Raw genomic sequence first — 114254 nt, 5'->3', positions numbered from 1 at the left:
ACCAGGCGCGCCGAGTCCTGAGAGTCCCGGGCCCCGCGGTTCCCGGGCTCCCATCCGCGCCGACGGGCCGCGCGTTCCCCCGTTCCGGGGAAGCGCGCGGCCCGTCGGCGCGTGGGCCGGGCCCGGCCTGGGACGCTGCCCCCATGGGGCAATCGGGACAAGTCACCCGTCACCTGGACACGATGGACGCGGCCCGCGCGGCGGACGCCGTGGAGGCTGTCGTCCTGCGGATGCGCGCGCTGGACGCCGCGCTGCCGCGGCGGGACGGCGTGGCGGTCTTCAACCGGGTCTACCTCGCCGTCACCGAGGCCGTCGACGGGCGGCTGCGGGCGGGCCGGTTCGCGGACCCGTGGGCCGCGGCCGTGCTCGACGTGCGGTTCGCCGAGCGGTATCTCGCGGCCGTGGAACCGGCGGCCGGTGACCGTCGCCCGCCCGCCTGCTGGCGGCCGCTGCTCCAGTCGCGCCGGCATCCGGGGGTACGGCCGCTGCAGTTCGCGCTGGCCGGCATCAACGCGCACATCGGGCACGACCTCGCCCTCGCCGTCGTGGACGCCTGCGACACGCTGCGCTGCGAACCGGCCGAACTGGAGGACGAGTTCGACCGCGTCGGCGACCTGCTGGTCTCGCTGGAGGAGCGCATCCGCGAGGACCTGATGCCGGGCCCCGACCTGCTGCAGATCGCCGACCCGCTCACCCATCTGCTCGGCTCGTGGAGCCTGGAGCGGGCCAGGGAGGCCACCTGGTCGGCCGCGCGGGCCCTGTGGGCGCTGCGCCGACTGCCGGACCTGGCCGAGGAGTTCACCCAGCGCCTGGACTCGGCCGTAGGCTTCGCGGGACGCATGATGCTCACCCCGCTGCCGCACTGACCCCGCACCGCTGCCGCACCGACAAGGAGCACACCGCATGGCGACCCGTCTCGGACTCGGGCTACCGCAGAACCGGCAGTACCACCTCGGCAGGGACGTGCCCGACGTGGCGCGCGCCGCCGAACGCGCTGGCTACGACAGCGTGTGGGTGTACGAGCGGGCCCTGTTCCCCGAGCCCGCCACGCAGGGGCTGTACGGAGTGGAGGGCCTGCCCTGGCCCGACTCCTACCGGCACGTGGCCGACCCGCTGGTCGCGCTGACGCTGGCCGCGGCGGCCACCGAACGGGTCGAGCTGGGCAGCAGCGTGCTGGTCGCGCCCCTGCACGTGCCGTTCCAGCTCGCCAGGACGCTCGCCACCCTGGACGCGGTCAGCGGCGGCCGGGTGGTCGCCGGGTTCGGCACCGGCTGGTCGCTGGACGAGTACGCGGCCTCGGGGGTCCGGCCGATCAAGGAGCGCGGCCGGGTGCTGGACGAGGTGATCGACGTCTGCCGGGCGGTGTGGGGACCGGACCCGGTGCGCCATCACGGGCGGATCGCCCAGATCGACTCGGCCGTGGTCGGGCCCAAGCCCGCCCGGCCGATCCCGATCCTGCTGGCCGCGAGCACCCGGCGGGCGCGTGAGCGGCTCGTCGAGCACGCCGACGGCTGGCTGCCGATCGCGGCGGGCGTGGAGCAGGTGGCCGACCAGTGGCACGCGCTCCAGGACCTCGCCGCCGAGCGCGGGCGGCAGCAGCCGATCCGCACCGTGCTCAGGGTCAACGCGCGCTTCTCGGCCAAGCCGGCCGGCGAGGCGGGCCGGCGCCCCTTCCACGGCAGCGCGGACCAGATCGCCGAGGACCTGCTGCCGTACACGGAACTGGGACTTCAGGAGATCCTCGTCGACGTGCAGAGCGGCGCGCGCGACGCGCAGGAGCTCAAGGACGTGGCCACCGAGGTGTACGAGAGGGCGCGGGCGGCCGGTGTCTGACCGGCGGCCGCCCGCGCCCCGCGCGGCTCAGTCCTCGGGGAGTTCCACGGGCGCGATCTCGTCGTAGACGTCGCCGGGGCCGGGGTTGGACCGGTCGGTCTGGCCGCCCAGGTGGTGCATCACGCCCCAGACCGCGTTCAGCGCGGTCTGGACGGCGCCCTCGGCCCAGCCGGCCGTCCAGGAGATGTCGTCGCCGGCGAGGAAGATGCCCCGCTTGTCCTCGGGCAGCCGCTCCTGCATGAAGTGCGTGAACAGGCGCCGCTGGTAGCGGTAGTGGCCGGGCAGGTTGGCCTTGAACGCGCCCATGAAGTAGGGCTCGTTCTCCCAGGAGACGGTGACCGGGTTGCCGATGACGTGGCTGCGGATGTCGACCTTCGGGTAGATCTCCGACAGCGACTTCAGCATGACCTCCATCCGCTCGCTCGCGGACAGCGGCAGCCACTTCAGGCTGTCGTCGCACCAGGTGTACGACAGGCAGATCACGGCGGGCTTGTCCGGGCCGTCGTCGAGGAGGTAGGTGCCGCGGGTCATGCGGTCGGTGAGCGTCATCGACATGACGTCCCGGCCGGTCTCCTCGTCCTTGTCCAGCCAGAACGGCCGGTCGACGGGCACGAAGAGCTTGCTGGACTCCATGTAGTGGGTGCGCTCGATCGCCGTCCAGTGGTCGATCGGGAACAGCTCGTCGTCGCACTGGATCTTGGACAGCAGCATCCAGGACTGCGCCGTGAAGATCGCCGCCCGGTAGGTGCGGATGTCGCCGGCGGCGTCGGTGACGGTGATCCGGTTGCCCGCGGTGCGGTTGAGCCGGGTCACGGCCGGGCGGGGCTCACCGTCCACGTGGAGGGACTTCAGCGAGGTGCCGTAGGGCCAGTGGACGATCTTCTCCGGCTCGCGCTCCCAGAGCCTGAGCGGCAGTTGCTGCGAGCCGCCGACGATGCCGCGGTGGTGGTCGTCGGCCTCGGTGTAGACGACGCGCAGGATCTCCAGGATCGAGTTCGGGAAGTCGGTGTCCCAGCCGCCCGTGCCGAAGCCGACCTGGCCGAAGATCTCGCGGTGCCGGAAGGACTTGAAGGCCTCGGAGTCGCAGAGGAAGCCGTAGAAGGTCTGGTTGTCGAGCTTCTCGACGAGCCTCGCCCAGATCTCCCGGATGCGGGGCACGTCCCGCTCGCGCATGGCGCGGTTCATGTCGGAGAAGTCCGCGCCCTCCTCCAGGCACTTGTTCCAGGCGTCGGCGACGTCCCGGTAGACCTGGGGCAGGTCGTCGATCGTCTCGGCGTAGTGCGACTCGCCCTTGAGGTCGACGACGGTGGAGGGGGTGGCCTCGGCCAGCGGGTTGGGGAACGGCCTGGTCTCCAGGCCCACCAGGTCGATGTAGTGCTGGAGGGCCGTGGAGGACGGCGGGAAGCGCATGGCGCCCATCTCGGCGGTCAGCGACTCGTCGCAGCCCTCGAAGCCGACGGTGCGCAGCCGGCCGCCGATCCGGTCGGCCTCGTAGACGACGGGCTTGAGGCCCATCTTCATCAGCTCGTAGGCGGCGACGATGCCGGACAGGCCGCCGCCGATGACCGCGACCTCGGTGCCGTGCTCCGTGGCCGGGACCTGGCCGAGGCCCGCGGGGTGGGCGAGGAAGTCGTCGTAGGCGTAGGGGAAGTCCGGGCCGAACATGGTGATCGGCGGCTGCTGCTCGTCTGCGTGCTCGACGGCGTTGGGCACCGTGGACGTCATGGGGTACGGACTCCTTGCGCGGAAGAACGGGGGTGGAGGCTGGGCGGGGCCGGGGCAGGTCAGAGGAGGGACCCGTAGAGGCCGGGGCGGCGGTCCTTCAGGTACGGGTTGGCCTCGCGGGAGGCGGCGAGGAAGGCCCGGTCGGCGTCGGCGAACACCAGCTCCTCGGCGCGGCCGGCGCGGGCGCGGGCGATGCCGTCGGGGCCGGCGAGGGTGGAAAGCCCGACGAACTCGAACTCGCCCTCGCGGCCGACCCGGTTGACGTACGCCACGTACATCTGGCTCTCCCAGGCGCGCACCGGCACGAGGGACTCGGCCACGAACTGGAAGGGGTGCATCTGCGCGGTGGGGACGAGCAGCAGGTCGGTGCCGGCCAGGGCGTGGGCGCGCACGTTCTCCGGGAACTCGACGTCGTAGCAGATCATGAGCCCGACGGTCAGGCCGTCCAGCTCGGCCTGGACGACCGGGGTCTCGCCCGGGGTGAAGTGGTCGCGCTCGAAGCGGCCGAAGAGGTGGGTCTTGCGGTAGTTGGCCAGGCGGGTGCCGTCGGCGGCGAGCAGCTGGACCGAGTTGAAGACGGCCTCGCCGTCCCGCTCGGGGTAGCCGTAGGCGAGGGCCAGGCCGTGCCGGCCGGCGATCTCGGCGATCGCGTCGGCCGAGTCGCCGTCGGCGGGCTCGGCGAGGCGGCCGATCCCGTCGCCGATCGCGTAGCCGGTGAGGAACATCTCGGGCGTCACGAGCAGCCCGGCCCCGGCGGCAGCGGCCCGGCCGGCGGCCGCGTCGAGCACCTTGAGGTTCTCGGCGACACTGCCGGGGCGGCCGGAGCTCTGGAGCAGGGCGGTGCGCATGCGTGATCCTCACCGGTACGGGGGTTTCGGGGTCGCTTAGACGGTACGGTCGGCGGGCTCGGGCGGACAAGCGGGAGCCGTTGCGCGGCGGTGAGCGGATCGTTGCGTGCGGGCCGCCCGACACGGCGATTCATTGCACGCGCCCGCGGAACCTTCCGACGGCGCCTTCCCAGGCAACCGAGGCTACGTTCCGACCGCGGCCCCGCACGGTCGCAGACCGCTCCGACCCCGGCCCTGCGCCGTCACGGGCCACTTCCCGACCGCGCCCTCCCACGCCACCCAGGCCCCTGCCTACCGCGGGCTCCGCGCCATCGCAGGCCACCTCGACCCCGGCCCCCGCGCCGCCACGGGCCGCTTCGGCCGCACCTCCCGCGCCGCCCAGGCCCCTCCCGACCACGCCCTCCCGCGACCAGGCCCCTTCCGACCACAGCCGCCGCACCATCGCAGGCCACTTCGGCCCCGGCCCCTGCGCCGCCACGAGCCCCTTCCGACCGCGCCCTCCCGCGCCGCCCAGGCCCCTCCCGACCGCGGGCCCGTGCCATCGCAGGCCCCTTCGACCCCGGACCCTGCGCCGCCACGAGCCCCTTCCGACCGCGCCCTCCCACGCCACCCAGGCCCCTCCCGACCGCCCTCCCGCGCCGCCCAGGCACCTTCGGCCTCGCCCCCGCCGGCATGGGCCCCTTCCGACCGCAGCCGCCGGCATGGGCCCCTTCCGAACACAGCCGCCCGCGCCGCCACGGGCCCCTTCCGCGCCGGCCCCCGCGCCCCCGCAGGCCCCTTCCGGTCCCGGCTTCCGGCGTGGTCGTGGCGGTTCGGGGCGCAGCTCGCGCGGGCACTTCGCGATCTCGCGCAGCAGCCCGGGATCGGCGGCCCGTCCGTGCGGTTGCACGGTGCTCGGCGGGTCGATGCGTACGAGGCCGGCCCCGGCGAGGTCGCCGAGCAGTGCGCGGACCGCAGTCAGCGGGAGGGGGTGGTGCCGGCGGCGAGTTCGACGACCGGGCGGGGGGCGCGGCGCGCGGGGGCGAGCTGCGAGGCGGCGGCGTCCACGCCCAAGGGTCTGTCAGCGTCCTGGTCGAGGGCCAGGCCTTGGGACATCAGGGCGACGGTGTGCCGGTCGGAGGGGCGGGTGCGGGCGCGGGTGACGGTGTCAGGGGGCACTGTGGCTCCGCGCCAGGTCTCGTCCGGGTACCAGTCGTCGCCGGTCACGGCGACATCCGCGTCCGCGCCCGCGACGGCGCTCATGGCCGGCCGGTTGCCACGGACAGGCGGCCCGGCACTTGCTACCCGCCGGCAATGCCGGTCTGCCGCGGGAACCGCGGCCAGGACCGCCGCCCGGCAGCCGGCCGCCCGGCCCGCCCCCGGGGAGACCGGTGCTTAGTGACGTACGTCCGGACCGATGCCGGGCGGCTCGCCCACGAGATGTGGCCCTCCTCGTGCGCGAGCGCGGCCGGCCCCCCGGCCGCCCACGTCAGCTCGGCGCGCCCGAGGAGAACCGCCGCAGCAGCGGCGAGAGCACCAGCACCGACTTGGTGCGCTCCACGAACGGCTCCCCCGCGATGCGCTCCAGGACCCGCTCGAAGTGCCGCATGTCGGCGGCGAAGACCTGGGCGATCGCGTCCGCGTCCCCGGTGACGGTGGACGCGGACACGACCTCCTGGTAGCGCTCCAGGCCGCGCTGGATGGTCTCCGGCGAGGTGTTGCGCCGGCAGTAGATCTCGACGTACCCCTCGGTCTCCCAGCCGAGCGCCGCCGGGTCGACGCGCACGGTGAAACCGGTGATGGCACCGGTGGCGCGCAGCCGGTCGACGCGCCGCTTGACGGCGGGCGCGGACAGGCCGACGAGCTGCCCGATGTCCGCGTAGGAGCGGCGGGCGTCCTCGGCGAGGGCGTGCACGATGCGTTCGTCGAGATCGTTCAGCACGGTGGGCGGATCACTTCTCGGATGGTGCGGAGGGTGCGGAGGGCTCGGACGGTACCGACGGCGCCGCGAGACGGGAGCGCCGGTAGCCGTACACGAAGTAGAACACGAGCCCGACCGCCATCCAGCCACCGAAGACCACCCAGGTGACGGTGGACAGGCTGCCCATCATCCAGAGGCAGAGCAGGAAGCCCACCGCGGGCAGCACCGGCGACAGCGGCACCCGGAAACTGCGGTGCATGTGCGGGCGGGTCCGGCGCAGCACCACCACGGCCACGTTGACCAGAGCGAAGGCGAACAGGGTGCCGATGCTGGTGGCGTCGGCGAGCTGGCCCAGCGGGATGGCGGCGGCGAGCACACCGCAGAACAGCGAGACGATCACCGTGTTGGCACGCGGGGCGCCGCTCTTGGGGTGGACCCGCGAGAACACCTTGGGCACCAGGCCGTCGCGGGACATCGCGAACAGGATGCGGGTCTGGCCGTAGAGCACGGTCAGGACCACGCTGGCGATGGCGATGACCGCGCAGAAGGCCAGCAGGGTGCCCCAGAAGCTCTGGCCGGTGACGTCGCGCATGATCTGGGCGAGGGCGGCCTCGGAGTCGTTGAACTTCTGCCAGGGCTTGGCGCCGACCGCTACCGCCGCGACCAGGACGTACAGCGCGGTGACGATGACGAGCGACAGCATGATCGCGCGGGGCAGGTCGCGCTGCGCGTTCTTCGCCTCCTCGCCCGCCGTCGAGGCGGCGTCGAAGCCGATGTACGAGAAGAAGAGCGTGGCGCCCGCCGCGCTGACCCCGCTCATGCCCAGCGGCATGAAGTGGGAGTAGTTGCCCGAGCGGAAGCCCTGGACGCCGATGGCGCAGAACAGCACCAGCGCGGCGATCTTCACGCACACCATGATCGTGTTGGCGCGGGCCGACTCCTTGGCGCCGCCCATCAGGAAGACCATCGCCAGCAGGACGACGATCAGCGCCGGCAGGTTGAAGACGCCGCCGTCGCCGGGCGGCGCCGAGAGCGCGGCCGGGATGGTGACGCCGATGGTGCCCTTGAGCAGTTCGTTGAGGTACTCGCCCCAGCCCACGGCCACGGCGGCCACCGACACGCCGTACTCCAGCACCAGGCACCAGCCGCACACCCAGGCGATCAGTTCGCCCATCGTTGCGTATGCGTACGAGTAGGAGGAGCCGGCGACCGGGATGGTGCCGGCCAGTTCGGCGTAGGACAGGGCCGAGAACAGCGCGGTCAGACCGGCGATCACGAAGGAGAGCGTGACGGCCGGGCCCGCCTTGGGCACCGCCTCGCCGAGGACCACGAAGATGCCGGTGCCGAGCGTGGCGCCGATGCTGATCATGGTCAGCTGCCACAGGCCCAGGGACCGCCGCAGCGCCCCTCCCTCGCCCTGGCCACCCTCCGCCACCAGGCGCTCCACGGGCTTGCGGCGCATCAGGCGGGCGCCCGTGGACAGGGGGACGGTGACTGTTCGGTTCTGCGGGGGTGCGCCTTGGTCGAGCACGCGCGGCTCCTTCGTCGCTGCGGGGCTGGGCGGCGGTGACCGGTGCGCCCCGTCCCGCGGGAACCCACCGAGCGGGGTCCCCGCACGCCTCGTACAGCGAAGCACCCTATGAGGCGACGGTTCACGGGCGTAATGCAGCAACCTTGCGCACACACGCAAGATCCTTGCGTGTGTGCGCGAAGGGTGCGCGTTTCGTTGCCCGGTGCCGCAAGGCCCCGGTGGAACGGTCAGTTCCAGCTGGCGTGCAGGGGCTTGCCCTCGGCGTAGCCCGCCGCGCTCTGGATGCCGACGATGGCCTTCTCGGCGAACTCCTCCAGGGAGGCCGCGCCGGCGTAGGTGCACGAGGAGCGCACGCCCGCGATGATCGAGTCGATGAGGTCCTCCACGCCCGGACGTGCCGGGTCGAGGAACATGCGGGAGGTGGAGATGCCCTCCTCGAACAGCGCCTTGCGGGCGCGGTCGTAGGAGGACTCCTCCGAGGTGCGGTTGCGCACGGCGCGCGCGGAGGCCATGCCGAAGGACTCCTTGTAGAGGCGCCCGCCGGCGTCCTGCTGGAGGTCGCCGGGGGACTCGTAGGTCCCGGCGAACCAGGAACCGACCATCACGTTGGACGCGCCGGCCGCGAGCGCCATCGCCACGTCGCGCGGGTGGCGGACCCCGCCGTCGGCCCACACGTGCTTGCCGTACTTCCTGGCCTCGGCCGCGCACTCGAGGACGGCGGAGAACTGCGGACGGCCCACGCCGGTCATCATGCGCGTGGTGCACATGGCGCCGGGGCCCACCCCGACCTTGATGATGTCCGCGCCCGCGTCGATCAGGTCCTTGACGCCCTCGGCGGAGACGATGTTGCCGGCCACGATCGGCACCCGCGGGTCGAGGTCGCGCACCAGCTTGACCGCGCTGATCATCGACTCCTGGTGGCCGTGCGCGGTGTCGATGACGAGGGTGTCCACGCCCGCGGCGAGCAGTTGCTCGGCCTTGCCCGCCACGTCGCCGTTGATGCCCACGGCGGCGGCCGTGCGCAGCCTGCCGTCGGCGTCGGTGGCCGGGGTGTAGAGGGTCGCCCGCAGGGCGCCCTTGCGGGTGAGGATGCCCGCGAGCCTGCCGTCCTTGTCGACGGCGGGCGCGTACCGCCGGTTGGCGCCGTCGAGGGTGTTGAACGCCTCGCGCGGGTCGATGTCGGCGTCCAGCAGGAGCAGGTCCTTGCTCATGACCACTTCGAGCTGGGTGAAGCGGTCGACGCCGGTGAGGTCCTGGTCGGTGACGACGCCGACGGGGCGATGGTTCTCGTCGACGACCACGCCCGCGTTGTGCGCGCGCTTGGGCAGCAGGGAGAGGGCGTCGGCGACCGTCTGGTGCGGGGCCAGCACGATCGGGGTGTCGAGCACGAGGTGGCGGCTCTTGACCCAGGACACGACCTCGGTGACGACCTCGATCGGGATGTCCTGCGGGATGACCACCAGGCCGCCGCGCCGGGCCACCGTCTCCGCCATGCGGCGGCCGGCGATGGCGGTCATGTTGGCGACGACCAGCGGGATCGTGGTGCCCGTGCCGTCCGGGGAGCTGAGGTCCACGCCCTGACGCGAGCCGACCGCGCTGCGGCTCGGCACCATGAAGACGTCGTCGTACGTCAGGTCGTACGCGGGCTGGATGTCATTGAGGAAACGCACGTGCCGCACATCCCAGTCGATCAGAGGTGACCCCCCGACGGGTGCGCCAGGGGGAAAAGAGCACGTACTTCATTGTCCCATGCCCGGCCCGCCGGCATCCCCCGTCACAACGTCCAGGCCGGTCAGGGACCCCTTAGGAGGATCCTCCAAGGGTCAGCGCGACGGTCAGGGACGGCATCGAGCGCATCGCGTGCGCGAACACCTCCTGGGCGGTCTCCCACTCCTGCGGCCGCGCCTCGGCGTACGCCCGCCAGTTCCGTACGACGAGCAGGAGCCCCCCGGCCGCCTCCTCGGGCCACGCGGAGACGTCGGACAGGGAGTCGGCCAGGGCGTCCCAGTTGCGGCCGAACCAGGGGGGCAGCGCCAGGGCCCGGGCGACGCGGTCCATGAGGCCCGCCTTGTCCGTGACGCCTTCGAGGTCCAGCGTGACCACGAGTTCCGTCATCTCAGCACCGCCTTGAACGACTTGTAGTGATCGTCGGTGTAGTAGATCTCGCCGCCCTGCCCGGTGATGAGGCGCCGCGCGCCGCGGTCGCGCGAGCCCGGCGTCCGTACCGTGTACTCGTGGTAGTAGCCCCGCTGGTGCCGAGGCAGCCGGCCCTCGAGGTTCCCGAAGACGACGCCGTCGCGGGCGTACGGATAGGGGCCGCCCCTGTCGATGAGGGCGAGGGTCTCGCGCGCCTCCGCGGGCAGCCGGGCCGCCGGGACGGTGGCCATGTGCGCGGCCCACGAGGGGACGCCTGACGGAGCCGGCGTGGACGGCGGGGAGGAGCACCCGGCCAGCAGGACGAGCAGGCAGACCCCGAGCGCCCCGAGCACGCGGGGGACGAACCGCAGCAGCAGCATGGCGCCGATGCTGCCACGGCCGTCCCTCCGTCACGTGCGGGGCCCCGCCGCCGGGGACCGTCGGATTCCGGCCGTCTTGCGGCTGCCTTCCAACCGTCTTCCAGCCGCCTTCCGACCGTCTTCCGACCGTCAGATTCCGTCCGGGTCCGCGCGGTTGAGGGCGGGCTTCGGGGTGGTTCCCGCCGTCATCAGGTAGTCCGCGGCCGAGGTGTCGGTCACCAGGCTGGTGACCAGACCCGAGCGCAGCACCGCGTCGATCGCCGACGCCTTGCGCTGCCCGCCCGCGATCGCCACGACTTCCGGGATCCGGCGCAGCTGGTCGGCCTTGACCGTGATGCACCGCTCCCCCAGGTCCCGCCCGACCCGGCGCCCCTCGGCGTCGAAGAGGTGCGCGGCCATCTCCGCGGCGACGCCGAGGGAGGCGTAGTGGGCGCGCTCCTCCTCGCTGAGCATGTCGTGCACCGTGGAGATGCCCGGTTCCCAGGAGCCGATGGAGACGCAGGCGACGGTGACCTTGTCGAAGTACTCGAAGGCGCGGGCGATCCCCGTCTGGTTGCGCAGCGCCGCCGCGGTGGCCGCGTCCGGCAGCAGCATCGGCGCGTAGATGGGGTGGGCGTCGCCGCCGGAGACCTGTGCGGCGCGGCGTACGGCCTCGACCGAGCCGCGCTCGGAGGTCCCGGCGTCGTACACGCCGGTCAGCTGCACCACCGTGCACGGGGGCAGCCGGTCGAGGGCCGCCGCCATGTGGATGGTGGAACGGCCCCAGGCCAGGCCGAGCACGTCGCCCTCGTTGACGAGCTCGCCGAGCAGGTCGGCGGCCACCTCCCCGAGGTTCTCCGGGTCGGGCGTCTCCTCGGCCTCGGCCGGGGACTCCACCACGACGGCGTGCCTGAGGCCGTAGCGGGCGCGCAGCGCGTCGGAGCGCTCGGCGTCCAGCTCGGCCGGCACACGGATCTCGATGCGTACGAGATCCCGTTCGAGGGCGGTCTCCAGGACCCGGGCCACCTTGAAGCGGCTGACGCCGAACTCCTCGGCGATCTGGATCTTCGACTTGCCCTCGAGGTAGAAGCGGCGGGCCATGGCCGCCGCCTGCACCAGCTCAGCGGGTCCCATCCGCACTGCTGACCGGCCCGCCGACATACCCGACACGGCGATCTCCTCACTGCTGTTCACACTCTGGATTCGCCGTTCATCCTTGCAGATCCGGCGCACTTGATCAGCCCTGATGGGAGCCGTTCACGTAGCTGTGGCTCAGTGGTCGCACGCCCAGGACGCCTTGGCGGTGGCCGATTCCGCCTGCGTGCGCAGTGCACGTACCGCCTCTTCCGGGTCGTTCGCCCCGTAGACCGCCGAGCCGGCGACGAAGACGTCGGCGCCCGCGTCCGCGCAGCGCTCGATCGTCGACGCCGACACGCCGCCGTCGACCTGGAGCCACAGCTGGAGGCCGTGCTTGCTGATCAGCTCCCTGGTGCGGCGGATCTTGGGCAGCATGATGTCGAGGAACGCCTGGCCGCCGAAGCCCGGCTCCACGGTCATGATCAGGAGCATGTCGAGCTCGGGGAGCAGGTCCTCGTAGGGCTCGATGGGGGTGGCGGGCTTGAGCGCCATGGAGGCGCGGGCGCCCTTGGCGCGGATCTCGCGGGCGAGCCGCACGGGCGCGGCGGCCGCCTCGACGTGGAAGGTGACCGAGGAGGCACCCGCTTCCACGTACTGGGGGGCCCACCGATCGGCGTCCTCGATCATCAGATGGCAGTCCAGCGGCGTGTCCGTCGCGCGGGCCAGCGACTCTACGACCGGGACGCCGAGCGTGAGGTTGGGGACGAAGTGGTTGTCCATCACGTCGACGTGGAGCCAGTCGGCCCCTTCGACCGCCTTCGCCTCCTCGGCGAGGCGCGCGAAGTCGGCGGACAGGATGCTGGGATTGATCTGCACGGCCATGTTCCAAGCCTGCCATGCCGGGGCACGGTTGTTCGCCCCGGTACCGGCTCCGGATGCGCGGATCGGGGCGCGCGCGGGCGCGCGGGCGACCCGGACGTCGGTCGGCTTGCGCGCGTCGGCCCGGAAAAGCGCGGTGGCCGGGGGAGGCCGTCCTATGGTCGACGGGCAGACGGCCTGCCGGACCATCGGAGGTGTTGCGGTGCCGACGGCCCCCACGAGGTCCAGCGCGAGGGACCTCCCGGTCATCCTCGGACCGGCCCTGGCCTTCACGGTCACGGTCGTCGACCCGCTGGTGCTCAGCCTGAACCTGTCGGAGGTGAGCCACGCCCTCCACGTGCCGCCCAACCTCGTGGGGCTGCTCACCGGGGCGGCGACGCTGGTGGTGGCCGCCGCCGTCCTCGCCGCGGGCAACCTCGCGGACGCGTTCGGGCTGAAGCGGCTGCTGATGTCGGGCCTCGCCGTCGTATGTGTCGCCAACCTGCTGTCCATGCTCGCGCCCGGCTACGGCTTTCTGCTGGCGATGCGCTTCCTCGACGGGCTGGGGCTGACCTGCCTGCTGGGCGTGTCCCTGGCCCTGCTCAAGGTCTCGGTGACGCCGGAGAAACGCCCTGCCGCCCTTGGTGTGTTCATGGCCATCGAGATGCTCCTGTGCGGGGTGACCCCCGCGTTCGCGGGCTGGCTGGTGCAGGCCGCCGGCTGGCGGTCCATGTTCCTCATCGCCCCGCTGCTGTGCGTGCTCTCGCTCTGGCTCACCGCCCGGTACGTCCCCCGGCCACCCGCCCAGGAACGCCGCCGGCTCGACGTGGCCGCCGTCGTCCTGGTGGGCCTCGCCCTGCTGTCCCTGGTCGTCGGCATGGCCGCGGCGCAGAACGGCGTCACCCGGCCCCAGACCTGGGTGCCGCTGCTGATCAGCCTGACCGCCGCGGTGGCCTTCGTGCTCCACGAAAGGCGTGCTCCCGAACCCGCGGTGGATCTGGCGCTGTTCCGCGTTCCCGCGTTCAGCGTGGCCCTGGCCGCGGCCCTCGCGCTCAACTTCCTCGGCACCGGGTTCAGCTTCTCGCTGGGGCAGTTCGGCGCGGCGGTGCTGTCCCTGCCGCCGCAGGCCATCGGCCTGCTCTTCCTCCCCGGCACCGGGCTGGTCGCCGGCTCCGTGATCCTCGCCGGGCACCTCATGGGCCGGTACACCCCACGGCCGGTCATGGTCACCGGCCTGCTGGTGCTGACGGCCAGCGCACTGGTCATGGCGGGCACCGCGGGTCCCACGATGGCGCTGTGGCTGCTCCTGCTGGCGACCTGGCTGTGCAACCTCGGGGTGACGATCACCTCCACCTCGGTCTCCGAGACGGTCCTGGCCCATGCACCGCAGGGGCGCTCCGGCACGGTGGCATCCATGCAGTCGGCCTCCTGCATGACCGGCGCCGCGCTCGGCCCGACCGTCTACGTGCTGCTGCTGAACTTCTTCTTCCACCGGGAGTGGCTGGCCGACGCCGCCACGCGCGGTCTGTCGGTGCCGCGGGCCACGCAGGCGGTGGACGCCGTGCGCAGCCAGCTGGCGGTGAGTCCCCCGGGCACGGCCGTGTACGACCCGAACCTGCTCCGGCAGGCGGCGGGCCTCGACCTCGGTCTGGATTTCAGCAACGGGCTGCGGCTGACCATGCTGATCGTCAGCCTGCTGCCCTTGCTGCTGGCGGTGGCGGCCCACTTCCTGATGCCCGGGCCGTCCTCGGTCAGGCGGTCCGCCGGATGAGGGCCAGGTACATCGCGTCGGTGCCGTGCAGGTGCGGCCAGAGCTGTACGTCCGGACCCTCGCCCAGGGCGGGGACGCCGGGCAGGAGGGGGCGGGCGTCGATCAGTTCGGCCGCGGGGAACTGCTTGAGCACGTCGGAGACGACGGCGCGGGTCTCGGCGAGGTGGGGCGAGCAGGTGGCGTAGCCGACCACACCGCCGGCCCGCACCGACTCCAGGGCCGTGCGCAGCAGCCCCCGCTGGAGCGGGGCGAAGCCGTCCAGGTCCTCCGGGCGGCGGCGCCAGCGTGCCTCGGGGCGGCGGCGCAGGGCGCCCAGGCCGGTGCAGGGCACGTCGACGAGGACGCGGTCGAAGCTCGCGGGCCGCCACGGCGGACGGGTGCCGTCGGCGGCGATCACCTGGTAGGGCCCCGGGTTTCCGGCGAGCGCCTTCGCCACGAGCCCGGCGCGGTGCGGTTGCTTCTCGGAGGCGAGCAGCGCGGCTCCGCGTTCCGCGGCGAGCGCGGCGAGCAGGGCCGCCTTGCCGCCGGGGCCGGCGCAGGCGTCGAGCCACTTGGCGTCGGGGCCGTCCAGGGGCGCGTTGGCCAGGGCCAGGGCGACGAGCTGGCTGCCCTCGTCCTGCACGCCCGCGCGGCCCTCCCGTACGGCGTCCACGGCGCCCGGTTCGCCGCCCTCGGTGAGCCGCACCGCGTACGGCGACCAGCGGCCCGGCACGGCGGCCTCCTCGCGCAGCAGCTCCTCGGCGGTGGCCCGCCCGGGCCGGGCGACCAGGGTGACCTCGGGCCGCTCGTTGTCCGCCTCCAGCAGGTCCTCGATGCCGGCCCGGCCGCCGCCGAGGGAGTCCCACAGCGCGGAGACGACCCAGCGCGGGTGGGAGTGGACGACGGCAAGGTGGTCCTCGGGGTCCTCGTCGTAGGGCGGGGCGACCTTCTCCAGCCACCCGTCGAGGTCGTCCCGCGCGACCTTGCGCAGCACGGCGTTGACGAACTTGGCCCGCCCGTCGCCGAGGACGACCCGGGCGAGCTCGACGGTGGAGGACACGGCGGCGTGGCTCGGGATGCGCGTCCCGAGCAGCTGGTGCGCGCCGAGGGTCAGCACGTCGAGGACCGGCGGGTCGACCTCCCTGAGCGGCCGGTCGACGCAGGCGGCGATGATCGCGTCGTACGTCCCCTGCCGGCGCAGCGTGCCGTACACCAGCTCGGTCGCGAGCGCGGCGTCCCGCCCGTCGAAGCCGCCCTTCTCCCGCGCCTTGCGCAGCAGCGGGGGCAGCACGAGGTTGGCGTAGGCGTCCCGCTCGTCCACAGCGCGCAGCGCGTCGAAGGCGAGGATGCGGACGGGGTCCTTCTGCGGACGGCGGTAGGGCTTGCCGGCCCCGCGGGGCCGGCGTTCGGTGTCGCTCACGAAAAAGGTGCTCCGGATGTGGAAGTGCGCGGTACCTCCACCCTACGTCCCGCCCGGCGCCGCCCCGAACGCCCCACCCGCGCCCGGCTCCCGCCCGCGCCCCTCGCCGTGCTGCCCGCCCTCGGCGGGGCGGGCGGCGCTTCACGCGGCGGGGCGGGCGGCGCTTCAGGTGCCGAGGGACTCGCCCTCGGTGATGCGGGCGCCGCGGGCCCAGTCGGCGGCGCTCATCGGCCTCTTGCCCTGCGCCTGGACCCACAGCAGCTCGACGGCGTAGGAGCCGGTGCCGACGTGGACGCTGTTCTTGCCGGCGGCGAGCGCGCCCGGCGCCAGGTCGGTCCGCCCGGGCACGGGCTTTGCCTGGATCAGCTTCAGGCGCTCACCGCGGAACGTGGTCCACGCACCCGGCGCGGGCGTGCACCCGCGCACCACCCGGTCCACCCGCAGCGCGGGCGCGCTCCAGTCGACCTTCGCGTCCTCGACCGTGATCTTCGGCGCGAGCGTGACGCCCTCCGCGGGCTGCGGCACGGCCTTGAGGGTGCCGTCCTCGATGCCGTCCATGGTCGCCGCGAGCAGTCCGGCCCCCGCGAAGGCGAGCCGGGTGAGCAGGTCGCCGCTGGTGTCGGTGGGCCGGATCTCCTCCGTGACCGTGCCGTAGACGGGCCCGGAGTCGAGCCCCTCCTCGATGAGGAAGGTGGAGGCGCCGGTGATCTCGTCGCCCGCCATCAGCGCGTGCTGCACGGGCGCCGCGCCGCGCCAGGCCGGCAGCAGCGAGAAGTGCAGGTTGACCCAGCCGTGGGCCGGCACGTCCAGGGCCACCCTGGGCAGCAGGGCGCCGTAGGCGACGACCGGGCAGCAGTCCGGGGCGATCTCCCTCAACCGCTCCAGGAACTCCGGCTCGCGCGGCTTGACCGGCTTCAGCACCTCGATGCCGGCCTCGAGGGCCCGCTCGGCGACGGGGCTCGCGACCAGCCTGCGCCCGCGTCCGGCCGGCGCGTCGGGCCGGGTGACGACGGCGGCCACCTCGTGCCGTCCGGAGGCGAGCAGGGCGTCCAGGGCGGGAACGGCGACCTCGGGGGTACCGGCGAAGACGAGCTTCATGGGCTGGCTTGGGCCTCTCGGGCGGCGGTGGACGGCGGGCAGCGCACCAGTCTATGACCACGACGGGCGGCGCAGCGCGCGTCCACCCGCGGGGGCGTACGCATATGTTCTTACGCCCCCTCACCGTGACCACCGGAGGGAAAACGCGTTGGTCAAGAAAGAGTTGACCACAATGGGACCGCATCGGCGGCCCGATTCCTTTCAACGCCGGTTCGAGAGGCTTGTTCATGGCCGACCACGCAACCCACGACGCCCAGGCCCGGGCCAGCCTGCACTTGCTGGTGCGGGACATCGAGCGGGTCCGCCGGCAGGTGGACGCACTGCGCACGCTCACCGCCCAGCTGGGCAACGTCTACCGCCCGCGCCGCACCGGCCCCTCCACGGGCTTCGTCGTCTACGGGCGTGCCCCCGCCCCGACGGTCCGCCTCGCGCAGGAACTGCGGGACAGCGTGGAGACCCTGGTCACCGCCGCCGTGGACTTCGACCGCTCCCTCGGCTTCTCGTGGGACGCCGTGGGATCGGCGCTCGGCGTCACCAAGCAGGCGGTCCACCGGCGTTACGGCGCGCGCCGTGCCGCAGCCCAGGCCGCCGCCGAGGCCGAGCGGACCACGGAGCCCTCCGGCACCCGCACGGTCAACGTGGGCGGCGGCATCGCCGCGGTGCCGACGGTCCCGGCGGCCCGCTCCATGCCGACCCAGCCCACGGCCGGCAGCCCGTCCCTGCGCGACGAGGCCCGCCCTACGGCCTTCCCCGGGCCCCGCAACGCCTGACTCGGCCGGGCCGCCCACCCGGACCCGGGCACGTCGGCTCCCCGCACAGCGCCCTCACCCGATGTCGGGGGGATCGATTCGTACCCACACCGCCTCACCGGTCCCCCGGGCCGTGCGGGCCGCCCGGGCGGCCTTGAGCGCGGTGGCGAGCGCGGTTCCGCTGCCGGGGGGCACGCGGATCAGGGCGCGGTCCCAGTGTTCGCCGGGCGGGGGCGTGCCCGAGCGGCGAGGGCGGCCCGGCGGGGTGACCGCCAGCGGTACGGGGCCCAACACCTCCGCGTCGGAGGGCAGTTCGACCGCGTGCAGGAAGTCCGCGACCGACTCCGGCGGACCCGACACCGCCGCCATGCGCGACACCGGCGGGAAGCCGAGTTCGGCCCGCTCGGCCAGTTCCCGCAGCGCGTGCCCCACCGGATCCCAGCGCACCAGCGCCTGCACGGGCCGCAGGGTGGGCTCGGCCACGACGACCACCGTGCCCCGCTCGCCCTGCGGCCGCACCAGCGCACCGGCCGCGATCCACCGCCGCAGCGCGTCCTCCCCGGCTCGCAGATCGGGCCGCCCGAGCATCGCCCAGCCGTCCAGCAGCAGGGCGGCCGCGTACCCGCCCTCGGCGACCGGCTCGGCGCCGGGCGTGCTGACGACCAGTGCGGGAGCGTCCGGCACCGTGTCCAGCACGTGCTCGCGCCCCGAGGTGCGCACCGGCACCGCCGGAAAGGCCCGCCCCAGCTCCTCGGCCGTCCGCCGGGCACCCACGACCTGCGCCCGCAGCCGGAAACCGCCGCACTCCGGGCAGTGCCAGGCGCCCTCCTCGCGGCCGCACCAGCCGCAGCGCAGCGTCCCGGCGTCCTGTCCCTGGAGCGGGCCCGCGCAGTGCCGGCAGCGGGCAGGGGCACGGCAGTTGGCGCACGCCATCCGGGGCACGTAGCCCCGCCTGGGCACCTGGACCAGCACCGGCCCGTGCCGCAGCCCGTCGCGGACCACCTGCCAGGCGAGCGTGGGCAACCGCGCGGCGCGGGCGGCCTCGTCCCGGGCGAGGTCCTCGTCCCCCACGGTCCGTACGAGGGGCGCGGCCCGCCGCACCTGCTCCCGGCCGGCGACCAGCGGCCGCGCCCAGCCGCTCTCGACGAGCTGCGCGGCCTCCACCGTGCAGCTCCAACCGCCCAGCAGGAAGCCGCACTTGTCGAGCGCGGCGCGCAGCAGCAGCACATCGCGGGCGTGCGGCTGCGGCGCGTGCTGCTCGCTGTGGCTGTCGTCCCCGTCGTCCCAGACGGCGACGAGGCCGAGGTCCGCGACCGGCGCGAACATGGCGGCCCGGGTCCCCACCACGGCCCGTACGGCGCCCCTGCGCACCGCGAGCCACTGCGCGTACCGCTTCTCGGGGCCGGTCTCCGCGGTGAGCAGCGCGTGCCGCCCCTCGCCCAGCAGGGCGGTGAGCGCGGCGTCCACCCGCGCGGCGGCCCGCCCGTCCGGTACGACGACCAGCGCGCCGCGCCCCGAGGCGAGCGTCGCGGCGACGGCGCGGGCCAGCTCCTCGCACCACAGCGGCCCGGGCAGCGCGTTCCACACGGCCCTGGGGGCGCCCCCGGCGGCCAGCGACTCGACGAAGGCGCTGCCCTGCTCGTACCGGGCCCACGATCCGGGGTCCGGGGCCGGCGGCGGGGGCAGGGGCTCGGGCGAGGGCCGCCGCTCGGCACGGGCGCTGCGCGGCGGCACGGCGAGCTGGAGCACGTCGGCGACGCTGCCCGCGTACCGGTCGGCGACGGCCCTGGCCAGGCCCAGCAGCTCGGCGCTGAGCACGGGCTCGGGCGAGACCACCTGGGCGAGGGCCGCGAGCGGACCGGAGTAGTCGGAGTCGGCGCGGCGCTCCACGAGGTAGCCGTCGATGAGTCCGCCGCCCTCGCGGCGCCCCTCGCGCACCCGGTGCCGTCCGGCCCCGAAGCGGACGCGGACCCGGACGCCGGGCTGGGCGTCGGCGTCCAGCTCGGCGGGCACGGCGTAGTCGAAGTACCGGTCGAGGTGCAGCACGCCCTTGTCGACCAGCACCCGCGCCACCGGCAGGTGCTCGGCGAGGGCGGCGCCCCGCCAGGTGCGCGGCTTGGCCCGGGGCTCCTTGGCCTTGCGCACGCTCTCCCGGATGAGCGCGAGCTGCTCCGGCGGCGCCTGCGCGCCCTCGCCGTCCCCCGGCCCGTTCTCGCTGCTCACGCTTGCATTCTTACCAAATGCCACTGACAGCCGAAGACCGCCGACGGCTGAAGCCGACCGTCAGCGGCGCACGGCCGAGGCCCGGTTCCCCCGCGGGAAACCGGGCCTCGGTGGAAGGGCTCCTGGCCGGGCTTACAGCCCGGCAGCCTCGCGCAGGGCGTCCACGCGGTCGGTGCGCTCCCAGGTGAAGTCGGGCAGCTCACGGCCGAAGTGGCCGTAGGCGGCGGTCTGGGCGTAGATCGGGCGGAGCAGGTCGAGGTCGCGGATGATCGCGGCCGGGCGGAGGTCGAAGACCTCGTCGATCGCCTTCTCGATCTTCTCGTGGTCGACCTTGGCGGTGCCGAAGGTCTCCACGAACAGGCCGACCGGCTCGGCCTTGCCGATGGCGTACGCGACCTGGACCTCGCAGCGGGAGGCCAGGCCCGCCGCGACGACGTTCTTGGCGACCCAGCGCATCGCGTACGCGGCGCTCCGGTCCACCTTGGAGGGGTCCTTGCCGGAGAAGGCGCCGCCGCCGTGGCGGGCCATGCCGCCGTACGTGTCGATGATGATCTTGCGGCCGGTCAGGCCGGCGTCGCCCATCGGGCCGCCGATCTCGAACCGCCCGGTGGGGTTGACCAGCAGCCGGTAGCCCTCGGTGTCCAGCTTGATGCCGTCCTCGAGGAGCGCCTTGAGCTCCGGCTCCACCACGAACTCGCGGATGTCGGGCGCGAGCAGCGACTCCAGGTCGATGTCGCTCGCGTGCTGCGAGGAGACGACCACGGTGTCCAGGCGGACCGCCTTGTCGCCGTCGTACTCGATGGTGACCTGGGTCTTTCCGTCCGGGCGCAGGTAGGGGATCGTGCCGTTCTTGCGCACGTCCGACAGGCGCTTGGACAGGCGGTGGGCCAGGAAGATGGGCAGCGGCATCAGCGTCGGCGTCTCGTCCGAGGCGTAGCCGAACATCAGGCCCTGGTCGCCGGCGCCCTGCCGGTCCAGCTCGTCCTCGTCGCCCTCCACCCGGGTCTCGTACGCGGTGTCGACGCCCTGCGCGATGTCCGGGGACTGCGCGCCGATGGAGACGGACACGCCGCAGGAGGCGCCGTCGAAGCCCTTCTTCGAGGAGTCGTAGCCGATCTCGAGGATCTTGTTGCGGACCAGGGTGGCGATGTCCGCGTACGTCTTGGTGGTGACCTCGCCGGCCACGTGGACCAGGCCGGTGGTGATCAGCGTCTCGACGGCGACCCGGGAGGCCGGGTCCTCACGCAGAAGCGCGTCGAGAATGGTGTCGCTGATCTGGTCAGCGATCTTGTCGGGGTGACCTTCGGTCACGGACTCCGAGGTGAACAGGCGACGGGACACAACGCTCCCTGGGGTTGCAGCGGCTGCTGGCTGATCATGGGCGGACGCCACGGGGGCTGCGCCCGGGTCGTCCGAGAACAGTTTATCGGTCGCGCTCGGCCACCGGCCCACCTGTCTCGCCTCTCGGGAGCCCTGTGACCTGCGGCACGGGCATTCTGCCCAATGTCCGGCGGCCTTGGCCAGAGGCGCCACACGCCGAGTGCGGGGCGCGTAGCGTCCACGGAACGGCCGGGACGGTCAGGCGAGCCGGGCCTTCACCAGGTCCCACACGGTCTCGGCCAGGGCTTCCTTCGGCCCGTGCGGTACGGGGGTTTCGCTGCCGTCGGCGCCGAGGACCACGGCCTCGTTCTCCTCCGCGCCGAAGGTCTTGCGCTCCCCGACCTCGTTGACCACGAGCAGGTCGCAGCCCTTGCGGGCGAGCTTGGCGCGGCCGTTGGCGAGGACGTCGTCGGTCTCGGCGGCGAATCCGACGATCACCTGTCCGGACCGCGCCCGGCCGGCCGATATCTCCGCCAGAACGTCCGGATTGCGCACCAGGACGATCGGCTCGGGCTCCTGGTCGTCCTTCTTCTTGATCTTCCCGGTGGCGTAGGCGGCGGGGCGGAAGTCGGCGACGGCGGCGGCCATGACCACCGCGTCGGCGTCGGCGGCCGCCTTGAGCACCGCCTCGCGCAGCTGCACGGCCGTCCCCACGCGGACGACGTCCACGCCCGCCGGATCCGGCAGCGCGGTGTTCGCGGCGACCAGCGTGACCCGGGCGCCGCGGGCGGCGGCGGTGCGCGCGAGGGCGTAGCCCTGCTTGCCGGAGGAGCGGTTGCCCAGGAAGCGGACGGGGTCGAGGGGCTCGCGGGTGCCGCCGGCGCTGACGACGACGTGCCGCCCGGCGAGGTCGGGCCCGGTGGCGCCCCGGGCGAGGACACGGCGGCAGACCTCGAAGATCTCCGCGGGGTCGGGCAGCCGGCCCTTGCCGGTGTCGACGCCGGTCAGACGGCCCACGGCCGGCTCGATCACCACGGCGCCGCGGCGGCGCAGCGTCGCCACGTTCTCCTGGGTGGCGGGGTGCTCCCACATCTCGGTGTGCATGGCGGGCGCGAAGACCACCGGGCAGCGGGCGGTGAGCAGGGTGTTGGTCAGCAGGTCGTCGGCGAGGCCGTGGGCGGCCCTGGCGAGCGTGTCGGCCGTGGCGGGCGCCACGACCACGAGGTCGGCGTGCTGGCCGATGCGGACGTGCGGGACCTCGTGGACGTCGTCCCAGACCTCGGTGGAGACGGGGTTGCCGGACAGGGCGGACCAGGTGGCGGCGCCGACGAAGTGCAGCGCGGACGCGGTGGGCACCACGCGCACGTCATGACCGGACTCCGAAAGCCGGCGCAGCAGCTCGCACGCCTTGTACGCGGCGATGCCGCCACTCACTCCCAGAACGACCTTGGGCTCGCTCACCGGGCCTCCCGCACTCGACACCGTCACCGGACACCGCGCACCCCGGCTCGTCGGCGCGGGCGTACGGCTCCACTACACACCACAGGCCCGACAGTCGCGCCGCCGGGCCTGTGGAAAAACCTGCTGCGATCTGCAGATATGACTTACTGACCCGGGCCCTCGACGGCCTCGGAGGTCAGCAGGCCCGCGTTGATCTCGCGCAGGGCGATGGAGAGCGGCTTCTCGTGGACGTGGGTGTCGACGAGAGGACCGACGTACTCGAGGAGGCCCTCGCCGAGCTGCGAGTAGTACGCGTTGATCTGGCGGGCGCGCTTGGCCGCGTAGATCACGAGGCTGTACTTCGAGTCGGTGGCCTCGAGGAGCTCGTCGATCGGCGGGTTGATGATGCCCTCGGGCGCGGAGATGGAAGAGGACACGCTCTACCTTCCGATGGATGGGAAAGAATCAGTCGCTGCGACGATCGTCACGGTGACCGTCACGATCACACGACGTCCATCAAGGCTAGCAGCTCGCGCGCCACGTCCTCGACGGAGGTGTTGACCAGGGTCTCGTCGAACTCGGGCTCGGCCGCCAGCTCGACCTTCGCGGCCTGGAGCCGGCGCTCGATCACCTCGGGCGGCTCGGTCCCGCGGCCGGTGAGCCTGCGCACCAGCTCCTCCCAGGAGGGCGGGGCCAGGAAGACCAGCCGGCCCTCGGGCATGGACTCACGGACCTGCCGGGCGCCCTGGAGGTCGATCTCCAGCAGGACGGGGACCCCCGCCTCCAGGTGTTCCAGGACGGCGGTGCGCGGGGTGCCGTAGCGGTTGCCCGCGAACTCGGCCCACTCCAGCAGCTCGCCGTTGGCGATCAGCTTGTCCATCTCGTCGTCGGTGACGAAGAAGTAGTGGACGCCGTGCTGCTCGCCGGGGCGGGGCTTGCGGGTCGTCGCCGACACCGAGAGCCAGACCTCGGGATGCTCCTTGCGCATATGAGCGACGACCGTGCTCTTGCCGACCCCGGAGGGGCCGGAGAGCACGGTCAGCCGCGGACGAGCGTCCGGGGGTACGGGGGTCGTCCCCCGGGGTGTTGCAGCCATGCGGCGATTATTCCAGCAATCCCGGACTGCCCGGGACTCCTGTCCCCGGGTACCCCGGGGCTCAGGAGCCGGTGCTGCCTCCGGTACCCGGAACTCAGGAGCCGGTGCTGCCGAACTCGCGCTCCAGGGACGCGATCTGGTTGGAACCGAGGCCGCGCACACGGCGGCTCTCGGAGATGCCGAGTCGCTCCATGATCTGCTTGGCGCGGACCTTGCCCACGCCCGGCAGGGACTCAAGAAGGGCGGACACCTTCATCTTGCCGATGACGTCGTTTTCCTGGCCCTGCTTGATGACCTCGTGCAGGGAGGCGCCGGAGTGCTTGAGTCGATTCTTGACCTCGGCCCGCTCCCGGCGAGCCGCGGCGGCCTTTTCGAGCGCGGCTGCGCGCTGTTCAGGGGTAAGGGGCGGAAGAGCCACGCCTACGTCACCTCGGATGTCGAACTGTCGGATACGGACCGGTGAGGAACCTAGTCGCCCCACACCTGGGGAGCCACGAGCAACACGCTTGCCCGCCTCTCCCCCACTGCCTGAAGGCGTGGGAGGTGGCCCCACTCGACGGAGACTAGCGGTCAGGGACGCCAGAGTCAGCGAGAACAGAGGAAAAGTCCTGGTCAGCCTCGCTCAGGACGGACATTTAGGACATAGTGCCCTGGATTTGAGGATGTATCCAGACTCAAGGACGCCCCGGACCGCTCACCGCGGGCTCACGCGGAGTCCACGGCGGCCCTGATTTCCTCGGCGAACCGCTCCGCGGCGTCACGCAGCGCGACCGGCTCGGGACCGTGACGCAGCACACCCCGGCTGACGTTCGGGACGACATTGCGCACCGCCGCACCGAAAACCCGGGGAAGATCGGCCGGAGTCGCCCCCTGGGCGCCGATGCCGGGCGCGAGCAGCGGCCCGTTGACCGCCAGGTCGTACGACGAGAGGTCGCCGAGCGTGGCGCCCACCACCGCGCCGAAGGAGCCCAGCGGACGCGCGCCCGCGTTCTCCTCGGCCAGGTGCGCGAGCATCGTCGCGCCGACGTCGCGCCCGTCGGAGCGCACCGCGTGCTGCACCTCGGCGCCCTCGGGGTTCGACGTCAGAGCCAGCACGAACAGGCCGGTGCCGCTCTCCCGGGCCAGTTCGACGGCGGGCTTCAGCGACCCGTAGCCGAGGTAGGGCGAGACGGTCAGGGCGTCCGAGAACAGCGGGGCGTCCTTGCGCAGGAAGGACTCGGCGTAGGCGGCCATGGTCGAGCCGATGTCGCCGCGCTTGGCGTCCATGACGACCAGTGCGCCGGCCGCGCGGGCCTCCTCCACCGACTTCTCCAGGACCGCCAGGCCCCGGGAGCCGAACCGCTCGTAGAAGGCGCTCTGCGGTTTGAGGACGGCGACCCGGCCGGCCACGGCCTCGACCACCGTGCGGCTGAACCGCTCGAGGCCGGCCACGTCGTCGTTCAGGCCCCACTCGGCGAGCAGGGACGCGTGCGGGTCGATGCCCACGCACAGCGGGCCGCGCTCGTCCATGGCACGGCGCAGGCGCGCGCCGAAGGGCTCCAGGGGGCTCATGCGGGCTTCCTCACGTCGGCGCCGACCGCGTCGGCGAGGGTGGCGTACGGGCTGGTGCGCAGGCGGGCCGCGAGCCCCTTGTGGAGCGTGCGTGCCCAGAAGGGACCTTCGTAGACGAAGGCGCTGTAACCCTGGATCAGGGTGGCGCCGGCCAGGATGCGCTGCCAGGCGTCCTCGGCGTCCTCGATGCCGCCGACGCCGACCAGGGTGATGCGGTCGCCCACGCGCGCGTAGAGGCGGCGCAGCACCTCCAGGGAGCGGGCCTTCAGCGGCGCACCGGAGAGCCCGCCGGTCTCCTCGACCAGCGAGGGCGGGGACTTCAGGCCCAGTCCCTCGCGCGCGATGGTGGTGTTCGTGGCGATGATGCCGTCCAGGCCGAGGTCGACGGCCAGGTCGGCGACGGCGTCGACGTCCTCGTCGGCGAGGTCGGGCGCGATCTTGACCAGCAGCGGCACCCGGCGGGCCGGCACGGCCCGGTCGGCCGCCTCGCGCACGGCGCTCAGCAGGGGGCGCAGCGCCTCGGTGGCCTGGAGGTTGCGCAGGCCCGGGGTGTTGGGCGAGGAGACGTTGACGACGAGGTAGTCGGCGTACGGCGCGAGGCGCTCGGCCGACTTCACGTAGTCGGCGACGGCCTCCTCCTCGGGGACGACCTTGGTCTTGCCGATGTTGACGCCCACGACCGCCTTGAAGACGGGCGTACGGGAGGCCAGGCGGGCGGCGACGGCCAGCGAGCCGTCGTTGTTGAAGCCCATGCGGTTGATCAGCGCGCGGTCCGCGACCAGCCGGAACAGGCGCTTCCTCGGGTTGCCGGGCTGCGGCTCGCCGGTGACGGTGCCGATCTCGACGTGGTCGAAGCCCAGCATGGACATGCCGTCGATGGCGACGGCGTTCTTGTCGAAGCCGGCCGCGAGTCCGAAGGGGCCGTGCATGCGCAGCCCGAGGGCCTCGGTGCGCAGCTCCTCGTACCGGGGGGCCAGCGCGGCCGCGAGGAAGGTGCGCAGCACGGGGACGCGCACGGCCAGCCGGATCCAGCCGAAGGCGAGGTGGTGGGCGCGTTCGGGGTCCATCCGCCGGAAGACCAGGCGGAAGAACAGCTTGTACATCTCTTGGGTCCTCTTGGTCCTCATGAAGAGGGGGACACCGTTTCCGGTGTCCCCCTCGGGGCTGCTAGTCGCGGGCCGCGGTCAGGAACCTGGCGTGTTCCTGGAGTGAGCGCACGCCCACGTCGCCGTGGTTGAGGGCGTCGATGCCCTGGACGGCCGCGGCGAGCGCCTGGACCGTCGTCAGGCAGGGCACGGAGCGCGCCACGGCCGCCGTACGGATGTCGTAGCCGTCGAGGCGGCCGCCGGTGCCGTACGGGGTGTTGACGATGAGGTCGATCTCGCCGTCGTGGATGAGCTGGACGATGGTCTTCTCGCCGTTCGGGCCGGTGCCCTCGGACTGCTTGCGCACGATGGTGGCGTTGATGCCGTTGCGCTTGAGCACCTCGGCGGTGCCGGAGGTGGCGAGCAGTTCGAAGCCGTGGGCGACCAGCTCGCGGGCCGGGAAGATCATCGAGCGCTTGTCCCGGTTGGCGACCGAGATGAAGGCGCGGCCCTTGGTGGGCAGCGGTCCGTAGGCGCCCGCCTGCGACTTGGCGTAGGCGGTGCCGAAGACGGAGTCGATGCCCATGACCTCGCCGGTGGAGCGCATCTCCGGGCCGAGGACGGTGTCGACGCCGCGGCCGTGGATGTCCCGGAAGCGGGACCACGGCATGACGGCCTCCTTGACGGAGATCGGCGCGTCCATCGGCATGGTGCCGCCGTCGCCGTTCTTCGGCAGCAGGCCCTCCTCGCGCAGCTCGGCGATGGTCGCGCCCAGCGAGATCCGGGCGGCGGCCTTCGCGAGCGGCACCGCGGTCGCCTTCGAGGTGAAGGGGACGGTGCGGGAGGCGCGCGGGTTGGCCTCCAGGACGTAGAGGATGTCTCCGGCCAGCGCGAACTGGATGTTGATCAGGCCGCGCACCCCGACACCGCGCGCGATGGCCTCGGTGGAGGCGCGCAGCCGCTTGATGTCGAAGCCGCCGAGCGTGATCGGCGGGAGGGCGCACGCCGAGTCGCCGGAGTGGATGCCGGCCTCCTCGATGTGCTCCATGACGCCGCCCAGGTACAGCTCCTCGCCGTCGTAGAGGGCGTCGACGTCGATCTCTATGGCGTCGTCGAGGAACCGGTCGACGAGGACCGGCCGGGAGGGGCTGATCTCGGTCGACTCGGCGATGTACGACTCCAGGCGCGCCTCGTCGTACACGATCTCCATGCCGCGCCCGCCCAGGACGTAGGAGGGCCGCACCAGGACCGGGTAGCCGATCTCGTCGGCGATGGTCTTGGCCTGGGCGAAGGTGGTGGCGGTGCCGTGCTTGGGGGCCGGCAGGCCGGCCTCGGCGAGGACCCGGCCGAAGGCGCCCCGGTCCTCGGCCGCGTGGATGGCCTCGGGCGAGGTGCCGACGATCGGCACGCCGTTGTCCTTGAGCGCCTGCGACAGGCCCAGCGGGGTCTGGCCGCCGAGCTGGACCACCACACCGGCGACGGGGCCCGCCTGCCGCTCCGCGTGGACGATCTCCAGGACGTCCTCCAGGGTGAGCGGCTCGAAGTAGAGCCGGTCGGAGGTGTCGTAGTCGGTGGAGACGGTCTCCGGGTTGCAGTTGACCATCACGGTCTCGTACCCGGCGTCGGACAGCGCGAAGGAGGCGTGGACGCAGGAGTAGTCGAACTCGATGCCCTGGCCGATGCGGTTGGGGCCGGAGCCCAGGATGATCACCGCGGGCTTCTCGCGCGGGGCGACCTCGGTCTCCTCGTCGTAGGAGGAGTAGAAGTACGGCGTCCGCGCGGCGAACTCGGCGGCGCAGGTGTCGACCGTCTTGTAGACCGGGCGGATGCCGAGGGCGTGGCGGACCTCGCGGACGACGTCCTCGCGCAGGCCGCGGATCTCGGCGATCTGCTGGTCGGAGAAGCCGTGCCGCTTGGCCTCGGCGAGCAGGTCGGCGGTCAGCTCGGGGGCACCGGACAGCTCGTCGGCGATCTCCTTGATCAGGAAGAGCTGGTCGACGAACCAGGGGTCGATCTTCGTGTACTCGAAGACCTCCTCGGGCGTCGCGCCCGCGCGGATGGCCCGCATGACGGTGTTGATCCGGCCGTCGGTGGGCCGTACGGCCTCGCGCAGCAGCTCGTCCTTGTCGCCCGCCTCGCCGACGAAGGTGAACTGGCTGCCCTTCTTCTCCAGCGAGCGCAGCGCCTTCTGGAAGGCCTCGGTGAAGTTGCGGCCGATGGCCATGGCCTCGCCGACCGACTTCATGGTGGTGGTCAGCGTGGAGTCGGCCTGCGGGAACTTCTCGAAGGCGAACCGGGGCGCCTTGACGACGACGTAGTCCAGGGTCGGCTCGAAGGAGGCCGGGGTCTCCCGGGTGATGTCGTTGGGGATCTCGTCGAGGGTGTAGCCGACGGCGAGCTTGGCGGCGATCTTGGCGATGGGGAAGCCGGTCGCCTTGGACGCGAGGGCCGAGGAGCGCGACACGCGCGGGTTCATCTCGATGACGATGACCCGGCCGTCCTCGGGGTTGACCGCGAACTGGATGTTGCAGCCGCCGGTGTCGACGCCGACCTCGCGGATGATGGCGATGCCCATGTCGCGCAGGACCTGGTACTCGCGGTCGGTGAGCGTCATGGCCGGGGCGACGGTGATCGAGTCGCCGGTGTGCACGCCCATCGGGTCGAAGTTCTCGATGGAGCAGACGACCACGACGTTGTCGTTCTTGTCGCGCATCAGCTCCAGCTCGTACTCCTTCCAGCCGAGGATGGACTCCTCCAGGAGCACCTCGGTGGTCGGGGAGAGCGCGAGGCCGGTGCCGGCGATGCGGCGCAGTTCGTCCTCGTCGTGGGCGAAGCCGGAGCCGGCGCCGCCCATGGTGAAGGACGGGCGGACCACGACCGGGTAGCCGCCGAGCTCCTCGACGCCGGCGAGGACGTCGTCCATGGTGTGGCAGATGACCGAGCGGGCGGACTCGCCGTGGCCGATCTTCCGGCGGACCTCCTCGACGACCTCCTTGAACTGGTCGCGGTCCTCGCCCTTGTGGATGGCCTCGACGTTGGCGCCGATCAGTTCGACGCCGTACTTGTCGAGGACGCCGTTCTCGTGCAGCGAGATGGCGGTGTTGAGGGCCGTCTGGCCGCCCAGGGTGGGCAGCAGGGCGTCGGGCCGCTCCTTGGCGATGATCTTCTCCACGAAGTCCGGGGTGATCGGCTCGACGTAGGTGGCGTCGGCGATCTCCGGATCGGTCATGATCGTCGCCGGGTTGGAGTTCACGAGGATCACACGCAGACCCTCGGACTTCAGCACGCGGCACGCCTGGGTGCCGGAGTAGTCGAACTCGGCGGCCTGGCCGATGACGATCGGGCCGGAGCCGATGACCAGGACGGACTGGATATCGGTGCGCTTAGGCACGCTGGCCCTCCATCAGGGAGACGAAGCGGTCGAACAGGTAGGCGGCGTCGTGCGGGCCCGCTGCCGCTTCGGGGTGGTACTGGACGCTGAAGGCCGGCCTGTCGAGCAGGGCGAGACCCTCCACCACGTTGTCATTGAGGCAGACGTGGGAGACCTCGACACGGCCGAAGGGGGTGTCGGAGACCCGGTCGGTCGGCGCGTCCACGGCGAACCCGTGGTTGTGCGCGGTGACCTCGACCTTGCCGGTCGTACGGTCCTGGACGGGCTGGTTGATGCCGCGGTGGCCGTACTTCAGCTTGTAGGTGCCGAAGCCGAGCGCGCGGCCGAGGATCTGGTTGCCGAAGCAGATGCCGAACAGCGGCGTGCCGCGCTCCAGGACGCCCCGCATCACCGAGACGGGGTGGTCGGCGGTGGCCGGGTCGCCCGGCCCGTTGGAGAAGAACACTCCGTCGGGCCCGACCGCGTACACGTCCTCGACCGTGGCGGTGGCGGGCAGGACGTGCACCTCGATGCCGCGCTCGGCCATGCGGTGCGGGGTCATGCCCTTGATGCCGAGGTCGACGGCGGCGACGGTGTACTTCTTCTCGCCGACCGCGGGGACGACATAGGCGTCCTTGGTGGCGACCTCGGCGGACAGGTCGGCGCCGAGCATCTGGGGGGCCTGCCGCACGCGCGCGAGGAGGGTGGCGTCGTCCTTGACGGCGTCGCCGCTGAAGATGCCGACGCGCATGGCGCCGCGCTCGCGCAGGTGGCGGGTGAGGGCGCGGGTGTCGACGCCGCTGACGCCGACGACGCCCTGGGCGGCGAGCTCCTCGTCCAGGGAGCGCCGTGAGCGCCAGTTGGACGGCACGCGCGCGGGGTCGCGCACGACGTAGCCGGCGACCCAGATGCGCCCTGACTCGGGGTCCTCGTCGTTGACGCCGGTGTTGCCGACGTGCGGGGCCGTCATGACGACGACCTGGCGGTGGTACGAGGGGTCGGTGAGGGTCTCCTGGTAGCCGGTCATGCCGGTGGAGAACACGGCCTCGCCGAACGTCTCCCCCACGGCCCCGTAGGCGCGGCCGCGGAAGATCCGGCCGTCCTCCAGGACGAGTACGGCGGGAACCTTTCCGGTGGTTCCCCTGGTGGAGGTGGTCATCGTTCGACGCCTTCCGTGGTGGTCGTTGCGTGCTTCGTCGCGGTCATGGAGTTGATGGCCTCGACCCACTCGGTGTGCTCGGCGGCCCGGTCGGAGCGGAACCCCGAGTCGAGCAGCCTGCCGCCGTGCTCCCAGGTCACCACCAGCAGACCGCCCTCGGTCAGGACCTTGCCGGCGATGCCCTTGTCGAGCCGCGCGCCGCGCAGCCGGTCCGCGGGCACGAAGAAGTCCGCGGCCCCGGGGCGTACGACGTCCAGACCGGCGTCCGTGAGGGTGAGCTCGGCACGGCTGCGGGTGCCCAGGCCGTGCGCCACGATGCGGTCCAGCCACTGGCCGGCGGTCGTGGAGCCGTGGTAGCGGCCGGTCATCGTCAGTCTCGCCGGGCCGGGCCGGTCCGGCGACTGGGGCAGCTCGGGCAGGTCGCCCTGGAGGGTGGCCCGCCACTTCCAGCCCTCGCGCATCAGCCAGTAGACGAGGGCGACGAAGAGGGCGAGGCCGACGAGCCAGCCGATGCGCCCGGACCAGTCGGTGACCGTGGCCGACTTCTCCTCGGTGGCGAGTTGCCTCGCCAGTCCGGTCGCGAGCCAAGTTGCAGATGTCACGTGAGCTTCCCGTCGACGAGCGTGGCCTTGCCCCGGAGCCACGTGTGGGTGACACGGCCCGGCAGCTCGCGTCCCTCGTACGGGGTGTTGCGGCTGCGCGAGGCGAAGCCCGCGGGGTCCACCTGCCCACGGTATTCCGTGTCGACCAGGGTCAGGTTGGCGGGCTCGCCTGCCGAGACGGGGCGTCCGTGGCCGGCGGCGCGGCCGATCCTGGCGGGTGCGAAGGACATGCGGTCGGCGACGGCCGCCCAGTCCAGCAGGCCGGTGTCGACCATGGTCTCCTGGACCACCGACAGCGCGGTCTCCAGGCCGACCATGCCCATGGCGGCCGCGGCCCACTCGCAGTCCTTGTCCTCGTGCGGGTGCGGGGCGTGGTCGGTGGCGACGATGTCGATCGTGCCGTCGGCGAGCGCCTCGCGCAGGGCGCGCACGTCCCGCTCGGTGCGCAGCGGCGGGTTGACCTTGTAGACCGGGTTGTACGTGCGCACCAGCTCGTCGGTGAGAAGCAGGTGGTGCGGGGTGACCTCGGCGGTGACGTCGATGCCGCGGGACTTGGCCCAGCGGACGATCTCGACGGACCCGGCGGTGGACAGGTGGCAGATGTGGACGCGGGAGCCGACGTGCTCGGCGAGCAGCACGTCGCGGGCGATGACCGACTCCTCGGCGACGGCCGGCCAGCCGCCCAGGCCCAGCTCGGCGGAGACGACGCCCTCGTTCATCTGGGCGCCCTCGGTCAGCCGCGGCTCCTGCGCGTGCTGCGCGACGACGCCGCCGAAGGCCTTCACGTACTCCAGCGCCCGGCGCATGATCACCGCGTCGTCGACGCACTTGCCGTCGTCGGAGAAGACGGTGACGCCGGCTGCGGACTCGTGCATGGCCCCGAGCTCGGCGAGCTTCCTGCCCTCGAGGCCCACGGTGACGGCGCCGATGGGCTGCACGTCGGAGTAGCCGTGCTCCTTGCCCAGCCGCCAGACCTGCTCGACCACGCCGGCGGTGTCGGCCACGGGGAAGGTGTTGGCCATGGCGAACACGGCGGTGTAGCCGCCGGAGGCGGCCGCGCGGGTGCCGGTGAGGACGGTCTCGGAGTCCTCGCGGCCGGGCTCGCGCAGGTGGGTGTGCAGGTCGACCAGGCCCGGCAGGAGCACCTTGCCGGCGGCCTCGACGACCTCGGCGCCCTCGGCGCTCAGCCCTTCGCCCACCTCCGCGACGACCTCGCCGTCGATCAGCACGTCCTGCGGCGCGCCGCCGAGCACCTTGGCGCCGCGGATCAGGATCTTGCTCATGTTTCTTACTTCTCCTCGGCGAAGGGGGTGTGCGCGGAGCGCTCGTCGGAAGGGTGGTGGTGGGAGACGGGTGGGCGGGCGTGGGTGACGGCGGGCTCGTTGCCGCCGAGCAGCAGGTACAGCACGGCCATCCGGATGGAGACGCCGTTGGCGACCTGCTCGACGACGGTGCAGCGGGGCGAGTCGGCGACCTCGGCGGTGATCTCCATGCCGCGGACCATGGGGCCGGGGTGCATCACGACGGCGTGCTCGGGCATCCGTGCCATGCGGTCGCCGTCGAGGCCGTAGCGGCGGGAGTACTCGCGCTCGGTGGGGAAGAAGGCGGCGTTCATCCGCTCGCGCTGGACCCGGAGCATCATCACCGCGTCCGACTTGGGCAGCACGGCGTCGAGGTCGTAGGAGACCTCGCAGGGCCAGGACCCGACGCCGACGGGCAGCAGGGTGGGCGGGGCGACCAGGGTGACCTCGGCGCCGAGGGTGTGCAGCAGGTCGACGTTGGAGCGGGCGACCCGGCTGTGCAGCACGTCGCCGACGATGGTGACGCGCTTGCCGGACAGGTCCTGGCCGAGGCCCGCGTCCCGGCCGGTCAGCCGGCGGCGCATGGTGAAGGCGTCGAGCAGGGCCTGGGTGGGGTGCTGGTGGGTGCCGTCGCCGGCGTTGATGACGGCGGCGTCGATCCAGCCGGAGTTGGCCAGCCGGTAGGGGGCGCCGGAGGCGCCGTGCCGGATGACGACGGCGTCGACGCCCATGGCCTCCAGGGTCTGGGCGGTGTCCTTCAGGGACTCGCCCTTGGACACGCTCGAACCCTTGGCGGTGAAGTTGATGACGTCCGCCGACAGCCGCTTCTCGGCGGCCTCGAAGGAGATCCGGGTGCGGGTGGAGTCCTCGAAGAAGAGGTTGACGACGGTGCGGCCGCGCAGGGTCGGCAGCTTCTTGATCGGCCGGTCGGCGACCCGGGCCATCTCCTCGGCGGTGTCGAGGATCAGGACGGCGTCGTCGCGGGAGAGGTCGGCGGCCGAGATGAGATGACGCTGCATCTGTCAGGCTCCGTAAGGCAGTTCATTCAGGAGAATTCGGGCACAGGGCGCGTGGGGGCACACGCGCGGGACGTACGGCGGGAGGTACGCGCGCGCGTGGGGCTACGGCTGCTGCTCGCCCGGGGCGGCCGGCTTGACGCCGAGCAGCACGGTGTCGCGGCCGTCCTCCTCGGCGAGCTGGACCTTGACCGTCTCCCGCAGCGACGTGGGGAGGTTCTTGCCGACGTAGTCGGCGCGGATGGGCAGTTCGCGGTGGCCGCGGTCGACGAGGACGGCGAGCTGGACCGCGCGGGGGCGCCCGAGGTCGTTCAGGGCGTCGAGGGCGGCGCGGATGGTGCGGCCGGAGAAGAGCACGTCGTCGACGAGGACGACCAGCTTGCCGTCGAGGCCGTCACCGGGGATCTCGGTGCGGGCCAGCGCACGCGGCGGGTGCATGCGCAGGTCGTCGCGGTACATGGTGATGTCGAGGGAGCCGCGGGGGATCTTGCGCTCGGTGATCTGCTCGAGCTTGGCGGCGAGCCGCTGGGCGAGGAAGACGCCACGGGTCGGAATGCCGAGGAGCACCACGTCGTCGGCGCCCTTGGCGCGCTCGACGATCTCGTGGGCGATGCGGGTCAGCGCCCGCGCGATGTCGGGGCCCTCGAGAACGGGCCGCGCATCGGACGCTTGCGGGTTGGCGTGCGTGTCCATACGAAACGGACCTCCTTCTCCGCCTCACGGGACGGACCTTAAAGGACGTCGGAATTGCGCCATCTACGGTAGCAGGTGCCGCGGACCGCCCCGATCACCCCCCTGGCGCAACCGTCGGCAACCGGCCGGGAAGAAGCGGTGCGGACCATTCGGCTTGACGCGGCAGAGTAACGCTGCGTAACCTCACAGTGAGTTACCAGCCGCGCGGCCCAGCCCGCGTCGACACAGTGCCGGGGAGCTATATGTCCAGCGAATACGCCAAACAGCTCGGGGCCAAGCTCCGGGCGATCCGCACCCAGCAGGGCCTTTCCCTCCACGGTGTCGAGGAGAAGAGCCAGGGCCGCTGGAAAGCGGTCGTGGTCGGTTCGTACGAGCGCGGCGACCGCGCCGTGACCGTGCAGCGCCTCGCCGAACTGGCGGATTTCTACGGGGTCCCCGTGCAGGAGCTGCTGCCCGGCACCACGCCGGGCGGTGCCGCCGAGCCGCCGCCGAAGCTGGTCCTGGACCTGGAGCGGCTGGCCACCGTGCCGGCCGAGAAGGCGGGCCCGCTCCAGCGCTACGCCGCGACGATCCAGTCCCAGCGCGGTGACTACAACGGCAAGGTGCTCTCGATCCGCCAGGACGACCTGCGCACCCTCGCCGTCATCTACGACCAGTCGCCCTCCGTCCTGACCGAGCAGCTGATCAGCTGGGGCGTGCTGGACGCGGACGCGCGCCGCGCGGTGGCGTCCCACGAGGAGGCCTGAGCCCCTCAGGCCTCGCCCACCCCAGCAGAAACGTGCCGTCGGGGTGGCCGGAACTTCACGGTTCCGGCCACCCCGACGGCCGTCTGCGGCCTTCCCCGAGGACCTGCGCGGCCCAGTGGGGCGAGGGGCCGCGGACATGCCGAGGGGCCCGCAGCGGCTGTGCTGCGGGCCTCTCGGCATGTCTGCGGCCGGCTGTTCTCAGCCCTCGTCGCTCGCGTCGCGGCGCAGCGAGGGCTTGAGGTCCTTGAGCCGGCCGAGCAGGCCGTTGACGAACGAGGGCGACTCGTCCGTGGAGAACTCCTTCGCCAGCTGGACCATCTCGTCCAGCACGACGGCGTCCGGGGTCTCGTCCACCCAGATCAGCTCGTAGGCGCCGAGCCGCAGGATGTTGCGGTCGACGACCGGCATGCGGTCCAGGGTCCAGCCGACGGCGTACTGGGCGATCAGCTCGTCGATGCGGGTCGCGTGGTCGGCGTAGCCCTCGACCAGTTGCATCGTGTACTCGCTGACCGGCGGCTGCCGGGTGTCGGACCGGGAGAGCCGGATCCAGTCCGCGAGGACGGTCAGGACGTCGGCGCCGCGCTGGTCGCCCTCGAAGAGGATCTGGAAGGCACGCTTGCGGGCCGTGTTGCGGGCGGCCACGGTTAGCTGTTCACCCGGCCGAGGTAGTCGCTCGTGCGGGTGTCGACCTTGATCTTCTCACCGGTGGTGATGAAGAGCGGGACCTGGATCTGGTGGCCGGTCTCCAGCGTGGCGGGCTTGGTGCCGCCGGTGGAGCGGTCGCCCTGGAGGCCCGGCTCGGTCTCGGCGATGGTCAGCTCGACGGCGGCCGGCAGCTCGACGAAGAGCACCTCGCCCTCGTGCTGCGCGACGGTGGCGGTGAAGCCCTCGACCAGGAAGTTGGCGGCGTCGCCGACGGCCTTGCGGTCGATGTGCAGCTGGTCGTAGGTCTCCATGTCCATGAAGACGAAGTACTCGCCGTCCATGTAGGAGAACTGCATGTCGCGCTTGTCGACGGTGGCCGTTTCGACCTTGACGCCGGCGTTGAAGGTCTTGTCGACGACCTTGCCGGAGAGCACGTTCTTGAGCTTGGTGCGCACGAAGGCCGGGCCCTTGCCGGGCTTGACGTGCTGGAACTCGACGACGGACCAGAGCTGGCCGCCTTCGAGCTTGAGCACCATGCCGTTCTTGAGGTCGTTCGTGGAAGCCACGGTTGCTTCAATCTCCTGGACTTACGTGGACGACCCCGGGGCACGCGCCTACAACGCGAGCAGCTCCTTGGTCGTGATGGTGAGTAGCTCGGGTCCGCCGTCCGCCTCGGGGCGTACGACGAGCGTGTCATCGATCCGGACACCGCCCCGGCCCGGGAGGTGGACCCCCGGTTCGACGGTGACCGGCACGCAAGCGTCCAGTTTACCCATGGCCGCGGGGGCCAACTGCGGGTCCTCGTCGATTTCGAGCCCCACGCCGTGCCCGGTGAGCGACTGCAGCCCCTCGGCGTACCCGGCGGAGTCCAGCACCTGCCGCGCCGCGCGGTCCACATCCCGGTAGGCGGCGCCCGGGGCCAGCGCCTCGCGGCCCGCCCGCTGGGCGGCGAAGACCAGGTCGTACAGCTGGATCTGCCAGTCCGCGGGAGAGGTGCCGATCACGAAGGTACGGCCGATCTCGCAGCGGTAGCCGCGGTAGGCGGCGCCCAGGCACACCGAGAGGAAGTCGCCCTCCTCCACCCGGCGGTCGGTGGGGCGGTGGCCGCGGCGGCCCGAGTTGGGGCCGGTGGCCACGGAGGTGGGGAACGCGGGGCCGTCGGCGCCGTGGTCGACCAGGCGCCGCTCCAGCTCCAGGGCGAGGTGGCGCTCGGTGCGGCCGACCAGGATGGACTCCAGGAGCTCACCCAGGGCCTGGTCGGCGATCTCCGCGCCGATCCTCAGACAGGAGATCTCCTCCTCGTCCTTGACCACCCTGAGCTGTTCGACCGCGCCGCCCAGGTCGGCGAGGCGGAGTCTGGACGCGACCGAGGCCAGGGCGCGGTGGCGGGCCACGGTGAGGTGGTGCTCCTCGATGGCGAGGGAGTCGGCGCCCTGGGTCTGGGCGAGCCCGGCGGCGGCGACGGCCGGGTCGCCGCCCGGCTGGGGCAGCACCTGGACCCTCACCGCCTCGTCGGGTCGCCCCTCGTAGGGCCGGTCGTCCGGTGGGCTCTGGCACACCAGCAGGTCCTCGTGCCTTCCGAGGAGCAGGACGGCACCGTGCGGGGCCGCGCCCGCCAGGTACCGCACATTGGCGGGGCGAGTCACCAGCGCCGCCGCGCTGCCGCCCGCGTTGCAGCGCTCCCTCAGCCGGGTCCGGCGGGCCGCGTACACCTCTGACATGAACCGAGCGTACGATTTCCGCCCGGTTTTGGCCGGTTGAGGGCGGCCGAGTGGGCGGTGGGTGATATGTACCGATTCAGTGGGTGACGTTCGCGGGCGGCCCGGCTACCACGCCGGGGGGCTCGTGAGAGCACGCGCCAGTACGTCGTCCAGGAGCTGGGCCGTCCGGGGGATGTCGAGCTGGGAGTTGTCGATGATCGGCAGGCCCGAGCCGTACCAGCCGGCCATGCGGCCGTGGATCCGGGCGACCTCCTCGTCGGTGAGGCGGCGGTTGCCGCTGCGCCGGGCGTTGCGCTCCAGGACGACGTCCAGTCCGGGCAGGAGGACGACCGGGAGGAGACCGGGCCCGACGTGGCGTTTCCAGCCGCCGAGGCCGACGACCGGGCGGTCCGGGAAGACGGCGTCGTCGAGGATGCAGGAGATGCCGTTGGCCAGGAAGTTCCGCGCGGCGAATCCACAGGTGCGGCGGGCGAGGCGGTACTGCGCCTCGGAATTGTCGTTCCAGCCCGATTGGGGGTCGGCGAAGCCGGAGCGGACCCATTCGCGCACGTCGTCGAGGCTGATGTGCGCGGTGGGGACCCGGCGGTGGCCGGCCCAGTACCTGGCGACGCTCGTCTTTCCGGCACCGGCCGGTCCGATCAGCAGCACGGCGAGGGTGGTGGTGGTCGGGTCGGGCACGGAGTGCGCGGGCGGCGGACTCGGCATGGCCACGGGGCCGCCCGGGGGCAGCCGGACGTGCCCGGTGACATCGGTCGCGGGCACCGGCCCCCGGGGCACAGGAGGCACACCGGGCTGCCCGTGAACGGGCCCGGCGGGCCCGTGAGCCGGCGGCACGGGCACAGACCGCCCAGGCCCTGCGGCCCCCGGCCCCTGCCCCGCGGCAGCACCGGGCAGGGAAGGCCCCGCTCCCGGCCCGGAGACAGCACCGGGCAGCGGCGCTACGGGGGCGGCACCGGGGTGGACGCCCGGGTACTGCGTCCCTTGGCCCTGCGGGCCGGGCTGCGGCGGGCCGATGTGGGCATCTTGCTGCCAGCCTGGGTCCAGGGGACCCGGCCGCTGCGGGCCGAGGTGGGGACCCGGCTGCGGCCCCAGCGGGCCCGGCTGCTGCGGGCCCAGGTCGGGTGCCGGGTGCTGCGGGCCCGGGCGCTGGGGATGCTGGGCGTCGGGGGACGACTGCTGTGGCCCGTGGCCCTGTGGGCCGGCGTGGGGGTCCGGCCGGTGTGGGTCCTGGGGCATCGGGCCCGGGTGGTCAGGCATCTGGGAGTTGTTGGGGGTTGGGGCCTGCCCCGGGGGGTGGGGCGGTGGCAGCGGAGGACCCACTGCGTGCTGCATCCGGTGCCACTCCGTCTCGTCTGTCCCGGCCGGTCGGCCGCGGCGTTGGGCGCTGGCGGCGGGGCCGGACCCCGCTCCCTACCGAACGGTACCGTCCCCGGCCGCCGCATGGTGAACGGCCCGGGGCACCCCGAAGTGCCCACGCGCGCGGGGCGATCCGGCGGACGGGCCACGGGCACCGGCCGATCCGGCGGCGGGCACCAAGCACCGGGACCGGGTGACCCGGCGGGCGGCCACAGGCGCGGGGCGACCGCGGCGGCCGGCCCCGGGCACCGGCGGATCCCGTGGGAGGGGCGGGGCGGGAGCTACTGCCCGACCTCGCCGTAGGCCGCCAGGAGCACGGCCGGGTCGGGGCCCTCCAGCACGGTGGGCTTGGCGAGGCCGTCCAGGACGATGAACCGCAGCAGGTCGCCGCGGGACTTCTTGTCGACCTTCATGGTCTCCAGGAGCTTCGGCCACTGGTCGTACCGGTAGTGCAGGGGCAGGCCCACGGCCTCGAGGACCGCACGGTGACGATCGGCCGTGGCGTCGTCCAACCGGCCCGCAAGGCGGCCCAGTTCGGCGGCGAAGTGCATGCCCACGGCCACCGCCGCGCCGTGCCGCCACTTGTAGCGCTCGTTCTTCTCGATGGCGTGGCCGAGCGTGTGGCCGTAGTTCAGGATCTCCCTGAGGCCCGACTCCTTGAGGTCGGCGGAGACGACCTCGGCCTTGACCCTGATGGAGCGCTCGATGAGTTCGGCGGTGTGCGGACCGGCCGGGGTGCGCGCGGCCTCGGGGTCGGACTCGATCAGGTCGAGGATGACCGGGTCGGCGATGAAGCCGGCCTTGATGACCTCGGCCAGCCCGGAGACGTAGTCGTTGACCGGGAGGGAGTCCAGCGCCGCCAGGTCGCACAGCACGCCCGCGGGCGGGTGGAACGCGCCCACGAGGTTCTTGCCCTCGGCGGTGTTGATGCCGGTCTTGCCGCCGACCGCCGCGTCGACCATGGCGAGCACCGTGGTCGGCACCGCGATCCACCGCACCCCGCGCAGCCAGGTCGCCGCCACGAACCCGGCGAGGTCGGTGGTGGCGCCGCCGCCCACGCCGACGATGACGTCGGTGCGGGTGAAGCCGGACTGGCCGAGCGCCTTCCAGCAGTACGCGGCGACCTCGGCGGTCTTGGCCTCCTCCGCGTTGGGCACCTGGATGGCGACGGCCTCGTAGCCCTGTCCGGCCAGGTCGGCGCGGAGCGCGTCCCCGGTCTCGGCGAGCGCCTCGGGGTGGACGACCGCGACCCGCTTGGCCTTCTGGCCGATCAACCCGGCGAGTTCACCGAGGAGCTGACGGCCGATCAGGACGTCGTAGGGCTCGCTGCCCGCGGTCCCGCCGACGTGGATCCGCGTCACTGCCTCGCTCATGCTTCCTTCAACTCCAGTGCGTCCAGGACGGCCCGGGCGACCTCTTCGGGGCTTCGGCCGTCGGTGGCCACCACCGCGGTGGCGACCTCCTCGTACAGGTGCCGGCGGGCCTCCATCAGCTCGCGCCACTGCTTGCGCGGGTTGATCGCGAGCAGGGGACGCGCCACGTTCAGGCCGGTGCGCCTGACGGCCTCCTCGACGTCCATGGAGAGGTAGACCACGGGCAGTCCGACGAGCAGCGCGCGGGTGTCCTCGTCGAGGATCGCGCCGCCGCCGAGGGCGAGTACGCCGTCGTGCTCGGCCAGCGCCCGGCGTACCGCGCGCTTCTCGATCGCGCGGAAGGCGGGCTCGCCCTCCTCGACGAAGATGTCGGCGATGGTCCGGCCTTCGGCGGCCACGATGTCCTCGTCGGTGTCCCGGTAGCCGGCGCCGAGCCGCTCGGCCAGCAGCAGCCCGACCGTGGACTTGCCCACGCCCATCGGGCCGACCAGGACGACCGCGGGCCCGCCGCTCACCGGATGGCCAGGTGGTCGAGGTAGGACCGGACGTTGCGGCGGGTCTCGGTCACGCTGTCGCCGCCGAACTTCTCCGCCACCGCGTCCGCGAGGACGAGCGCGACCATGGCCTCGGCGACGATGCCCGCGGCCGGCACGGCCGAGACGTCGGAACGCTGGTGGTGCGCCTGGGCCGCCTCACCCGTGGCCACGTCCACGGTCCTCAGGGCGCGCGGCACGGTCGCGATCGGCTTCATCGCGGCCCGCACCCGGAGCAGCTCGCCCGTGGACAGGCCGCCCTCGGTGCCGCCCGCACGCCCCGAGGTGCGCCGGATGCCCTCGGGCGTGCTCACGATCTCGTCGTGCGCCTTGGAGCCGGGCACCCGCGCCAGCCCGAAGCCGTCACCGATCTCCACGCCCTTGATCGCCTGGATGCCCATCAGGGCCCCGGCCAGCCGGGCGTCCAGCTTGCGGTCCCAGTGCACGTGCGAGCCCAGGCCCACCGGCACGCCGTACGCCAGCACCTCGACCACACCACCGAGGGTGTCGCCGTCCTTGTGGGCCTGGTCGACCTCCGCGACCATCGCCTTCGACGCGTCCGCGTCCAGGCAGCGCAGCGGGTCCGCGTCCAGCCTCTCCACATCCGCGGGCGTGGGGTACACACCCTGGGGGGCCTTCACCGAGCACAGCTCGACGACATGGCTGACGATCTCGATGCCGGCCGTCTCCTTCAGGTACGACCGCGCCACCGCGCCCAGCGCCACCCGTGCCGCCGTCTCCCGCGCGGAGGCCCGCTCCAGGATCGGCCGGGCCTCGTCGAAGCCGTACTTCTGCATCCCCGCCAGGTCCGCGTGACCGGGCCGGGGCCGGGTCAGCGGCGCGTTGCGGGCCAGTTCGGCGAGCTCCGCCGGGTCGACCGGGTCGGCCGCCATCACCTGCTCCCACTTGGGCCACTCGGTGTTGCCCACCATGATCGCGACCGGGGAACCGAGCGTGAGGCCGTGCCGGACGCCGCCGAGGAAGGTGACCTCGTCGCGCTCGAACTTCATACGGGCGCCGCGCCCATAGCCCAGGCGCCGCCGTGCGAGGTGGTCGGCCACCATCTCCGTGGTGATCGGCACGCCGGCGGGAAGGCCCTCCAGCGTCGCGACAAGCGCGGGTCCGTGGGACTCCCCCGCGGTCAGCCAACGCAACCTGCTCAACGATGCTCCTCAGTGCTCGCGCCCTGGTCCTGCCCTGCGTACGCGCACCCTCGCGCGTGGTGACGGCACCGCCGGGTGCGCGACCCCGGCCCGCCACCTCCGATCCTCCCACGTCCGGCCGGGTCGTCCGGCCGGAGGTCCATCAGGCGGACGCGGGGACGGACGGCCGGTCAGTCCCGGGCGCGGGCGGCGAGGGCGCGCTCCCCCGCCTTGCGCATGGCGTCGAGCGGGGCCGGGGCACGGCCGGTCATCTGCTCGACCTGGAGGACCGCCTGGTGCACCAGGAGGTCCAGGCCGCCGACGACGGCGCCGCCGGCCATGGACCAGCGTGCCGCGAGTGCGGTGGGCCAAGGGTCGTAAAGCACGTCGAAGAGGGTGGCGGGGCGCTCGGGCACGGCGGCGGCGAGGGCGTCCGTTGTACCGGCGGGCGTGGTGGCGACGACCAGCGGGGCGGTCAGGGCCTCGTCGGCCCGCGACCAGTCGGCGGTACGGACCTCGACGTCCAGCCGCTCGCCCCAGCGGCGCATCTCGGCGGCGCGGGCGTCGCTGCGGACGTAGGCGACGACCTCGCCGGAGCAGACGCGGGCGAGGGCGGCGAGCGCGGAGGACGCGGTGGCGCCGGCGCCGAGGATCGCCGCCCTCTCGACCTGCTCGATGCCGTGCTCCCGCAGTGCGGCGACCATGCCGGGCACGTCGGTGTTGTCGCCGAGCCGCCGCCCGTCCTCGGTGAACACGACGGTGTTGACCGCCTCGACGGAGGCGGCCGTGTCGCTGACCTCGTCGACCAGCGGCATGACGGCGCGCTTGAGCGGCATCGTCAGCGACAGCCCCGCCCACTCGGGGCCGAGCCCGTCGAGGAACCCGGGCAGGCCGGCCTCGCCGACCTCGAACCGGTCGTACGACCAGTCGGTGAGCCCCAGCTCCTCGTAGGCCGCGCGGTGCAGCACCGGGGAGAGGGAGTGGGCGATGGGCGATCCCAGTACGGCGGCGCGGCGGGCGTCAGTTGCCCGAGCTGGCATTGAACTTTTCCTTGAGCTTCTGGAATTCGGCGTAGGTCTTGGCGAACTCGGTCTTGTTCATACCGTCGGTCGCCACGAAGTAGATCCAGCCCTCGTCGGTCGGGTTCAGCGCGGCCTTCAGCGCGTCGTCCCCCGGGTTTCCGATCGGTCCGGGCGGCAGGCCCTTGTTGGTGTACGTGTTGTACGGGCTCTTGTTGCTGTTGATCTCTTTTTCGCTGATGTGGATCTTGCTCTCGCCCTTCAGGTAATTGAAGGTCGAGTCGAACTGCAGCAGCTGGTTGGTCTCGGTGTTCGTGGGCTTGAGCCGGTTGTAGACCACCTCCGCCATCCTGCGGAAGTCGTCGTGCGTCTTGCCCTCGGCCTGGACCAGGCTCGCCACCGTGACCATCTGCAGCGGATCGGCCAGGTTGAACTCCTTGGCCTTGGCCGTGAGGTCGTAGCGGCCGTAGGCCTGGGTGGCCTGGGTGACCATCTGCTTGAGCACCGCGTCGGGCTTCATGCCCTTGGCCGCGGGATAGGTGCCCGGCCAGAGGAAGCCCTCCAGCGGGTCGAGGATCTTGCTGTTGCTGTTCGCCCAGCTCGGCAGGCCGAGGGACTTGTAGTTCTCGGCGGCGAGTTTCTTCGTGGTGCCGTTCGCGAGGTCCAGCTGCTTGTCGATCGCCGCGTAGACCTGAGCGTTGCGCTCGCCCGGCTTGACCAGCACGTTGCTCTGGCTCTTGGGGTCGAGCATCAGCGCGACGGCACTCGCCGCGGACATCTGTTTCCTCAGCAGATAGGCGCCCGCCTGGATCTGCTTGCCGTTCGGGTTCTGCGACTGCGCGGCCACGAAGGCGTCCACGCTCTTCACGACACCGGCCGCCTTCAGCGCGCGGCCGATGTCGTAGCCGCCCGCGCCCTTGGGGATCTCCACGGTCACGGTCTGGTCGATGCCGTTGCCCGCGAAGTCCGGGGCCGTGCCGAAACGATTTTGGTAGAACTGGTAGCCGTAGTAGCCGACGCCGGCCAGGCCGCCGCCGAAGACCATGACCACGACCAGGCAGGCGCAGCCGTTGCGGCGCTTCTTGCCGGTCTTCCCGCCCTTGCCGCCCCGCCCCTTGCGGTCGCCGCGCCCGCGGCTGCCGTCCGGATCGTCGGCGCCGGGGTCCTCGTCCTCGTCGTCGCCGCCCGCGAAGAAGGCGTGCTCCTCGTCGTCCTCGCCGGGCTCGGGGTCCCAGTCGGGGCGCGGCTCGGGCTCGGCCTTGCGGCGACCGGGCGGCTCCGGCGGCGGGTAGGCCTCGGGCGTGCCGTAGAAGTCGGGCTGCCCGGCGCCGTAGCCGGCGGGCTGCTGGCCGTACGGGTCGGCCGGGTCACCGGTGTAGGGGACCTGCGGCTGCGCCCCGGTGCCGTCCCAGCCGCCCTGGTGGTAGTGCTGCTGCTGGAGATGGCCCGCGTACTGCTGGTCGTACTGCTGCTGGCCGTGCTGGCCGTGCTGGTGCCCCTGCTGGTCGTACTGCTGCTGGCCGTGCTGGTCGTACTGCTGGTGGCCCTGCTGGTCGTACTGCTGCTGGTGGCCCTGCTCGCCGTAGTGCGGCTGGGCGCCCTGGTGCTCCGGCTGCTGCTGGTGGCCCCACTCGCCGTACTGCGGCTGCTGGGGATGGTGCTGCGAACGGCCGCCGTAGGGGGACTGCTGACCCGCGTGGGCCTGCTGTCCTCCCCATCCGCCGTCCCCGTACAACGGGTCCTCCGGATGCCACGGTTCGGGGCCTGGGCCCCGGCCATACTCAGTCATCGATCCCCTAGAGCCGCGAGGCGGCGGTCGCGCGGCTTCTCGCCCGGCTTCCGTCCCGCCTCTTTGCTGTGCGGCGGCTGTTCGAACACCGCCGCATCGCGCGGAACGTTACCGTATCGCGATCAGATGACCACTTCGACGCCCTCGCCGGGTGCTTTGCCTGACACCCGTTCGGATTCCAGGGCCTGCTGCAGGATGATGACGGCGGCGGCCTGGTCGATGACGGAGCGTCCCTTCCTGGACCGCACCCCGGAGGCGCGCAGCCCCTGACTGGCCGTGACCGTCGTCATCCGCTCGTCCACCAGGCGGACCGGCACCGGTGCGATGCCCTTGGCCAGTTCACCGGCGAAGGCGCGGACCTTGACCGCGGCCGGTCCCTCGCCGCCCTTGAGCGAGCGAGGGAGACCGACGATCACCTCGAGGGGCTCGTACTCCTCGACGAGCTGCCTCAGGCGGCGGTGCGCCGCCGGGACGTCCCGGCCGGGAACCGTCTCCACCGGCGTGGCGAGGATCCCGTCGGGGTCGCACGAGGCGACCCCGATCCGGGCGTCGCCGACGTCGATCGCGAGCCGGCGTCCCCTTCTCATCGCCGAGCTCACTTGGCCGTTTCCGCCACGAGACGCTCGACGGCGTCCACGGCCTCGCCGACCGCGGCCGGGTTCTGGCCGCCGCCCTGGGCGACGTCCGGCTTGCCGCCGCCACCGCCGCCGAGGGTCTTGGCGGCGGCGCGGACCAGGTCACCGGCCTTCAGGCCACGCTCCCGGGCGGCCTCGTTGGTGGCGATGACCGTGAGCGGCTTGCCGTTGTTGACGGTGAACAGGGCCACCACGGCGGCACGGCCGCCCTGGATGCGGCCGCGCACGTCGAGGACCAGCTTGCGCAGGTCGTCGGGCGTGGTGCCGTCCGGGACCTGGCCGGTGACGACGGCGACGCCGCGCACGTCCTTGGCGGACTCGGCGAGACCGGCGGCGGCCTGGAGCACCTTCTCGGCGCGGAACTTCTCGATCTCCTTCTCGGCGTCCTTCAGCTTGCCGAGCATGGCGGAGACCTTCTCCGGCAGCTCCTCGGCTCGGCCCTTGAGCAGCTCGGTGAGCTGGTTGACGACCGTGTGCTCGCGGGCGAGGAAGTTGTAGGCGTCGACGCCGACGAGGGCCTCGATACGGCGCACACCCGAGCCGATCGACGACTCGCCGAGCAGCTTGACCAGGCCCAGCTGGGCGGTGTTGTGGACGTGCGTGCCGCCGCACAGCTCCTTGGAGAAGTCGCCGATGGTCACGACGCGGACCCGCTCGCCGTACTTCTCGCCGAACTCGGCGATGGCGCCCTGCTTCCGGGCGTCGTCGATGCCCATGACCTCGGCGCGGACGTCGAGGTCGCGGGCGAGCACCTCGTTGATCTTCTGCTCGACGTCGGTCATCACGGCCGTCGGGACGGCGGACGGGGAGCCGAAGTCGAAGCGGAAGCGGCCGGGCTGGTTCTCCGAGCCCGCCTGGGCGGCCGTCGGGCCGAGGGCGTCGCGCAGGGCCTGGTGGGTCAGGTGCGTGGCCGAGTGGGCGCGGGCGATGGCCTTGCGGCGGCGGTTGTCGATGGCGGCGTGGGCCTTGGCGCCCACCGTCACCTCGCCGACCTGGACGACGCCCTTGTGGACGTAGACGCCGGGCACCGGCTTCTGGCAGTCGCGGACCTCGATGACGGCGCCGGAGTCGGCCTTGATGCGGCCGGTGTCGCCGATCTGGCCGCCGCCCTCGGCGTAGAACGGGGTGCGGTCCAGGACGACCTCGACCTCGTCGCCCTCGGTGGCGGCCGGGGAGGAGACGCCGTCGACGAGGATCCCGACGATGGTGGACTCGCCCTCGGTGTCGGTGTACCCGATGAAGTCGGTCTCGCCGGCGGTGTCGGCGATCTCACGGTAGGCGCCGAGGTCGGCGTGGCCGGTCTTCTTGGCCTGGGCGTCGGCCTTGGCGCGCTCCCGCTGCTCCTTCATCAGGCGGCGGAAGCCCTCCTCGTCCACGGCGAGGCCCTGTTCGGCGGCCATCTCCAGGGTGAGGTCGATGGGGAAGCCCCAGGTGTCGTGGAGCAGGAAGGCCTTGTCGCCGGGCAGCACGGTGCCGCCGGCCTGCTTGGTCTCGGTGACGGCGGTGTCGAGGATGTTGGTGCCGGCCTTGAGGGTCTTCAGGAAGGCGTTCTCCTCGGCGAGGGCGACCTTCTCGATGCGCTCGCGGTCGGTGACCAGCTCCGGGTACTGCTGCCCCATCATGCCGATGACGACCTCGATGAGGTCCTTGACGACCGGGCCGGTGGCGCCGAGCAGGCGCATGTTGCGGATGGCGCGGCGCATGATGCGGCGCAGCACGTAGCCGCGGCCCTCGTTGCCGGGGGTGACGCCGTCGCCGATGAGCATGGTGGCGGTGCGCATGTGGTCGGTGACCACGCGCAGGGACACGTCCGAGCCGTGGGCGTCGCCGTAGGCCACGCCGGTCAGTTCGGTGGCCTTCTTGATGACGGCCATGGAGGTGTCGATCTCGTACATGTTCTGCACGCCCTGCAGAATCATGGCGAGCCGCTCGAGGCCGAGGCCGGTGTCGATGTTCTTGCTCGGCAGGTCCCCGAGGATCTCGAAGTTGTCCTTGCCGGTGCCCTCGCCGCGCTCGTACTGCATGAAGACGAGGTTCCAGATCTCCACGTACCGCTCGTCGTTGACGGCGGGGCCGCCCTCGGCGCCGAACTCGGGGCCGCGGTCGTAGTTGATCTCGGAGCAGGGGCCGCAGGGGCCGGGCACGCCCATGGACCAGAAGTTGTCCTTCATGCCCAGGCGCTGGATGCGCTCGGCGGGGACGCCCACGACGTCGCGCCAGATCTGCTCGGCCTCGTCGTCGTCCTTGTAGACGGTGATCCAGAGCTTCTCCGGCTCCAGGCCGTAACCGCCCTTGTCCTGGGGGGTGGTGAGCAGCTCCCAGGCGAGCTTGATGGCGCCTTCCTTGAAGTAGTCGCCGAAGGAGAAGTTGCCGCACATCTGGAAGAAGGTGCCGTGCCGCGTGGTCTTGCCGACCTCTTCGATGTCCGGGGTGCGCACGCACTTCTGCACGCTGGTGGCGCGCGGGAAGGGCGGCTTGACCTCGCCCAGGAAGTAGGGCTTGAAGGGCACCATGCCGGCCGGGACGAGGAGCAGAGTCGGGTCGTCCGCGATGAGCGACGCCGAAGGGACGACGGTGTGCCCGCGCTCCTCGAAGAAGCTCAGCCAGCGGCGGCGGATCTCAGCCGACTCCATCAGTGGTCCTCATTCCGGTTGTACGAGTACGTCGGGTACGACGGGTCCGTGGGATTCCCGGCGTACTTCGGGCTGTTGCGGTTCTCGATGGCGGCGTGCCGCCGGGGCGCGGGGAGTTCGGGGTCGACGGGGGCGTTGATGCCGAGGGCGTCGCCGAGTTCGGCCTCCCGCTGGGCCATGTTGTCGCGGACGTCGAGCGCGAAGCCGACCGCGCGGTCCTTGATGCGGTGGCCGGTCTCGAGCGCCTTGCTGGCCGCGGTCGCGGCGAGGGACTCGGGGGTCAGCTGCCTCAGCTTGCGGTTGACCTTGGTGGTGGCCCAGACGCCGGCGGCGACACCGGTGCCGAACCAGAACGTACGGCGGAACATGGCTAGTCCTTACTTCTCCCGGTTGTTCCGCTTCCCCCGCCGGGCGGCCGGGACGGTGCGGCCCACGATCACGTTACGCCCGGAGGTACTGGCGGGCACGTCCTGGCCCTTGCGGCCGCCGAGCGCGCGGCGGACGCCGTAGCCGAAGGCCGCGACCTTGACCAGGGGGCCGCCGAAGGTGGAGGCGACGGTGGTCGACAGCGCGGAGGCGTTGGACGTGACCTCCTGGACGTCGGAGGCGATCGCGTCGACACGGTCGATCTGGGTCTGCGCGGAGCGCACCGCCTGCGAGGCGTCGGCGAGCAGTGGAACCGCCTGGTCGGTCACGTCCGCGACGAGTTTGGTGGTCGCCCTGAGCGTCTGGGCCAGCCTCGCCAGCGCGACGGCGAGGAAGGAGACCAGGATCGCCCAGAAGACGGCCACCAGGATCCCGGCCACCTCTCCACCGGTCACTGTGCGCACCCGCTCCCTGAACATGCAGTGAACATCGGAATCAAAAGAATCAGTGCACCGAGCCTATCGCGCCGCGGGTGGGGCTCCGTACCGGATTACCGTCCGCGGCGGGGCGGCCGTCGCGCGGACGCGTGAGCCCGCCGGCTCACCCGCCCTCGCGGGCGGGGAGACGGCGGGCTCGACTGCGGTGCTGCTGCGCGCGGTGGTACCGCGCGCGGTGGTGCTACGGCGTGCCGGTGATCAGCGGGCGTAGTACTCGACGACGAGCTGCTCGTCGCAGATCACCGGGATCTCCTTGCGGTTCGGCTCGCGGTCCAGGCGGAACGCCAGGGCCTTGAGGTTCACCTGGAGGTAGCGCGGGGTCTCGCCCTCGGGGGCGAAGCCGCCCTCACGGGAGATCTGGAAGAGCGTCTTGTCCTTGGAGCGGTCGCGGACCTGGACGACGTCGTCGGGGCGCACGCGGAAGGACGGCTTGTCGACCTTCTGGCCGTTGACCTGGATGTGGCCGTGGACGACCATCTGGCGAGCCTGGTAGATCGTGCGGGCGATGCCCGAACGCAGGACCAGCGCGTCGAGACGGCGCTCGAGCTCGATGATCAGAGCCTCACCGGTCTTGCCCTGGACCTTGGAGGCACGCTCGTAGGCGCGGACGAGCTGGCGCTCGGACACGTCGTACTGCGCACGCAGACGCTGCTTCTCGAGCAGACGGACCTTGTAGTCCGAGTTCTGCTTGCGGCCGCGGCCGTGCTCACCCGGCGGGTAGGGGCGGGCCTCGAAGTACTTGACGGCCTTCGGGGTCAGCGCGATGCCGAGGGCACGCGACTTCTTGACCTTGGGGCGGGACTGGTTCGCCACTGTTTTCCTTTTCCTAGTTTTCCGGCTCGTCAGTGTTCAGGGAGGTCGCATCCGCAGCCGAGAAAACCCGCCGGGTCCGCGTGGGACCTGCCGGGCAGCCGCTTCCCTGGTCTGGGCACATACGTGCAGCACGCGAGTGGCCCACCTGCCGGTCCCGGTGCTCCGGGTGGTGGTGGGCTGCCCGCGACACCGAATCGACGGTGCGCGACGCTCCTGGATTCCGGCCCCGGGGGGCTGGGATCCGGCTGGTTGTCCCGCTCTGACGCGCCGGCCGAAGCCGGACACGGGACTCAGCGCTCCGGGAAGTCTACAGGGTGCTCACGACCGCTTACGACCGAGCCGCTGCCTGGTCCACTCCACCGCGTCCGCGTACCGCGCCTCGGCGCCGTGCCGGCCCGGGGTGTAGTACTCGCGGTCCTTGAGGGCGTCCGGCGCGTACTGCTGGGCGGCGATGCCCTCGGGCAGGTCGTGCGGGTAGACGTAGCCCTGGGCGTGGCCGAGCTTGGCGGCGCCCTTGTAGTGCCCGTCGCGCAGGTGGGGCGGCACGGGACCGGCCAGTCCCTTGCGCACGTCGTCCAGGGCGGCGCCGATCGCGGTGGTCGCCGAGTTGGACTTGGGGGCGAGGGCCAGCGCGATGGTGGCGTGGGAGAGGGTGAGCGCGGCCTCGGGGAAGCCGATCATGGCGACGGCCTGGGCGGCGGCCACGGCTATGGGCAGCGCGTTCGGGTCGGCGAGGCCGATGTCCTCGCTGGCGGAGATCATCAGGCGGCGGGCGATGAACCGGGGGTCCTCGCCGGCCTCGATCATCCGGGCCAGGTAGTGCAGGGCCGCGTCGACGTCGGAGCCGCGGATGGACTTGATCAGGGCGCTGGCGACGTCGTAGTGCTGGTCGCCGTCGCGGTCGTACTTCACCGCGGCCCGGTCGACGGTCTCCTCCAGGGTGGTGAGGCCGATCTCGCTCTCGCCCTTGTCGAGGGCGGCCCCGGCGGCGGCCTCGAGCGCGGTCAGGGCCCGGCGGGCGTCGCCGCCTGCGATGCGCAGCAGGTGGTCCTCGGTGTCCTCGGGGAGGGCGACGGTGCTCTTGAGTCCGCGCTCGTCGTCGAGGGCCCGGCGGAGCAGGCCGCGGACGTCGTCGTCGGTGAGGGGTTCGAGGGTGAGGAGCAGGGAGCGGGACAGCAGCGGGGAGATGACGGAGAAGTACGGGTTCTCGGTGGTGGCGGCGATCAGGGTCACCCAGCGGTTCTCGACGGCGGGGAGCAGGGAGTCCTGCTGGGCCTTGCTGAAACGGTGGATCTCGTCGAGGAAGAGGACGGTCTCCTTGCCGTACCCCCCGGAGGCGCGGCGGGCGCCGTCGATGACCGCGCGGACCTCCTTGACGCCCGCGGTGATCGCCGAGAGCTCCACGAAGCGCTTGTTGGTGGCCTTGGAGACGACGTAGGCCAGGGTGGTCTTGCCGGTGCCGGGCGGTCCCCAGAGGATCACCGACGAGGGTCCCGCGGGGCCGCCCGCGCCCTCGCCGACCAGCCGGCGCAGGGGTGAGCCGGGCTTGAGCAGGTGCTGCTGGCCGACCACCTCGTCCAGGGTGCGCGGGCGCATCCGGACGGCCAGGGGGCTGGCGGCCGGGTCCTTCTCCTGGCGTTCCTCTGCTGCGGCGGTGAACAGGTCGGGTTCCACGCTGAAACCCTATGTCACGCCACTGACAGCCCGGCCGGGGCCGGGTCCGCCTCAGGCCCAGAGGCTGCTGCCCCAGCGGGTGAAGATGAGCATGGCGATGACGCCGCAGTGCGTGACCGGCAGGACCCAGGTGAACTCCATGAGGAAGTTCTTGACGGGGCGCGGGGCGGGCAGGAAGTCGTTGCGGACGTTGTGCGAGGTCACGTACCAGAACATGGTGATGGTGGCGACCCAGGCCAGTGAGCACCACAGGCACAGGGCGTTGATCCGGTACAGGGACTGGAACTGGAGCCAGGTGACGAAGCAGACACCGAAGAGGGTGCCGAAGTTGAAGGTCAGCCAGTACCAGCGCGGGAAGGTGGCGCGGGCGAGCAGGCTCATGCCGACGCAGATGACGATGCCGTAGCAGACGAGGCCGAGCCAGGGGTTGGGGAAGCCGAAGGCGGCGGCCTGCTTGCTCTCCATGACGCTGCCGCAGGAGACGATCGGGTTGAGGCTGCAGCTCGGCGTGAACGTCTTGCCGCTGAGCTTGCCCTCCATGATCTTCTGCTTGTCGAGCGTGATGACCCAGGCGGCGAGCAGTCCGGCCGCGCCGGTGATCACCAGCATCAGCGCGAAGGCGCGGCTGCCGCCCACCGTGCGCGGAGAGTGGACCGCGCGCTCGGGTTCGGGCTCCGTGGAGACGTCCTTGACTGTCGTCTTGCTCATCACGCCGATTCCGTCACTTGTGAGTCGGACCTTCTTCGGGCATGGCCATTGTGCCGCACGCGTGCGTGTCTTCACCGTTCGGTGAACATAAGGAGATACGGGCGCGCGGCCCAGGGCGTTCGGTTCCGGACAAGGTCCGCGCGCAGGTCCGTACCCCAAGGCGACCGGCACGCGTGCGTGCCGGTCGCGCTTCGGAATCATTCGGCCGCGTGAAGCGGCGGGCGCGGAGTTGACGTCCGGCCGCCCCCACTCGTCTCGGCCGTTCGCCCCGGCCGCTCGTCCGCCGGCGCTCAGCCGAGGCGTGACTCCAGTTCCGCCACGATCTCGTCCACGCCGATCGCCGTCTGCTCGCCGGACTCCATGTCCTTGAGCTGGACGACGCCCTCGGCGAGGTCGCGCTCACCGGCGACCAGGGTGAAGCGGGCGCCGCTGCGGTTGGCGTTCTTCATGGCGCCCTTGAGGCCCCGGTGCCCGTAGGAGAAGTCGGCCGCGATGCCCACCTTGCGCAACTCGGTGACCTTCGCGAACAGCAGGCGGCGGGCCTCCTCGCCGAGCGGGACCGCGAACACGCTGGTGGTGGCGGGCAGGCGCAGCTCCACGCCCTCCGCCTCCAGTGCCAGGACCGTGCGGTCCACGCCCAGCGCCCAGCCCACCGAGGGCAGCGCGGGGCCGCCGATCATCTCGGACAGGCCGTCGTAGCGGCCGCCGCCGCCCACCGCGGACTGCGAGCCGAGGCCGTCGTGGACGAACTCGAAGGTGGTGCGCGTGTAGTAGTCCAGGCCGCGGACCAGCTTGGGGTCGTCCTCGAAGGAGACGCCGGCGGCCGTGATCAGCTCGCGGACCTCCTCGTGGTACGCCTTGCACGCGTCGCACAGGTAGTCGCGCAGCAGCGGGGCCTCGGTGAGCTGCTTCTGCACGTCGGGGCGCTTGTCGTCGAGCACCCGCAGGGGGTTGATCTCGGCCCGGCGCAGGGTGTCCTGGTCCAGGTCGAGGCCGCGCAGGAAGTCCTGGAGCGCGGCCCGGTAGACCGGGCGGCACTCCTTGTCGCCCAGGCTGTTGAGCAGGATGCGGAAGTCGCGCAGGCCCAGCGAGCGGTACGCCTGGTCGGCCAGGATGATCAGCTCGGCGTCGAGCGCCGGGTCCTCCGCGCCGATCGCCTCGGCGCCGACCTGGGAGAAGTGGCGGTAACGGCCCTTCTGCGGGCGCTCGTAGCGGTAGTACGAGCCCGAGTACCAGAGCTTGACCGGGAGGTTGCCGGCCTTGTGCAGGCCGGCCTCCAGGGCGGCGCGCAGCACGGAGGCGGTGCCCTCGGGGCGCAGGGCGAGGCGGTCGCCGCCCTTGGTCTCGAAGGCGTACATCTCCTTGGTCACGATGTCGGTTGACTCGCCGACACCGCGGGCGAACAGCTCGACGTTCTCGAAGCCGGGCGTCTCGATGTAGCCGTAGCCGGAGTTGCGCAGCGGGGCGGCGATCGCCTCGCGGACCGCCAGGTAGGTCGCGGAGTCCGGCGGGATCAGGTCGTAGGTGCCCTTGGGGGCCTTGAAGGTGCTCACGAAGTGTCTCGTCACATTCCTCGTCGGGGAGCGGCGTCCGCGTCCGCTCCCGGGCCGGCCGCCACCTGCCGCAGATAGGGGTTGGTGGCGCGCTCCCGGCCGATGGTCGTCTGGGGGCCGTGGCCGGACAGCACCACGGTCGAGTCGTCGAGCGGCAGGCACACGCGGGCCAGCGAGTCGAGCATCTCGGCCATGTCACCGCCGGGCAGGTCGGTGCGTCCGATGGAGCCGGCGAAGAGCAGATCCCCGGAGAAGAGGACCGGCGGGATGTCCGCGGCCCCGGGCATCCGGAACGTCACCGACCCCTTGGTATGGCCGGGCGCGTGCGCGACGGAGAACTCCAGGCCGGCCAGCTCCAGCCCGGTGCCGTCGGCCAGTTCCCTGACGTCGTCCGGCTCCCCCACGGTCAGGTCCCCCATCAGCGGCGTGCCCACGGAGAGGCCGAGGGCCTTGCCGGGGTCGCTCATCATGTACCGGTCGGCCGGGTGGATCCAGGCCGGCACGTCGTGCGCGCCGCACACCGGGACGACCGAGGCCACGTGGTCGATGTGGCCGTGCGTGAGGACGACGGCGACGGGCTTGAGCCGGTGCTTGCGGACCGCCTCCGCGACGCCGTCGGCGGCCTGGTGGCCCGGGTCGATGATCACGCACTCCTCACCGGCGGCGGGGGCGACGAGGTAGCAGTTCGTCCCCCAGGCCCCGGCGGGGAACCCGGCAATGAGCACGATCGTCCTTCGTTTGTGTCGATACGGGCGGCCGCGGCCGCGGTCAGAGCCTACCGGCGCTGCCGGATCCTCAGCGAACCCATATACGGTACGGGGCACACGCAGACGGTCGGCTCGCACGACGCATGTGTACCGGTCGGCACCCACGACGCATGAGGAGAGAACCCGGTGGTCAGCCAGGAGCAGCGGCGGCGTCAGCTCGCCCGGGAGAAGTTCTTGCGGCAGCAGCAGCGGCGCACCGCCGCGCGGCGCAAGGCGCGGATGCGCAACTCCGTGATCGCGTCGGTGCTCGGCGTGGTCGTCATCGGCAGCGTCGCGCTCTACACGACCGGGGTGCTGAAGAACGGCAAGGACGACAAGTCGAACGCGAGCGCGCAGGTCACTCCGAGCGCCTCCGCGCCCAGCAAGGCGCCGGATCCGTGCGCGAAGCCGGCCGCGGGCTCGGTGAAGAAGCTGAGCTGGAAGAAGGAGCCGGCGATGACGATCGACACGTCGGCGAAGTACACGATGAAACTCGCCACCACGTGCGGCGACATAGACGTGGCGCTGAAGACGTCGGCCGCGCCGCACACGGTGAACAGCTTCGACTTCCTCGCCGGGCAGGGCTTCTTCGACCACACCAAGTGCCACCGGCTCACCACCAACAACATCTACGTGCTCCAGTGCGGCGACCCGACGGGCACCGGCAGCGGCGGTCCGGGCTACACGCTGCCGGACGAGAATCTCAAGGACGCGAGCCTGAAGGGCAACGTCTATCCCGCGGGCACGGTGGCGATGGCGAACACCGGGCAGAAGCACACTGGCGGCAGCCAGTTCTTCCTGGTCTACCAGGACAGCCCGCTCCCGCCCAGCTACACCCCCTTCGGTACGATTTCCGAGTCCGGACTGAAGGTGCTGAAGAAGATCGCCGCCGCGGGTGAGAACACGGGCGGCGGCGACGGAGCCCCCAACGCGACGGTCGTGATCAACAAGGCGACGGTCGCCAAATCCTGAGCGTCAACTGCGGAATTTCGGTCGCGCGGGATGCGGACAGGCAACCCGCCGGTCGCCTATGTTGGCCGTGACGAAACTGTGGACGATGCCCGGGGGAGCTTCGAGCCCCCTCGCAGGCATCATGTGGAGGAGGCGCTGTGAGCAGCGACCCGTGGGGCCGCGTCGACGAGACGGGGACCGTGTACGTGCGTACGGCCGACGGCGAGCAGGTCGTCGGTTCCTGGCAGGCGGGCTCCCCCGAGGAGGCGCTGGCCTACTTCGAGCGCAAGTACGAGGGCCTGGTTGTCGAGATCGGCCTCCTCGAGAAGCGAGTACGGACCACCGATCTGTCCGCGAAGGACGCCCAGGCCGCCATCGGCCACCTTCGGGAGCAGGTGGACGCGCACCACGCGGTCGGTGACCTGGACGCGCTGCGCACCCGCCTGGACAAGCTGGTCGAGACCGTGGAGTCGCGGCGCGAGGAGCGCAAGGCGCAGCGCGCCCGGCAGGCCGACGAGGCCCGGCACGCCAAGGAGGCCCTGGTCGTCGAGGCCGAGCAGCTCGCCCAGTCCGACCAGTGGCGGGCGGCCGGTGAGCGGCTGCGCGCGCTGGTGGACACCTGGAAGGGGCTGCCGCGCCTGGACCGCAAGTCCGACGACGAGCTGTGGCACCGCTTCTCGCACGCGCGCTCGGCGTTCTCCAAGCGGCGCAAGGCGCACTTCGCACAGCTGGACGCGCAGCGCGAGGAGGCCCGCAAGACCAAGGAGCGGCTGGTCGCCGAGGCCGAGGCGCTGTCGGACTCGACGGACTGGGGCCTCACGGCGGCCCGTTACCGCGAGCTGATGGCGGAGTGGAAGGCCGCGGGCCGTGCCCAGCGCGAGCACGAGGACGACCTGTGGAACCGCTTCCGCGGCGCCCAGGACGTGTTCTTCGCCGCCCGCAGCTCGGTGTTCGCCGAGCGGGACGCCGAGCAGACGGAGAACCTGAAGCTGAAGGAGGAGCTGGCCGAGGAGGCCGAGAAGCTCCTGCCGATCGCCGACCTGAAGGCCGCCCGGGCCGCCTTCCGCTCGATCAACGAGCGCTGGGAGGCCATCGGTCATGTGCCGCGCGACGCGCGTCCCCGCGTCGAGGGCCGGATGCACACGGTCGAGCGCGCCATCCAGGAGGCCGAGGAGGCCGAGTGGCGGCGGACCAACCCGGAGGCACGCGCGCGTGCCGAGGGTCTGACCGGTCAGCTCCAGGCCGCCGTGGACAAGCTCAGGGGCCAGATCGAGCAGGCGCGGGCCCAGGGCAACAACGCGAAGGCGGACAAGCTCCAGCAGGAGCTGGACGGCCGTCAGGCGCTGCTGGACCAGGCGCTGAAGGGTCTGCAGGAGTTCGGCGGCTGAGCTGCCGCCCGCCTCGCCGCCTCGGCGGTGGCGTTAAGGCTGAGGGCTCCCGTACCTCGTCGGTACGGGAGCCCTCAGCCGTTTCGCCCCGGCCGTCTCGCGGGGCCTCACGCCCCGCTGTGCGCCTCTACGCCCTGCTGCGTGCCGAGGTGACCCGGTAGACGTCGTAGACGCCCTCGACGCCGCGTACGGCCTTCAGGACGTGTCCCAGGTGCTTGGGGTCGCCCATCTCGAAGGTGAAGCGGGAGGTGGCGACGCGGTCGCGGGAGGTCTGGACGGCCGCGGAGAGGATGTTGACGTGCTGGTCGGACAGCACGCGCGTGACGTCCGACAGCAGCCGGGAGCGGTCCAGGGCCTCCACCTGGATGGCGACCAGGAACACCGAGGACTGGGTGGGCGCCCACTCGACGTCCAGGATGCGCTCGGGTTCGCGCGACAGTGACTCCACGTTGACGCAGTCGCTGCGGTGAACCGATACTCCGCTACCCCGCGTGACGAATCCGATGATCGGGTCGCCGGGAACGGGCGTGCAGCAGCGGGCCAGCTTGACCCACACGTCCTCGACGCCCTTGACGACGACGCCCGGGTCGGCGCTGGAGCGGCGCTTGCGGCCGCGTCCGCGCGAGGGCGGCACGCTCTCGTCGATCTCCTCGGTGGCCGCCTCCTCGCCGCCGAGCGCCTGGACGAGCTTCTGCACGATGTTCTGCGCGGAGACATGGCCCTCGCCGATCGCCGCGTACAGCGCGGAGATGTCCGAGTAGCGCATCTCGTGCGCGAGGGTGACCAGCGAGTCCCCGGTGAGGATGCGCTGGATCGGCAGGTTCTGCTTGCGCATGGCGCGGACGATGGCGTCCTTGCCCTGCTCGATCGCCTCGTCCCGCCGCTCCTTGGAGAACCAGGCGCGGATCTTGTTCCGGGCGCGGGGCGACTTGACGAAGCCGAGCCAGTCGCGGGAGGGTCCGGCGCCGGTCGCCTTGGAGGTGAAGACCTCCACCAGGTCGCCGTTGTCCAGGGTGGACTCCAGCGGTACGAGGCGGCCGTTGACGCGGGCTCCTATGGTGCGGTGGCCGACCTCGGTGTGCACCGCGTAGGCGAAGTCGACGGGGGTGGCGCCGGCCGGCAGCGCTATGACATCGCCCTTGGGGGTGAAGACGAAGACCTCGTTGCGGGAGAGGTCGAAGCGCAGCGACTCCAGGAACTCGCCGGGGTCCTCGGTCTCCTTCTGCCAGTCCAGCAACTGCCTGAGCCACGCCATGTCGTTGATGGCGTCCTTGTCCTTGGCGGACGACTTGGGCGCGTCGGTGCGGACCTTGGAGGCGCCGGCGACGGCCTCCTGCTTGTACTTCCAGTGGGCGGCGATGCCGTACTCGGCGCGGCGGTGCATGTCGAAGGTGCGGATCTGCAGTTCCACCGGCTTGCCGTTGGGGCCGATGACCGTCGTGTGCAGCGACTGGTACATGTTGAACTTGGGCATCGCGATGTAGTCCTTGAACCGGCCGGGGACCGGGTTCCATCGCGCGTGCACGGTGCCGAGGGCGGCGTAGCAGTCGCGGACCGTGTCGACGAGGACGCGGATGCCTACCAGGTCGTAGATCTCCGCGAAGTCGCGACCGCGGACGATCATCTTCTGGTAGACGCTGTAGTAGTGCTTGGGCCGGCCGGTGACGGTGGCCTTGATGCGGGCTGCGCGCAGGTCTGCCTGGACCTCGTCCGTGACGATCGCCAGGTACTCGTCGCGCTTGGGGGCGCGCTCGGCGACGAGGCGGACGATTTCGTCGTACATCTTGGGGTAGAGGATCGCGAAGGCGAGGTCCTCCAGTTCCCACTTGATGGTGTTCATGCCCAGGCGGTGGGCGAGCGGCGCGTAGATCTCGAGGGTCTCGCGCGCCTTCTTCTCCTGCTTCTCGCGCTTGAGGTACCGCATGGTGCGCATGTTGTGCAGGCGGTCGGCGAGCTTGATGACCAGCACGCGCGGGTCCTTGGCCATCGCCACGACCATCTTGCGCACGGTCTCGGCCTGCGCGGCCTCGCCGAACTTGACCTTGTCCAGCTTGGTGACGCCGTCGACGAGGAGGGCGACGGTGTCGCCGAAGTCGCGGCGGAGCTGGTCCAGGCCGTACTCGGTGTCCTCGACGGTGTCGTGCAGCAGGCCGGCCATCAGCGTGGCCGGGTCCATGCCCAGCTCGGCGAGGATGGTGGTGACGGCAAGGGGGTGCGTGATGTACGGGTCGCCGCTCTTGCGCTTCTGGCCGCGGTGCCAGCGCTCGGCGACCTGGTAGGCGCGCTCGATCTGGCGCAGGGTGGCGTTCTCGATCTTCGGGTCGTTGCTGCGCACTATCCGCAGCAGCGGCTCCAGGACCGGGTTGTACGGGTTCGCGCGCTGCACGCCGAGGCGGGCGAGGCGCGCGCGGACGCGGTTGGAGGAGCCGGAGCGCGCGCTCTGCCCGGCGGCCGGGCGGACCGGAGGGGCGGGTTTGGGGCGCGAGACCTCGGCGCTCTTCTCGACGGGCGCGGACTGGGCGTGCTCGACCGAGCCGCGGGCGTCGTTCTTCGCGTGCGACACGTTCGGCGCGGGCTTCGCCGCGGACGCCGAGGCGGACTCGGGCTTGGCGGCGGTCAGTGGCTGGGCCTCGTCTGGCAAGAGGGCTCCTCGTGCACGATCCGGGTCCCCCGGTCAGGCTCCGGAGATCCCATGGTAGCGATCCCGGGCGCCAGGATCGCCTCGAGCCCGATGTGCGGGCTGTTCACCGTGAGAACACGCGAGACGGGCGCCGGATTCCTCCGGGCCCGTCTCGGTGGCGGTGCGTGACGCGCCGGTCGCCTGCCGTGGCCTCCGGGCGGGTTCAGATGCGGAGCAGGGCCTCCAGCGGGGCCGCGCCCAGGGTGGGCTCGAGGCGGCCGCGGCCGCCCAGGAAGCCCAGTTCCATGAGGACGGCCAGGCCCGCGACCTCCGCTCCCGCCCGGCGGATGAGCTGGACGGAGGCCTCGGCGGTGCCGCCGGTGGCGAGGACGTCGTCGACGACCAGGACCCGGTCCTCGCCGGTCAGGTCCTCGGCGTGCACCTCGATCTCGGCCGAGCCGTACTCCAGGTCGTAGGCTTGGCGCAGGGTGGCTCCGGGGAGCTTGCCCGCCTTGCGGACCGGGATGAAGCCCAGGCCCGCGCGGACGGCGACCGGGGAGCCGAGGATGAATCCCCGGGCCTCCAGGCCGACGACCTTGGTCGCCCCGGTGCTCTCGGCGATGTCCGCGAGCGCGCCGGTGAGCGCGGTGAACGCCACGGGGTCGGCCAGCAGCGGGGTGATGTCCTTGAACATCACGCCCGGCTCCGGGTAGTCCGCCACGTCACGGATGCGGCTGAGCAGCAGCTCCTGCACGTCGGTCATCGCGGTCATCGGCGCTTCCCCGAAGGCCGGCCGCGGCCGCGGCCGCGGGACGCGGACTGGCCGCGCGGGCCGACCACGGCGGGCGCCGCGTCCTCGGCCTCGTCGTCGAACGCCGCCTCCGCGCCGCCCACCGGCACCGGCTCGCCCTCGGCGCCGGACTGCGCCCGCTTGGCCAGGACGCGCTTGCGCAGGGCCTTCATCTGCGGCTCGCGCTCCTTGAGGTCGGCGACGAGCGGGGTGGCGATGAAGATCGAGGAGTACGCACCGGCCGCGAGGCCGACGAAGAGCGACAGCGAGATGTCGTTCAGCGTGCCGGCCCCGAGGAAACCGCCTCCGATGAACAGCAGACCCGCGACCGGCAGCAGGGCGACCACGGTGGTGTTGATGGAGCGCACCAGTGTGCCGTTGATCGACCTGTTGGCGATGTCGCTGTAGGTGAAGCGGGTCTGCTTGGTGATGTCCTTCGTCTGCTCCTTGAGGCTGTCGAAGACGACAACCGTGTCGTAGAGCGAGTATCCGAGGATCGTCAGCAGACCGATGACCGTGCCGGGGGTGACCTCGAAGCCGACCAGGGCGTAGATGCCGGTGGTGATCGTGATGTCGTGGATCAGGGCGACCAGCGCTGCCACGGCCATGCGCCACTCGAAGGCGATCGCCAGGTAGATCACGACGAGGACCATGAAGATCGCCAGGCCTTCCCAGGCCTTGTTGGCGATCTGCTCACCCCAGCTCGGGCCGACCAGGTCGGCGTTGATCTGTTCCGAGCTGACGTTCAGGTCCTTGGCCAGCGTGTCCTTGATCGCGTCGGACTTGCCGGTGTCGATCCCCGCGATCTGGACGCGCAGCGCGCCGGTGCCGAGCTTCTGCACCACGGCGTCATGACCGGAGGCCTGCTTGGCGTACTGCTCGGCCTGGGCCACCGTGGCGCTGGTCTTCGGGGTGGTGAAGACCGCTCCGCCCTGGAACTCGATGCCCATGTTCAGGCCGCGCACCGCCAGGCCGACGATGGCCGTGATGGTGATCAGGATGGAGATGCCGTACCAGATCTTGCGCTTGCCGACGAAGTCGTAGCTGATCTCGCCGCGGTGCAGTCGAGCGCCGAGGTTGCCGAGTTTCGACATCGCTCATGCCTCCTTCGGGTCGACAGGGCCGGCGGTCGGACCGGCGGGACGGCGGGTGCGGCGCAGCGGCGGTTTCGCGCCCAGGCTCTTCGGGTCGAGGCCGGACCACTTGTGGCCGTTCGCGAAGAACTTGCGGCGGGCGAGGAGCGTCATCAGCGGCTTGGTGAACAGGAAGACGACGACCACGTCCAGCAGGGTGGTCAGGCCGAGCGTGAAGGCGAAGCCCTGGACCTTGCCGACGGTCACGATGAACAGGACGGCGGCGGCGAGGAACGAGACGAAGTCGGACACCAGGATGGTGCGCCGGGCGCGCGGCCAGGCCCGCTCGACCGCGGGTCGCAGCGAACGGCCCTCACGGATCTCGTCCCGGATGCGCTCGAAGTAGACGATGAACGAGTCGGCGGTGATACCGATGGCGACGATGGCGCCGCAGACCGCCGGCAGGTTCAGCGCGAAGTGGATGGTCGGGCCGAGCAGGGCCATGATCACGTAGGTGAGGATCGCCGAGACCGACAGGGACGCGACGGCGACGAGCGACAGACCGCGGTAGTACACCACGAGGTAGAGGACCACCAGGGCCAGGCCGATCGCGCCGGCGATGAGGCCCGCCTGCAGCTGCTCGCCACCGAGAGCGGCGGTCACGGTGGTGACGCTCGACTCCTTGAAGGTCAGCGGGAGCGCTCCGTACGACAGCATGTTGGCGAGGCTCTGCGCCTCCTGCTGGGTGAAGTGGCCGGAGATCTCCGCGTTGCCGCCGGTGATGGCCGTCTGCACGTACGGGTGGGAGACCACCTGGTCGTCGAGGACGATCGCGAACTCGTTCTGCGGGCTGGGCTTCTGGGCCAGCTGACCGGTGATGTCGGCGAACTTGCTCGAGCCCTTGGAGTTGAAGGTCATCTGGACCTGCCAGCCGCTGGCGCCCTGGGTGTCGAAGGCGGCCTGCGCCTTCTTCACCTCCTGGCCGTCGACCGCGACCGGTCCGAGCAGGAACTTGCTCCAGACCTTGCCGTCCTGGCCGCACGCGACGGTGGGCTCACTGGGCTTGGCGTCCTTGCCGGCACCGGCCTGCTCTGCGGGCTTGGTGCAGTCGAGGGCGGCGTAGCGGGCCTGGAGGCCGGCGGAGGCGCTGCTCGCCGAGGGGGAGGGAGTCGCCGACGGCTTGGCGCCCGGGGAGGTGGACGCGCTCGGCGAGGGGGTGGAGCCGGCCTTCAGGGCGTCGGTGACGGCACGGCCCTGGGACGTCGGCGTCGCCTTGGGAGTCGCGGTGGCGGACGAGGAGCCCTTGGCCTGCGGGGTCGAGCCGGTGGAGGGGCCGGCGCCCGGCTTCGGCGAGGAGCTGCCGCCGGAGGTCGCGCCCGGCGACGGGCTCTGACCGGGGGCGCCGGAGACCTCCTGCTGCAGCACCGGGCGGAAGTACAGCTTGGCGGTGGTGCCGACCTGCTGCTGCGCTTCCTTGGAGTTCGTGCCGCGCGGGATGTTGACGATGATGTTGCGATCGCCCTGTGTCTGGACCTCCGTCTCCGACACGCCCAGACCGTTGACACGGCGGTTCATGATGTCGACCGCGGTGTCCATGTTGGCCTTGTTGATCGCGTTGGGCTGCCCCGGCTGGTTGACCGCCGTCAGCGTGATGCTGGTTCCACCGGCGAGGTCGATACCGAGACGGGGGGTGGTATGTCCCGAGGCGAACATTCCGCCGGTGAGCGCCACGATGGCGATCAGGATGAGGGCCAGCGAGCGCCCCGGCTTGCTCTGGGCGCTCGCGCTCCGGCCCCTCTTAGGTGCTGCCACCTTCTCGTACTCCCTCTCGGGCCGCTCCACGCCGGTGGGCGCGGTCGGCCGTGACATGGTGTCGGGCTGTTCCGTGCGGGAAACAGGCACGCCCGGTGGTGCCCGGGGCGGGATTATGCCGCGAACACCACCGGGGCGTGACTACTTCGTGCCGGAGTCGCCGTCGCTCTTCTTGGGCTCGTCCTGCGCCTCGACCTCGGCGACCTCGGGAGCCTCGGTGCCGTCCTCGGCGTCCTTCTTGCCGAGGTCGATCTTGTCGTCGGAGGCGGCGGCAGCGGCGGCGGAATCGCCGGTCCCGTCGGTGCCGGTGAGGGAGGAGGCGTCGTCCGGGACGATGTCGGTGTCGGACTTCAGGTCGTGCTCGATGCCGTGGACGATGCGGTTGTACTCGTCGTCCGTCAGGACGGTCGCGATCGCGTTCTTGGCGAACAGCAGCTCGACGCCCGGGCCCGCGTCGAGGAGGACCGTGTCGTCGCTGACCTCCTTGACCGTGGCGTACATGCCCCCGATGGTGCGGACTCCGCTGCCGGGCTGCATCTGGTTCCGCATTTGGGCGGCCTGCTGCTGCTTGCGCTTGGCCGACCGGGTCATCAGGAACATGGCCCCGATGAGCACGATGAACGGGAGGAGGGTCACGAGACTCACGGGTCGGTACTTCCTTCACACGACCGCGAAGTGAGCGGCCTGATGGTTGGGGGTATGTGTGCTGCCCGCTGAGGCGGCATCGGCGGAGTCTAAGCGAGTCCGCGCGCAAGGAACAACGCTCAGCATGGCACCTGGGTTCCTCCCGGGGCCAATGCCGTTCGCGTCACGCCCCGAACAGATCTTGTTGTCCGTTTCCCGCGGAGGCCGGACGGGGCGGGGTCAGGCCCAGGTGTGCCCAGGCCGCGGGGGTCGCCACCCGCCCGCGCGGGGTGCGGGCGAGCAGGCCCTCGCGTACGAGGAAGGGCTCGGCGACCTCCTCCACGGTCTCGCGCTCCTCCCCCACCGCGACGGCGAGGGTGGACAGGCCCACCGGGCCGCCGCCGAACAGTTTCAGCAGTGCCTGGAGCACCGCACGGTCGAGCCGGTCGAGGCCGCGGGCGTCCACCTCGTAGACGGCGAGGGCGGCCGCGGCGATCTCGCGGGTGATGACGCCGTCCGCCTTGACCTGCGCGTAGTCGCGGACGCGGCGCAGCAGGCGGTTGGCGATGCGGGGGGTGCCGCGGGAGCGGCCGGCGATCTCGGCGGCGCCGTCGGTGTCGACCTCCACGTCGAGCAGGTGCGCCGAGCGGTGCACGACCCGCTCCAGCTCGGCGGGCTCGTAGAACTCCATGTGCGCGGTGAAGCCGAAGCGGTCGCGCAGCGGGGGCGGGAGCAGTCCCGCGCGGGTGGTGGCGCCGACCAGGGTGAAGGGGGGCAGGTCCAGGGGGATGGCGGTGGCGCCGGGGCCCTTGCCGACGATGACGTCGACGCGGAAGTCCTCCATCGCCATGTAGAGCATCTCCTCGGCGGGCCGGGACATGCGGTGGATCTCGTCGAGGAAGAGGACCTCTCCCTCCTGGAGGGAGGAGAGGATGGCGGCGAGGTCGCCGGCGTGCTGGATGGCAGGGCCCGAGGTGATGCGGATGGGCGCGCCCATCTCGGCGGCGATGATCATGGACAGGGTGGTCTTGCCGAGGCCGGGGGCGCCGGAGAGCAGCACGTGGTCGGCGGTGGCGCCGCGCGCGCGTGCGGCGCGCAGCACGAGGTCGAGCTGTTCGCGGACCTTCTCCTGGCCGATGAACTCGCCCAGGTCCTTGGGGCGCAGGGCGGCCTCGACGGCCTGGTCCTCACGGTCGGCGGACGCACCGACGAGCCGCTCCGAAGCGTGGCTGTCGGTCGTGTCGTCCCAGTTCATGGAGTGTGCCTCGATCGTCGTGGGGTCAGCGGGCGCGGTTCAGAGTCTGCAGGGCAGCCTTGAGCAGCCGGCCCACTTCCGGGGTGCCGTCCGCGCCCTCGGCCTGCGGGGCGACGGCGGCGACGGCCTCGTCGGCCTCCCGGGTGGCGTAGCCGAGGCCGATGAGGGCCGCGTGCAGCTGGTCCCGCCAGCCCTGGCTGACGGGCGCGCCCACGACCGGCGCGCCGAGGGGCTCGCCGAGGCGGTCCTTGAGCTCCAGCAGCAGCTTCTGGGCGCCCTTCTTGCCGATGCCGGGCACGGCGGTGAGGGCCTTCTCGTCATCGGTGGCCACGGCGCGGCGCAGTGCGTCCGGGGTGTGCACGGCCAGCATGGCCTGAGCCAGGCGCGGACCCACTCCGCTCGCCGTCTGGAGCAGTTCGAAAGTCTGGCGTTCGTCGTCGTCGGCGAAGCCGTACAGGGTGAGGGAGTCCTCGCGGACCACGAGTGACGTGTGCAGCCTGGCGGGCTGCCCGAGGCGGAGGGCCGACAGCGTGTTCGGCGTGCACTGGACGGCCATGCCGACGCCGCCGACCTCGACGACGGCTGCGTCGGGGGCGAGTGCGGCGACCGTGCCGCTGACGAAGGCGATCATGCCGTTCGGCCTTTCGTTGATCTGACGGTGTGGCGGGCGACCGCCTGCTGGAGCCGGTTCTGAGCGGGGGCGCGCCAGATGTGGCAGATGGCGAGCGCGAGGGCGTCGGCGGCGTCGGCCGGCCTGGGCGGTGCGCCCAGCCGGAGCAGCCGCGTGACCATGGCCCCGACCTGTGCCTTGTCGGCGCGACCGCTGCCGGTGACGGCGGCCTTGACCTCACTGGGCGTGTGCAGCGCGACGGGGATGCCGCGCCGGGCGGCGCACAGCATGGCGACGGCGCTGGCCTGGGCGGTGCCCATCACGGTGCGCACGTTGTGCTGGCTGAACACCCGCTCGACGGCGACGAACTCGGGCCGGTGCTCGTCCAGCCACGCCTCGATGCCCTGCTCGACGGCCACGAGACGGTGGCCGAGGTCGGCGTCCACGGGCGTGCGGACGACGCCCACTCCCAGCATGGTCAGCGGCCGGCCCGCGACGCCCTCGACCACGCCGACACCGCATCGCGTGAGCCCAGGGTCCACACCGAGTACGCGCATCGCGCTCCGCCACCCCCTCTGTTCCTCTGTGCCGACTCGGGGCTTCCGGCCCCGCTGGTGTGCCAGGTTATGCGGCGGCGCCGACAACGCGTCCCCGACCCAGTTGATCAAGCACAGGCAAAGGATCAAAACGTACCAGGTGAGGATGTCTGGGAAAGTCGCTGGACGCCCGGTATGCGCGACGGATTCCCGATTGCTTCCCCCGCTTGATCACTTATAAGTTCTCGAACGGCCGTACGAAAGACCATCGTCCGGCCGACGTCGGACAGACGTCCATATCGCTGAAGACAAGAGAATCGGGGAACCCATGCGCTCGATGGCCAAGATCGCCGTGACCGCTTCCATGCTGCTGGCCGGGGTGGCCGTCGCCACTCCCGCGCAGGCCGCCACGGCTTCGTCGGGCCTGACGAAGGGCCGCAGCGGATGCTTCAACTACTCGTACGGTGACGGCATTTCGACCACGACCGTGTACTTCCACAACATCTGCAAGACCGAGGCCACGATCAACATCTGGTGGAAGGACGGCAAGGTGGAGTACATGAAGGCCGCGACCGTCCCGGCCGACGGCAAGGGCCACCTGAAGCACACCGGCTCCATCAAGGAGATCGACGGCTGATCCACGTCGCCCGAACGAAGAATGGCCCGCCGAAGGAATTTTCGGCGGGCCATTCGGCGTGCTCAGGCGTCGACCTTCTCCATGACCTCGTCGCTGACGTCGAAGTTGGCGAAGACGTTCTGCACGTCGTCGCTGTCCTCGAGGGCGTCGATCAGCTTGAAGATCTTCTTGGCGCCCTCCTCGTCCAGTTCGACCTGCATGGTGGGGACGAAGTTGGCGTCGGCGGAGTCGTAGTCGATGCCGGCCTCCTGGAGGGCGGTGCGGACCGCGACCAGGTCGGTGGCCTCGCTGATGACCTCGAAGGACTCGCCGAGGTCGTTGACCTCCTCGGCGCCGGCGTCCAGGACGGCGGCCAGGACGTCGTCCTCGGTCAGCTCGCCCTTGGGGACGATGACGACGCCCTTGCGGTTGAACAGGTACGACACCGAGCCCGGGTCGGCCATGGAACCGCCGTTGCGGGTCATGGCGACGCGCACCTCGGATGCGGCGCGGTTGCGGTTGTCGGTGAGGCACTCGATGAGCACCGCGACACCGTTCGGCCCGTAACCCTCGTACATGATCGTCTCGTAGTCGGCGCCGCCGGCCTCGAGACCACCGCCGCGCTTGATCGCGGAGTCGATGTTCTTGTTGGGCACCGACTGCTTCTTGGCCTTCTGGACGGCGTCGTAGAGCGTCGGGTTGCCCTCGAGGTCGACCCCGCCCATCCGGGCCGCGACCTCGATGTTCTTGATCAGCTTCGCGAAGAGCTTGCCGCGCTTGGCATCGATGACGGCCTTCTTGTGCTTCGTCGTGGCCCATTTAGAGTGGCCGGACATCTGCCTGTCTCCTTCGCGTAACCCGTCTCTGTACGAACTCCAGAGATCCTACAAGGATCCGGGTGCCCTCTTGGCTCGCACCATGTCGGCGAACAGCCGGTGCACGCGGTGGTCGCCGGTCAGTTCCGGGTGGAACGACGTGGCCAGCGCGTCGCCCTGGCGGACCGCGACGATGTGGCCGTCGTGCTCGGCGAGCACCTCGGCCCCGGCGCCGACGGACTCGACCCAGGGGGCACGGATGAAGACGCCCTCGACAGGATCGCCCTCCACGCCCTTGACGTCGACCGCGGCCTCGAAGGACTCGTTCTGGCGCCCGAAGGCGTTGCGGCGCACGATCATGTCGATGCCGCCGACGGTCTCCTGGCCCGAGCGCGGGTCGAGGATCTTGTCGGCCAGCATGATCATGCCCGCGCAGGTGCCGTAGACGGGCATGCCGTCGCGCACGCGCGCGCGTAGCGGGTCCATCACTCCGAACAGGACGGCCAGCTTGGAGATGGTGGTGGACTCGCCGCCGGGGAGGACCAGGCCGTCGACCTCGGCGAGCTCTTCGGGGCGCCGCACCGGCCTGGCCACGGCGTCGGCCGCGGCCAGGGCGATGAGGTGCTCCCGTACGTCGCCCTGGAGGGCCAGGACGCCGATGACAGGGGCTTCGTTGGACATGGAGGTGATTACCAGCCGCGGTTGGCGTAGCGCTCGGTCTCGGGGAGGGTGTCGCAGTTGATGCCGACCATGGCCTCGCCCAGGTTGCGGGAGGCGTCCGCGATGATCTTCGGGTCGTCGTAGAAGGTGGTGGCCTTCACGATGGCGGCGGCGCGCTTGGCCGGGTCGCCGGACTTGAAGATGCCGGAGCCGACGAAGACGCCCTCGGCGCCGAGCTGGCGCATCAGGGCGGCGTCGGCCGGGGTGGCCACGCCGCCGGCGGAGAACAGCACCACCGGGAGCTTGCCGAGCTCGGCGACCTCCTTGACGAGCTCGTAGGGGGCGCGCAGCTCCTTGGCGGCGGCGTACAGCTCGTGGTTGTCGTAGCCGCGCAGGCGGGCGATCTCGTTCTTGATCTGGCGCAGGTGGCGGACCGCCTCGACGACGTTGCCGGTGCCGGCCTCGCCCTTGGAGCGGATCATGGCCGCGCCCTCGGCGATGCGGCGCAGGGCCTCGCCGAGGTTGGTGGCGCCGCAGACGAAGGGGGTGGTGAACGCCCACTTGTCGGAGTGGTTGACCTCGTCGGCCGGGGTGAGGACCTCGGACTCGTCGATGTAGTCCACGCCGAGGGACTGCAGGACCTGGGCCTCGACGAAGTGGCCGATGCGGGACTTGGCCATGACCGGGATGGAGACGGCGTCGATGATGCCCTCGATCATGTCCGGGTCGGACATGCGGGCCACGCCGCCGTCCTTGCGGATGTCGGCCGGGACGCGCTCCAGGGCCATGACGGCGACGGCGCCCGCGTCCTCGGCGATCTTCGCCTGCTCCGGCGTGACGACGTCCATGATCACGCCGCCCTTGAGCTGCTCGGCCATGCCGCGCTTGACGCGGGCGGTGCCGGTCTCGGGAGTCTGGGCGGAGTCGGGAATCGTGGTGGACACGGGTGACCTCACATCGGTGGAAAAGAGGGGTTTGATGCAACCCCGAGGAAACGCGAATGGACCAGTCCACGGCAAGGGCCAATGGGGAGCCGGTGGATCCTTTTGGCCCGGCCCGCGGGCGGCGGCGGGCTAGGCGGCCCGTTCCACCAGCGCCGTCGGCGGTTCGTCGTCCATCTCGAAGGCCATGGGGAAGGGGGCGTGCCCCGCCAGGCGGAACCAGCGGACCTTGCGGTGTTCGCGGAGCCTGCGGGCGGCGCCCACGGCGTCGTTGTGGAAGCGGCGGGCCATCGGCACCCTGCGCACCGCCTCGGTCAGCTCGTGCGCCGCCTCCTCACCGCCGGGGGCCTCGCGGACCGCCTCCACCTGCGGGGTCTCGGCGAACACCGCGCGCAGCGCCTGGCTCAGCTCGCTCTCGGCGACCTCCCGCTGGTCCTCCTCGGCCTGGCGCGCGGCGTGCGCGGCCTCGTACAGCACGATGGAGGCGGCGGGGTCGAGGACGCCGGAGGTCGCCAGCTCCTGCGCCACGGAGGCGCGGCGCAGCAATTGCGCGTCGAGGGCGGCGCGTGCGGCGTCGATACGGGCGTGCAGCCGGTCCAGCCGCCCGGCCGTCCAGCTCAGGTAGAGGCCGACGGCGACCAGCGCCACGAGGATCCAGATCAGGGTTGCGGTCACGGTCGGCAGGCTATCGGGGCGCCATGGGGCGCCCCCCCCCCGGGCGAACCGGCCCGGGGGAGGGCGGCGGGGGCCCGCCTCAGTCGCGGGTCAGGCCCAGGCGGGCTCTGAGGCTCGAGGTGCGGTCGTCCGTCGCCACGGCCGCGGCGCCCGCCGTGACCGTCTCGTAGACGGACAGGATGTCCGCGCCGACCGTGGACCAGTCGAAGCGGCGCACGTGGGCGCTGCCGCGTTCGCGGAGCTCGGCCCGGCGGTCGGGGTCGGCCAGGAGGCGCACGGCCGCGCCGGCGAGGGCGTCCGCGTCCTCGTTGGCGAACAGCTCGCCCGCCTTGCCCTGGTCCAGGACCTGGGCGAAGGCGTCCAGGTCGGCGGCGAGCACGGGGGCGCCGGCGGACATGGCCTCGACGAGGATGATGCCGAAGCTCTCGCCGCCGGTATTGGGAGCCACGTAGAGGTCGACGCTGCGCAGGAGGCGGGCCTTGTCCTCGTCGCTGATCATGCCGAGGAACTCCACGCGCGGGCGCAGCTCCTTCGGCAGCGACTCCACCGCCTCCTTCTCGTCGCCGCGGCCCGCGACCAGCAGCCGGGTGCCCGGACGCTCGGCGAGGATCTTCGGCAGGGCGCGCATCAGCACGGGCAGGCCCTTGCGGGGCTCGTCGATGCGCCCTATGAAGCCGATCGTGCCGCCCTGCCACTCGGGCCTGGGCTCGGCGTCGGCGAAGAAGTCGACGTCGACGCCGTTGGGGATGACCACCGCGTCGCCGCCCAGGTGCTCGACGAGGGTGCGCCGGGCGTACTCGCTCACGGCGATCCGGGCGCTGATCTTCTCCAGGGCGGCCTGGAGGATCGAGTACGCGGCGATCATCGCGCGTGAGCGCGGGTTGGAGGTGTGGAAGGTGGCCACGATCGGGCCCTGGGCCGCCCAGCAGGTCAGCAGGCCCAGCGACGGCGAGGTCGGCTCGTGGATGTGGATGACGTCGAAGCGTCCCTCGTGCAGCCAGCGCCGCACCCGGGCCGCGGAGAGGAAACCGAAGTTGAGGCGGGCCACCGAGCCGTTGTACGGGACCGGCACCGCGCGGCCGGCCGAGACGACGTACGGCGGCAGCGGGGTGTCGTCGTCGGCGGGCGCGAGGACGGACACCTCGTGGCCCAGCCCGATGAAGTACTGCGCGAGGTCGCGGATGTGGAACTGGACGCCGCCCGGGACGTCCCAGGAGTAGGGGCAGACGATGCCGATCCTCACGGGCGCTCCCCGTCCGCGGGGCGCGGGGTGAGGTCCGCGAGCCACAAGCGCTGGAGCATGTGCCAGTCCTCCGGGTGGTCGGCGATGCCGGTGGCGAAGGCGTCGGCCAGCGCCTGTGTCATGGAGGACGTCTTCTCGGCCCGGGTACCTGTCTCCGGTACCTCGATGGGCGGGTGGACGCGACCGCGCATGACGGGCGAGTCGTCGTACCACAGGGTGACGGGCAGCAGCAGGGCGCCCGTCTGCTGGGCGAGGAGGGCGGGTCCGGCGGGCATCCGGGCGCTCTCGCCGAAGAACTTCACCTCGACGCCGGAGGCGGACAGGTCGCGGTCGGCGACCAGGCAGACCAGGCCGCCGTCGCGCAGCCGCCGGGCCAGGGTGCCGAAGGCGGAGCCGCCGCTGTGCGGCAGGACCTCCATGCCGAGGCCCTCGCGGTAGGCGACGAAGCGGTCGTAGAGCGTCTCGGGCTTCAGCCGCTCGGCGACCGTGGTGAAGGGGGTGCCGAGCGCCGTGGTGACCCAGGCGCCGGCCAGGTCCCAGTTGGCCAGGTGGGGCAGGGCCAGGACGACGCCCCGGCCGGAGGCGAGGCCGTCGGTGAGGTGGTGGAGGTCCTTGGGGTCGAAGCCGGCGCGGATGCGCTCGGGGCTCCAGGCGGGCAGGCGGAAGGACTCCATCCAGTAGCGCAGGTACGACCGCATGCCCGCGCGGGAGAGTTCCGCGAGGCGCTCGGGGCCGGCGTCCGGCACCACGCGCGCGTAGTTGCCCTCCAGGCGCAGCACGCCCTTGCCGCGCCGCTTCCACGCGAGGTCGGCGACGGTGCGGCCCAGGCGCACGGCGGCCGGCTCGGGGAGTTTCTTCACGGTGCTCCAGCCGAGGCCGTACAGGGCATCGGTGAGGCTCTCCCGGGCGCTCATTTCGCCGCCTCGCTCCCCCGCGTGCCCTGGGGGGCGGCCGCGGCCTCCGCCTCCTCCGACTCGCGGCGGACGGTGACCACGCGCTGGATCAGCGTGACCAGGCTGCCCGCGGCCACGATCCACAGGGCGACGGGCAGCAGGTACTGGATGCCGGGGACGCCGAACTTGTGCAGGCCCGCGAAGCCCGCCGCGACCAGGGAGATCACGAGGCGCTCGGCGCGTTCGACGAGCCCGTTGACGGCGACGGGCAGGCCGATGGACTCGCCGCGGGCCTTGGTGTACGACACGACCTGGCCGCTGGCCAGGCAGAAGATCGAGACCGCGCACAGCACGTTGTCGTCGCCGCTGCCCGCGTACCACAGGGCGAAGCCGCCGAAGATCGCGCCGTCGGCGACCCGGTCGAGGGTGGAGTCCAGGAAGGCGCCCCAGCGGCTGGAGCGGCCCAGCTGGCGGGCCATGTTGCCGTCGACGAGGTCGGAGAACACGAACAGCGTGATGACGACCGTGCCCCAGAAGAACTCGCCCCTGGGGTAGAAGACCAGCGCGCCCGCGACCACTCCGGCCGTGCCGATGAGCGTCACCGTGTCGGGCGACACGCCCCTGCGGATGAGAAACGCGGCGAACGGTGTGAGGACACGCGTGAAGAATGCACGCGCGTACTTGTTCAGCATGGCCTTCCCGAGGGTCGGTGTAGCCGGACGCCCCTGCTGGCCACCGGCTGGCCCATCGTAGCCACGCACCCCCACGCCCGACGCCCGGGCACCCACAGCCCCGCCCTCAACGGCACGCACGGGGCGCTTGCCGGGGACGCCGGGGACGCGGGGCGCCCGGCGTCCCGGGGACGCGGGCAGGGCGGGGACGGGGGGCAGCGCGAGGACGCCGGGGCAGAGCGGGGATGTGGCGGAGGCGGGGCCGGGACCGGCGGCTCGACCGCGGTGTCGGAGCCGGGACCGGCAGCGACGCGTGCCGGGCGGACCGGCGAACGGCTGCCCGGACCGAAGCCGATACGCGCCCGCGGACAGGGCAACCCGGCGAACGGACGCCGGACCGGAGGCCAAGCACCACGCAGTGGTCCTCGTGCCGGGGCCGGCGGCTCGGCCGCGATACCGCAGCCGGGAGCCGGCACCGACGCGTGCCGGGCGGACCGGCGGACGCACGCCCGGACCGACACCGACACGGGCGCGCACGGGACGGACCGGCGGACGGACCCGGACCGGAGGCCGAGGACCACGTAATGGTCGTCGTGCCGGCAACAAGCCGCGGACAAGGCGGCAGGGCGGCAGCCGGGGCACCCCGGATGCCCAGGCCCGAGGCCCCAGGCACCAGGCACTAAGCCAAGGCACCGAACCCCGGCCGGACGCCGAGGGCCGGATGCCGAGACCCGGACGGCGGCCCGGCGGCCGAGGCCCGGACGCCGGGCCGGATCCCGAGGACCCAGACACCGGGCCGGATCCCGAGCGCCCGAACGCCGGTCCGGAGGACCTCCCCGGGGGCCACGGCCCCGGGGAGACCCGGGCGGGGTCGTGGGGGTGCCGGGTTGCAGTGGGCGGGGGTGCGGGGCCCGGCGGGATCGGGTTGTTCGTATGGACGGGCGGTGACGGGAGTGGAAAGCTCGAAGGACCGCGGGCGTCGCAGGAGCCGCCAGTGCACGCGGTGCCGCGTGTCCGCGCCCACAGTGACCTCACCGTCAACGGGAGGCAGGATCATGGGCGACAAGGCGCATACACACCCCGGGGCCGCCGGCAGGGCAGTGGCGGCCGACCATCCCGCGTCCGTACGGAATGTGGTGCTGGTCGGCCACTCCGGATCGGGCAAGACGACCTTGGTGGAGGCTCTCGCGCTGACCGCGGGGGCCGTGAACCGGGCGGGCCGCGTCGAGGACGGCGGCACCGTCTCGGACTACGACGAGATCGAGCACCGGCAGCAGCGCTCGGTGCAGCTCTCCCTGGTGCCGGTCGAATGGGACGGCATCAAGATCAACCTTCTGGACACCCCCGGCTACGCCGACTTCGTCGGGGAGCTCAGGGCCGGTCTGCGACCGGCGGACGCGGCCCTTTTCGTCGTCTCGGCCTCGGACGGCGTGGACGGCTCGACCCGCATGGTGTGGGAGGAGTGCGCGGCGGTCGGCATGCCGCGCGCCATCGTGATCACCCACCTTGAGGCCGCCCGCGCGGACTTCGAGGAGATGACCCGGGTCTGCGCGGAGGCCTTCGGCGCGGACGACCCCGACGCGGTGCTGCCGCTGTACCTGCCCCTGCACGGCCCGCAGGGCCCCGACGGGCACGCGCCCGTGACCGGCCTGACCGGGCTGCTGACGCGCAAGCTGTTCGACTACTCCGCCGGCGAGCGCAAGGAGTCCGAGCCGGGCGAGGACCAGCTGCCGGGCCTTGAGGAGGCCCGCAACCGGCTCATCGAGGGGATCATCGCCGAGAGCGAGGACGAGACCCTCATGGACCGCTACCTCGGCGGCGAGCAGGTCGACGTCACGACGCTGATCCAGGACCTGGAGCGGGCCGTCGCACGCGGAGCGTTCTTCCCCGTCCTGGCCGCCGCCCCCGCGGCCGACGGCGCCCGGCAGGGCCTGGGCACGGTGGAGCTGCTGGAGCTGATCACCGGCGGCTTCCCGACCCCGTTCGAGCATCCCCTGCCCGGGGTCACCACCACCGACGGCGAGCCGCGCGAGCTCAAGGCCTGCGACACCGAGGGGCCGCTGGTCGCCGAGGTCGTCAAGACCTCCTCCGACCCCTACGTCGGCCGGATCTCCCTGGTCCGCGTCTTCTCCGGCACCCTGCGCCCCGACGAGACGGTGCACGTCTCCGGGCACGGGCTGGCCGACCGCGGGCACGAGGACCACGACGTGGACGAGCGGATCGGCGCGCTGTCCACGCCGTTCGGCAAGCAGCAGCACCCGGTGACGCACGCCGTCGCCGGCGACCTGGTGTGCGTGGCCAAGCTGGGCCGCGCGGAGACCGGCGACACCCTGTCCTCGAAGGACGACCCGCTGCTGATGGAGCCCTGGCAGATGCCCGACCCGCTGCTGCCGGTGGCCATCCAGGCGCACAGCAAGGCGGACGAGGACAAGCTGTCCCAGGGCCTGTCCCGGCTGGTCGCCGAGGATCCCACCATGCGCCTGGAGCAGAACCAGGACACCCACCAGGTGGTGCTGTGGTGCCTGGGCGAGGCCCACGCGGACGTGGCCCTGGAGCGGCTGCGCAGCCGCTACGGCGTCCAGGTCGACGTCGTACCGCACAAGGTCTCCCTGCGGGAGACGTTCGCGGACCGGGCGGCGGGCCGCGGCCGGCACGTCAAGCAGTCCGGCGGGCACGGGCAGTACGCGATCTGCGAGATCGAGGTGGAGCCGCTGCCCGGTGGCTCGGGCATCGAGTTCGTCGACAAGGTGGTCGGCGGGGCCGTGCCCCGGCAGTTCATCCCGTCCGTCGAGAAGGGCGTGCGCGCGCAGGCCGCGAAGGGCGTCGCCGCGGGCCATCCGCTGATCGACGTCCGGGTCACGCTGCTGGACGGCAAGGCGCACTCGGTGGACTCCTCCGACGCGGCCTTCCAGACGGCGGGCGCGCTCGCGCTGCGCGAGGCGGCGGCCGACGCGAAGATCCACCTGCTGGAGCCGGTGGCCGAGGTGAGCGTGCTGGTCGGCGACGAGTACGTGGGCGCCGTGATGAGCGACCTGTCCGGCCGGCGCGGCCGCGTGCAGGGCACCGAGCAGGTCAGCGGCGGCCGCACCCTCGTACGGGCCGAGGTGCCGGAGATCGAGATCGGCCGGTACGCGGTCGACCTGCGGTCCCTGTCCCACGGCACCGCCCGCTTCGACCGCCGCTACGTCCGTCACGAGCCGATGCCGCCGCAGGTGGCCGACCGGCTGCGGCAGCAGGAGCGCGAGGAGTCGTAGTCGTGGCCAAAAAGGTTGTGCGCCCGGGCCGTTGGCACGCCCGGCGCACAACCCGGCGGCCGCGCGGGCACGGAACGCTTCACTTCGCACGGGCGGGCGGCTTCGGCCGTCCGCCCTCCGGCGCGGGTGGGTACGGATACGCTGATGACCTGATCAACAGGTGTGCGGGGCAGGGAAGTCGGGAAGGCCGCAGGTGCAGACGCGGCGGCAGTGGGGGCGGCAGTGACGGACGGATTCGATTTCAGTCCCGGGGCGCAGGTGCCCCTGTCGGGCTCGGCGGGGCAGACGGCGGCCACCTACGCGCTGGCCGCGGCCGCGTACCGGGACGACGAGGTGACCAAGATCCTCGCCGCGGACAACGAGTGGCACCAGTCGAAGGTCAGCCCGCCCCGCCGGTGGGGGAAGATCTTCCGGCCCCGGCTCGGCGAGGCGTTCTCCCGCGCGGTGATCGACCGGATGCTCGGCGCCGGGCGGCTGCCCCTCATCCAGTCCTTCGGGCTGGAGCCGCAGGTGGTGGTGGAGCACTGCCTGGCCGCCCACCGCATCCGCCGCGAGCGGGACAACTGGCTCACGGCCGTCACCGTGCTGTGCGGGGTGCTGTTCCTGCCCGGCTTCCTGGTGTGGCTGCTGGTGTTCGTGCTGCGCACCAACGTCAGCCGGCGTGAGGACAAGCGCGCGAGCGCCCTCGGCACGGTGCTGCTGGTCGCGATGGGCGCGCTCGCCGTGCTGTTCCTGATCAAGATGCCCTTCCACGGCTTCTGGGCGTGGTACGCGCGTGCGACGGTGATCATGCCGGTCGTCGGCTGGTTCTGGGCCAAGCGGATCTGCGAGCGCACGGCGCGCGACCTGCGGGAGCGCTGGGAGGGCCTGCTCTCCGGCGGCGGCGTGGGCGCCAAGATCCCCGAGGCGGTGCCGGGCAGCCCCGGTGACGCGGCCGAGCAGGTGCGCAAGGAGCTCGCCCGGCTCAGCGCCGAGCAGCGCTCCAACTCGGTCTTCTACGCGGGGCCCAAGGGCATACTCGGCATGGGCACCCGGTGGGGCAGCTGGCAGTTGGCCGAGGAACTGGTCTCCGCCGAGCCGGGCAAGGACTTCCACCCCTTCCGCAGCTGGGACGTGATCACCGCGATCCAGGGCGGCCTCGGGATGCTGGAGCGCACCCCCATCAACACCGGCGGTTTCCCCAAGCCGTCCATCAAGCACTGGGTCGTCACCCCGATCGGGGAGAACGCCAAGGAGGTCTCCCGGCCGAGCGGCACCGACGTCGAGGCGTACACCGTCAAGACGCACGCCATACAGGACATCTGCAACAAGCAGCAGTTCGGCGGCGGCGACCGGCACTACCTGGGCGTGCAGTGGACCCTGTGGGACGGGCACCTGGTGATCACCATGCTGATCACGGTGACGGTGCTGCACGACACCCTGCGTATCGAGGTCACCGGGCACGCCCTGGGCCCGGTCAACTCCCTGTTCAACGAGAAGCCGGCGGCCAGGGAGAAGGAGGTGCAGAAGGCGGTCCGCTTCTGGGAGACCCGCAAGGTCAAGCTCCCCCTGGTCGACGCCGACGAGGTCGTACGGCTGGCCGCCCGCGCCCCGCTCACCGCCTACCCTCCGCTGCTGAACTGGCTCGGCGGCAGCCTGACCCTGCCCGAGCCGTTCGGTCTGCGGCACGCCTGGGCCGACCAGCCCTGGCGCCACCGCTTCATGGCCGACGACGCGCTGCGCGCCGCCACTCCCGTGCTGCGGGTGGTGCACGCGGCGGCGCTGAAGGTTCTCCGGGAGAACGGCGTGGACGTGGAGAAGTTCGGCTCCCGCTCGTCGGTCCTCAGCGGCGCGATCCAGGAGGCGTCGCCGAAGAAGGCCGACGTCTACGACGCGTAGCGCCTGTGGCGGCGTGGGCGGTACGGCGTACTGGACGGACGTTCGACCTCCGGGGGCTCTGCCCCCGGACCGGCCCGTCGGCCCGAGCGGCCTCGTCCTAGAGCGCCGGACGGTCGCGGTCCTCAGGTCGCCGGCCAGGCCTCCGCGAGCATCTTGCGGGTGTCGGCGAGGAGTTGGGGCAGTACGCGCGTGTGGCCGACCACCGGCATGAAGTTGGTGTCGCCGCCCCAGCGGGGCACGATGTGCTGGTGGAGGTGGGCGGCGATGCCGGCGCCCGCGACCGAGCCCTGGTTCATGCCGATGTTGAAGCCCTGGGCGCCGGAGGCGGTGCGCAGGGCCCGCATCGCCTGCTTGGTCAGCTCCCCCAGCTCGGCGGTCTCCGCGGCCGTGAGGTCGGTGTAGTCGGCGACGTGCCGGTAGGGCACGGTCATCAGGTGGCCGCCGTTGTACGGGTAGAGGTTGAGCACCGCGTACACCTGCTCGCCGCGCCGGACGATCAGGCCGTCCTCGTCGGACTTGGCCGGGATGGAGCAGAAGGGGCAGCCGTCGCCGGCGCCGGGGCCGGTCGGCTTGTTCTCGCCCTGGATGTAGGCCATCCGGTGGGGCGTCCACAGGCGCTGGAACGCGTCCTGCGTCCCCACTCCGATCTGCTGCTCCGGCTCACTCGTCATGCGTGCAGCATATGGCGTCCCGGCCCGCGACCGGGAAAGGCCCCCGAGGCTGCCCTCGGGGGCCTTCGCCGCCCGCTTCGGGGGGCCGGATCACACCTGCGCGCGGCGCTCCACCACGTCGACGAGCTTGGCGATGGCCTCGTCCCGCGGAATGCCGTTCTCCTGGGAGCCGTCGCGGTAGCGGAAGGACACCGTGCCCGCGTTCATGTCGTCGTCACCGACGATGATCATGAAGGGGACCTTCTGCTTCTGCGCGGTCCGGATCTTCTTCTGCATACGGTCCGAGGAGGAGTCCACCTCGACCCGCAGGCCCTTCCTCTTCGCGTCCGCGGCGAACTTCTGGAGGTACTCCACGTGCGCGTCGCCCACCGGGATGCCGATGGCCTGCACCGGGGCCAGCCACGCCGGGAAGGCGCCCGCGTAGTGCTCGAGCAGCACGGCGAAGAATCGCTCGATGGAGCCGAACAGCGCGCGGTGGATCATGACCGGGCGCTGCTTGGAACCGTCGGCCGCGGTGTACTCCAGGTCGAAGCGCTCCGGCAGGTTGAAGTCGAGCTGGACGGTGGACATCTGCCAGGTGCGGCCGATGGCGTCCTTGGCCTGGACGGAGATCTTCGGGCCGTAGAAGGCGGCGCCGCCCGGGTCGGGGACCAGCGGCAGGCCCTGCTTCTCGGCGACCTGGCGCAGGGTCTCGGTGGCCTCCTCCCACACCTCGTCGGAGCCGACGAACTTCTCCGGGTCCTTGGTGGACAGTTCGAGGTAGAAGTCGGTGAGGCCGTAGTCGCGCAGCAGGTTGAGGACGAAGGTGAGCGTCTTGTCGAGCTCGTCGGCCATCTGCTCCCTGGTGCAGTAGATGTGCGCGTCGTCCTGGGTGAAGCCGCGGGCGCGGGTCAGCCCGTGCACGACGCCCGACTTCTCGTACCGGTACACAGTCCCGAACTCGAAGAGGCGCAGCGGCAGTTCGCGGTAGGAGCGGCCGCGCGCGTCGAAGATCAGGTTGTGCATCGGGCAGTTCATGGGCTTGAGGTAGTAGTCCACGCCCTCGTCGAGCTGCATGGGCGGGTACATGCCCTCGGCGTACCAGTCGAGGTGGCCCGAGGTCTCGAAGAGCTTCCCCTTGGTGGCGTGCGGGGTGTAGACGAACTCGTAGCCCTCCTCCTCGTGGCGGCGGCGCGAGTAGTCCTCCATCACGCGGCGGACGATGCCGCCCTTGGGGTGGAAGACGGCGAGCCCGGAGCCGATCTGCTCGGGGATGGAGAACAGGTCGAGCTCGTTGCCCAGCTTCCGGTGGTCGCGCTTCTCCGCCTCGGCGAGGAAGTCCAGGTACGCCTTGAGCTCGTCCTTGGACGGCCAGGCGGTGCCGTAGATGCGCTGGAGCATGGGGTTCTTCTCGCTGCCGCGCCAGTAGGCGGCCGCGTTGCGCATCAGCTTGAACGCCGGGATGAGCCGGGTGGAGGGCAGGTGGGGACCGCGGCAGAGGTCCTTCCAGCACAGCTCGCCGGTCTTGGCGTCGAGGTTGTCGTAAATCGTCAGCTCGCCGGCGCCGACCTCGACGTCCGCGCCGTCCTCGCTGGAGGCGGAGCCCTTGAGGCCGATCAGCTCGAGCTTGTACGGCTCGTCGGCGAGTTCCTCGCGGGCGGCGTCGTCGGTGACGACCCGGCGGGAGAAGCGCTGGCCGCGCTTCTGGATCTCCTGCATCTTCTTCTCGACGGCCTTGAGGTCCTCGGGCGTGAAGGGCCGGGCCACGTCGAAGTCGTAGTAGAAGCCGTCCTTGACGGGCGGGCCGATGCCGAGCTTGGCCTCGGGGAAGAGCTCCTGCACGGCCTGCGCCATGACGTGCGCGGTGGAGTGGCGCAGGATGTTGAGGCCGTCCTCCGAGGAGATCTCGACGGCCTCGACGGTCTCGCCGTCCCCGACCTCGTAGGCGAGGTCCTTGAGCTCACCGCCGACGCGGGCGGCGACGACCGAGCGCTCGCCGGCGAAGAGGTCGGCGGCCGTGGTGCCCGTCGTCACCGTGCGCTCTTCCCGCTCGGAATCGCGTTGGATGATCACACGGACGTCTGACACCGGTCTCTCCTGACTGCAGGTGGGATGCGGCGCCATACCGGGAGCGCGCGCATGACTGGGATCGTACCGAGCCGGACCCGCCCACCGCGAAACGGTCACCCACGGTCTCCGCCCGATCGCCCGCTCCGGCCGTGCCGGTCGGGCTCCGGGCCCGCGCCGGCCGCGCTCCCCGGCCCGTGCCGGTCGCGTTCAGTCCGCGCACGGTCACACACTCCAGTCCGCACCCGGTCACGCTCGCCGGTCCGCGCACGGTCATGCCCACCGGCACACGGTCGTCCGCGCCCGCACGCTCCGGTCCGTACTCGGTCGCACGCTCCGGTCCGCGCCCAATCACGCTCCCCGGCCCATGCAGGTCACCCTCGCCGACCCATGCCGGTCACCCTCGGTCCCCGCTCGGTGGCCCGTGTCCGGTCCGCGCACGGTCGTGCTCGCCGTTTCGCTCAGTCGGGTTCTCCGGCGCCCGGCGCGTCCTCGTCGCCGGTGCCGCACGTCTCGTCGAGGAAGTCCGTGTCCCGGCCGCTCTCCCGGACGGACTTCATCAGCCGGTCCCGCTCCTCGTCGTCCACCGGCACGGGTACGACCCCGCAGGCGTCCGTGAGCCGGCGGAAGCCGCCCCGGCTCTCCAGCCGCCCCAGCACCCGCACCGGCAGCCCCAGGAGGTGGGCGTGCCCGGCGGTGCGGTAGTCCTCCTCGTCGAGGGTGACGCGGACGTAGGGCACCTCGACGCCGGCCATCACCCGCAGCCGTACGGTGCCCTCGCCGCGCGGCTGGGACCTGCGCATCCGCACCACGGTGCCGGTGATCCGCACCGGAACCGAGGGCTCGGCCCGCAGATAGCGGGCGCCGGCCTCGCGCAGCACGGGCAGGTCGCCGGGGGTGAACTCGACGGCCTCGGCGGCGGCCGCGCAGTCCTCGGGCACACCGGCGGCGGGCGCCCACTCGACCGCGATGCGGGCGCCTTCGGTGCCGCGCACGAGGGTGACGAGGGCCTCGGTGAGCTCGCGGCTCGCGCCCGCGCGGACCGCGCCGTCGAAGGCGTCCATGGCGCCGGTGGCCCGCTGGTAGTCGATGGCCTCGCGCACGGCGTAGACGGCCTGGTGGAGCCGCACGGCGAGCGGGCGGCCCGGGTCGACCGGCACGAAGGCGGTCAGGCGGCGGCCGTCGGTCGCGGAGCCCACGAGGACGTCCTCCAGGCAGGCGGTGGCCGAGCGGCGGTGGCGGGCGCCGTGGTAGCCGGCCCGCGCGCGGGTGGCGAGCGCGGCGGCGAGGAGGGTCTGACGTGCGGCGGAGCGCAGCCGTTCCTCGACGGTCCAGGGCGCGGCGTCGGCCGGTCCGCCCGGCACGTCCCGCCACCAGCGGATCTCGTCGCTGGGCAGGCAGAGCGCGAGCAGCACCTCCCGCGCGGACGGGGTGCCGCTGCGGGCGAGCGCGTCGAGCGCCTCGCCGAGCAGGTCGTCGCTGTCGGGGTAGGCGCGGCTGACGGGCACCAGCAGGCTGGTCCCGGCGCCGCCCGGTCCTGGCGGGGTCCAGCGGCCGTAGCGTCCGCCGGCGCCGCCGCGCCGCTGCCAGCCGTGCCGGTGCAGCAGCGCGGCGAGCACGGCGGGGTCCACCTGGGCGGGCCGGGGCCGGTTCCAGGCGGACTCCACCGGGTGCGGCCGCACCGGCCGCAGGGGCTCGTCGAGGGGGCGGTGCGTCACGGTCTGCCTCCCGTCCCGACCCGCGTCATGATCTCGCACAGGGCCCGGTCGTCGAAGATGCGCGAGGTGGGGATCCGCACGGTGGTGCGGTGCCTGCCGGTGATGGGGTGGCCGGCGAGGTTGACCCAGTAGCAGCAGTGCCTGAGGTCGAGCCGGTCGTGCCCGGCGCGCAGCCACTGGTCCTGGGAGCGGGGCACGATCATCACGACCAGGATCTTGTGCACCGAGACGGGGGTGCGGGCGAGCTTGGCCAGGTGGTCGTTGTCGAGGGTGAAGGAGAAGAACCGGCCCGGGGGGTGGGGCGGCACCTGGTAGGTGCACTTCAGCTGGACCTTGATGGTCACCTCGTCGTCGACGGTGTGCCCGGGGGCGCTGTGGCTGACGTGCCAGTCGATGCCGTTGTCCGGGAAGGGCTGCGACAGCGAGCAGCCGGCGGCCGCCGCGACCGCGTGCAGATAGCCGACCTGCAGTGTCTCCATGCAGGCGGTGGTGGCGAGGGTGCCGCGCAGGGTGCCCGCACGCTCGGGCAGCAGCCCGCCCCGCTCGGGCTGCGCTATCGCCATGACCAACAGCCTTCCACGCCGGAGGAATTGCCGGGTGAGTCCCCGTCATGGGCCTGTGAACTGCAAAGACCCGTATTCCTGTTGTGTCCTTCCGGCGTACGGCGCAAACAGCCCGGGTATCACCAAACGGGCAGAAGACGGTGCGTCAGCTGCCGTGGGTGAGCGAGGAGTTGTGGTCGACATGACGTGCTGCTGGTACGAGGGGCCGCTGGCCGCCTTCGATACGGAGACCACGGGCGTCGACGTGGAGACCGACCGGATCGTGTCGGCCGCCGTCGTCGTCCAGGACGCTCCGGGCTCCCGGCCGCGGATGGCCCGCTGGCTGGTGAACCCGGGCGTTCCGGTGCCGGAGGCGGCGACGGCGGTGCACGGGCTGACACAGGACCATCTGCAGCGCAACGGGCGCTGGCCGGCCCCGGTGATGTACGAGATAGCCGAGGAGCTGGCGGAGCAGGCGGCGCTGGGGCGGCCGCTGGTGGTGATGAACGCGCCGTTCGATCTGACGCTGCTGGATCGGGAGTTGCGCCGGCACCGGGCGTCGTCGCTGGACCGCTGGTTCGAGTCGTCGCCGCTGTGCGTGCTCGATCCGCGGGTGCTGGACAAGCATCTGGACCGCTACCGCAAGGGCCGGCGCACGCTCACCGACCTGTGCGCGCACTACGAGGTGGTGCTCCAGGACGCGCACGACGCGGCGGCGGACGCGCTGGCCGCGCTGGAGGTGGTGCGCGCGCTCGGCCGCCGTTTCGCGTCCCGTCTGGACCGGCTGACCCCGGCCGAACTGCACACCCTGCAGACCGGCTGGCACGCGGCGCAGGCGCGCGGCCTCCAGGCGTGGTTCGCGCGCAGCGGGGCGGAGGAGACGGTGGACCCGTCGTGGCCGCTGCGACCGGAGCTTCCGGCGGCGGCCGCGTGACCACGCGCGCGACCATGCGCGGACCACGCACGTGACCATGCAAAAAGGCCGGTCCGCACAGACGGACCGGCCTTCCCGGTGGGCGATACTGGGTTCGAACCAGTGACCTCTTCGGTGTGAACGAAGCGCTCTCCCACTGAGCTAATCGCCCGGGAACGCACTGAACAATACAGGTGCCGGCGGCCTTCCTTCAAACCGCTTCCAGGTGGGCCGCCAGGCCCCGCCGTCCCGCGCGCATCATCAGCCGGTGGTTCAGCCGGAACACCGGCCGCCCGGGCACGGCGAAGCGCCTGAGCAGGGGTTTGTTCACGCGGACCGCCTGGTCGTAGCGGGCGAGGGTGCCGGCGCCGTGCGCGGTGAGGGTCCAGCGCGCCCAGCCGTCGAGGTCGCCGGTCATCGTGACCTCCAGGACGCCGGCCGCCGGGTCCCTGCGCACCTCGCGCGCGGTGACGGTGATGTCGTACGGCAGCACGGAGCGGATGCGGACGACGCCGGTCACCTCGCCGGACCGCCGCACCTCGCGCACCTCCCGGATCTGCGGCCACCACCGCGGATAGTCCTCCATGCGCGCGAGCGCCTCGTACACGGCGGCCGGCGGCGCGGGCAGGGACCACAGGCTGCGGAAGCGGTAGTGGGTCCAGTCCATGGCCCTCAGTGTGCCCGCCGCGCGCCGCGCTCCCCCGGCATCTGAGTACGCGTACTCATGGCCGTGCGGCAGGACGCGGACCACACTGGGCGCGAGCGCCGCCGCCCGTGCGGCGGCGCTTCCCCACCAGCCCTTATGTGATTGCGGATCGGCCCCTTCCTGCTTACGGGCAAAGGAAAGTGACGGCGTTTTGGAAAACGCCGGGGATTTTCCGCCGGGCCGGTGCGGGGAAGTGCTCATGGAATGCGCGGCGAGCGGAAAGGCGCTCTTCGCCGATCCGTCCGCGCGCCTCTTCCGATGTCGTCACGAGTAACGGACCGTCACCGTCCGGTGGGTGAACGACGGCGGCCCGCCTGCGTGATCGCAGACGGGCCGCCGGTCCGGGTGGGCGATACTGGGTTCGAACCAGTGACCTCTTCGGTGTGAACGAAGCGCTCTCCCACTGAGCTAATCGCCCGGGCGCAGGAAGAACATTACCGCATGTCAGCGGATGCCCGGGACCAGGCCCCGGCGGCCCCGGACGATCACCGGCGCGCGCTCACCGGCCGCGGATGTTCCAGGGCGTCGTGAAGCCGTACTCCGACACGTAGAACCCGAGCAGGATCCCCGCGATCACCAGGCCGATCACCGTCAGGGCGATGTTGCGGCGGCGCACCTCGGGGTCGAGGGCCCGCTGGGCCGCCTCGGTGACCTTTCGCTTGGTCCAGCGCAGGACGAGCTGGGCCCAGACGAACTCGGTCGCCCAGATCGCCATGCCGCCGAAGATCACCACCCAGCCCGGTCCGGGCAGCGGGAGCATGACGACTCCGGCGCCGACGACCGCGAGCCCGACGACGAAGACCCCGACCTGCCAGCTGAGGTGCAGCACGCGGCGTGACCGGACGAAATCGGGCGCGCGTGAGCCGAGGCCCTGCCGCTCCGGCGCCTCGCCGGCGTCCCCGGCCTTCGCGGCCTCCCCGGCCCCGTCGCTCCCGCCGGCCCGGCCGGTCCCCGTCTCGCCCTTCGCCCCGTCCGACACCACGGCACCACCGCCCGCATCGTCACTCCCCGTATTCACGTGCTCGACACTACCGGAGAGAAACAAGTCACCGTAATGGACGTACCGAGCGAACAGGTTCTCGGCCGGAAGAGTTACGTAAAGCCATGCAAAACACTCAGAGGGGTTTACAACGGCACCGTAGGTGGCATGTCGATTTCGCCGACGTGCGAATCCCCGAGCGCACACTGAGCGAAAGGCCCTGGCGCTTATGAACACCACGGTCAGCTGCGAGCTGCACCTGCGCCTCGTTGTGTCGAGCGAGTCCTCCCTGCCTGTCCCCGCAGGCCTGCGGTACGACACGGCCGACCCCTACGCCGTGCACGCCACCTTCCACACCGGAGCCGAAGAGACCGTCGAGTGGGTGTTCGCCCGCGACCTCCTGGCCGAGGGGCTCCACCGTCCCACCGGGACCGGCGACGTCCGTGTCTGGCCGTCGCGCAGTCATGGCCAGGGCGTCGTGTGCATCGCCCTGAGCTCCCCGGAGGGCGAGGCTCTGCTCGAGGCCCCGGCGCGGGCCCTGGAATCCTTCCTGAAGCGGACCGACGCCGCCGTGCCGCCCGGCACGGAGCACCGGCACTTCGATCTGGATCAGGAGCTCTCGCACATCCTCGCGGAAAGTTGACGACCGGCCCTCGAGGCCCATCGAGCTGCCCGTTGCCGTCCACTCGGGGAGACGGCTCGGGCCAGGACAACCGCATACGGGATGCACCGGCACCGGCCCGCCACGGGCCGGTGCCGGTGTGCGTGCGGGGCTGTCACACAGCGTGAGGGGTGGGCGACCGTCGGCTGCGCAGGCCGGGCCGGGCGGCCTGATGTGGCCGTCAGCGCCGTCCCCCGCGCGTGCGGGCACTGCTCGGGGGACGGCGGACCCACTACCATCGGCCTGCATCGGCGGGCGTGTGCCCGATCCCCAGGGCAGGGAGCGAAACGTGCTGATCACCCACGACACCCGGTGCGCGCTGGAGACCGTGGTGGATCTGGTGAACACCGCACCGGAGGACGACACGGCGCCCGACGGGCTGCCCGGAGTCGCTGCGCTCACGGAGTTCGTACGGGGCCACAAGATCAGTGATGTCGGGACGCTGTCGGAGTTCGACCTCTCGGCGGTGCGCAGGATCCGCGGCCGGTTCGCCGGGATCTTCGCGGCCCCCGACGCCCGGACGGCGGCGGGGATGATCAACGAGCTCGTCGCCGCGGCGGGCACCACGCCCCGGCTGACGGACCACGACGGCTACGACTGGCACGTGCACTACTTCGCCCCCGGCGCCTCGGTCGCCGACCACCTGGCCGCCGACTGCGGGATGGCGCTGGCCTTCTTCGTGGTGGCCGGGGAGCAGGAGCGGCTGCGGCGCTGCGAGGCGCCGGACTGCCGGCGCGCCTTCGTCGACCTCTCCCGCAACCGCTCGCGGCGGTACTGCGACAGCCGGACCTGCGGGAACCGGCTGCACGTGGCCGCGTACCGGGCGCGCCGCAAGGAGGCCACCGGCTGACGCCGTGGCCCGGCGGACGGGCGTGGCCCGGCGGACGGCGCGGTCCGGCGGCGGGCGCGGCCCGGCGGAAGCCGTGGCCCGGCGGACGGCGTGTCGTCGGTCCCCGGCGGGTGACGCCGAGGACCCACGGTTATGGCTCACAGCAACAGCAGGTCGTGCAACGCAGCCATGAGCAGCAGACACCCGATCACCGCAAGGAAGATCATCAGCGGCGGCTGGGATAGGGCGAAGAGGCACCCGCGCGGCTCGTCCTGCTGCGGCGCGGCCTCGCTCTGTGTCGTGTCCACCATCTCGCGGCGATGATGACGCAGCGGACAGCGCGGACGCGATCAACACGCCAGGATCTTGCGGGAGTTCGCCGGATTCCGTGATCTTCGTTTCGCTTCGGGCCGGACCTGAACGGTTCCGGCCGCGCCGTGGGCACCCTGTGTCGTTTCCCCACGGACGCTCCGTGGTGTCCCCGCGGTCACCTGGAGGTCATATGCCGTGCTTCTTGAGGATGGCCTCGATGTCGCTGAAGTCCTCGTCGGAGCGGGGCGCGGCGGCCGCGCGGCCGGAGGGCCGGGTCGCGGGCGGCCCGGACCGGGGCAGGGAAGGCGCCGAGGCGGCCGGTGCTACAGGGCCGCCGCCCTGCTCCGCCCCTCGGGCCGCCGCCCTGCGCTCCTTGCGGGTGCCGCCGCGGCGCCGCTCGACCGCGCGGGTCGTGGCGAAGAGCACCCAGGCGCAGCCGAGCAGGCCGAAGCCGGCCCAGGCGGTCGGGCTGAAGGCGGTGTCGGCCAGCCAGCCGACGACGCCGGTCATCACCAGCGCGACGGGCACCAGGGCGTAGGCGGCGATGCGGGCGGCGGACAGGAAGCGCCTGCGGTACGCGGTGACCGCGGCGATGCCCAGGCCGGCCGCGGAGACGGCGGAGCAGACGGTCTCGGCAATCATCCGGTCCTCCAGGCAGGGCTCGTCGGGGTCGGGCGGTTCGTCCCTTCCATCCTGCACCGCCGCCACCCCGCGAGGCCATGCCGCGGGCCGATCTCCGGGCCGATATCGGGGTCGGCGTCCGGGAGATCTCGGGGTCGTCTCGGGGTCGCCCCCGGCGTGGGCGTCCGCTGCCTTGATCCCGATTGGGTGCGCACGCCTCCGGCCTGGGACACTGGCCCCATGAGCGACCCCTCCCCCGCCCGCGCCCAGGTCCCGGTTCTCGACGTGTGGTGCGAACTGCAGTGCCCCGACTGCCGCACCGCGCTGGACGACCTGCGCGCCCTGCGCGCGCGCTACGGCGACCGGCTGGAGCTGCGGCTGCGGCACTTCCCGCTGGAGAAGCACAAGCACGCCTTCGCCGCCGCGCAGGCCGCCGAGGAGGCCGCCGCGCAGGGGAAGCTGTGGCCCTACGTCGAGGCGGTGCTCGGCCGGGTGGCGGACCTGGACCGCGAGGGCGAGTCGCTGCTGGTCTCCGTGGCCGGTGAACTCGGCCTGGACGCCGAGGAGTTCGACACCGCGCTGATCGACGGCCGGCACATCCTGATCGTGGACGCCGACCAGGCCGAGGGCAAGGCGATCGGCGTGACGGGCACGCCGACCTACGTCGTCGGCGGTGAGCGCCTGGACGGCGGCAAGAGCCAGGAGGGCCTGCGCGAGCGCGTCGAGCAGATCGTGGACCGGCTGCTGGCCGAGCAGGGCTGAGAGGGCCGAAGCACTCGCCTCCGGCGGGAGCGGCGGCCCTTTTCCGGCTAAAGCAGCACCTTGTACATGGCGTACACGACCGGCTCGTAGCCCAGGGAGGCGTACAGGCGCTCCGCCGGGGTGTTGCCGGCGAAGACGTTCAGGCCGATGACCTGTCTGCCCGCCGCCAGCGCCTGCCGCTCGGCCAGCAGCATCAGGGAGCGGCCGTGGCCCCGGCCGCGGAAGCGCGCGTCGGCCTCGACGTCGTAGACGAAGGCCTTGTCGTCGGCGACCGACAGCCACAGGGTGCCGACGGGGGTGTCCTCGTGCTCGAGGACGCTGAGCATCATGCCCGGGGTGGCGAGTCCCCGCGGGAGCAGCCTGGCGTGGTCGGCCTCGGACTTGGCCCACGCCTGCTCCGGGGGCACACCTCGGTCGATCCAGCTCTGGGCGTAGCCGGCCTTGCCCTCCTCGAGCCAGGGGCCGTACTCGGCGTCGGTGAGCGCTCTGCCCCGGGTTCCGGGGGGCAGTGCGGGGGCCTCGGGACCGAGCCGCTTCTCCATGCCGCGGTTGCGCTGGACGTAGCCGAGGGCGGTGACGAGGCGTACGGCGGCCTCCGAGCCGGCGGGTACGGAGGCCTCGATCCGCTCGCAGCCCCAGTCGCGTGCCACCTCCTCGGCGGCGAGCGCGGCCACCGTGCCCCGGCCGCGGCGGCGGTCCGGCTCCTCGATGCGCAGATCGAGCAGCCGGGCGACCGCCGGTCCGAAGACGGGGTGCGTCGCGAGGTGCGCGGCGCCTACGGGACGGCTGTTCACGCACACCTGGTAGCGGCGCGAACGGGTGCCGTCGGGATGCTGCTGGAGCGGCTCGAGCGGCCGCAGGGTCGTGGTCATCAGGGGATTTCTACCCCCGAAGGCCCCTCAAGTCAGCCGGATTTCCCGGCCCGGCCTCGCGGATCTCCCGCCCACCAGGGGCGTCCCGCCCCCGCCGGTCACGGATCGAGGTCGTCCCCGGCCCGCTCCTCGAAGACACGCATCGCCTTGGCGGTCACCGGGCCCGGCGCACCCGCCAGTTCGCGCTCGTCGACGCGGTGCACGGCCTGGATGTCGCGCAGGGTGGAGGTGAGGAAGACCTCGTCGGCGCGGTCCAGGACGTCCAGCGGAAGGTCGGTCTCCCTGGCGCCGGTCCACTCGACGGCGAGCTCGCGGGTGATGCCGGCCAGGCAGCCGGAGGCGAGCGGCGGGGTGTGGATCTCACCGTCGAGGACGACGAAGACGTTGGACCCGGTGCCCTCGCAGAGCTGTCCGACCGTGTTGCCGAACAGGGCCTCGGACGCGCCGTGTTGGTGGGCGCGGGCGAGGGCGACGACGTTCTCCGCGTAGGAGGTGGTCTTCAGGCCGGTGAGGGCGCCGCGTTCGTTGCGCGTCCAGGGGACGGTGACCACGGCGGTGGAGTCGGGGCGGCGGGTGGTGGCGCCGAGGGCGACCACCAGGGTGGGTCCCTGGTCGCCGCGGTCGGAGCCGAGGGGGCCGTGGCCGCCGGTGTAGGTGATGCGCAGCCGGCCGAGCGGCATCGGGTTGGCCTCGAGGACGGCGGCGCAGGCGCGGCGGACCTCGTCGTGGTCGGGGTCGGGCAGGCCGAGGCCGCGCGCGGAGCGGGTCAGCCGGTTCAGGTGGCGGGTGAGCGCGAACGGCGTGCCGTCCGTCGCCTTCACCGTCTCGAAGATGCCGTCGCCCACGGTCAGGCCGTGGTCCAGGACGGAGACACGGGCGGACTCGATGTCCCGCAGCCCGCCGTCGAGCCAGATCTTCATGTCTGCAGTCCCTCTCCAGTCTCCTCGTACGTGCCCGACGCTACCGCGAGCAGGCGGGCCGCCTTCAGCTCGGTCTCCCGCCACTCGCCCTCGGGGTCGGAGTCCCAGGTGATGCCGGCGCCGGCGCCGAAGCGCAGCACGGCCGCGCCGCCCAGGGCGCGGTCGATCCAGAACGTACGGATGCCGACGGCCAGCTCGCCCGTGCCCCGGTCGGCGTCGACCCAGCCGATGCCGCCGCAGTAGGGACCGCGGGGCGCGGTCTCCAGGGCGTCGATGATCCTGAGGGCGCTCGACTTGGGCGCGCCGGTGATCGAGCCGGCCGGGAAGGCCGCGTCGAGCAGCTCGGGCCATCCGGCGTCGGGGAGCAGTTCGCCGCGGACCGTGGAGACGAGGTGAACCAGGCCGGGGTGCTTCTCGACGGCGCACAGGTCGGGGACGGTGACGCTGCCGGTGGTGCACACGCGTCCGATGTCGTTGCGGACCAGGTCGACGATCATCACGTTCTCGGCGTGGTCCTTGGGCAGGAGTTCCGCCTCGGTGCGGGCGGTGCCCTTGATCGGGCCGGACTCGACGGTCCGTCCGCGGCGGCGCAGGAAGAGCTCGGGGGAGGCGGTGGCGATCTCGACGCCGTGCTCCGGCAGCCGGATCGTTCCGGCGTACGGGGCCGGGTTGCCGCGGGCCAGCACGGAGGTCAGGGCGTCCACGTCGGCGTCGGGCGCCACCGGGGCGGAGAGCACGCGGCAGAGGTTGACCTGGTAGACCTCGCCGGCCGCTATGTGCTCGTGGATGCGGCGCACGCCGGCGGTGTACGCGGCGCGGTCCATGGAGGACGTCCAGTCGCCGGCGGCCGGACCGTGCCACCGGCCGGGCACGACGGCGGGCACCGGGACCTCGCGCACGTCCCGGAAGCGGACGCAGGTCAGCCGGCCCTCGTAATCGGCCGCGACGGCCCAGAAGCCGGTGGAGTCCAGGGCCGCGGGATCGCTGGTGACGTCGGCCGGACCGGTGGCGAGGCGGTCGCCGAAGCGGGCGAGAGGAGGCAGGTGGAGCACAGGGCCGAGTCTATGGCGGCTGCCGCGCCGGCGGTCCGGGCGTGTCCTTCCCGGTGCCTGACCAGGCGCTCCGGCGGACGCACCGCAGCACGCTGCACAAACGCGTTTTTGTACTGGCCCGGGAATCCGCTAGAGTTCAACACGTCGCCGGGACGCGCAAGCGCACCGAAACGACAGGCGGACGTAGCTCAGTTGGTAGAGCGCAACCTTGCCAAGGTTGAGGTCGCGAGTTCGAGCCTCGTCGTCCGCTCGAAGGAAGAGGGGATCCCGTGGGTCCCCGCACTCCTGGTGGAGTGGCCGAGAGGCGAGGCAACGGCCTGCAAAGCCGTCTACACGGGTTCAAATCCCGTCTCCACCTCCAAGGACGATTAGCTCAGCGGGAGAGCGCTTCCCTGACACGGAAGAGGTCACTGGTTCAATCCCAGTATCGTCCACTGAAGCCCCAGGGCTTCGACCCGCGCGATTAGCTCAGCGGGAGAGCGCTTCCCTGACACGGAAGAGGTCACTGGTTCAATCCCAGTATCGCGCACGCAGTGCCCATGATCCGCTCCACCGGGTGGTCGTGGTCCCGAGGACGATTAGCTCAGCGGGAGAGCGCTTCCCTGACACGGAAGAGGTCACTGGTTCAATCCCAGTATCGTCCACACGCACCGAAGCCCCGGCCGTGCCCCACGGCCGGGGCTTCGTCGTTCCCGGTGCCTGCCGATGCCTGCCGGCGCGGTCGGCGGCGGCAGGCACCGGGCGGTGTCAGGACGAGAAGAGCATGTGCCCGAAGCTCTTGTGGCGGTGGTGGCCGTAGTGACCGTGCCCGCCACCGTGGTGGCCTCCGTGCGGGGCGCCCCAGGCGGGGGCCGGCGGGGCCGGGTAGGCCTGCGGGGCGGGCGGCGGCACGGGCTGGGACCACTGGGACTCCAGGCGGGTGAGCGCCTCGAGCTCGCCGTAGTCCAGGAAGATGCCGCGGCAGCCGCTGCACTGCTCGATCTGGACGCCGTTGCGGTTGTAGGTGTGCATCGGCGCATGGCACTTCGGGCACTGCATGGTCGGCTCAACTCCTCGCCGGTCGGTCCTGCTTCGGTTCTCGCCAGGACAGACTCCGCCCGGCTGCGGTCGGTTGCACCCTACTTCGCCGGACCGCCGTCCAACTCCGGCGGAAGGCCGCTCATTCGGTCGCAGGCGTCCACGACGGCCTGTTCGATCTCGTCCAGCGGGCGGCCGTCCCGGGTCGCCCTGACGATGGCCAGCGCGGCGGTCTGCACGGTGAGGGCGCGGGCCGGGACGTCCAGGGCGGGCCAGGGGTCGCCGTCCGCGGGAACGGCGGGGCCGGCGGCCGCGCGGTAGGCGGTCAGGAAGCGGGTCCACTCGTCGGGCGGCAGCAGCCCGCACGCGTACCAGGCGGCGGGCCGGGCCAGGTCCCAGGCCGGTACGCCGGTGCCGAGGTCGTCGACGTCGATGAGCAGCCAGGGTCCGTCCGGCGCCGGGTGCCGGACGAGCTGGCCGAGGTGCAGGTCGCCGTGGCAGAGGGCGCCCTCGCCGGGCATGGGCGCCTCGTCGCACGCCCAGGCGGGCAGGGTGGACCAGGCGCGCTCGACGGGGCGGGCGGCGGGGTGGCCGGGCGCGGTGGCACGGAGCCTGGCCAGGGCCCGGGCCGCCTTCGCGGGGCCGCGCATGGGCGGCGGGGCCGGCGACGGTACGGGGCTGCGGTGCAGACGCGCCAGGAGGACGGCCGCGGCTTCCCAGGGGGCGGAGTCGGGGGCCTCGGGATCCACCGGGGCGCCGTGGGGCCAGAGGGTCACCTGGCGGGGATGCCGGGAGTCGCGGTGGGTCGGGTCGGGTGCGGTGTTGCGGGCGGGAGTGCCGCGGGGGCCGGGAATCAGGGCGCCGAGGGGGAGGAGCGTCCGGGTGAGCGGGGGCAGGAAGACGCCGGGGAGGGCGGCGGCCGTGGCGAGGCGGAGCGCCAGGGCGGCCGGGTCGGTGCCGGGGGCGTGGGCCTTGGCCACGACGCCGGCGTGGCGTACCACGGTGGCGTCGGGGCGGTCGGCGAGGACGGCGGCCGTGCAGGGGCAGTGGCCCGCGATCTCGTGGGCCGCCCTGGTGGCCTGTGCGGCCAGCTCGGGCAGCGGGGCGTCGGCGGTCACGGGGCTCCCGGTGGCTCCTGGAGTACGGCGGCGACGGCGAGCCTACGTGAGACGGTCCCGGACTCCCCCGGGAAGGGCGATGCCGGCGCAGCTCCCCAGCTGCGCCGGCATCCTGCCGTCCGCCGCACCCCCGTCCCCACGGGGTTTCATGGGTGGATGTCCCCGCCCGGACCGCTCTTCCGGGCCTGGGGTCGCCGCTCAGCGCCCCAGCATCACGCCCACGGACGACGCCTGTGTGGCCACTGTGTTCCAGCCGTCGAAGACCAGCAGGAGCAGGGCCGCCAGGGGAAGGGCCATCACCGTCGCCACCAGCGGGTGACGGCGGCCCGTACGGCGGGGGCGTGCGAAGCGTCCCTGCGTGCGCAGCAGCGTCCGCGGTGCCGTGTGGGCCATGGTCCCTCTCCTGACCGTCTCGGTTGTCGTTGGCAGCGGCGGGTGTCTGACCTCGGGGGACGAGTGCTGCACCCGCCGCTTGACCTCAAATCTAGGCGCGCGCGGAAGACCGGTCGTCATGCCCTCGTACCGATTGGCGGGCCTCCCGGAGGATGAGCCGTGACCTGGGGACTACTCCCCTGGGTGGAGACGGGGACCCGGGTCTCGGGGTCTTCCCGGAGGGGGTGCCCGGTGTGCCCGGCTTCCCGGCCGCGCGGTGGTGACTTCGCTCACTTCCACTCCGCTCCGGCGCACCTTTCCCGTGGTCCCGAGCACCGCTTCGCCGGTCGCCGTCCCCTGTCCGCGCGCCTCGCGTCACGTGCGTCCGGCGGTGTCGGCAAGATCGCGCCCGGCCTGTTCAACCCCCTTTGTGTCACCGGTGGTTGGGATCATGGGCCGTATGCGCCGGTTGGCCCGTTCCGGTTGCTGACCGACCTTCAATTGTGCTGTCCCGTACCGACAATCGATCGGGTGGAGAGGGCGCGGCCTCTGCGCGCGAACGGTCCCGGAAACGTAAGCTGTGGCTCGTCACAGGGACCGGGCAGCGGGGATGAACATGGCGATGATGCGCCTGAGGCGCGAGGACCCGCGTGTCGTCGGCTCGTTCAGGCTTCACCGACGGCTGGGCGCGGGCGGAATGGGCGTGGTCTACCTCGGCTCCGACCGCAAGGGCCAGCGGGTCGCGCTGAAGGTCATCCGGCCGGATCTGGCCGAGGACCAGGAGTTCCGGTCGCGGTTCGCCCGCGAGGTCTCCGCGGCGCGGCGGATCCGGGGCGGGTGCACGGCGCGGCTGGTGGCCGCGGACCTGGAGGCGGACCGCCCCTGGTTCGCCACGCAGTACGTGCCCGGGCCGTCCCTGCACGACAAGGTCGCCGACGAGGGTGCGCTGGGCGCGGCGGAGGTGGCCGCGATCGGGGCCGCGCTGTCCGAGGGGCTGGTGGCCGTGCACGAGGCCGGGGTCGTGCACCGGGATCTGAAGCCCTCGAACATCCTGCTGTCCCCCAAGGGGCCGCGGATCATCGACTTCGGCATCGCGTGGGCCACCGGTGCGTCCACGCTCACGCATGTCGGCACGGCGGTCGGCTCCCCCGGGTTCCTCGCCCCCGAGCAGGTGCGCGGGGCGGTGGTCACGCCGGCCACCGACGTGTTCTCGCTGGGCGCGACGCTGGCGTACGCCTCGACGGGGGACTCGCCGTTCGGGCACGGCAGCTCCGAGGTGATGCTGTACCGGGTGGTGCACGAGGAGCCCCACCTGCAGGGCGTGCCGGACGCGCTGGGCCCGCTGGTGCGGGCCTGTCTGGCCAAGGATCCCGAGGAGCGGCCGAGCACGCTTCAGTTGTCGCTGCGGCTGAAGGAGATCGCCGCGCGGGAGGCGCAGGGGCTGGGCGACCCGCGTCCGCCGGCGCCGCGCAGCGCCGAGGCCGACCGGCCGACCGGGCGGCTCGTCGACACGTACCCCGAACAGCAGCGCGCGGCCCATCCGGACGGGCCGCGCCCCGGCCGGCCCGAGCAGCAGCGGGCGCCGCGGCGGCCGCAGGGCTCCTCCCCCGGCATGCCCGGGCCGCGGGGCCGCGGCGGCGGCACGCCGTCCCGTACCGGGGGCTCCCGGCCGACGCCGACGTCCCGGACCGGTTCCCGCACGGGCGGCGGCCGTCCCCTGCCGCGCGGCGGACGGCCCGGCCCGCGCGGCACCTCGACGGGCCTGCGCCCGGCCAACCCCCGGCTGCTGCGCCAGCGCCTGTTCGTCTTCGTGGTGGTGACCCTTCTGGTCGCCCTCGGCATCGCGGCGGCCCAGGGCTGCCAGGGCCCCTCCCGGGGCCTGCGCGACGACCACGACGTACGCATCACCCAGCAACACGGCCCGGGCCAGACGGACACGGCACCCGGCGACCTCGACGCGGCAGCGCCGCGCACAGGGGAGTAGCCCGGGGCGAGCGCCCCACTCCCTCACCGGCCCACCGGACCCTGGGCGACCGCCTCGCGGTCACGCCGGGGCGGCCCCGGACCGGGCGGCCCCGGACCGCACCGCCCGCCCGCAGAAACCAGCACGGGGCCATGCGCCCCCGCCCTGGGCGGTGCGGCCCGAGCCCGTGCGGGCGTGTTGTCGGGTCGGCGGGGCCGAGGCTTGTCGCGGCGGGCGGGTCAGGTCGACGGGGCCGGCGGGTCGCGGCGGCGCGGGCTGGGCCGGCCCGTACGACCGGACCCTGTGCCGCTGATTGCCTTCCGGTCACGCCGCAGGCGGCCCCAGACCGACACCGCCCGCCAGGAACGGGCACCGTGCCGAGCACCCCGCTCCCCCCGGCCCGCTGAGCCCAGGCGCCCCGCGCCGCGCTCCTCCGCCCCGGTTCGAGCCCGGGGCAGCGGCACCGAGGCTTGTCGCGGCGCGCGGCTCAGTGTGGCCGTTGCGGCCGGTGCCGCCGTCTCTGTGCGTGCGGGAGTTGCGGCTTGCGGCAGCCGGTGCGCTCCGGCGCGCCCGCCCTCTCTCGTAGGCGCGGGAGGCCGTCCGCCCCCGCAGGCGCGCGGGAAACCACGGGGCGGGCAGCCCGTGCGTACCGGCTGTCCGCCTTCCTAGGCGCGGGTCGCTCCGGGTTCGGGCAGCCCGTGCGTGCCCGCCGTCCGTTTCCGCAGGCGTGGGTCGCTACGGGTTGGGGCGGCCCGTTGCCACGGCGTAGAAGGCCACCGCTGCCGCCGCGCCCACGTTGAGGGAGTCGACGTTGTGGGACATGGGGATGCGGACCCACTCGTCGGCGGCCACCAGGGCCTGGGTGGACAGGCCGTCGCCCTCGGCGCCGAGCATGAGGGCGACCCTGTCCATCAGGTGCGGGGCGGCCTCGTCCAGGGAGGCGGCCTTCTCGTCCGGGGTGAGGGCGAGCAGCGTGAAGCCCGCCTCCCGGACCGCGTCCAGCCCCCTGGGCCAGGTGTCGAGGCGGGCGTACGGCACGGAGAACACCGCGCCCATGGAGACCTTGACGCTGCGGCGGTACAGCGGGTCGGCGCAGTCCGGCGAGAGCAGCACGGCGTCCATGCCGAGCGCGGCCGCCGACCGGAAGATCGCACCGATGTTGGTGTGGTCGTTGACGGACTCCATGACGGCGACCCGGCGTGCCGTGCGCAGCAGTTCGCCCGCCGTGGGCAGCGGCTTGCGCTGCATCGAGGCGAGCGCGCCCCGGTGCACGTGGTAGCCGGTGACCTGTTCGGCGAGTTCGGGGCTGACCGCGTAGACGGGGGCCGGGAGTTCGTCGATGACGTCGCGCATGACGTCGACCCACTTCGCGGACAGCAGCATCGAGCGCATCTCGTACCCGGCGTCCTTGGCCCGGCGGATGACCTTCTCGCCCTCCGCGATGAACAGGCCCTCGGCGGGTTCGCGCTTGCGGCGCAACTCGACGTCGGTCAGGCCCGTGTAGTCGCGCAGGCGCGGGTCGTCGGGGTCCTCAACGGTGATGAGATCGGCCACAGGGTGATACTGCCTTGTCCTGTCTACGGTGCCAACGGCTCGGAACGCGTCATGTTACCCGCGGTTACGCGGGAGGCGGGACCGCCGGTCCCACCCGGACCACCTCGCCGATGACGATGACGGCCGGCGGCTTGACCTCCTCGGCCCGCACCGTCTCGGCCACCGTGGACAGCGTCGCGTCGACGCGGCGCTGCGCGGCCGTGGTCCCCTCCTGGACCAGCGCCACCGGGGTGTCCGGCGACCTGCCGTGGGCGACGAGCGTCTCGGCGATCTTCCCTATCTTGTCCACGCCCATGAGCACGACGAGCGTGCCCGTCAGCTTCGCCAGGCTCGGCCAGTCGACCAGGGACCGCTCGTCGTCGGGCGCCACATGCCCGCTGACCACGGTGAACTCGTGGGCGACCCCCCGGTGGGTGACCGGGATGCCGGCCGCGCCCGGCACGGAGATGGAGCTGGAGATGCCCGGCACCACCGTGCACGGGATGCCCGCCTCGGCGAGCGCGTTGAGCTCCTCCATGCCGCGGCCGAAGACGTACGGGTCGCCGCCCTTGAGCCGGACCACCGCCTTGCCCTGCTTGGCGTGCTCGACGAGCGCGTTGTTGATGGCCTCCTGGGCCATGTAACGGCCGTACGGGATCTTCGCCGCGTCGATCACCTCGACGTGCGGCGGGAGTTCGGCGAGCAGGTCGCGCGGACCGAGCCGGTCGGCGATCACGACGTCGGCCTCGGCGAGCAGCCGGCGGCCGCGCACGGTGATCAGGTCGGGGTCGCCGGGGCCGCCGCCCACCAGGGCGACACCCGCGGTGCGGGTGCGGTGGTGCGGGGCGACGAGCGTGCCGTCGCGCAGGCCCTCGACGACCGCGTCGCGGATGGCCGCGGTGTGCCGGGGATCCCGGCCGCGCGCGCTGGTGGTGAGCACGGCGACCGTGACGCCCTCGCTGTGCCCGGTGGCCGGGGTCCACGCCGTCGCCGCGTCGGCGTCGTCGGAGCGCACGCACCACACGCGCCGGCGCTCCGCCTCGGCCGAGGCGCGCGTGTTCGCGTCGTGGTCGCTGGTGGCGATCAGGGCGTACCAGGCCTCGGCGAGGTCGCCGTCCTCGTACGGCCGCCGGTGCCAGGCGATCTCGCCCGCGTCCGCCATGGCCTCCACGGAGGGCGTGGCCTCGGGCGAGACGAGGACGACGTCCGCGCCCGCGGCGATGAGCGCCGGGAGGCGTCGCTGGGCGACCTGGCCGCCGCCCAGGACGACCACGCGGCGGCCGGAGAGGCGGAGGCCTACGGGGTAGGCGGGGTGTTCGGCCATGGGGTTGCGGCTCCTCGTCCGGGCGGGCCGGTGTTCGAGTGGTCCGGTGGTCCGGTGGCCCGGTGGTTCGGGCGGTCCAGTCGGTGCGGAGGGGCGCTACGGCTCTGGAGCGGCCCTGACGTGCGGATTTTAGACGTGGTTCAGCGTACGGCGGGGGCCGGGGGCGCGCAGGAGCGCGAACCCGCCGGCCCCGGACGCGCGACCCGGCGTACGGCCCGGTGCAGGGCGCTACTTCTCGGTGACGCCGGCCGAGTCGAACGTCGCCACCTCGTGCATCGCTCGCGCCGTGCTCTGCACCAGCGGCAGCGCCAGCAGCGCGCCGGTGCCCTCGCCGAGACGCAGGTCGAGGTCGACCAGGGGGCGCAGGCCGAGCTTGTTGAGCGCGGCCACGTGGCCCGGCTCGGCGCTGCGGTGACCGGCGATGCAGGCCGCGAGCACCTCGGGGGCGATCGCGCGGGCCACCAGGGCGGCGGCGCCCGCGCTGACCCCGTCCAGGATCACCGGCGTACGCAGGGAGGCGCCGCCGAGGAGGAGGCCGACCAACGCCGCGTGCTCGAAGCCGCCGATCGCGGCGAGGACGCCGATGGGGTCGGCCGGATCCGGCTGGTGCACTTCGATGGCCCGGCGGACCACCTCGGTCTTGCGGGCCAGCGTCTCGTCGTTGATGCCCGTGCCGCGGCCGGTCACCTCGGCCGGGTCGGCGCCGGTGAACACGGAGATGAGGGCCGCGGACGCGGTGGTGTTCGCGATGCCCATCTCGCCGGTGAGCAGCGCCTTGTTGCCGGCCGCCACCAGGTCGCGGGCGGTCTCGATGCCCACCTCGATGGCCTTCTTGGCCTCCTCGCGGGTCATCGCGGGGCCGGTGGTCATGTCGGAGGTGCCCGCGCGGATCTTGCGCGGCAGCAGGCCCGGGGTGGCCGGGAGGTCGGCGGCGACGCCCACGTCGACGACGCACACCTCGGCGCCCACCTGGCCGGCGAAGGCGTTGCAGACCGCTCCCCCGCCGAGGAAGTTGGCCACCATCTGCGCGGTGACCTCCTGCGGCCAGGGGGTGACGCCCTGGGCGTGCACACCGTGGTCGCCGGCGAAGATCGCGACGGCCGCGGGCTCCGGGATGGGCGGCGGGCACTGCCGGGACAGGCCGGACAGCTGCGCGGAGATGATCTCCAGCATGCCGAGCGCGCCGGCCGGCTTGGTCATGCGCTTCTGCCGCTCCCACGCCTCGCCGAGCGCCTTCGCGTCCAGCGGGCGGATCTGGGAGACGGTCTCGGCGAGCAGGTCGTGCGGGTCCTCACCGGGCAGCGCGCGACGGCCGTACGTCTCCTCGTGCACGACCCACGACAGCGGGCGGCGCTTGGACCAGCCGGCCTGCATCAGCTCGGGCTCGTCCGGGAACTCGTCGACGTACCCGACGCACAGGTAGGCGATGACCTCCAGGTGCTCGGGCAGGCCGAGGGCGCGGACCATCTCGCGCTCGTCGAAGAAGCTGACCCAGCCGACGCCGAGGCCCTCGGCGCGGGCCGCGAGCCACAGGTTCTCGACGGCCAGGGCGGCGGAGTACGGCGCCATCTGGGGCTGGGTGTGGCGGCCGAGGGTGTGCCGGCCGCCGCGGGTGGGGTCGGCGGTGACGACGATGTTCACCGGGGTGTCGAGGATGGCCTCGATCTTCAGTTCCTTGAACTGCTTCGCCCGGCCCTTGGGCAGCGACTTGGCGTACGCGTCGCGCTGACGCATCGCCAGCTCGTGCATCGCGCGCCGGGTGTCGGCGGAGCGGATGACGACGAAGTCCCAGGGCTGGGAGTGGCCCACGGAGGGCGCGGTGTGGGCGGCCTCCAGGACGCGGAGCAGCACCTCGTGCGGGATGGGGTCGCCGCGGAAGCCGTTGCGGATGTCGCGGCGCTCGCGCATCACCTTGAGCACGGCCTCGCGCTCGGCCTCGTCGTAGCCGGGAGCGGCCGGGGTCTGCAGGTCGTCCGGGTGCTGGGCGGCCACGGGTGCCGGTTCCCCGGCGGAGTCGGGCGCGGTGGGCTCGGCCTCGCCGTCGCGGGGGGCCGGGACGGTGGCCACCGGCTCCTGGGGGGCCTCGGCGGCGGCCCGGGGTTCGGCGACCGGCTGGGCCTCGGCGACCGGCTGAGGGTCGGCCTGGGCCTCGGGCTCGGCCTGTTCGGGCTGCTCCGGCTCCGGCTGGTCCGCCGGGAGCACGATCGGGTGCGGCGGAGTGGGCGCGAGGTGGGGCGTGGTGGGTACGGAGCCGTCGACCGGGACGAACTGTCCCAGCGGCTGCTCCGGTCCGGGCTGCGCGGGAACGGCGGCGGGTACGGCGCCTTCCGGCGCCCCGGGCTCGGCGGCAGCGAGGGCGTCCTCCAACGCAGGCTGCGGCTCGGCGGCTTGGGCCGCCTGCGCGGCCTGGGCCGCCGCCGCGTCGACCAGGAGCGCGGGCCGGGGCTCCTGGGCGTCCGGAGTGTGGACGACGGCGTCCACGAAGTGAACGTGCGCGGTCGTTCCCCCCTCGGGCGCCACCGGCTCGGGCGCCTGCCCGACCTGCGGCCCCTGCACCTCGCCGGGCACGGCGAAGCCGGCGGGCGGGGTGGCGGTGCCGTCGGCCGGTGCCGGGGCACCGGCGTTCGCGTACTCGTCCGCGGCACCGGTGCCACCGGGCCCCTGGGGCACGCCCGCGCCGTGCGGCGCCTCGACGGCACCGCCGGCCTGCTGGACCTCGGCGGCCTGCGGGGCAGCCTCGGCGGCCTGCTCGCCCTCGGCCACGTGCGGGCCCTCGCCCGCCTCCTGGACACCGGGGACCGGATGAGCCCCGGCGAGCAGTTGAGCGTCGGCGGCCTGCTGGGCTGCAGCGGCCTGCTCGCCCTCGGCGGCGTACGCGACCTCGCCCGCCTGCTGGACACCGGCGACCGGCCCGCCCTCGGCGGCCTGCTGGGCATCGGCGACGTGCGGGGCCTCTCCCACCTGCTGGACCTCCGCCGCGTACGGGCCCTCGCCCGCCTCCTGGACCCCGGGGACCGGCTGAACCTCGGCGGCCTGCCGGCCCTCGGTCCCGTGCGGGTCCTCGTCGGCACGCTGGGCCCCGGCCGCGGGCTGCCCCTGATCCCCGTGCGGGCCCTCGCCCACGCGGGGGACCTCGCCCGCCTGCTGAGCCCCGGCGACCTCCTCAGCTCCGGCGGCCTGCGGAACCTCGCCCGCCTGTTGGACTCCGGGGACCGGCTGAGCCTCGATGACCTGCCCGCCCTCGGCGCCACGCTGGGCCTCGGCCGCGTACGGACCCTCGCCCGCCTGCTGGACAGCGGCGGCCGGCTGAGCCTCGGCGGCCTGCCCGCCCTCGCCCGCCTGCGGGCCCTCGGCGGCACGCCGGGCCTCAGCCGCGGGACCGCCGCCGGTCTGTTCCTCGGCCGCGTGCGGGCCCCCGGCCGCCGGCTCGGCCCCGATGGGCTGCTCGGCGCTGGGAACCGCCGCCTCGGGAGCCCGTACGGCCCCCGGCTCCACTCCCCCGGCCTGCGCGGCCGCGGGGACCTGGCCCGCGCCAGCCGCGACGCCCGCGGGACCGGCGGCCTCCGGCGCCTGCGCCACCCCGGCCGCGTCGGCGGCGGGACCGCCCGCCTGCCCCTCGGGAAGGGTGTGGGCGCCCTGCGTTTCCTGGCCGGTTCCGGCCGGCGCCACGCCGGCCTGGGCCGCGAGGCGGGCCATGGCGGCCTGGGCCGCGTCACCGGGCTCGGCGCCCGGAACAACCGTTTCCGCGGCCCCGGCCTCCGCGCTCGCCTGGGCCACCACGGGCGCCTGCGCGGCGGGCGCGGCGGCCTGCGCGCCCCACGGGGCGGCACCCTGGGGCGCCAGCTCGCGCTGCGGGACGTCGAGGTACTCGGGGCCGGCCGTGGGCGGTCCGGGGTGCCTGACCGGCGCGCCCGCGGGGCCCCGGTCGGCGAGGGAGCGGACCGGGCTGGCGGAGGCGTCGGGGATCTGCGGGCCGAGGTGCAGCGGCCGGCGCGGCGGCACCGGAGCGCCGGGCGGCGGCGTGTGCCCCGGGTCGTGGTGCAGGACGCCGCCGAGGTCGACGGAGCCGCTGTCACGCCCGGACGCCTCGTGCGCGCCCGGCTGGTGGACGGCCTCGACGACCGGTTCCGGGGCGGGCGGGGGCACTTCGTTGCCCCACGCGCCCTGGGAGCCCGGCAGCAGCAGGTCTTCGTCCTCGGCGGGAGACTCGGAGAGGTAGGTGTACGCGCCGTGCGGGGGGACGCCCGGCTGCTCCACCATGCCTGCGCTCTCCGGCAGTCCCTCGCCCGGGACCTGGCCGGTGTCGGTCATGCGTACCCCTCGCCCATCGGTTTAGTGCTTCTGCATCCTGCTCGCCCGGAACGGCGCACCGACCGCCCCGCTGTGAAGAACGAGCGTCCGCGCCCAGCGGCACGAACGACCGCCCGTAAAAGGCGACAAAGCCATTGAGTGGCATTGTCCCGGTCGTCGCGCCACCGCGACAGCGTGATCCGCCACGGTCCGCTGTGGACTGCGCCACGTTGCGCGTCCTGACGGTTCTGCCGTACCACACCCGTCCCAAAACGGGTGGGTTTTCCGGATATTGACGAACGAAGTTCCGGATCACCCGAAGCGGTATGACGATCGGCCACCCTACCGCGCGCGATACGACGATCCGATCACGGGGCGCGGTCGGGGAGGACCCCGCTGAGCAGGAACGCGACGCTCCGCTCGGTCTCCGTCCAGGCCCGGGTGTCGAGTTCGACGGACTGGAGCAGGGCGCACTCGACCTGGTACCCGTGCTCGGTGAGGTCGCGGCCTACGAGTTCGGCGGCGTCCCGGGTGGCGGCGTGGGCGACGATGCGCTGGGGGCGGCGGTCGGCGACCGCGGAGACCACGGCCGCTCCCCCGCCGCCGACCCGGACGACGTCCGGTTCGGGCAGGTTCTCCAGGATGTGCGGGGCGTCGCCGTGCACGACCTGCAACTGGACGCCGAAGTGGCGGGCGGCCGACTCGGTGCGGGCGCAGGCCTCCGGGTCGCGGTCGACGGCGATGACGGCGGCGCCGCCGCGGGCGGCCTCGGTGGCGAAGGCGCCGCTGCCGCAGCCGATGTCCCACACGAGGTCTCCGACGCGCGGTCCGAGGCGGGCGAGTTGGGCGGCGCGGAGCAGATCCGTCTCCCCCTCGCCGAGGCCGCCGCCGTAGGCCTGGGCGGGCTGGGTCCAGCCGCGCGGCCCGGCGGCCGGGTCGCGTCCGGCGATCCAGCCACCGCCCTCGCCCGCGCCGGCCGGCCCGCCGATGACGATGACGACGTTCGGGTCGCGCCAGCTGTGGTCGGCCGCCTTGTCGGAGGTGACGACGGTGACCTGTTCGCGCTCGGTGCCGAGTTCCTCGCAGATGACGAAGGTGCGGTGCACGCCCTCCAGCAGCAGGCCGAGTTCGGCGGGCCCGGCGCCGGGGGCGGTGAGTACGGCCACTTTGGTGTGGGCGCGGCATACATTCACCGCGCGTCGCAGGGTGCGCTTGTGTGCGACGACCACTTGGGCGTCGTCCCAGGGCATTCCGGCGCGGGCGAAGGCGGCGGCCACGGAGGAGACGGCGGGCACGACCTCGACCTCGAGACCGAACTCGGGCGCGCGCAGGGTCCGTACGACTCCGAAGAAGGCGGGGTCGCCGTCGGCGAACACCACGGCGGTGCCCCGGTGGGCGGCGATCCGGCGGGCGGCGAGGGCGACGCTGCCGAGGCGGATGCGCTCGGCGGCCGAAGGCACCTCGGGCAGCGCCAGGTGGTGGGCGGCGCCGGCCACGAGGGTGGCGGCGCCGAGCGCGCCGCGTGCCGCGTCGGTCAGTGGCGAGCCGTCCCAGCCGATCACCGTGACCCGGTCGGCCATCGTCGTCAGTCTCCAGGGGGTTTGACGGGAGCGTTCTCGCAGGTCGTCGGGGACGGCCCGCGCGGGCCCCCGTGAGGGTACCCGGTCGGGGGCGGGGCAGTGCGCCCGGCCCGGTCGCGTCGCCCGGGGTTTCCTTCAGTTCCAGTCGGCGTACGAGGTGAAGCCGCCGGCGCCGGAGCGCTGCTCGTCCATGTCCTCCAGACCTTCGAGGTCCTCGGGCAGCAGGCTCCAGACGATGAGGTCGGTGCGTACGTCGGCCCACTCGCCGCGCTCGTTTCTGCTCCGGGCTATCCAGGCGCCGCGCAGGACTCCCTCGCTGATGCAGCCGATCTTCTGGGCGACCTGCTGGGAGGCGGTGTTGTCGGCGGCGGTGCGCAGCTCCAGGCGCTCGAACCTCCGGTCGTCGAAGACCCAGTGGGCGGTGGCGAGGGCGGCCTCGCTGGCGTAGCCCTCGCCGCGGGCCCAGGGGGCGATGACGTAGGCCATCTCGGTGGAGCGCACCCGCCAGTCGGTCTTGCGCAGATGGACCGTGCCGACCAGGCGCTGGGTGAGGAACTCGTCGACGGCGAAGACGATGCCGCGGCCCTCGGCGCGTTCGGCGGGGGCGAGTCGGGTGATCCAGTCGCGGGCGTGGGCCTCGGTGTAGGGCTGGGGCACGGAGGTCCAGGCGGTGACCAGTTCGTCGTTCATCATCTCGGCGAAGGCCTCGATGTCCGACTCCTCCAGGGGGCGCAGGACCAACCGCTCCGTGCTGATGGAGATGTTGGGGAAGGTGCTCGTCATGCGCCGCTCCGTAACCTTCGGTGATCCTTCGGTGCCTGGCTGAACTGCCCAGCATGCAGCATGAAACCAGTGGACCGCACCACGGGGTCCGCACCGGGTGACGGTGCGGACCCCGTGCGTGCCGGCGGGCGGCCGCGGCGGCGGATCAGAACGCCGGGACGACCGCGCCGTCGTACTTGTCCTCGATGAACTTCTTGACCTCGGGCGAGGTGAGCAGCTTGGCGAGCTTCTTCACGCGCGGGTCGTTCTCGTTGCCCTTCTTCACGGCGAGGAAGTTGGCGTACGGGTTGTCCTTCGCGGCCTCGGCGGCGATGGCGTCCTTGGCGGGGCTGAGCTTGGCCTCCAGGGCGTAGTTGCCGTTGATCACCGCGGCGTCGACGTCACCGAGGGAGCGCGGCAGCTGGGCCGCCTCCAGCTCCTTGAACTTGAGGTTCTTGGGGTTGGAGGTGACGTCCTTGGGGGTCGCGTCGTACCCGGCGCCGGACTTCAGCTTGATGACGCCGTTGGCCTCGAGGAGCTTCAGGGCACGGGCCTCGTTGGTGGTGTCGTTGGGCAGCGCGACGGAGGCGCCCTGCTTGAGGTCCGCGAGCTCCTTGACGCTCTTGGAGTAGACGCCGAGCGGCTCCAGGTGCACGGTGCCGCCGGGCACGGGCACGATGTCGGTGCCGTTCTTCTTGTTGAAGTCGTCGAGGTACGGCTTGTGCTGGAAGTAGTTGGCGTCGACCTGGCCCTGCTGGACGGCCGTGTTGGGGGTCACGTAGTCGGTGAACTCCTTGACCTCCAGCTTGAGGCCGGCCTTCTTGGCCAGGTTGTCCTTCACGTAGGTGAGGATCTCGCCCTGGGGGGTGGGAGTGGCGGCGACCGTCAGCGTGGCGTCGGCGCCGGCCTTGCCGCTGCCGGAGGAGGAGCCGGAGCCGCAGGCGGAGAGCCCGAAGGCGAGGGCTCCGGCGGCCAGGACGGCGGTGGTGATCTTGGCGGTGTTACGCACGAAAAGTGCCTTTCCTTGGTGGTGCGACCCGTCGTGGGTGGACGGGGGGTTCTGGGGACGGGGCGTTTCGGGGACGGCCGGGCTCAGGCGGCCCGGCTCACCTCGTCCGGCGCGGGCTCCTTGGCCTTGAGCAGGCGGAGCCTGGGGGCGGGGCCGGAGCGGCCGCCGCGCCGGTGCAGGGAGCGGGCCGCGAGGTCGCCGGCGAACTGGATGAGGGAGATGACCACGGCGAGGATCGCCACGGTGATCCACATCAGCTGGGTCTCGAAGCGCTGGTAGCCGTAGCGGATGGCGATGTCGCCGAGTCCGCCGGCGCCGACGGTGCCGGCCATCGCGGTGTAGCCGATGAGCGCGACGACCGTGGTCGTGGTGCTGGAGATCAGCGAGGGCAGCGACTCGGGTACGAGGACCTTGCGCACGATGGTCCAGGTGTTGCCGCCCATCGCCTGCACGGCCTCGACGAGTCCGCCGTCCACCTCGCGCACGGCGGTCTCCACCAGGCGCGCGAAGAAGGGGATGGCGCCGATGGCCAGCGGCACGATGGCGGCCTCGCGGCCGATGGTGGTGCCGGTGACCCAGCGGGTGAAGGTCATGAGGGCCACCATGAGGATGATGAACGGCATCGAGCGGGCGATGTTCACGATCTGCCCGAGGACCTTGTTGGCGAGCACGTTCTGCAGCAGGCCGCCCCGGTCGGTGAGGACCAGCAGGATGCCGAGCGGGAGTCCGCCGGCGACGGCGATCAGGGTGGACCAGCCGACCATGTAGAGGGTGTCCCAACAGGCCTGGGACAGCAGCGGCTGCATCTCGGACCAGGTCACTTGGCACCTTCCTTGACCAGCGGGCCGTCCTGGCTCACGACGTCGATCCGCAGGCCCTGTTCGCGCAGGAAGCCCAGGGGCACGACGTTCTCCTCGTAGCGGCCGGGCAGTTCGATGCGCATGCGGCCGATCTGCAGGCCGCCGACGGTGTCGATGGCGGCACCGAGGATCGATATGTCGATGTTGTAGGTACGGGCCAGCTGCGAGACGACGGGCTGGGTGGTGCTCTCGCCGTGGAAGGTGACGTCGACGACCGTGCGGTCCTCACCGGTGGCGAGGCCGCCCACCGGGAAGAGCGCGGCGGCCAGTTGCGAGCCGGGGGTGGCGAGCAGTTCGCCGACGGTGCCGGACTCGACGACGCGGCCGCGTTCCATGAGGGCGGCGGAGTCGCAGACCGACTTCACGACGTCCATCTCGTGTGTGATGAGCAGGACGGTGAGGCCGAGCTGCCGGTTCAGGTCGCGCAGCAGTTGGAGGATGGAGCGGGTGGTCTCCGGGTCGAGGGCGCTGGTGGCCTCGTCGGAGAGCAGCACCTTGGGGTCGCCTGCCAGGGCGCGGGCGATGCCGACGCGCTGCTTCTGGCCGCCGGAGAGCTGGGCGGGGTAGGCGCCCGCCTTGTCGGCGAGGCCGACGAGGTCGAGCAGTGCGAGCGCCTTGCGGGAACGTTCCTTCCCCGACTTGCCGAGGATCTCCAGGGGCAGTTCGACGTTGTCCTGGACGGTGCGTGAGGACAGCAGGTTGAAGTGCTGGAAGACCATGCCGATCCGGCTGCGCGCCCGCCGCAGTTCCTTGCCGGCGCGGGGGCCGCGCCCGGCGAGCGCGGTGAGGTCCTGGCCGTCGACGGTCACGGTGCCGGCGGTGGGGCGCTCCAGCAGGTTGACGCAGCGGATGAGCGAGGACTTGCCGGCGCCGGACTGGCCGATGACGCCGTACACCTCGCCTTCGCGGACGTGCAGGTCGACGCCGTCGAGGGCGGTGACCTCGCGGCCGCGCGAGCGGTAGACCTTGGTCAGGCCCGATGTGGTGATCACGTGGGTTTCCGTCACTGTCGAGTGCGCGGGCGTGGGTGTGCCCGGGCAGGGGGACGTTCGTTCAGGGACGCGACACGGCTCTCGCCGGGGGCGAGGGAACCGGGGGAACATGTGCGCCTTGGAGGCGTGGCGTCGGTCGCGTGCGGCATACGCCGTCGCACGCGGGGTGCCACGGCGTCTCGCTTCGGGGCGCGAGGCTCAGGTGGTGCGGGGGCCCTCTAGAAGGCGCACATTCGACACATGCGGCGAGCACCGGGCGTCATGGTCGCCTCGGTCGCAGGGATGCGGTCGCTCGTCGTGGTCATGCGGTCAGTAAACCAGACCGACGGTCCTGACCGGACATCACTGTCCGCATACTGGACACACGTGGACACCGGCCCGTGCGGCACCGGGCCCGACCCCGTCCGGCTGTGGCCGACGCCACGCGGACGGCGTGCGTCCCGTATCCCGCCGGGGCCGGGCGGGGCGGGGTGTTTGGGGCGTAATAAGGTCACTGCATGCTTGATGCCCTGACGCTGGTGACCGGCGTCGCCGCGCTGCTGCTCGCCGCCTGGTGCGGCTGGGCGGCCTACCGTGACCAGCCGACGAAGGACTGGCACTTCATCGGGATGGCCGTGGTCTCGCTGCTGGCCCTGGTCCAGCTGGTGATCGGGATCGTGGCGCTGGCGCGGGGCGAGAAGCCGGACCAGGGCACGACGATCTTCGTGGCGTATCTGCTGGGCGCCCTCGCGTGCGTCCCGGCGGCCGCCTTCATGTCGCTGGCCGAGCGCACCCGCTGGGGTTCGGTGACGGTCGCGGCCGGCGGTGTGGTGCTGGCCGTGCTCGAGGTGCGGCTCTTCGACATCTGGGGAGGGTGAGATGGCCACCACGGAGGACAAGCCAGCGAGGACGCGGCTCATCGGCGGGCCGGGCATGCTGCTCGTCTGGTTCTACGGCGTGATGGTCGTCGGCGCGGTGTCGCGCTCCGTCTACCAGATCGCCACCGAGTTCGACCGCGCCCCGCTCGCCTACGCGCTGTCGGCGGCGGCGGGCGTGGTCTACGGCTTCATCACGTACACGCTGGTGCGCGGCGGGGAGAAGGCCCGCAGGGCGGCGCTGGTGTGCTGCGCCGCCGAGCTCGCGGGCGTGCTGATCGTCGGCACGTGGACGCTGGTGGAGCCGTCCGCGTTCCCGGACGCGACCGTGTGGTCGGACTACGGCATGGGCTACGTCTTCATCCCGGTGCTGCTGCCGCTGTCCGCGATGTACTGGCTGCGCAGGGCCCGCACCGTCACGCCGTAGCCGCGTACGTCCCCGCCGGCTTCTCCAGCACGATCATCGGTACGCCGTCGGCGCCCTGCGAGGTGCCGACCGCCTCGTAGCCCACGCGCCGGTACAGGCGCAGGCCGCTCTCGCTGCGGTGGCCCGTGTGCAGGCGGAACCTGGTGGCGCCGCGCTCCCCGGCGAGCGCGGCCTCGGCGGCGCGCAGCAGGCGCGCGCCGATGCCGTGGCCCTGGAGGCGGGGGTGGACGCAGAGCTTGCCGATGGAAGCGGCGCCGTCCTCGCCGAGGTGGCCGCGGACCGAGCCGACGACCTCCTCGCCGAGCCGGGCGACGAACACGCAGTCCTCCGCGACTTCCTCGCGGACGGAGTCCAGGCTCTGGACGAGGGGGTCGATGCGGTAGTTGCCGTACAGCGCGGCCTCGCTCTGGAAGCACAGGTACTGCAACCTGAAGATCTGCTCCGCGTCCTGCCCGGTCGCCGCAGAGATGGTCACGCTCATGCCCATGTGCGCACGCCTCCCGCTCACCTGATCACCTGTCGTCCCTCACTCCTATCCCCGCGCTTCGTGGGCCGCAACCTCCGGTGCGAGCAGTCGTCGCAGACAACTCAGGCATCTGGAACGTTCCGGGCCGAGACTGCCCTGTGAGATACCCAACTCCCCAGCGATCTCCCGGTAGGTGAGGTCCCTCGGCGACAGCAGCGCCTCCAGCAGCCGTGGGCAGCGGCCGGGCAGCCGCCGCACCGCGTCGCGCAGGGCGCGGTGGCGGGCGTCGGTCAGGACGAGGTGTTCGGGGCCGCGTTCGTGGTCGTCGGCGGGTTCGAGGGCGTAGGGGCGTTCGAGGCCGGCGGTGCGGCGGGTGCGGCGGGCCTCCGAGCGGACGGCCTTGCGCAGCCAGCTCTGCGGGTCGTGCGGCGGGCGGTCGGCCCGCAGCAACTCCAGCAGCCGCAGCCAGACCGCCTGTTCCAGGTCCCCCGGTTCGGTTCCACAGGCATGTGCCTCCGCCCTTGCCTCGGCGGCCAGCAGCGGGCGCAGGGCGGTGAGCAGGTCGTGCGTCATATGCGTCACGACGCGGCCGCCCCGGCGCGGGTTGCCGGAGCGGCCGGAGGTTCACCCCCAAGCGGGAGCGGGCGGCCGGGCGCTTGACGGTACGGCCGCCGCCGTGACGTTCCGCCCGGACCGCGCTTTTTCGGCTCAGCGGCGCAGGAAGTCCTCGCGGGCGAGCACCCCGGTGTCCGCGTTGTCCGTGAAGACGCCGTCGATGCCGGTGGCGAAGTACGCCTGGAAGACGCCGAAGACGTCGCCGTAGCCGTCGGCGGCCGTGCCCTTGCGGAACTTCGGCGGCAGGAAGGGGTTTTCGTTGCGGACCGTGTACGGGTGGAGGATCAGGCCCGCCGCGTGGGCGTCGCGGACGAGGCTGCTGGGCTCGGTGAGGTTGCCGTCCTCGTCCTTGGGGATGACGAGGTCCACGGTCGGGCCGATGCCCTGGGCGTAGGAGGCGATCTCCTCGAGGCCCTCGGGCGTGATGAGGTCGGCGACCGTGCGCGGGTCGCCGCCGGCCACGAAGTCGTAGGGGCGGGTGCCGGCGCCCGACAGCAGCACGACGAGCGGGTTGTCCACCAGCCTGTTCAGCCGCTGGATGCTGGTCGGTTCGAAGGACTGGAGGATCACCGGCGAGTTCCGGCGGTCCTTGCCGTGCCGGCGCAGCAGCCCGGCGACGCGTTCCTCCAGGCCGAGCCCGAGTCCGCGGAAGTACGTCGGGTGCTTGGTCTCCGGGTAGACGATCACCTGCCGGCCGCGCCTGCGGGTCTGCTCGTCCTGCCACTTGAGGACCTCTTCGAAGGTGGGGATCTCCCAGCGCCCGTTGTAGAGGGTGTTGTGCGGGCGGTTGGCCGGGATGCGCTCGACGGCGCGCAGCCGCTTGAGCTCGGCCAGGGTGAAGTCCTCGGTGAACCATCCGGTGGTGGGGACCCCGTCGACGGTCTTGGTCGTTCTGCGGCCGGCGAACTCGGGGTGGTCGGCGACGTCCGTGGTGCCGCCGATCTCGGGCTCGTGCCGGCAGACGAGGTGACCGTCCCGGGTGGGCACCAGGTCCCCGGCCTCGACGATGTCGGCGCCGAGGTCGAGGGCCAGTTCGTAGGAGCCGAAGGTGTGCTCCGGGCGGTAGCCGGCGGCGCCCCGGTGACCGATGATCGCGGGCTTCGGCAGACGGCCGACCGGGCCCGCCCCGCCGCGTCCGGCCGCCTCGCGGAGCGCCGCACCGTCCCGCGCCGGGCCGCCCTGCGCGGCGCCCGCCGTGCCCGGCAGTCCGAGCACCGCGCCGCCCGCGCCGAGCGCGGCGGCGCCGAGCAGCGCGCGGCGTCCGGTGATCCGCCCGGTGATCCCTCCGGTCGCCCGTCCGGTCCGGCGTCCTTGCTCGTCCGACTCCTGCGTCCCCATGAGCGCCTCCTGCTCTCGTGTCGTCCGTGCGCGCCCGATCGTAGGTGTGCGGGCATGACGGCCGGGAGACCGCGCGCCGAACACGGCGGTGACGCCGGATGGCCTACGGGACCTGGGTGGTGACGCCGCGTCGGCAGGACGGGTGCATGGCGGGCGCGCGGCGGGAAACCCGGACAGAGAGGGCGGCTGCGCGAGGTGCGTCACACCGTTCCGTGCGGGTTACCGGGGTGCGACGGGCCCTTCGCGCAGGTAAACCTACGTCAACAGTGCGTAAGACGTGGTGAGCCCGATGTGCAATCGGCCCCGGGCCGCGAGTATCGTCCTCACCTGCACAGACTCATACCGATTCCCTTGACACCGGAGGGCCCGTTGTCCCGCTTCGCGCTCATCAAGGCAGTGCTCGGACCGATCATGCGCCTGATGTTCCGCCCACAGGTGGAGGGCGCGGAGCGCATTCCCGGCGAAGGCCCCGTCATCCTGGCCGGCAACCACCTGACGTTCATCGACTCGATGATCCTGCCGCTGGTCTGCGACCGTCAGGTCTTCTTCATCGGCAAGGACGAGTACGTCACCGGCAAGGGCTTCAAGGGCCGGCTGATGGCCTGGTTCTTCACCGGGGTCGGCATGATCCCGGTCGACCGCGACGGCGGCCGGGGCGGTGTGGCGGCGCTGATGACCGGGCGCCGCGTGCTGGAGGAGAACAAGATCTTCGGGATCTACCCGGAGGGCACCCGCTCCCCCGACGGCCGCCTCTACCGCGGCCGCACCGGCATCGCCCGGCTCACCCTGATGACCGGCGCGCCCGTGGTGCCGTTCGCCATGATCGGCACGGACAAGCTCCAGCCGGGGGGTTCGGGGCTGCCGCGGCCGGGACGGGTCACCGTCCGCTTCGGCGAGCCCATGGAGTTCTCGCGGTACGAGGGAATGGACCGGGACCGGTACGTGCTGCGGGCGGTGACCGACTCGGTGATGGCCGAGGTCATGCGGCTGTCCGGGCAGGAGTACGTGGACATGTACGCCACCAAGGCCAAGGCGGCGTGAGCCCCCGGCGGCCGGGCGCGCTCGCGCCGTAGGGCGCCTGCTCTTCTGCGGGTGCGGGTGGGGGGGCTGGTCGCGCGGTTCCCCGCGCCCCTGGGACGCGGACGCCCGCGTTCAGTGCGTTTCTTCCAGGTGCTGGTCCTTCAGCAGGAACCAGGCCGCTGCCGCCGCGGCCAGGAGCACGGCCGCTCCCGCGCCGGAGGCCAGGTGGAGGCCGTGGACGAAGGCGTCGCGGGCCGCGGTCAGGAGGGTGTCCGCCGTGTGCGGCGGGAGGCCGGCCGCCGTCTCCACCGCGCCGCCCAGTGACTCGCGGGCGGCGGAGGGGGTGCCGGGCGGCCCGGCGAAGCCGCGGTAGACGCCGGTCACGATCGAGCCGAGCAGCGCGATGCCGAGGGCCGCGCCGAGTTCGTACGCCGTCTCCGAGACCGCCGAGGCGGCGCCCGCCTGGTCCTTGGGGACGCTGGAGAGGATCACGTCGGCGGTCACCGTGAAGGAGAAGCCGGCCCCCACGCCGACCACCAGCAGGGCGGCGCCCAGCAGCGGGTAGCCGGTGGAGGCGTCGAGCGTGGTGAGCGCGGCCAGCGCGAGGCCCACCCCGGCGAGGCCGCCGAAGACCACGGACCGCACCGAGAAGCGCCGGGCCGCCCTGCCCGCCACGAGTCCGGCCGCCACCGCGCCCACGGCCGCCGGGAGTTCGGCCAGGCCTGCCTCGAACGGCCGCCTGCCCTGCACCAGTTGCAGGTACTGCGACAGGAAGAACACCAGCCCGGACATGCCCAGGACGGTGAGCAGATCGGCGAGGACCGCCCCGCCGAAGCCCCGGTTGCGGAACAGCCGGACGTCCAGCAGCGGCCTCGGCAGCGTCAGCTGGCGGTGCACGAACCCGTACAGCGCGGCCGCACCGAGCAGGCCGGTGGCCGACGCCGTCCAGGTGGGGCCGTGCGCGGCGGCCTCCTTCACGGCGTAGACGACACCGACCACGCCGGTCAGGGACAGCACGACGCTCGCCAGGTCCCAGGGGCCCGGGTCCGGGTTGCGCGACTCCGGCAGCAGCCGCGCGCCGACGAGCACGAGCACGGCCATCACGGGCAGGTTGATGAGGAAGACCGAGCCCCACCAGAAGTGCTCCAGCAGGAATCCGCCGGCTATGGGGCCCACGGCGGTGCCCGCGGAGGCGGTGGCGCCCCAGATGCCGACGGCGAGGCTGCGCTCGCGCGGATCGTGGAAGATGTTGCGGATCAGGGCGAGGGTGGCGGGCATCAGGGTGGCGCCCGCGACACCGAGCAGCGCCCGGGCGAGGATCATCAGCTCCGGTGTCGTCGCGTAGGCGTTGAGCACGGAGACCGCGCCGAACGCCGTGGCGCCGCCGAGCAGGATCCGCTTGCGGCCGACGCGGTCGCCGAGGCTGCCCATGGAGACCAGCAGGCCGGCGATGACGAACGAGTAGACGTCGCCGATCCACAGCAGCTGGGTGCCCGAGGGCCTCAGGTCCTCGCTGATGAAGGGCGTGGCGAGACCGAGTACGGTCGCGTCGACGGCCACCAGCAGCACGGCCAGGACGAGCACGCAGAGCGCGAGCCAGCGGCCACGGCGCCTCACCGCCTCCGTCACGGGCGCCGGCTGCAGGGTGCTGGTCATGGTTCCTAATCCTTGAGTAAGCGGTTCCGGTTCGTCCCGGCGGGGACTGTCCGGACTGTC

At 72.5% G+C, this 114254-nt stretch carries 104 protein-coding genes and 7 tRNA genes (1 of these 111 running past the window's edge); 24 read left to right on the top strand and 87 right to left on the bottom strand.

What is annotated here, in order from left to right; all coding sequences use genetic code 11:
* From IE217_RS26975 to IE217_RS26965, 3 genes are all read left to right on the top strand, one after another.
* Positions 1-21, top strand: partial view of a uracil-xanthine permease family protein gene (locus IE217_RS26975; protein ID WP_190180545.1) — the end only. Its footprint begins 1380 nt before the window's first position; only the last 21 of its 1401 coding nucleotides appear in the window; its start codon lies off the left edge, out of view; the stop codon is at positions 19-21.
* 161 nt (positions 22-182) lie between these two features.
* The gene (locus IE217_RS26970) at positions 183-866 is read left to right on the top strand and encodes a DUF5995 family protein (RefSeq protein ID WP_190180588.1); all 684 of its coding nucleotides are present in this window, start codon (positions 183-185) and stop codon (positions 864-866) included.
* A gap of 37 nt (positions 867-903) precedes the next feature.
* Positions 904-1833, top strand: coding sequence for a TIGR03619 family F420-dependent LLM class oxidoreductase (locus IE217_RS26965; protein WP_190180544.1), 930 nt, complete (start codon positions 904-906; stop codon positions 1831-1833).
* A gap of 27 nt (positions 1834-1860) precedes the next feature.
* Here IE217_RS26965 and IE217_RS26960 read toward each other — a convergent pair whose 3' ends face one another.
* The 10 genes from IE217_RS26960 to rpe all read right to left on the bottom strand — a co-directional run bounded on the left by IE217_RS26960 (position 1861) and on the right by rpe (position 12291).
* Entirely contained in the window at positions 1861-3558 is a 1698-nt protein-coding gene (locus IE217_RS26960) for a flavin monoamine oxidase family protein (RefSeq protein ID WP_190180543.1), read from the bottom strand.
* A gap of 59 nt (positions 3559-3617) precedes the next feature.
* Entirely contained in the window at positions 3618-4406 is a 789-nt protein-coding gene (locus IE217_RS26955) for a carbon-nitrogen hydrolase family protein (RefSeq protein WP_190180542.1), read from the bottom strand.
* 957 nt (positions 4407-5363) lie between these two features.
* Entirely contained in the window at positions 5364-5648 is a 285-nt protein-coding gene (locus IE217_RS26950; protein WP_190180541.1) for a hypothetical protein, read from the bottom strand.
* A 226-nt stretch (positions 5649-5874) separates the two neighbouring features.
* Entirely contained in the window at positions 5875-6327 is a 453-nt protein-coding gene (locus tag IE217_RS26945; RefSeq protein ID WP_189710070.1) for an Lrp/AsnC family transcriptional regulator, read from the bottom strand.
* 10 nt (positions 6328-6337) lie between these two features.
* On the bottom strand, positions 6338-7837 hold the full coding sequence (locus tag IE217_RS26940) for an amino acid permease (protein WP_190180540.1): 1500 nt from the start codon (positions 7835-7837) through the stop codon (positions 6338-6340).
* Between the two features lie 227 nt (positions 7838-8064).
* Positions 8065-9507: a GuaB1 family IMP dehydrogenase-related protein gene (locus IE217_RS26935; RefSeq protein WP_190180539.1), complete on the bottom strand. Its 1443-nt coding sequence runs from the start codon at positions 9505-9507 to the stop codon at positions 8065-8067.
* 133 nt (positions 9508-9640) lie between these two features.
* On the bottom strand, positions 9641-9952 hold the full coding sequence (locus tag IE217_RS26930) for a barstar family protein (RefSeq protein WP_190180538.1): 312 nt from the start codon (positions 9950-9952) through the stop codon (positions 9641-9643).
* Entirely contained in the window at positions 9949-10350 is a 402-nt protein-coding gene (locus IE217_RS26925) for a guanyl-specific ribonuclease (protein WP_190180587.1), read from the bottom strand. The genes IE217_RS26930 and IE217_RS26925 overlap by 4 nt, the downstream gene beginning before the upstream one ends.
* A gap of 132 nt (positions 10351-10482) precedes the next feature.
* Entirely contained in the window at positions 10483-11526 is a 1044-nt protein-coding gene (locus tag IE217_RS26920; protein ID WP_190180537.1) for a sugar-binding transcriptional regulator, read from the bottom strand.
* 78 nt (positions 11527-11604) lie between these two features.
* Entirely contained in the window at positions 11605-12291 is a 687-nt protein-coding gene (gene rpe / locus IE217_RS26915; RefSeq protein WP_190180536.1) for a ribulose-phosphate 3-epimerase, read from the bottom strand.
* 199 nt (positions 12292-12490) lie between these two features.
* On the opposite strand from rpe, the gene IE217_RS26910 reads away from it, so the two are divergent.
* Positions 12491-14038 carry an MFS transporter gene (locus IE217_RS26910; protein ID WP_229865628.1) on the top strand — a complete coding sequence of 516 codons (1548 nt, stop codon included), beginning with the start codon at positions 12491-12493 and terminating at the stop codon, positions 14036-14038.
* Here the strand turns inward: IE217_RS26910 and IE217_RS26905 are convergent.
* Positions 14019-15437 (bottom strand): RsmB/NOP family class I SAM-dependent RNA methyltransferase, encoded by a 1419-nt coding sequence (locus tag IE217_RS26905; RefSeq protein WP_190180534.1) that lies wholly within the window; start codon positions 15435-15437, stop codon positions 14019-14021. The two genes, IE217_RS26910 and IE217_RS26905, sit on opposite strands and share 20 nt — an antisense overlap.
* Positions 15438-15602: 165 nt before the next feature.
* Positions 15603-16535: a methionyl-tRNA formyltransferase gene (fmt, locus tag IE217_RS26900; protein ID WP_190180533.1), complete on the bottom strand. Its 933-nt coding sequence runs from the start codon at positions 16533-16535 to the stop codon at positions 15603-15605.
* 227 nt (positions 16536-16762) lie between these two features.
* Here fmt and IE217_RS26895 point away from each other — a divergent pair, with 227 nt between their 5' ends.
* Positions 16763-17305 carry a hypothetical protein gene (locus tag IE217_RS26895; protein WP_190180532.1) on the top strand — a complete coding sequence of 181 codons (543 nt, stop codon included), beginning with the start codon at positions 16763-16765 and terminating at the stop codon, positions 17303-17305.
* A gap of 54 nt (positions 17306-17359) precedes the next feature.
* On the opposite strand, the gene IE217_RS26890 is transcribed toward IE217_RS26895, so the two are convergent.
* The 14 genes from IE217_RS26890 to pyrR form a co-directional block, all read right to left on the bottom strand.
* Positions 17360-19507, bottom strand: coding sequence for a primosomal protein N' (locus tag IE217_RS26890; RefSeq protein ID WP_190180531.1), 2148 nt, complete (start codon positions 19505-19507; stop codon positions 17360-17362).
* 132 nt (positions 19508-19639) lie between these two features.
* The gene (gene metK / locus IE217_RS26885; RefSeq protein WP_190180530.1) at positions 19640-20848 is read right to left on the bottom strand and encodes a methionine adenosyltransferase; all 1209 of its coding nucleotides are present in this window, start codon (positions 20846-20848) and stop codon (positions 19640-19642) included.
* A gap of 237 nt (positions 20849-21085) precedes the next feature.
* Entirely contained in the window at positions 21086-22288 is a 1203-nt protein-coding gene (gene coaBC, locus IE217_RS26880; RefSeq protein ID WP_190180529.1) for a bifunctional phosphopantothenoylcysteine decarboxylase/phosphopantothenate--cysteine ligase CoaBC, read from the bottom strand.
* 143 nt (positions 22289-22431) lie between these two features.
* Positions 22432-22704, bottom strand: a complete 273-nt coding sequence (rpoZ, locus tag IE217_RS26875; protein WP_004933985.1) for a DNA-directed RNA polymerase subunit omega — start codon at positions 22702-22704, stop codon at positions 22432-22434.
* A 65-nt stretch (positions 22705-22769) separates the two neighbouring features.
* Entirely contained in the window at positions 22770-23363 is a 594-nt protein-coding gene (gene gmk, locus IE217_RS26870; protein ID WP_189707280.1) for a guanylate kinase, read from the bottom strand.
* A 94-nt stretch (positions 23364-23457) separates the two neighbouring features.
* On the bottom strand, positions 23458-23781 hold the full coding sequence (locus IE217_RS26865) for an integration host factor (protein ID WP_003977346.1): 324 nt from the start codon (positions 23779-23781) through the stop codon (positions 23458-23460).
* A 287-nt stretch (positions 23782-24068) separates the two neighbouring features.
* Positions 24069-24914 carry an orotidine-5'-phosphate decarboxylase gene (gene pyrF, locus IE217_RS26860; RefSeq protein WP_190180528.1) on the bottom strand — a complete coding sequence of 282 codons (846 nt, stop codon included), beginning with the start codon at positions 24912-24914 and terminating at the stop codon, positions 24069-24071.
* Positions 24911-26017: a quinone-dependent dihydroorotate dehydrogenase gene (locus tag IE217_RS26855; RefSeq protein WP_190180586.1), complete on the bottom strand. Its 1107-nt coding sequence runs from the start codon at positions 26015-26017 to the stop codon at positions 24911-24913. Before IE217_RS26855 ends, pyrF begins: the two co-directional genes overlap by 4 nt.
* A 64-nt stretch (positions 26018-26081) precedes the next feature.
* Positions 26082-29390, bottom strand: a complete 3309-nt coding sequence (carB, locus tag IE217_RS26850; protein WP_190180527.1) for a carbamoyl-phosphate synthase large subunit — start codon at positions 29388-29390, stop codon at positions 26082-26084.
* Positions 29383-30528 carry a glutamine-hydrolyzing carbamoyl-phosphate synthase small subunit gene (gene carA, locus IE217_RS26845; protein WP_190180526.1) on the bottom strand — a complete coding sequence of 382 codons (1146 nt, stop codon included), beginning with the start codon at positions 30526-30528 and terminating at the stop codon, positions 29383-29385. Before carA ends, carB begins: the two co-directional genes overlap by 8 nt.
* Positions 30525-31130: a PH-like domain-containing protein gene (locus tag IE217_RS26840; RefSeq protein WP_190180525.1), complete on the bottom strand. Its 606-nt coding sequence runs from the start codon at positions 31128-31130 to the stop codon at positions 30525-30527. The genes carA and IE217_RS26840 overlap by 4 nt, the downstream gene beginning before the upstream one ends.
* Positions 31127-32413, bottom strand: a complete 1287-nt coding sequence (locus IE217_RS26835; RefSeq protein ID WP_190180524.1) for a dihydroorotase — start codon at positions 32411-32413, stop codon at positions 31127-31129. The genes IE217_RS26840 and IE217_RS26835 overlap by 4 nt, the downstream gene beginning before the upstream one ends.
* Positions 32414-32418: 5 nt before the next feature.
* On the bottom strand, positions 32419-33450 hold the full coding sequence (locus IE217_RS26830) for an aspartate carbamoyltransferase catalytic subunit (RefSeq protein WP_190180523.1): 1032 nt from the start codon (positions 33448-33450) through the stop codon (positions 32419-32421).
* Between the two features lie 102 nt (positions 33451-33552).
* The gene (gene pyrR / locus IE217_RS26825; protein ID WP_190180522.1) at positions 33553-34140 is read right to left on the bottom strand and encodes a bifunctional pyr operon transcriptional regulator/uracil phosphoribosyltransferase PyrR; all 588 of its coding nucleotides are present in this window, start codon (positions 34138-34140) and stop codon (positions 33553-33555) included.
* 242 nt (positions 34141-34382) lie between these two features.
* On the opposite strand from pyrR, the gene bldD reads away from it, so the two are divergent.
* Complete coding sequence (gene bldD, locus IE217_RS26820) at positions 34383-34886, top strand: transcriptional regulator BldD (protein ID WP_018570201.1); 504 nt, start codon at positions 34383-34385, stop codon at positions 34884-34886.
* 198 nt (positions 34887-35084) lie between these two features.
* Here the strand turns inward: bldD and nusB are convergent, their stop codons facing one another.
* The 18 genes from nusB to IE217_RS26730 form a co-directional block, all read right to left on the bottom strand.
* Positions 35085-35528: a transcription antitermination factor NusB gene (gene nusB, locus IE217_RS26815; RefSeq protein ID WP_190180521.1), complete on the bottom strand. Its 444-nt coding sequence runs from the start codon at positions 35526-35528 to the stop codon at positions 35085-35087.
* 2 nt (positions 35529-35530) lie between these two features.
* On the bottom strand, positions 35531-36097 hold the full coding sequence (gene efp, locus IE217_RS26810; protein WP_189707259.1) for an elongation factor P: 567 nt from the start codon (positions 36095-36097) through the stop codon (positions 35531-35533).
* Between the two features lie 48 nt (positions 36098-36145).
* Positions 36146-37252 (bottom strand): aminopeptidase P family protein, encoded by a 1107-nt coding sequence (locus IE217_RS26805; RefSeq protein WP_190180520.1) that lies wholly within the window; start codon positions 37250-37252, stop codon positions 36146-36148.
* 105 nt (positions 37253-37357) lie between these two features.
* On the bottom strand, positions 37358-38296 hold the full coding sequence (locus IE217_RS26800) for an AAA family ATPase (protein ID WP_373298140.1): 939 nt from the start codon (positions 38294-38296) through the stop codon (positions 37358-37360).
* Positions 38297-38889: 593 nt separating this feature from the next.
* Complete coding sequence (aroB, locus tag IE217_RS26795; protein ID WP_190180519.1) at positions 38890-39981, bottom strand: 3-dehydroquinate synthase; 1092 nt, start codon at positions 39979-39981, stop codon at positions 38890-38892.
* Complete coding sequence (locus IE217_RS26790) at positions 39978-40496, bottom strand: shikimate kinase (RefSeq protein ID WP_308432773.1); 519 nt, start codon at positions 40494-40496, stop codon at positions 39978-39980. The genes aroB and IE217_RS26790 overlap by 4 nt, the downstream gene beginning before the upstream one ends.
* The gene (gene aroC, locus IE217_RS26785) at positions 40493-41677 is read right to left on the bottom strand and encodes a chorismate synthase (RefSeq protein ID WP_190180518.1); all 1185 of its coding nucleotides are present in this window, start codon (positions 41675-41677) and stop codon (positions 40493-40495) included. Before aroC ends, IE217_RS26790 begins: the two co-directional genes overlap by 4 nt.
* Positions 41678-41847: 170 nt before the next feature.
* On the bottom strand, positions 41848-42696 hold the full coding sequence (locus IE217_RS26780) for a shikimate dehydrogenase (protein ID WP_190180517.1): 849 nt from the start codon (positions 42694-42696) through the stop codon (positions 41848-41850).
* Positions 42677-44464, bottom strand: a complete 1788-nt coding sequence (gene mltG, locus IE217_RS26775) for an endolytic transglycosylase MltG (protein WP_190180516.1) — start codon at positions 44462-44464, stop codon at positions 42677-42679. Before mltG ends, IE217_RS26780 begins: the two co-directional genes overlap by 20 nt.
* 122 nt (positions 44465-44586) lie before the next feature.
* Positions 44587-45051, bottom strand: coding sequence for a Holliday junction resolvase RuvX (ruvX, locus tag IE217_RS26770; protein WP_190180515.1), 465 nt, complete (start codon positions 45049-45051; stop codon positions 44587-44589).
* A gap of 8 nt (positions 45052-45059) precedes the next feature.
* On the bottom strand, positions 45060-47732 hold the full coding sequence (gene alaS / locus IE217_RS26765; protein ID WP_190180514.1) for an alanine--tRNA ligase: 2673 nt from the start codon (positions 47730-47732) through the stop codon (positions 45060-45062).
* Positions 47732-48100: a hypothetical protein gene (locus IE217_RS26760; RefSeq protein WP_190180513.1), complete on the bottom strand. Its 369-nt coding sequence runs from the start codon at positions 48098-48100 to the stop codon at positions 47732-47734. Before IE217_RS26760 ends, alaS begins: the two co-directional genes overlap by 1 nt.
* Before the next feature lie 9 nt (positions 48101-48109).
* Positions 48110-48577, bottom strand: coding sequence for a DUF948 domain-containing protein (locus IE217_RS26755; protein ID WP_229865626.1), 468 nt, complete (start codon positions 48575-48577; stop codon positions 48110-48112).
* A 216-nt stretch (positions 48578-48793) separates the two neighbouring features.
* Entirely contained in the window at positions 48794-49408 is a 615-nt protein-coding gene (gene rpsD / locus IE217_RS26750) for a 30S ribosomal protein S4 (RefSeq protein ID WP_190180512.1), read from the bottom strand.
* A 318-nt stretch (positions 49409-49726) separates the two neighbouring features.
* Positions 49727-51082, bottom strand: a complete 1356-nt coding sequence (locus IE217_RS26745; protein ID WP_190180511.1) for a replication-associated recombination protein A — start codon at positions 51080-51082, stop codon at positions 49727-49729.
* Between the two features lie 51 nt (positions 51083-51133).
* Positions 51134-51790, bottom strand: a complete 657-nt coding sequence (locus IE217_RS26740; RefSeq protein ID WP_190180510.1) for a vitamin K epoxide reductase family protein — start codon at positions 51788-51790, stop codon at positions 51134-51136.
* Positions 51791-52080: 290 nt separating this feature from the next.
* On the bottom strand, positions 52081-53343 hold the full coding sequence (gene hisS, locus IE217_RS26735) for a histidine--tRNA ligase (RefSeq protein ID WP_190180509.1): 1263 nt from the start codon (positions 53341-53343) through the stop codon (positions 52081-52083).
* 11 nt (positions 53344-53354) lie between these two features.
* Positions 53355-54068 (bottom strand): MBL fold metallo-hydrolase, encoded by a 714-nt coding sequence (locus IE217_RS26730; RefSeq protein ID WP_190180508.1) that lies wholly within the window; start codon positions 54066-54068, stop codon positions 53355-53357.
* 168 nt (positions 54069-54236) lie between these two features.
* On the opposite strand from IE217_RS26730, the gene IE217_RS26725 reads away from it, so the two are divergent.
* Positions 54237-55061 carry a peptidylprolyl isomerase gene (locus IE217_RS26725; RefSeq protein WP_190180507.1) on the top strand — a complete coding sequence of 275 codons (825 nt, stop codon included), beginning with the start codon at positions 54237-54239 and terminating at the stop codon, positions 55059-55061.
* A 137-nt stretch (positions 55062-55198) separates the two neighbouring features.
* A complete protein-coding gene (locus tag IE217_RS26720; protein ID WP_190180506.1) occupies positions 55199-56428 on the top strand; it encodes a DUF349 domain-containing protein in 1230 nt (409 codons plus the stop codon).
* Positions 56429-56555: 127 nt separating this feature from the next.
* On the opposite strand, the gene relA is transcribed toward IE217_RS26720, so the two are convergent.
* From relA to ruvC, 8 genes are all read right to left on the bottom strand, one after another.
* On the bottom strand, positions 56556-59069 hold the full coding sequence (gene relA / locus IE217_RS26715; protein WP_190180505.1) for a GTP pyrophosphokinase: 2514 nt from the start codon (positions 59067-59069) through the stop codon (positions 56556-56558).
* Between the two features lie 202 nt (positions 59070-59271).
* Positions 59272-59811, bottom strand: coding sequence for an adenine phosphoribosyltransferase (locus IE217_RS26710; RefSeq protein WP_190180582.1), 540 nt, complete (start codon positions 59809-59811; stop codon positions 59272-59274).
* Between the two features lie 5 nt (positions 59812-59816).
* Positions 59817-60932: a protein translocase subunit SecF gene (gene secF, locus IE217_RS26705; protein WP_190180504.1), complete on the bottom strand. Its 1116-nt coding sequence runs from the start codon at positions 60930-60932 to the stop codon at positions 59817-59819.
* Positions 60933-60935: 3 nt separating this feature from the next.
* The gene (gene secD / locus IE217_RS26700; RefSeq protein ID WP_190180581.1) at positions 60936-62723 is read right to left on the bottom strand and encodes a protein translocase subunit SecD; all 1788 of its coding nucleotides are present in this window, start codon (positions 62721-62723) and stop codon (positions 60936-60938) included.
* Between the two features lie 141 nt (positions 62724-62864).
* The gene (gene yajC / locus IE217_RS26695; protein WP_190180503.1) at positions 62865-63368 is read right to left on the bottom strand and encodes a preprotein translocase subunit YajC; all 504 of its coding nucleotides are present in this window, start codon (positions 63366-63368) and stop codon (positions 62865-62867) included.
* A 163-nt stretch (positions 63369-63531) separates the two neighbouring features.
* Entirely contained in the window at positions 63532-64602 is a 1071-nt protein-coding gene (gene ruvB, locus IE217_RS26690) for a Holliday junction branch migration DNA helicase RuvB (protein ID WP_190180502.1), read from the bottom strand.
* Positions 64603-64627: 25 nt separating this feature from the next.
* A complete protein-coding gene (gene ruvA, locus IE217_RS26685) occupies positions 64628-65233 on the bottom strand; it encodes a Holliday junction branch migration protein RuvA (RefSeq protein ID WP_190180501.1) in 606 nt (201 codons plus the stop codon).
* Complete coding sequence (ruvC, locus tag IE217_RS26680) at positions 65230-65769, bottom strand: crossover junction endodeoxyribonuclease RuvC (RefSeq protein WP_190180500.1); 540 nt, start codon at positions 65767-65769, stop codon at positions 65230-65232. The genes ruvA and ruvC overlap by 4 nt, the downstream gene beginning before the upstream one ends.
* A gap of 307 nt (positions 65770-66076) precedes the next feature.
* On the opposite strand from ruvC, the gene IE217_RS26675 reads away from it, so the two are divergent.
* Positions 66077-66385, top strand: a complete 309-nt coding sequence (locus IE217_RS26675; protein ID WP_190180499.1) for a hypothetical protein — start codon at positions 66077-66079, stop codon at positions 66383-66385.
* A 62-nt stretch (positions 66386-66447) separates the two neighbouring features.
* Here IE217_RS26675 and IE217_RS26670 read toward each other — a convergent pair whose 3' ends face one another.
* The 7 genes from IE217_RS26670 to pgsA all read right to left on the bottom strand — a co-directional run bounded on the left by IE217_RS26670 (position 66448) and on the right by pgsA (position 72283).
* Positions 66448-67200, bottom strand: coding sequence for a YebC/PmpR family DNA-binding transcriptional regulator (locus tag IE217_RS26670; protein ID WP_190180498.1), 753 nt, complete (start codon positions 67198-67200; stop codon positions 66448-66450).
* A 48-nt stretch (positions 67201-67248) separates the two neighbouring features.
* Positions 67249-67860, bottom strand: coding sequence for a pyridoxal 5'-phosphate synthase glutaminase subunit PdxT (gene pdxT, locus IE217_RS26665; protein ID WP_190180497.1), 612 nt, complete (start codon positions 67858-67860; stop codon positions 67249-67251).
* Positions 67861-67868: 8 nt separating this feature from the next.
* Positions 67869-68783, bottom strand: coding sequence for a pyridoxal 5'-phosphate synthase lyase subunit PdxS (pdxS, locus tag IE217_RS26660; RefSeq protein ID WP_190180496.1), 915 nt, complete (start codon positions 68781-68783; stop codon positions 67869-67871).
* A 129-nt stretch (positions 68784-68912) separates the two neighbouring features.
* On the bottom strand, positions 68913-69455 hold the full coding sequence (locus IE217_RS26655; RefSeq protein WP_190180495.1) for a LemA family protein: 543 nt from the start codon (positions 69453-69455) through the stop codon (positions 68913-68915).
* A 79-nt stretch (positions 69456-69534) separates the two neighbouring features.
* Positions 69535-70698, bottom strand: a complete 1164-nt coding sequence (locus tag IE217_RS26650; RefSeq protein WP_190180494.1) for a glycosyltransferase family 4 protein — start codon at positions 70696-70698, stop codon at positions 69535-69537.
* On the bottom strand, positions 70695-71612 hold the full coding sequence (locus IE217_RS26645) for a phosphatidylinositol mannoside acyltransferase (protein ID WP_190180493.1): 918 nt from the start codon (positions 71610-71612) through the stop codon (positions 70695-70697). Before IE217_RS26645 ends, IE217_RS26650 begins: the two co-directional genes overlap by 4 nt.
* On the bottom strand, positions 71609-72283 hold the full coding sequence (pgsA, locus tag IE217_RS26640) for a phosphatidylinositol phosphate synthase (RefSeq protein WP_190180492.1): 675 nt from the start codon (positions 72281-72283) through the stop codon (positions 71609-71611). The genes IE217_RS26645 and pgsA overlap by 4 nt, the downstream gene beginning before the upstream one ends.
* Positions 72284-73317: 1034 nt before the next feature.
* On the opposite strand from pgsA, the gene IE217_RS26635 reads away from it, so the two are divergent.
* Positions 73318-75516 (top strand): elongation factor G-like protein EF-G2, encoded by a 2199-nt coding sequence (locus tag IE217_RS26635; RefSeq protein WP_190180491.1) that lies wholly within the window; start codon positions 73318-73320, stop codon positions 75514-75516.
* A 222-nt stretch (positions 75517-75738) separates the two neighbouring features.
* Positions 75739-77394, top strand: a complete 1656-nt coding sequence (locus tag IE217_RS26630) for an AbeC-like domain-containing protein (RefSeq protein ID WP_190180490.1) — start codon at positions 75739-75741, stop codon at positions 77392-77394.
* A 122-nt stretch (positions 77395-77516) separates the two neighbouring features.
* On the opposite strand, the gene IE217_RS26625 is transcribed toward IE217_RS26630, so the two are convergent.
* From IE217_RS26625 to IE217_RS26610, 4 genes are all read right to left on the bottom strand, one after another.
* Positions 77517-78065 carry an HIT family protein gene (locus tag IE217_RS26625; RefSeq protein ID WP_190180489.1) on the bottom strand — a complete coding sequence of 183 codons (549 nt, stop codon included), beginning with the start codon at positions 78063-78065 and terminating at the stop codon, positions 77517-77519.
* A 90-nt stretch (positions 78066-78155) separates the two neighbouring features.
* Positions 78156-80132 (bottom strand): threonine--tRNA ligase, encoded by a 1977-nt coding sequence (thrS, locus tag IE217_RS26620; RefSeq protein ID WP_190180488.1) that lies wholly within the window; start codon positions 80130-80132, stop codon positions 78156-78158.
* 440 nt (positions 80133-80572) lie between these two features.
* On the bottom strand, positions 80573-81829 hold the full coding sequence (locus tag IE217_RS26615; protein WP_190180487.1) for a hypothetical protein: 1257 nt from the start codon (positions 81827-81829) through the stop codon (positions 80573-80575).
* The gene (locus IE217_RS26610) at positions 81826-82392 is read right to left on the bottom strand and encodes a DUF4365 domain-containing protein (RefSeq protein WP_190180486.1); all 567 of its coding nucleotides are present in this window, start codon (positions 82390-82392) and stop codon (positions 81826-81828) included. Before IE217_RS26610 ends, IE217_RS26615 begins: the two co-directional genes overlap by 4 nt.
* 181 nt (positions 82393-82573) lie before the next feature.
* Here IE217_RS26610 and IE217_RS26605 point away from each other — a divergent pair, with 181 nt between their 5' ends.
* Positions 82574-83305 carry a 3'-5' exonuclease gene (locus IE217_RS26605; protein ID WP_190180580.1) on the top strand — a complete coding sequence of 244 codons (732 nt, stop codon included), beginning with the start codon at positions 82574-82576 and terminating at the stop codon, positions 83303-83305.
* A 79-nt stretch (positions 83306-83384) separates the two neighbouring features.
* On the opposite strand, the gene IE217_RS26600 is transcribed toward IE217_RS26605, so the two are convergent.
* The 4 genes from IE217_RS26600 to IE217_RS26585 all read right to left on the bottom strand — a co-directional run bounded on the left by IE217_RS26600 (position 83385) and on the right by IE217_RS26585 (position 85008).
* Positions 83385-83456: transfer RNA gene (locus IE217_RS26600), tRNA-Val, on the bottom strand.
* A gap of 39 nt (positions 83457-83495) precedes the next feature.
* Positions 83496-83951 (bottom strand): SRPBCC family protein, encoded by a 456-nt coding sequence (locus tag IE217_RS26595; RefSeq protein WP_190180485.1) that lies wholly within the window; start codon positions 83949-83951, stop codon positions 83496-83498.
* Positions 83952-84336: 385 nt separating this feature from the next.
* Positions 84337-84408: transfer RNA gene (locus IE217_RS26590), tRNA-Val, on the bottom strand.
* 81 nt (positions 84409-84489) lie between these two features.
* On the bottom strand, positions 84490-85008 hold the full coding sequence (locus IE217_RS26585) for a TIGR02611 family protein (protein WP_190180484.1): 519 nt from the start codon (positions 85006-85008) through the stop codon (positions 84490-84492).
* Between the two features lie 190 nt (positions 85009-85198).
* On the opposite strand from IE217_RS26585, the gene IE217_RS26580 reads away from it, so the two are divergent.
* Together IE217_RS26580 and IE217_RS26575 are read left to right on the top strand one after the other, a co-directional pair.
* A complete protein-coding gene (locus IE217_RS26580; RefSeq protein WP_004002642.1) occupies positions 85199-85612 on the top strand; it encodes an SsgA family sporulation/cell division regulator in 414 nt (137 codons plus the stop codon).
* Positions 85613-85919: 307 nt separating this feature from the next.
* Complete coding sequence (locus IE217_RS26575; protein WP_190180483.1) at positions 85920-86480, top strand: CGNR zinc finger domain-containing protein; 561 nt, start codon at positions 85920-85922, stop codon at positions 86478-86480.
* Between the two features lie 137 nt (positions 86481-86617).
* Here the strand turns inward: IE217_RS26575 and IE217_RS26570 are convergent, their stop codons facing one another.
* Both IE217_RS26570 and IE217_RS26565 read right to left on the bottom strand, forming a co-directional pair.
* On the bottom strand, positions 86618-86770 hold the full coding sequence (locus IE217_RS26570) for a hypothetical protein (protein WP_189707182.1): 153 nt from the start codon (positions 86768-86770) through the stop codon (positions 86618-86620).
* 187 nt (positions 86771-86957) lie between these two features.
* The gene (locus IE217_RS26565; RefSeq protein WP_190180579.1) at positions 86958-87413 is read right to left on the bottom strand and encodes a hypothetical protein; all 456 of its coding nucleotides are present in this window, start codon (positions 87411-87413) and stop codon (positions 86958-86960) included.
* A 219-nt stretch (positions 87414-87632) separates the two neighbouring features.
* On the opposite strand from IE217_RS26565, the gene IE217_RS26560 reads away from it, so the two are divergent.
* Complete coding sequence (locus tag IE217_RS26560; RefSeq protein ID WP_190180482.1) at positions 87633-88154, top strand: DsbA family protein; 522 nt, start codon at positions 87633-87635, stop codon at positions 88152-88154.
* 47 nt (positions 88155-88201) lie between these two features.
* Here IE217_RS26560 and IE217_RS26555 read toward each other — a convergent pair whose 3' ends face one another.
* The 3 genes from IE217_RS26555 to IE217_RS26545 form a co-directional block, all read right to left on the bottom strand.
* Positions 88202-89026: a GNAT family N-acetyltransferase gene (locus IE217_RS26555; protein WP_190180481.1), complete on the bottom strand. Its 825-nt coding sequence runs from the start codon at positions 89024-89026 to the stop codon at positions 88202-88204.
* A gap of 98 nt (positions 89027-89124) precedes the next feature.
* Positions 89125-89946: an aminotransferase class IV gene (locus IE217_RS26550; protein ID WP_190180480.1), complete on the bottom strand. Its 822-nt coding sequence runs from the start codon at positions 89944-89946 to the stop codon at positions 89125-89127.
* Positions 89943-90998, bottom strand: coding sequence for a chorismate-binding protein (locus IE217_RS26545; RefSeq protein ID WP_190180479.1), 1056 nt, complete (start codon positions 90996-90998; stop codon positions 89943-89945). The genes IE217_RS26550 and IE217_RS26545 overlap by 4 nt, the downstream gene beginning before the upstream one ends.
* 177 nt (positions 90999-91175) lie before the next feature.
* Here IE217_RS26545 and IE217_RS26540 point away from each other — a divergent pair.
* The 5 genes from IE217_RS26540 (at position 91176) to IE217_RS26520 (ending at position 91642) form a co-directional block, all read left to right on the top strand.
* Positions 91176-91248, top strand: a tRNA-Gly gene (locus IE217_RS26540).
* A 37-nt stretch (positions 91249-91285) separates the two neighbouring features.
* A tRNA-Cys gene (locus IE217_RS26535) sits at positions 91286-91359 on the top strand.
* Position 91360: 1 nt separating this feature from the next.
* Positions 91361-91432 (top strand) — tRNA-Val (locus tag IE217_RS26530).
* 23 nt (positions 91433-91455) lie between these two features.
* Positions 91456-91527, top strand: a tRNA-Val gene (locus IE217_RS26525).
* 43 nt (positions 91528-91570) lie between these two features.
* A tRNA-Val gene (locus IE217_RS26520) sits at positions 91571-91642 on the top strand.
* Between the two features lie 103 nt (positions 91643-91745).
* Here IE217_RS26520 and IE217_RS26515 read toward each other — a convergent pair.
* The 3 genes from IE217_RS26515 to IE217_RS26505 all read right to left on the bottom strand — a co-directional run bounded on the left by IE217_RS26515 (position 91746) and on the right by IE217_RS26505 (position 93526).
* Positions 91746-92036, bottom strand: coding sequence for a TFIIB-type zinc ribbon-containing protein (locus IE217_RS26515; protein WP_190180478.1), 291 nt, complete (start codon positions 92034-92036; stop codon positions 91746-91748).
* Positions 92037-92116: 80 nt separating this feature from the next.
* Positions 92117-93133, bottom strand: coding sequence for a phosphotransferase (locus tag IE217_RS26510; RefSeq protein ID WP_190180477.1), 1017 nt, complete (start codon positions 93131-93133; stop codon positions 92117-92119).
* A gap of 198 nt (positions 93134-93331) precedes the next feature.
* The gene (locus tag IE217_RS26505) at positions 93332-93526 is read right to left on the bottom strand and encodes a hypothetical protein (protein WP_189707168.1); all 195 of its coding nucleotides are present in this window, start codon (positions 93524-93526) and stop codon (positions 93332-93334) included.
* A 589-nt stretch (positions 93527-94115) separates the two neighbouring features.
* Between IE217_RS26505 and IE217_RS26500 the strand changes: the two genes are divergently transcribed.
* Complete coding sequence (locus tag IE217_RS26500) at positions 94116-95489, top strand: serine/threonine-protein kinase (RefSeq protein ID WP_190180476.1); 1374 nt, start codon at positions 94116-94118, stop codon at positions 95487-95489.
* Positions 95490-96203: 714 nt separating this feature from the next.
* Here IE217_RS26500 and IE217_RS26495 read toward each other — a convergent pair.
* The 8 genes from IE217_RS26495 to IE217_RS26460 all read right to left on the bottom strand — a co-directional run bounded on the left by IE217_RS26495 (position 96204) and on the right by IE217_RS26460 (position 107818).
* Positions 96204-97022: a TrmH family RNA methyltransferase gene (locus IE217_RS26495; RefSeq protein WP_190180475.1), complete on the bottom strand. Its 819-nt coding sequence runs from the start codon at positions 97020-97022 to the stop codon at positions 96204-96206.
* A 64-nt stretch (positions 97023-97086) separates the two neighbouring features.
* The gene (gene cobA, locus IE217_RS26490) at positions 97087-98325 is read right to left on the bottom strand and encodes a uroporphyrinogen-III C-methyltransferase (RefSeq protein WP_190180474.1); all 1239 of its coding nucleotides are present in this window, start codon (positions 98323-98325) and stop codon (positions 97087-97089) included.
* Between the two features lie 228 nt (positions 98326-98553).
* Complete coding sequence (gene cobT / locus IE217_RS26485) at positions 98554-102636, bottom strand: nicotinate-nucleotide--dimethylbenzimidazole phosphoribosyltransferase (RefSeq protein ID WP_190180473.1); 4083 nt, start codon at positions 102634-102636, stop codon at positions 98554-98556.
* Between the two features lie 347 nt (positions 102637-102983).
* Positions 102984-104195: a precorrin-6y C5,15-methyltransferase (decarboxylating) subunit CbiE gene (gene cbiE, locus IE217_RS26480; protein WP_190180472.1), complete on the bottom strand. Its 1212-nt coding sequence runs from the start codon at positions 104193-104195 to the stop codon at positions 102984-102986.
* A 135-nt stretch (positions 104196-104330) separates the two neighbouring features.
* On the bottom strand, positions 104331-104978 hold the full coding sequence (locus tag IE217_RS26475) for a GNAT family N-acetyltransferase (protein WP_190180471.1): 648 nt from the start codon (positions 104976-104978) through the stop codon (positions 104331-104333).
* Positions 104979-105123: 145 nt separating this feature from the next.
* Positions 105124-105966 (bottom strand): MetQ/NlpA family ABC transporter substrate-binding protein, encoded by an 843-nt coding sequence (locus IE217_RS26470; protein ID WP_190180470.1) that lies wholly within the window; start codon positions 105964-105966, stop codon positions 105124-105126.
* An 83-nt stretch (positions 105967-106049) separates the two neighbouring features.
* Positions 106050-106787, bottom strand: a complete 738-nt coding sequence (locus IE217_RS26465) for a methionine ABC transporter permease (RefSeq protein WP_190180469.1) — start codon at positions 106785-106787, stop codon at positions 106050-106052.
* Complete coding sequence (locus IE217_RS26460) at positions 106784-107818, bottom strand: methionine ABC transporter ATP-binding protein (RefSeq protein WP_190180468.1); 1035 nt, start codon at positions 107816-107818, stop codon at positions 106784-106786. The genes IE217_RS26465 and IE217_RS26460 overlap by 4 nt, the downstream gene beginning before the upstream one ends.
* 497 nt (positions 107819-108315) lie before the next feature.
* Between IE217_RS26460 and IE217_RS26455 the strand changes: the two genes are divergently transcribed.
* Together IE217_RS26455 and IE217_RS26450 are read left to right on the top strand one after the other, a co-directional pair.
* Positions 108316-108675 (top strand): hypothetical protein, encoded by a 360-nt coding sequence (locus IE217_RS26455; protein WP_190180467.1) that lies wholly within the window; start codon positions 108316-108318, stop codon positions 108673-108675.
* A 1-nt stretch (position 108676) separates the two neighbouring features.
* The gene (locus IE217_RS26450) at positions 108677-109099 is read left to right on the top strand and encodes a hypothetical protein (RefSeq protein WP_190180466.1); all 423 of its coding nucleotides are present in this window, start codon (positions 108677-108679) and stop codon (positions 109097-109099) included.
* On the opposite strand, the gene IE217_RS26445 is transcribed toward IE217_RS26450, so the two are convergent.
* The 3 genes from IE217_RS26445 to IE217_RS26435 form a co-directional block, all read right to left on the bottom strand.
* The gene (locus tag IE217_RS26445) at positions 109089-109586 is read right to left on the bottom strand and encodes a GNAT family N-acetyltransferase (protein ID WP_190180578.1); all 498 of its coding nucleotides are present in this window, start codon (positions 109584-109586) and stop codon (positions 109089-109091) included. The genes IE217_RS26450 and IE217_RS26445 overlap by 11 nt on opposite strands.
* Positions 109587-109631: 45 nt before the next feature.
* Positions 109632-110138 (bottom strand): RNA polymerase sigma factor, encoded by a 507-nt coding sequence (locus IE217_RS26440; protein ID WP_190180577.1) that lies wholly within the window; start codon positions 110136-110138, stop codon positions 109632-109634.
* Between the two features lie 135 nt (positions 110139-110273).
* Entirely contained in the window at positions 110274-111518 is a 1245-nt protein-coding gene (locus IE217_RS26435; RefSeq protein WP_190180465.1) for a glycerophosphodiester phosphodiesterase, read from the bottom strand.
* Positions 111519-111869: 351 nt separating this feature from the next.
* Between IE217_RS26435 and IE217_RS26430 the strand changes: the two genes are divergently transcribed.
* Positions 111870-112559, top strand: coding sequence for a lysophospholipid acyltransferase family protein (locus tag IE217_RS26430; RefSeq protein WP_190180464.1), 690 nt, complete (start codon positions 111870-111872; stop codon positions 112557-112559).
* 111 nt (positions 112560-112670) lie between these two features.
* Here the strand turns inward: IE217_RS26430 and IE217_RS26425 are convergent, their stop codons facing one another.
* On the bottom strand, positions 112671-114194 hold the full coding sequence (locus IE217_RS26425) for an MFS transporter (protein WP_190180463.1): 1524 nt from the start codon (positions 114192-114194) through the stop codon (positions 112671-112673).
* Positions 114195-114254 lie beyond the last annotated feature (60 nt).

The organism is Streptomyces naganishii JCM 4654, assembly GCF_014650575.1.
GTDB lineage: Bacteria > Actinomycetota > Actinomycetes > Streptomycetales > Streptomycetaceae > Streptomyces > Streptomyces naganishii.
Note: the sequence above shows the minus strand (reverse complement) of the source record. Positions and strands in the feature narration are given on the sequence as shown.

Bases quoted from the DNA above. Each gene is read 5' to 3' on its own strand.
- IE217_RS26970 (WP_190180588.1), top strand. From the start codon at position 183: ATGGACGCGGCCCGCGCGGCGGACGCCGTGGAGGCTGTCGTCCTGCGG.
- IE217_RS26965 (WP_190180544.1), top strand. From the start codon at position 904: ATGGCGACCCGTCTCGGACTCGGGCTACCGCAGAACCGGCAGTACCAC.
- IE217_RS26960 (WP_190180543.1), bottom strand. From the start codon at position 3,558: ATGACGTCCACGGTGCCCAACGCCGTCGAGCACGCAGACGAGCAGCAG.
- IE217_RS26955 (WP_190180542.1), bottom strand. From the start codon at position 4,406: ATGCGCACCGCCCTGCTCCAGAGCTCCGGCCGCCCCGGCAGTGTCGCC.
- IE217_RS26950 (WP_190180541.1), bottom strand. From the start codon at position 5,648: ATGAGCGCCGTCGCGGGCGCGGACGCGGATGTCGCCGTGACCGGCGAC.
- IE217_RS26930 (WP_190180538.1), bottom strand. From the start codon at position 9,952: ATGACGGAACTCGTGGTCACGCTGGACCTCGAAGGCGTCACGGACAAG.
- rpe (WP_190180536.1), bottom strand. From the start codon at position 12,291: ATGGCCGTGCAGATCAATCCCAGCATCCTGTCCGCCGACTTCGCGCGC.
- fmt (WP_190180533.1), bottom strand. From the start codon at position 16,535: ATGAAGCTCGTCTTCGCCGGTACCCCCGAGGTCGCCGTTCCCGCCCTG.
- IE217_RS26895 (WP_190180532.1), top strand. From the start codon at position 16,763: ATGGCCGACCACGCAACCCACGACGCCCAGGCCCGGGCCAGCCTGCAC.
- gmk (WP_189707280.1), bottom strand. From the start codon at position 23,363: ATGGCTGCAACACCCCGGGGGACGACCCCCGTACCCCCGGACGCTCGT.
- pyrF (WP_190180528.1), bottom strand. From the start codon at position 24,914: ATGAGCCCCCTGGAGCCCTTCGGCGCGCGCCTGCGCCGTGCCATGGAC.
- IE217_RS26855 (WP_190180586.1), bottom strand. From the start codon at position 26,017: ATGTACAAGCTGTTCTTCCGCCTGGTCTTCCGGCGGATGGACCCCGAA.
- carA (WP_190180526.1), bottom strand. From the start codon at position 30,528: ATGACCACCTCCACCAGGGGAACCACCGGAAAGGTTCCCGCCGTACTC.
- IE217_RS26835 (WP_190180524.1), bottom strand. From the start codon at position 32,413: ATGAGCAAGATCCTGATCCGCGGCGCCAAGGTGCTCGGCGGCGCGCCG.
- IE217_RS26830 (WP_190180523.1), bottom strand. From the start codon at position 33,450: ATGCAGCGTCATCTCATCTCGGCCGCCGACCTCTCCCGCGACGACGCC.
- pyrR (WP_190180522.1), bottom strand. From the start codon at position 34,140: ATGGACACGCACGCCAACCCGCAAGCGTCCGATGCGCGGCCCGTTCTC.
- bldD (WP_018570201.1), top strand. From the start codon at position 34,383: ATGTCCAGCGAATACGCCAAACAGCTCGGGGCCAAGCTCCGGGCGATC.
- IE217_RS26805 (WP_190180520.1), bottom strand. From the start codon at position 37,252: ATGTCAGAGGTGTACGCGGCCCGCCGGACCCGGCTGAGGGAGCGCTGC.
- aroB (WP_190180519.1), bottom strand. From the start codon at position 39,981: ATGAGCGAGGCAGTGACGCGGATCCACGTCGGCGGGACCGCGGGCAGC.
- IE217_RS26780 (WP_190180517.1), bottom strand. From the start codon at position 42,696: ATGCCAGCTCGGGCAACTGACGCCCGCCGCGCCGCCGTACTGGGATCG.
- mltG (WP_190180516.1), bottom strand. From the start codon at position 44,464: ATGACTGAGTATGGCCGGGGCCCAGGCCCCGAACCGTGGCATCCGGAG.
- ruvX (WP_190180515.1), bottom strand. From the start codon at position 45,051: ATGAGAAGGGGACGCCGGCTCGCGATCGACGTCGGCGACGCCCGGATC.
- alaS (WP_190180514.1), bottom strand. From the start codon at position 47,732: ATGGAGTCGGCTGAGATCCGCCGCCGCTGGCTGAGCTTCTTCGAGGAG.
- IE217_RS26760 (WP_190180513.1), bottom strand. From the start codon at position 48,100: ATGTTCCGCCGTACGTTCTGGTTCGGCACCGGTGTCGCCGCCGGCGTC.
- IE217_RS26755 (WP_229865626.1), bottom strand. From the start codon at position 48,577: ATGTTCAGGGAGCGGGTGCGCACAGTGACCGGTGGAGAGGTGGCCGGG.
- IE217_RS26740 (WP_190180510.1), bottom strand. From the start codon at position 51,790: ATGAGCAAGACGACAGTCAAGGACGTCTCCACGGAGCCCGAACCCGAG.
- IE217_RS26710 (WP_190180582.1), bottom strand. From the start codon at position 59,811: ATGACCGACGTGCAGGAGCTGCTGCTCAGCCGCATCCGTGACGTGGCG.
- secF (WP_190180504.1), bottom strand. From the start codon at position 60,932: ATGTCGAAACTCGGCAACCTCGGCGCTCGACTGCACCGCGGCGAGATC.
- ruvB (WP_190180502.1), bottom strand. From the start codon at position 64,602: ATGAACTGGGACGACACGACCGACAGCCACGCTTCGGAGCGGCTCGTC.
- ruvA (WP_190180501.1), bottom strand. From the start codon at position 65,233: ATGATCGCCTTCGTCAGCGGCACGGTCGCCGCACTCGCCCCCGACGCA.
- ruvC (WP_190180500.1), bottom strand. From the start codon at position 65,769: ATGCGCGTACTCGGTGTGGACCCTGGGCTCACGCGATGCGGTGTCGGC.
- IE217_RS26675 (WP_190180499.1), top strand. From the start codon at position 66,077: ATGCGCTCGATGGCCAAGATCGCCGTGACCGCTTCCATGCTGCTGGCC.
- IE217_RS26670 (WP_190180498.1), bottom strand. From the start codon at position 67,200: ATGTCCGGCCACTCTAAATGGGCCACGACGAAGCACAAGAAGGCCGTC.
- pdxT (WP_190180497.1), bottom strand. From the start codon at position 67,860: ATGTCCAACGAAGCCCCTGTCATCGGCGTCCTGGCCCTCCAGGGCGAC.
- IE217_RS26645 (WP_190180493.1), bottom strand. From the start codon at position 71,612: ATGAGCGCCCGGGAGAGCCTCACCGATGCCCTGTACGGCCTCGGCTGG.
- pgsA (WP_190180492.1), bottom strand. From the start codon at position 72,283: ATGCTGAACAAGTACGCGCGTGCATTCTTCACGCGTGTCCTCACACCG.
- IE217_RS26635 (WP_190180491.1), top strand. From the start codon at position 73,318: ATGGGCGACAAGGCGCATACACACCCCGGGGCCGCCGGCAGGGCAGTG.
- IE217_RS26625 (WP_190180489.1), bottom strand. From the start codon at position 78,065: ATGACGAGTGAGCCGGAGCAGCAGATCGGAGTGGGGACGCAGGACGCG.
- IE217_RS26610 (WP_190180486.1), bottom strand. From the start codon at position 82,392: ATGGCGATAGCGCAGCCCGAGCGGGGCGGGCTGCTGCCCGAGCGTGCG.
- IE217_RS26605 (WP_190180580.1), top strand. From the start codon at position 82,574: ATGACGTGCTGCTGGTACGAGGGGCCGCTGGCCGCCTTCGATACGGAG.
- IE217_RS26595 (WP_190180485.1), bottom strand. From the start codon at position 83,951: ATGGACTGGACCCACTACCGCTTCCGCAGCCTGTGGTCCCTGCCCGCG.
- IE217_RS26580 (WP_004002642.1), top strand. From the start codon at position 85,199: ATGAACACCACGGTCAGCTGCGAGCTGCACCTGCGCCTCGTTGTGTCG.
- IE217_RS26570 (WP_189707182.1), bottom strand. From the start codon at position 86,770: ATGGTGGACACGACACAGAGCGAGGCCGCGCCGCAGCAGGACGAGCCG.
- IE217_RS26565 (WP_190180579.1), bottom strand. From the start codon at position 87,413: ATGATTGCCGAGACCGTCTGCTCCGCCGTCTCCGCGGCCGGCCTGGGC.
- IE217_RS26560 (WP_190180482.1), top strand. From the start codon at position 87,633: ATGAGCGACCCCTCCCCCGCCCGCGCCCAGGTCCCGGTTCTCGACGTG.
- IE217_RS26555 (WP_190180481.1), bottom strand. From the start codon at position 89,026: ATGACCACGACCCTGCGGCCGCTCGAGCCGCTCCAGCAGCATCCCGAC.
- IE217_RS26550 (WP_190180480.1), bottom strand. From the start codon at position 89,946: ATGAAGATCTGGCTCGACGGCGGGCTGCGGGACATCGAGTCCGCCCGT.
- IE217_RS26515 (WP_190180478.1), bottom strand. From the start codon at position 92,036: ATGCAGTGCCCGAAGTGCCATGCGCCGATGCACACCTACAACCGCAAC.
- IE217_RS26505 (WP_189707168.1), bottom strand. From the start codon at position 93,526: ATGGCCCACACGGCACCGCGGACGCTGCTGCGCACGCAGGGACGCTTC.
- IE217_RS26500 (WP_190180476.1), top strand. From the start codon at position 94,116: ATGAACATGGCGATGATGCGCCTGAGGCGCGAGGACCCGCGTGTCGTC.
- cobA (WP_190180474.1), bottom strand. From the start codon at position 98,325: ATGGCCGAACACCCCGCCTACCCCGTAGGCCTCCGCCTCTCCGGCCGC.
- cobT (WP_190180473.1), bottom strand. From the start codon at position 102,636: ATGACCGACACCGGCCAGGTCCCGGGCGAGGGACTGCCGGAGAGCGCA.
- cbiE (WP_190180472.1), bottom strand. From the start codon at position 104,195: ATGGCCGACCGGGTCACGGTGATCGGCTGGGACGGCTCGCCACTGACC.
- IE217_RS26475 (WP_190180471.1), bottom strand. From the start codon at position 104,978: ATGACGAGCACCTTCCCCAACATCTCCATCAGCACGGAGCGGTTGGTC.
- IE217_RS26455 (WP_190180467.1), top strand. From the start codon at position 108,316: ATGCTTGATGCCCTGACGCTGGTGACCGGCGTCGCCGCGCTGCTGCTC.
- IE217_RS26450 (WP_190180466.1), top strand. From the start codon at position 108,677: ATGGCCACCACGGAGGACAAGCCAGCGAGGACGCGGCTCATCGGCGGG.
- IE217_RS26445 (WP_190180578.1), bottom strand. From the start codon at position 109,586: ATGGGCATGAGCGTGACCATCTCTGCGGCGACCGGGCAGGACGCGGAG.
- IE217_RS26440 (WP_190180577.1), bottom strand. From the start codon at position 110,138: ATGACGCACGACCTGCTCACCGCCCTGCGCCCGCTGCTGGCCGCCGAG.
- IE217_RS26435 (WP_190180465.1), bottom strand. From the start codon at position 111,518: ATGGGGACGCAGGAGTCGGACGAGCAAGGACGCCGGACCGGACGGGCG.
- IE217_RS26425 (WP_190180463.1), bottom strand. From the start codon at position 114,194: ATGACCAGCACCCTGCAGCCGGCGCCCGTGACGGAGGCGGTGAGGCGC.